General features: G+C 32.6%; 124 protein-coding genes, 3 pseudogenes and 1 other annotated feature (1 of these 128 running past the window's edge). Of the genes and pseudogenes, 87 read left to right on the top strand and 40 right to left on the bottom strand.

Going from position 1 to position 115,343, the window contains the following annotated elements:
* The 14 genes and pseudogenes from xerC to FcAc13_RS06505 form a co-directional block, all read left to right on the top strand.
* Positions 1 to 876, top strand: the 3' portion of a protein-coding gene (gene xerC / locus FcAc13_RS06570; protein WP_187755501.1) for a tyrosine recombinase XerC. 18 nt of this gene lie to the left of the window's left edge; the window shows 876 of its 894 coding nt (coding positions 19-894); the start codon falls outside the window, past its left edge; it ends in the stop codon at positions 874 to 876.
* Positions 876 to 1,592: a 5-amino-6-(5-phospho-D-ribitylamino)uracil phosphatase YigB gene (gene yigB, locus FcAc13_RS06565; protein ID WP_187755412.1), complete on the top strand. Its 717-nt coding sequence runs from the start codon at positions 876 to 878 to the stop codon at positions 1,590 to 1,592. The genes xerC and yigB overlap by 1 nt, the downstream gene beginning before the upstream one ends.
* A gap of 134 nt (positions 1,593 to 1,726) precedes the next feature.
* Positions 1,727 to 3,985 carry a DNA helicase II gene (gene uvrD, locus FcAc13_RS06560; RefSeq protein ID WP_187755411.1) on the top strand — a complete coding sequence of 753 codons (2,259 nt, stop codon included), beginning with the start codon at positions 1,727 to 1,729 and terminating at the stop codon, positions 3,983 to 3,985.
* 276 nt (positions 3,986 to 4,261) lie between these two features.
* Positions 4,262 to 4,780 carry an ATP-dependent zinc protease family protein gene (locus tag FcAc13_RS06555; protein WP_187755410.1) on the top strand — a complete coding sequence of 173 codons (519 nt, stop codon included), beginning with the start codon at positions 4,262 to 4,264 and terminating at the stop codon, positions 4,778 to 4,780.
* A gap of 23 nt (positions 4,781 to 4,803) precedes the next feature.
* Positions 4,804 to 6,372 carry a UUP1 family membrane protein gene (locus FcAc13_RS06550; RefSeq protein ID WP_187755409.1) on the top strand — a complete coding sequence of 523 codons (1,569 nt, stop codon included), beginning with the start codon at positions 4,804 to 4,806 and terminating at the stop codon, positions 6,370 to 6,372.
* Positions 6,373 to 6,383: 11 nt separating this feature from the next.
* Complete coding sequence (locus FcAc13_RS06545; RefSeq protein WP_187755408.1) at positions 6,384 to 7,364, top strand: alpha-L-glutamate ligase-like protein; 981 nt, start codon at positions 6,384 to 6,386, stop codon at positions 7,362 to 7,364.
* A 365-nt stretch (positions 7,365 to 7,729) separates the two neighbouring features.
* Positions 7,730 to 9,556, top strand: coding sequence for a DNA helicase RecQ (recQ, locus tag FcAc13_RS06540; RefSeq protein WP_187755407.1), 1,827 nt, complete (start codon positions 7,730 to 7,732; stop codon positions 9,554 to 9,556).
* Between the two features lie 193 nt (positions 9,557 to 9,749).
* On the top strand, positions 9,750 to 10,013 hold the full coding sequence (locus FcAc13_RS06535) for an HPr family phosphocarrier protein (protein WP_187755406.1): 264 nt from the start codon (positions 9,750 to 9,752) through the stop codon (positions 10,011 to 10,013).
* Positions 10,014 to 10,456: 443 nt separating this feature from the next.
* Positions 10,457 to 11,449, top strand: a complete 993-nt coding sequence (locus tag FcAc13_RS06530) for a hypothetical protein (RefSeq protein WP_223064546.1) — start codon at positions 10,457 to 10,459, stop codon at positions 11,447 to 11,449.
* Entirely contained in the window at positions 11,436 to 12,779 is a 1,344-nt protein-coding gene (locus tag FcAc13_RS06525) for an NAD(FAD)-utilizing dehydrogenase (RefSeq protein ID WP_187755404.1), read from the top strand. Before FcAc13_RS06530 ends, FcAc13_RS06525 begins: the two co-directional genes overlap by 14 nt.
* Before the next feature lie 231 nt (positions 12,780 to 13,010).
* Positions 13,011 to 14,009 (top strand): annotated as a pseudogene (locus tag FcAc13_RS06520) (siderophore ABC transporter substrate-binding protein); the annotation flags it as partial.
* 87 nt (positions 14,010 to 14,096) lie between these two features.
* A complete protein-coding gene (locus FcAc13_RS06515; protein ID WP_187755402.1) occupies positions 14,097 to 15,065 on the top strand; it encodes an ABC transporter permease in 969 nt (322 codons plus the stop codon).
* Positions 15,052 to 16,038 carry an iron chelate uptake ABC transporter family permease subunit gene (locus FcAc13_RS06510; RefSeq protein WP_187755401.1) on the top strand — a complete coding sequence of 329 codons (987 nt, stop codon included), beginning with the start codon at positions 15,052 to 15,054 and terminating at the stop codon, positions 16,036 to 16,038. Before FcAc13_RS06515 ends, FcAc13_RS06510 begins: the two co-directional genes overlap by 14 nt.
* A gap of 1 nt (position 16,039) precedes the next feature.
* On the top strand, positions 16,040 to 16,798 hold the full coding sequence (locus FcAc13_RS06505; protein ID WP_187755400.1) for an ATP-binding cassette domain-containing protein: 759 nt from the start codon (positions 16,040 to 16,042) through the stop codon (positions 16,796 to 16,798).
* Positions 16,799 to 16,933: 135 nt separating this feature from the next.
* On the opposite strand, the gene FcAc13_RS06500 is transcribed toward FcAc13_RS06505, so the two are convergent.
* Positions 16,934 to 18,766 (bottom strand): ABC transporter ATP-binding protein, encoded by a 1,833-nt coding sequence (locus FcAc13_RS06500; protein WP_187755399.1) that lies wholly within the window; start codon positions 18,764 to 18,766, stop codon positions 16,934 to 16,936.
* A 159-nt stretch (positions 18,767 to 18,925) separates the two neighbouring features.
* The gene (locus FcAc13_RS06495; RefSeq protein ID WP_187755398.1) at positions 18,926 to 19,321 is read right to left on the bottom strand and encodes an Lrp/AsnC family transcriptional regulator; all 396 of its coding nucleotides are present in this window, start codon (positions 19,319 to 19,321) and stop codon (positions 18,926 to 18,928) included.
* 117 nt (positions 19,322 to 19,438) lie between these two features.
* Between FcAc13_RS06495 and FcAc13_RS06490 the strand changes: the two genes are divergently transcribed.
* Positions 19,439 to 19,996, top strand: coding sequence for a cysteine hydrolase family protein (locus tag FcAc13_RS06490; protein ID WP_187755397.1), 558 nt, complete (start codon positions 19,439 to 19,441; stop codon positions 19,994 to 19,996).
* Between the two features lie 115 nt (positions 19,997 to 20,111).
* On the opposite strand, the gene hisIE is transcribed toward FcAc13_RS06490, so the two are convergent.
* The 14 genes from hisIE to licT form a co-directional block, all read right to left on the bottom strand.
* Positions 20,112 to 20,723 (bottom strand): bifunctional phosphoribosyl-AMP cyclohydrolase/phosphoribosyl-ATP diphosphatase HisIE, encoded by a 612-nt coding sequence (gene hisIE, locus FcAc13_RS06485; RefSeq protein ID WP_187755396.1) that lies wholly within the window; start codon positions 20,721 to 20,723, stop codon positions 20,112 to 20,114.
* Positions 20,717 to 21,493, bottom strand: a complete 777-nt coding sequence (hisF, locus tag FcAc13_RS06480) for an imidazole glycerol phosphate synthase subunit HisF (RefSeq protein WP_187755395.1) — start codon at positions 21,491 to 21,493, stop codon at positions 20,717 to 20,719. The genes hisIE and hisF overlap by 7 nt, the downstream gene beginning before the upstream one ends.
* Positions 21,475 to 22,212 (bottom strand): 1-(5-phosphoribosyl)-5-[(5-phosphoribosylamino)methylideneamino]imidazole-4-carboxamide isomerase, encoded by a 738-nt coding sequence (gene hisA / locus FcAc13_RS06475; RefSeq protein ID WP_187755500.1) that lies wholly within the window; start codon positions 22,210 to 22,212, stop codon positions 21,475 to 21,477. The genes hisF and hisA overlap by 19 nt, the downstream gene beginning before the upstream one ends.
* A 17-nt stretch (positions 22,213 to 22,229) precedes the next feature.
* On the bottom strand, positions 22,230 to 22,817 hold the full coding sequence (gene hisH / locus FcAc13_RS06470) for an imidazole glycerol phosphate synthase subunit HisH (RefSeq protein ID WP_187755394.1): 588 nt from the start codon (positions 22,815 to 22,817) through the stop codon (positions 22,230 to 22,232).
* Positions 22,817 to 23,884 carry a bifunctional histidinol-phosphatase/imidazoleglycerol-phosphate dehydratase HisB gene (hisB, locus tag FcAc13_RS06465; protein WP_187755393.1) on the bottom strand — a complete coding sequence of 356 codons (1,068 nt, stop codon included), beginning with the start codon at positions 23,882 to 23,884 and terminating at the stop codon, positions 22,817 to 22,819. Before hisB ends, hisH begins: the two co-directional genes overlap by 1 nt.
* Before the next feature lies 1 nt (position 23,885).
* On the bottom strand, positions 23,886 to 24,968 hold the full coding sequence (gene hisC, locus FcAc13_RS06460) for a histidinol-phosphate transaminase (RefSeq protein ID WP_187755392.1): 1,083 nt from the start codon (positions 24,966 to 24,968) through the stop codon (positions 23,886 to 23,888).
* Positions 24,968 to 26,266, bottom strand: coding sequence for a histidinol dehydrogenase (gene hisD / locus FcAc13_RS06455; protein WP_187755391.1), 1,299 nt, complete (start codon positions 26,264 to 26,266; stop codon positions 24,968 to 24,970). The genes hisC and hisD overlap by 1 nt, the downstream gene beginning before the upstream one ends.
* A gap of 5 nt (positions 26,267 to 26,271) precedes the next feature.
* Positions 26,272 to 27,171 (bottom strand): ATP phosphoribosyltransferase, encoded by a 900-nt coding sequence (gene hisG, locus FcAc13_RS06450; protein WP_187755390.1) that lies wholly within the window; start codon positions 27,169 to 27,171, stop codon positions 26,272 to 26,274.
* Between the two features lie 51 nt (positions 27,172 to 27,222).
* Positions 27,223 to 27,340 (bottom strand) — a sequence feature (His leader region).
* 634 nt (positions 27,341 to 27,974) lie between these two features.
* Positions 27,975 to 28,739 (bottom strand): histidine phosphatase family protein, encoded by a 765-nt coding sequence (locus FcAc13_RS06445; protein ID WP_187755389.1) that lies wholly within the window; start codon positions 28,737 to 28,739, stop codon positions 27,975 to 27,977.
* A gap of 13 nt (positions 28,740 to 28,752) precedes the next feature.
* Entirely contained in the window at positions 28,753 to 30,093 is a 1,341-nt protein-coding gene (locus FcAc13_RS06440) for an OprD family outer membrane porin (RefSeq protein ID WP_187755388.1), read from the bottom strand.
* Between the two features lie 115 nt (positions 30,094 to 30,208).
* Positions 30,209 to 31,000, bottom strand: coding sequence for a histidine phosphatase family protein (locus FcAc13_RS06435; protein ID WP_187755387.1), 792 nt, complete (start codon positions 30,998 to 31,000; stop codon positions 30,209 to 30,211).
* Between the two features lie 18 nt (positions 31,001 to 31,018).
* Positions 31,019 to 32,425, bottom strand: coding sequence for a glycoside hydrolase family 1 protein (locus FcAc13_RS06430; protein WP_187755386.1), 1,407 nt, complete (start codon positions 32,423 to 32,425; stop codon positions 31,019 to 31,021).
* Between the two features lie 3 nt (positions 32,426 to 32,428).
* On the bottom strand, positions 32,429 to 34,303 hold the full coding sequence (locus tag FcAc13_RS06425; RefSeq protein WP_187755385.1) for a beta-glucoside-specific PTS transporter subunit IIABC: 1,875 nt from the start codon (positions 34,301 to 34,303) through the stop codon (positions 32,429 to 32,431).
* A gap of 181 nt (positions 34,304 to 34,484) precedes the next feature.
* Entirely contained in the window at positions 34,485 to 35,339 is an 855-nt protein-coding gene (gene licT, locus FcAc13_RS06420; protein WP_187755384.1) for a BglG family transcription antiterminator LicT, read from the bottom strand.
* 402 nt (positions 35,340 to 35,741) lie between these two features.
* Between licT and FcAc13_RS06415 the strand changes: the two genes are divergently transcribed.
* The 6 genes from FcAc13_RS06415 (at position 35,742) to FcAc13_RS06390 (ending at position 42,261) form a co-directional block, all read left to right on the top strand.
* Complete coding sequence (locus FcAc13_RS06415) at positions 35,742 to 36,857, top strand: extracellular solute-binding protein (RefSeq protein ID WP_187755383.1); 1,116 nt, start codon at positions 35,742 to 35,744, stop codon at positions 36,855 to 36,857.
* 52 nt (positions 36,858 to 36,909) lie between these two features.
* Positions 36,910 to 37,704: a siderophore-interacting protein gene (locus FcAc13_RS06410; protein WP_187755382.1), complete on the top strand. Its 795-nt coding sequence runs from the start codon at positions 36,910 to 36,912 to the stop codon at positions 37,702 to 37,704.
* Positions 37,705 to 37,739: 35 nt separating this feature from the next.
* Positions 37,740 to 38,321 carry an acyl carrier protein phosphodiesterase gene (locus tag FcAc13_RS06405; protein ID WP_187755381.1) on the top strand — a complete coding sequence of 194 codons (582 nt, stop codon included), beginning with the start codon at positions 37,740 to 37,742 and terminating at the stop codon, positions 38,319 to 38,321.
* A gap of 205 nt (positions 38,322 to 38,526) precedes the next feature.
* Positions 38,527 to 39,570: a zinc transporter ZntB gene (gene zntB, locus FcAc13_RS06400; RefSeq protein ID WP_187755380.1), complete on the top strand. Its 1,044-nt coding sequence runs from the start codon at positions 38,527 to 38,529 to the stop codon at positions 39,568 to 39,570.
* 36 nt (positions 39,571 to 39,606) lie between these two features.
* On the top strand, positions 39,607 to 40,374 hold the full coding sequence (locus FcAc13_RS06395; RefSeq protein WP_187755379.1) for a GNAT family N-acetyltransferase: 768 nt from the start codon (positions 39,607 to 39,609) through the stop codon (positions 40,372 to 40,374).
* Between the two features lie 12 nt (positions 40,375 to 40,386).
* Entirely contained in the window at positions 40,387 to 42,261 is a 1,875-nt protein-coding gene (locus FcAc13_RS06390) for a DNA topoisomerase III (RefSeq protein ID WP_223064545.1), read from the top strand.
* A gap of 3 nt (positions 42,262 to 42,264) precedes the next feature.
* On the opposite strand, the gene FcAc13_RS06385 is transcribed toward FcAc13_RS06390, so the two are convergent.
* Positions 42,265 to 43,647 carry an MATE family efflux transporter gene (locus FcAc13_RS06385; protein WP_187755378.1) on the bottom strand — a complete coding sequence of 461 codons (1,383 nt, stop codon included), beginning with the start codon at positions 43,645 to 43,647 and terminating at the stop codon, positions 42,265 to 42,267.
* Between the two features lie 216 nt (positions 43,648 to 43,863).
* Here FcAc13_RS06385 and yejK point away from each other — a divergent pair, with 216 nt between their 5' ends.
* The 6 genes from yejK (at position 43,864) to FcAc13_RS06355 (ending at position 50,721) form a co-directional block, all read left to right on the top strand.
* Complete coding sequence (gene yejK / locus FcAc13_RS06380; protein WP_187755377.1) at positions 43,864 to 44,865, top strand: nucleoid-associated protein YejK; 1,002 nt, start codon at positions 43,864 to 43,866, stop codon at positions 44,863 to 44,865.
* A gap of 208 nt (positions 44,866 to 45,073) precedes the next feature.
* Positions 45,074 to 45,916: a deoxyribonuclease IV gene (gene nfo / locus FcAc13_RS06375; RefSeq protein WP_187755376.1), complete on the top strand. Its 843-nt coding sequence runs from the start codon at positions 45,074 to 45,076 to the stop codon at positions 45,914 to 45,916.
* Between the two features lie 431 nt (positions 45,917 to 46,347).
* On the top strand, positions 46,348 to 47,178 hold the full coding sequence (locus FcAc13_RS06370) for a MetQ/NlpA family ABC transporter substrate-binding protein (protein ID WP_187755375.1): 831 nt from the start codon (positions 46,348 to 46,350) through the stop codon (positions 47,176 to 47,178).
* Between the two features lie 100 nt (positions 47,179 to 47,278).
* The gene (locus FcAc13_RS06365) at positions 47,279 to 48,340 is read left to right on the top strand and encodes a methionine ABC transporter ATP-binding protein (protein WP_187755374.1); all 1,062 of its coding nucleotides are present in this window, start codon (positions 47,279 to 47,281) and stop codon (positions 48,338 to 48,340) included.
* 25 nt (positions 48,341 to 48,365) lie between these two features.
* A complete protein-coding gene (locus tag FcAc13_RS06360; protein ID WP_187755373.1) occupies positions 48,366 to 49,046 on the top strand; it encodes a methionine ABC transporter permease in 681 nt (226 codons plus the stop codon).
* 202 nt (positions 49,047 to 49,248) lie between these two features.
* Positions 49,249 to 50,721, top strand: coding sequence for a glycoside hydrolase family 32 protein (locus tag FcAc13_RS06355; RefSeq protein WP_187755372.1), 1,473 nt, complete (start codon positions 49,249 to 49,251; stop codon positions 50,719 to 50,721).
* 92 nt (positions 50,722 to 50,813) lie between these two features.
* On the opposite strand, the gene yccS is transcribed toward FcAc13_RS06355, so the two are convergent.
* On the bottom strand, positions 50,814 to 52,943 hold the full coding sequence (yccS, locus tag FcAc13_RS06350) for a YccS family putative transporter (protein ID WP_220679875.1): 2,130 nt from the start codon (positions 52,941 to 52,943) through the stop codon (positions 50,814 to 50,816).
* A gap of 220 nt (positions 52,944 to 53,163) precedes the next feature.
* Between yccS and FcAc13_RS06345 the strand changes: the two genes are divergently transcribed.
* Entirely contained in the window at positions 53,164 to 53,493 is a 330-nt protein-coding gene (locus FcAc13_RS06345) for a Grx4 family monothiol glutaredoxin (RefSeq protein ID WP_187755371.1), read from the top strand.
* Between the two features lie 64 nt (positions 53,494 to 53,557).
* Here the strand turns inward: FcAc13_RS06345 and darH are convergent, their stop codons facing one another.
* Genes darH through FcAc13_RS06325 form a run of 4 tightly spaced genes read right to left on the bottom strand, consistent with a single transcriptional unit; the run spans position 53,558 to position 57,146 of the window.
* Complete coding sequence (gene darH / locus FcAc13_RS06340; protein ID WP_484494497.1) at positions 53,558 to 54,568, bottom strand: BtrH-related acyltransferase DarH; 1,011 nt, start codon at positions 54,566 to 54,568, stop codon at positions 53,558 to 53,560.
* A 27-nt stretch (positions 54,569 to 54,595) separates the two neighbouring features.
* Positions 54,596 to 55,033, bottom strand: a complete 438-nt coding sequence (locus tag FcAc13_RS06335; protein WP_187755369.1) for a DarG family dialkylresorcinol biosynthesis protein — start codon at positions 55,031 to 55,033, stop codon at positions 54,596 to 54,598.
* Positions 55,034 to 55,035: 2 nt separating this feature from the next.
* A complete protein-coding gene (locus FcAc13_RS06330) occupies positions 55,036 to 56,223 on the bottom strand; it encodes a beta-ketoacyl-ACP synthase III (RefSeq protein ID WP_187755368.1) in 1,188 nt (395 codons plus the stop codon).
* A gap of 2 nt (positions 56,224 to 56,225) precedes the next feature.
* Positions 56,226 to 57,146 carry a dialkylrecorsinol condensing enzyme gene (locus tag FcAc13_RS06325; protein WP_187755367.1) on the bottom strand — a complete coding sequence of 307 codons (921 nt, stop codon included), beginning with the start codon at positions 57,144 to 57,146 and terminating at the stop codon, positions 56,226 to 56,228.
* Between the two features lie 123 nt (positions 57,147 to 57,269).
* Between FcAc13_RS06325 and FcAc13_RS06320 the strand changes: the two genes are divergently transcribed.
* The 5 genes from FcAc13_RS06320 to FcAc13_RS06300 are packed head-to-tail and all read left to right on the top strand — an operon-like array spanning position 57,270 to position 61,571.
* A complete protein-coding gene (locus FcAc13_RS06320) occupies positions 57,270 to 58,190 on the top strand; it encodes an ABC transporter ATP-binding protein (RefSeq protein ID WP_187755366.1) in 921 nt (306 codons plus the stop codon).
* Entirely contained in the window at positions 58,187 to 59,398 is a 1,212-nt protein-coding gene (locus FcAc13_RS06315) for an ABC transporter permease (RefSeq protein WP_187755365.1), read from the top strand. Before FcAc13_RS06320 ends, FcAc13_RS06315 begins: the two co-directional genes overlap by 4 nt.
* A 55-nt stretch (positions 59,399 to 59,453) precedes the next feature.
* Positions 59,454 to 59,720 carry an acyl carrier protein gene (locus FcAc13_RS06310; RefSeq protein WP_220679869.1) on the top strand — a complete coding sequence of 89 codons (267 nt, stop codon included), beginning with the start codon at positions 59,454 to 59,456 and terminating at the stop codon, positions 59,718 to 59,720.
* Between the two features lie 4 nt (positions 59,721 to 59,724).
* On the top strand, positions 59,725 to 60,876 hold the full coding sequence (locus FcAc13_RS06305) for a beta-ketoacyl synthase N-terminal-like domain-containing protein (protein WP_187755364.1): 1,152 nt from the start codon (positions 59,725 to 59,727) through the stop codon (positions 60,874 to 60,876).
* A complete protein-coding gene (locus FcAc13_RS06300; protein ID WP_187755363.1) occupies positions 60,876 to 61,571 on the top strand; it encodes a hypothetical protein in 696 nt (231 codons plus the stop codon). The genes FcAc13_RS06305 and FcAc13_RS06300 overlap by 1 nt, the downstream gene beginning before the upstream one ends.
* Before the next feature lie 6 nt (positions 61,572 to 61,577).
* On the opposite strand, the gene rnt is transcribed toward FcAc13_RS06300, so the two are convergent.
* Complete coding sequence (gene rnt / locus FcAc13_RS06295; RefSeq protein WP_187755362.1) at positions 61,578 to 62,210, bottom strand: ribonuclease T; 633 nt, start codon at positions 62,208 to 62,210, stop codon at positions 61,578 to 61,580.
* Positions 62,211 to 62,426: 216 nt separating this feature from the next.
* Here rnt and dinB point away from each other — a divergent pair, with 216 nt between their 5' ends.
* Positions 62,427 to 63,482, top strand: coding sequence for a DNA polymerase IV (gene dinB / locus FcAc13_RS06290; RefSeq protein WP_187755361.1), 1,056 nt, complete (start codon positions 62,427 to 62,429; stop codon positions 63,480 to 63,482).
* Between the two features lie 55 nt (positions 63,483 to 63,537).
* On the opposite strand, the gene FcAc13_RS06285 is transcribed toward dinB, so the two are convergent.
* On the bottom strand, positions 63,538 to 64,635 hold the full coding sequence (locus FcAc13_RS06285) for an SIMPL domain-containing protein (protein ID WP_187755360.1): 1,098 nt from the start codon (positions 64,633 to 64,635) through the stop codon (positions 63,538 to 63,540).
* A gap of 436 nt (positions 64,636 to 65,071) precedes the next feature.
* Here FcAc13_RS06285 and FcAc13_RS06280 point away from each other — a divergent pair, with 436 nt between their 5' ends.
* Positions 65,072 to 66,814 carry a carbohydrate porin gene (locus FcAc13_RS06280; protein ID WP_187755359.1) on the top strand — a complete coding sequence of 581 codons (1,743 nt, stop codon included), beginning with the start codon at positions 65,072 to 65,074 and terminating at the stop codon, positions 66,812 to 66,814.
* Positions 66,815 to 67,092: 278 nt separating this feature from the next.
* Here the strand turns inward: FcAc13_RS06280 and pyrE are convergent, their stop codons facing one another.
* The 3 genes from pyrE to FcAc13_RS06265 all read right to left on the bottom strand — a co-directional run bounded on the left by pyrE (position 67,093) and on the right by FcAc13_RS06265 (position 69,122).
* The gene (gene pyrE / locus FcAc13_RS06275) at positions 67,093 to 67,737 is read right to left on the bottom strand and encodes an orotate phosphoribosyltransferase (RefSeq protein ID WP_187755358.1); all 645 of its coding nucleotides are present in this window, start codon (positions 67,735 to 67,737) and stop codon (positions 67,093 to 67,095) included.
* An 81-nt stretch (positions 67,738 to 67,818) separates the two neighbouring features.
* A complete protein-coding gene (gene rph, locus FcAc13_RS06270) occupies positions 67,819 to 68,541 on the bottom strand; it encodes a ribonuclease PH (protein ID WP_187755357.1) in 723 nt (240 codons plus the stop codon).
* 248 nt (positions 68,542 to 68,789) lie between these two features.
* Entirely contained in the window at positions 68,790 to 69,122 is a 333-nt protein-coding gene (locus tag FcAc13_RS06265; protein ID WP_187755356.1) for a YegP family protein, read from the bottom strand.
* Between the two features lie 235 nt (positions 69,123 to 69,357).
* Here FcAc13_RS06265 and FcAc13_RS06260 point away from each other — a divergent pair, with 235 nt between their 5' ends.
* Positions 69,358 to 70,224: a YicC/YloC family endoribonuclease gene (locus FcAc13_RS06260; RefSeq protein ID WP_187755355.1), complete on the top strand. Its 867-nt coding sequence runs from the start codon at positions 69,358 to 69,360 to the stop codon at positions 70,222 to 70,224.
* A gap of 294 nt (positions 70,225 to 70,518) precedes the next feature.
* Here FcAc13_RS06260 and FcAc13_RS06255 read toward each other — a convergent pair whose 3' ends face one another.
* Together FcAc13_RS06255 and FcAc13_RS06250 are read right to left on the bottom strand one after the other, a co-directional pair.
* On the bottom strand, positions 70,519 to 71,088 hold the full coding sequence (locus tag FcAc13_RS06255; protein ID WP_187755354.1) for a YggT family protein: 570 nt from the start codon (positions 71,086 to 71,088) through the stop codon (positions 70,519 to 70,521).
* Between the two features lie 34 nt (positions 71,089 to 71,122).
* Positions 71,123 to 71,833, bottom strand: a complete 711-nt coding sequence (locus FcAc13_RS06250) for a YggS family pyridoxal phosphate-dependent enzyme (RefSeq protein WP_187755353.1) — start codon at positions 71,831 to 71,833, stop codon at positions 71,123 to 71,125.
* A 22-nt stretch (positions 71,834 to 71,855) separates the two neighbouring features.
* Here FcAc13_RS06250 and FcAc13_RS06245 point away from each other — a divergent pair, with 22 nt between their 5' ends.
* Entirely contained in the window at positions 71,856 to 72,803 is a 948-nt protein-coding gene (locus tag FcAc13_RS06245) for a type IV pilus twitching motility protein PilT (protein ID WP_187755352.1), read from the top strand.
* 41 nt (positions 72,804 to 72,844) lie between these two features.
* Here FcAc13_RS06245 and FcAc13_RS06240 read toward each other — a convergent pair whose 3' ends face one another.
* The 4 genes from FcAc13_RS06240 to yfbV form a co-directional block, all read right to left on the bottom strand.
* Positions 72,845 to 73,261, bottom strand: coding sequence for a hypothetical protein (locus FcAc13_RS06240; protein WP_187755351.1), 417 nt, complete (start codon positions 73,259 to 73,261; stop codon positions 72,845 to 72,847).
* Between the two features lie 112 nt (positions 73,262 to 73,373).
* Complete coding sequence (cysK, locus tag FcAc13_RS06235) at positions 73,374 to 74,339, bottom strand: cysteine synthase A (RefSeq protein ID WP_187755350.1); 966 nt, start codon at positions 74,337 to 74,339, stop codon at positions 73,374 to 73,376.
* Positions 74,340 to 75,217: 878 nt separating this feature from the next.
* Positions 75,218 to 75,745 (bottom strand): primosomal replication protein PriC, encoded by a 528-nt coding sequence (gene priC / locus FcAc13_RS06230; protein WP_187755349.1) that lies wholly within the window; start codon positions 75,743 to 75,745, stop codon positions 75,218 to 75,220.
* 13 nt (positions 75,746 to 75,758) lie between these two features.
* On the bottom strand, positions 75,759 to 76,205 hold the full coding sequence (gene yfbV, locus FcAc13_RS06225; RefSeq protein WP_187755348.1) for a terminus macrodomain insulation protein YfbV: 447 nt from the start codon (positions 76,203 to 76,205) through the stop codon (positions 75,759 to 75,761).
* A 224-nt stretch (positions 76,206 to 76,429) separates the two neighbouring features.
* Here yfbV and FcAc13_RS06220 point away from each other — a divergent pair, with 224 nt between their 5' ends.
* From FcAc13_RS06220 to guaA, 3 genes are all read left to right on the top strand, one after another.
* Entirely contained in the window at positions 76,430 to 77,632 is a 1,203-nt protein-coding gene (locus FcAc13_RS06220; protein ID WP_187755347.1) for an acetate kinase, read from the top strand.
* Positions 77,633 to 77,690: 58 nt separating this feature from the next.
* Complete coding sequence (gene pta, locus FcAc13_RS06215; RefSeq protein ID WP_187755346.1) at positions 77,691 to 79,829, top strand: phosphate acetyltransferase; 2,139 nt, start codon at positions 77,691 to 77,693, stop codon at positions 79,827 to 79,829.
* A gap of 222 nt (positions 79,830 to 80,051) precedes the next feature.
* The gene (gene guaA / locus FcAc13_RS06210) at positions 80,052 to 81,635 is read left to right on the top strand and encodes a glutamine-hydrolyzing GMP synthase (protein WP_187755345.1); all 1,584 of its coding nucleotides are present in this window, start codon (positions 80,052 to 80,054) and stop codon (positions 81,633 to 81,635) included.
* Positions 81,636 to 81,868: 233 nt separating this feature from the next.
* Here the strand turns inward: guaA and FcAc13_RS06205 are convergent, their stop codons facing one another.
* The 3 genes from FcAc13_RS06205 to FcAc13_RS06195 form a co-directional block, all read right to left on the bottom strand.
* Complete coding sequence (locus FcAc13_RS06205; protein WP_223064543.1) at positions 81,869 to 83,230, bottom strand: sulfatase-like hydrolase/transferase; 1,362 nt, start codon at positions 83,228 to 83,230, stop codon at positions 81,869 to 81,871.
* Between the two features lie 885 nt (positions 83,231 to 84,115).
* Positions 84,116 to 84,535, bottom strand: a complete 420-nt coding sequence (locus FcAc13_RS06200; protein WP_187755344.1) for a hypothetical protein — start codon at positions 84,533 to 84,535, stop codon at positions 84,116 to 84,118.
* A gap of 235 nt (positions 84,536 to 84,770) precedes the next feature.
* Positions 84,771 to 84,938: a hypothetical protein gene (locus FcAc13_RS06195; RefSeq protein WP_187755343.1), complete on the bottom strand. Its 168-nt coding sequence runs from the start codon at positions 84,936 to 84,938 to the stop codon at positions 84,771 to 84,773.
* A 924-nt stretch (positions 84,939 to 85,862) separates the two neighbouring features.
* On the opposite strand from FcAc13_RS06195, the gene FcAc13_RS06190 reads away from it, so the two are divergent.
* The 12 genes from FcAc13_RS06190 to FcAc13_RS06135 all read left to right on the top strand — a co-directional run bounded on the left by FcAc13_RS06190 (position 85,863) and on the right by FcAc13_RS06135 (position 93,286).
* On the top strand, positions 85,863 to 86,909 hold the full coding sequence (locus FcAc13_RS06190) for a hypothetical protein (RefSeq protein ID WP_187755342.1): 1,047 nt from the start codon (positions 85,863 to 85,865) through the stop codon (positions 86,907 to 86,909).
* A 501-nt stretch (positions 86,910 to 87,410) separates the two neighbouring features.
* Positions 87,411 to 87,659: a hypothetical protein gene (locus FcAc13_RS06185; RefSeq protein ID WP_187755341.1), complete on the top strand. Its 249-nt coding sequence runs from the start codon at positions 87,411 to 87,413 to the stop codon at positions 87,657 to 87,659.
* 601 nt (positions 87,660 to 88,260) lie between these two features.
* A complete protein-coding gene (locus FcAc13_RS06180; protein WP_187755340.1) occupies positions 88,261 to 88,614 on the top strand; it encodes a hypothetical protein in 354 nt (117 codons plus the stop codon).
* A gap of 245 nt (positions 88,615 to 88,859) precedes the next feature.
* Complete coding sequence (locus FcAc13_RS06175; RefSeq protein ID WP_187755339.1) at positions 88,860 to 89,195, top strand: DUF6156 family protein; 336 nt, start codon at positions 88,860 to 88,862, stop codon at positions 89,193 to 89,195.
* Between the two features lie 264 nt (positions 89,196 to 89,459).
* Entirely contained in the window at positions 89,460 to 89,897 is a 438-nt protein-coding gene (locus FcAc13_RS06170; RefSeq protein WP_187755338.1) for a hypothetical protein, read from the top strand.
* Positions 89,898 to 90,453: 556 nt separating this feature from the next.
* Positions 90,454 to 91,053, top strand: a complete 600-nt coding sequence (locus FcAc13_RS06165) for an imm11 family protein (RefSeq protein ID WP_223064542.1) — start codon at positions 90,454 to 90,456, stop codon at positions 91,051 to 91,053.
* A gap of 302 nt (positions 91,054 to 91,355) precedes the next feature.
* Positions 91,356 to 91,649, top strand: a complete 294-nt coding sequence (locus FcAc13_RS06160) for an RHS repeat-associated core domain-containing protein (RefSeq protein ID WP_187755337.1) — start codon at positions 91,356 to 91,358, stop codon at positions 91,647 to 91,649.
* Between the two features lie 173 nt (positions 91,650 to 91,822).
* On the top strand, positions 91,823 to 92,008 hold the full coding sequence (locus FcAc13_RS06155) for a hypothetical protein (protein WP_187755336.1): 186 nt from the start codon (positions 91,823 to 91,825) through the stop codon (positions 92,006 to 92,008).
* An 11-nt stretch (positions 92,009 to 92,019) separates the two neighbouring features.
* On the top strand, positions 92,020 to 92,373 hold the full coding sequence (locus FcAc13_RS06150) for a hypothetical protein (RefSeq protein ID WP_246415101.1): 354 nt from the start codon (positions 92,020 to 92,022) through the stop codon (positions 92,371 to 92,373).
* Positions 92,363 to 92,713 (top strand): immunity 51 family protein, encoded by a 351-nt coding sequence (locus FcAc13_RS06145; RefSeq protein WP_187755335.1) that lies wholly within the window; start codon positions 92,363 to 92,365, stop codon positions 92,711 to 92,713. The genes FcAc13_RS06150 and FcAc13_RS06145 overlap by 11 nt, the downstream gene beginning before the upstream one ends.
* Positions 92,714 to 92,781: 68 nt before the next feature.
* Positions 92,782 to 92,922 (top strand): hypothetical protein, encoded by a 141-nt coding sequence (locus tag FcAc13_RS06140; RefSeq protein ID WP_187755334.1) that lies wholly within the window; start codon positions 92,782 to 92,784, stop codon positions 92,920 to 92,922.
* Positions 92,923 to 92,926: 4 nt separating this feature from the next.
* Complete coding sequence (locus FcAc13_RS06135; protein WP_187755333.1) at positions 92,927 to 93,286, top strand: hypothetical protein; 360 nt, start codon at positions 92,927 to 92,929, stop codon at positions 93,284 to 93,286.
* A gap of 159 nt (positions 93,287 to 93,445) precedes the next feature.
* Here FcAc13_RS06135 and FcAc13_RS06130 read toward each other — a convergent pair whose 3' ends face one another.
* Positions 93,446 to 93,808, bottom strand: coding sequence for a hypothetical protein (locus FcAc13_RS06130; RefSeq protein WP_187755332.1), 363 nt, complete (start codon positions 93,806 to 93,808; stop codon positions 93,446 to 93,448).
* Between the two features lie 91 nt (positions 93,809 to 93,899).
* On the opposite strand from FcAc13_RS06130, the gene FcAc13_RS06125 reads away from it, so the two are divergent.
* The 19 genes from FcAc13_RS06125 (at position 93,900) to FcAc13_RS06045 (ending at position 106,177) form a co-directional block, all read left to right on the top strand.
* Complete coding sequence (locus FcAc13_RS06125) at positions 93,900 to 94,355, top strand: hypothetical protein (protein WP_187755331.1); 456 nt, start codon at positions 93,900 to 93,902, stop codon at positions 94,353 to 94,355.
* A gap of 383 nt (positions 94,356 to 94,738) precedes the next feature.
* Positions 94,739 to 94,834 (top strand): RHS repeat-associated core domain-containing protein, encoded by a 96-nt coding sequence (locus tag FcAc13_RS12410; RefSeq protein ID WP_223064550.1) that lies wholly within the window; start codon positions 94,739 to 94,741, stop codon positions 94,832 to 94,834.
* A 421-nt stretch (positions 94,835 to 95,255) separates the two neighbouring features.
* Positions 95,256 to 95,606: a hypothetical protein gene (locus FcAc13_RS06115; protein WP_187755330.1), complete on the top strand. Its 351-nt coding sequence runs from the start codon at positions 95,256 to 95,258 to the stop codon at positions 95,604 to 95,606.
* Between the two features lie 111 nt (positions 95,607 to 95,717).
* A complete protein-coding gene (locus tag FcAc13_RS12405; RefSeq protein WP_187755329.1) occupies positions 95,718 to 95,879 on the top strand; it encodes an RHS repeat-associated core domain-containing protein in 162 nt (53 codons plus the stop codon).
* Between the two features lie 159 nt (positions 95,880 to 96,038).
* Positions 96,039 to 96,269, top strand: a complete 231-nt coding sequence (locus FcAc13_RS06105) for a hypothetical protein (RefSeq protein WP_187755328.1) — start codon at positions 96,039 to 96,041, stop codon at positions 96,267 to 96,269.
* 4 nt (positions 96,270 to 96,273) lie between these two features.
* On the top strand, positions 96,274 to 96,888 hold the full coding sequence (locus FcAc13_RS06100) for a hypothetical protein (RefSeq protein WP_187755327.1): 615 nt from the start codon (positions 96,274 to 96,276) through the stop codon (positions 96,886 to 96,888).
* A 299-nt stretch (positions 96,889 to 97,187) separates the two neighbouring features.
* Positions 97,188 to 97,919 (top strand): hypothetical protein, encoded by a 732-nt coding sequence (locus tag FcAc13_RS06095; RefSeq protein ID WP_187755326.1) that lies wholly within the window; start codon positions 97,188 to 97,190, stop codon positions 97,917 to 97,919.
* A 440-nt stretch (positions 97,920 to 98,359) separates the two neighbouring features.
* Positions 98,360 to 98,635: an HNH endonuclease gene (locus FcAc13_RS06090; RefSeq protein WP_187755325.1), complete on the top strand. Its 276-nt coding sequence runs from the start codon at positions 98,360 to 98,362 to the stop codon at positions 98,633 to 98,635.
* Positions 98,636 to 98,746: 111 nt separating this feature from the next.
* Complete coding sequence (locus FcAc13_RS06085; protein ID WP_187755324.1) at positions 98,747 to 99,214, top strand: SMI1/KNR4 family protein; 468 nt, start codon at positions 98,747 to 98,749, stop codon at positions 99,212 to 99,214.
* A 238-nt stretch (positions 99,215 to 99,452) separates the two neighbouring features.
* A complete protein-coding gene (locus FcAc13_RS06080) occupies positions 99,453 to 99,707 on the top strand; it encodes a hypothetical protein (protein WP_187755323.1) in 255 nt (84 codons plus the stop codon).
* A gap of 136 nt (positions 99,708 to 99,843) precedes the next feature.
* Positions 99,844 to 100,188 (top strand): scabin-related ADP-ribosyltransferase, encoded by a 345-nt coding sequence (locus FcAc13_RS06075; RefSeq protein ID WP_343066777.1) that lies wholly within the window; start codon positions 99,844 to 99,846, stop codon positions 100,186 to 100,188.
* 5 nt (positions 100,189 to 100,193) lie between these two features.
* Positions 100,194 to 100,688 (top strand): hypothetical protein, encoded by a 495-nt coding sequence (locus tag FcAc13_RS06070; RefSeq protein ID WP_187755321.1) that lies wholly within the window; start codon positions 100,194 to 100,196, stop codon positions 100,686 to 100,688.
* 643 nt (positions 100,689 to 101,331) lie between these two features.
* A complete protein-coding gene (locus FcAc13_RS06065) occupies positions 101,332 to 101,592 on the top strand; it encodes a hypothetical protein (RefSeq protein WP_187755320.1) in 261 nt (86 codons plus the stop codon).
* A gap of 467 nt (positions 101,593 to 102,059) precedes the next feature.
* On the top strand, positions 102,060 to 102,734 hold the full coding sequence (locus tag FcAc13_RS06060; RefSeq protein ID WP_187755319.1) for a hypothetical protein: 675 nt from the start codon (positions 102,060 to 102,062) through the stop codon (positions 102,732 to 102,734).
* A 1,100-nt stretch (positions 102,735 to 103,834) separates the two neighbouring features.
* Positions 103,835 to 103,996 carry a hypothetical protein gene (locus FcAc13_RS12130; RefSeq protein WP_223064541.1) on the top strand — a complete coding sequence of 54 codons (162 nt, stop codon included), beginning with the start codon at positions 103,835 to 103,837 and terminating at the stop codon, positions 103,994 to 103,996.
* The gene (locus FcAc13_RS06055; RefSeq protein WP_187755318.1) at positions 103,986 to 104,537 is read left to right on the top strand and encodes a hypothetical protein; all 552 of its coding nucleotides are present in this window, start codon (positions 103,986 to 103,988) and stop codon (positions 104,535 to 104,537) included. Before FcAc13_RS12130 ends, FcAc13_RS06055 begins: the two co-directional genes overlap by 11 nt.
* 188 nt (positions 104,538 to 104,725) lie before the next feature.
* Positions 104,726 to 104,860, top strand: a complete 135-nt coding sequence (locus FcAc13_RS12315; RefSeq protein ID WP_281382613.1) for a hypothetical protein — start codon at positions 104,726 to 104,728, stop codon at positions 104,858 to 104,860.
* A 470-nt stretch (positions 104,861 to 105,330) separates the two neighbouring features.
* On the top strand, positions 105,331 to 105,531 hold the full coding sequence (locus FcAc13_RS06050; RefSeq protein ID WP_187755317.1) for a hypothetical protein: 201 nt from the start codon (positions 105,331 to 105,333) through the stop codon (positions 105,529 to 105,531).
* 178 nt (positions 105,532 to 105,709) lie between these two features.
* Complete coding sequence (locus FcAc13_RS06045; RefSeq protein ID WP_187755316.1) at positions 105,710 to 106,177, top strand: hypothetical protein; 468 nt, start codon at positions 105,710 to 105,712, stop codon at positions 106,175 to 106,177.
* Positions 106,178 to 106,318: 141 nt separating this feature from the next.
* On the opposite strand, the gene FcAc13_RS06040 is transcribed toward FcAc13_RS06045, so the two are convergent.
* Complete coding sequence (locus tag FcAc13_RS06040) at positions 106,319 to 106,507, bottom strand: hypothetical protein (RefSeq protein ID WP_187755315.1); 189 nt, start codon at positions 106,505 to 106,507, stop codon at positions 106,319 to 106,321.
* A 295-nt stretch (positions 106,508 to 106,802) separates the two neighbouring features.
* Here FcAc13_RS06040 and FcAc13_RS12310 point away from each other — a divergent pair, with 295 nt between their 5' ends.
* Positions 106,803 to 107,546, top strand: coding sequence for an RHS repeat domain-containing protein (locus FcAc13_RS12310; protein ID WP_484494496.1), 744 nt, complete (start codon positions 106,803 to 106,805; stop codon positions 107,544 to 107,546).
* Here FcAc13_RS12310 and FcAc13_RS06030 read toward each other — a convergent pair.
* Positions 107,528 to 107,779: a hypothetical protein gene (locus FcAc13_RS06030; protein WP_187755313.1), complete on the bottom strand. Its 252-nt coding sequence runs from the start codon at positions 107,777 to 107,779 to the stop codon at positions 107,528 to 107,530. The two genes, FcAc13_RS12310 and FcAc13_RS06030, sit on opposite strands and share 19 nt — an antisense overlap.
* Positions 107,780 to 107,863: 84 nt before the next feature.
* Between FcAc13_RS06030 and FcAc13_RS06025 the strand changes: the two genes are divergently transcribed.
* Positions 107,864 to 108,391 carry a hypothetical protein gene (locus FcAc13_RS06025; protein ID WP_187755312.1) on the top strand — a complete coding sequence of 176 codons (528 nt, stop codon included), beginning with the start codon at positions 107,864 to 107,866 and terminating at the stop codon, positions 108,389 to 108,391.
* Between the two features lie 36 nt (positions 108,392 to 108,427).
* Here the strand turns inward: FcAc13_RS06025 and FcAc13_RS06020 are convergent, their stop codons facing one another.
* Positions 108,428 to 108,793, bottom strand: coding sequence for a hypothetical protein (locus FcAc13_RS06020; protein WP_187755311.1), 366 nt, complete (start codon positions 108,791 to 108,793; stop codon positions 108,428 to 108,430).
* 126 nt (positions 108,794 to 108,919) lie between these two features.
* On the opposite strand from FcAc13_RS06020, the gene FcAc13_RS06015 reads away from it, so the two are divergent.
* The 14 genes and pseudogenes from FcAc13_RS06015 to FcAc13_RS05950 all read left to right on the top strand — a co-directional run.
* Entirely contained in the window at positions 108,920 to 109,231 is a 312-nt protein-coding gene (locus FcAc13_RS06015) for a hypothetical protein (protein WP_187755310.1), read from the top strand.
* Position 109,232: 1 nt separating this feature from the next.
* Positions 109,233 to 109,580 (top strand): hypothetical protein, encoded by a 348-nt coding sequence (locus tag FcAc13_RS06010; RefSeq protein ID WP_187755309.1) that lies wholly within the window; start codon positions 109,233 to 109,235, stop codon positions 109,578 to 109,580.
* Positions 109,581 to 109,673: 93 nt separating this feature from the next.
* Positions 109,674 to 109,832: pseudogene (locus tag FcAc13_RS12215) on the top strand (RHS repeat-associated core domain-containing protein); the annotation flags it as partial.
* Positions 109,833 to 109,844: 12 nt separating this feature from the next.
* Positions 109,845 to 109,985, top strand: coding sequence for a hypothetical protein (locus FcAc13_RS06000; RefSeq protein ID WP_187755308.1), 141 nt, complete (start codon positions 109,845 to 109,847; stop codon positions 109,983 to 109,985).
* Positions 109,986 to 109,992: 7 nt separating this feature from the next.
* Positions 109,993 to 110,133: a hypothetical protein gene (locus FcAc13_RS05995; RefSeq protein ID WP_187755307.1), complete on the top strand. Its 141-nt coding sequence runs from the start codon at positions 109,993 to 109,995 to the stop codon at positions 110,131 to 110,133.
* Between the two features lie 612 nt (positions 110,134 to 110,745).
* The gene (locus FcAc13_RS05990; protein WP_187755306.1) at positions 110,746 to 110,997 is read left to right on the top strand and encodes a hypothetical protein; all 252 of its coding nucleotides are present in this window, start codon (positions 110,746 to 110,748) and stop codon (positions 110,995 to 110,997) included.
* Between the two features lie 15 nt (positions 110,998 to 111,012).
* Positions 111,013 to 111,945 (top strand): annotated as a pseudogene (locus tag FcAc13_RS12305) (RHS repeat domain-containing protein); the annotation flags it as partial.
* Positions 111,946 to 111,974: 29 nt separating this feature from the next.
* A complete protein-coding gene (locus FcAc13_RS05980; RefSeq protein WP_187755304.1) occupies positions 111,975 to 112,283 on the top strand; it encodes a hypothetical protein in 309 nt (102 codons plus the stop codon).
* Positions 112,284 to 112,665: 382 nt separating this feature from the next.
* Positions 112,666 to 113,007: a hypothetical protein gene (locus FcAc13_RS05975; RefSeq protein ID WP_187755303.1), complete on the top strand. Its 342-nt coding sequence runs from the start codon at positions 112,666 to 112,668 to the stop codon at positions 113,005 to 113,007.
* A gap of 24 nt (positions 113,008 to 113,031) precedes the next feature.
* Positions 113,032 to 113,157 (top strand): RHS repeat-associated core domain-containing protein, encoded by a 126-nt coding sequence (locus FcAc13_RS12400; RefSeq protein WP_187755492.1) that lies wholly within the window; start codon positions 113,032 to 113,034, stop codon positions 113,155 to 113,157.
* 15 nt (positions 113,158 to 113,172) lie between these two features.
* A complete protein-coding gene (locus FcAc13_RS05965; protein ID WP_187755302.1) occupies positions 113,173 to 113,310 on the top strand; it encodes a hypothetical protein in 138 nt (45 codons plus the stop codon).
* 77 nt (positions 113,311 to 113,387) lie between these two features.
* Positions 113,388 to 113,573 (top strand): hypothetical protein, encoded by a 186-nt coding sequence (locus tag FcAc13_RS05960; protein WP_065734841.1) that lies wholly within the window; start codon positions 113,388 to 113,390, stop codon positions 113,571 to 113,573.
* A gap of 659 nt (positions 113,574 to 114,232) precedes the next feature.
* Positions 114,233 to 114,673 (top strand): hypothetical protein, encoded by a 441-nt coding sequence (locus FcAc13_RS05955; RefSeq protein WP_187755301.1) that lies wholly within the window; start codon positions 114,233 to 114,235, stop codon positions 114,671 to 114,673.
* A 319-nt stretch (positions 114,674 to 114,992) separates the two neighbouring features.
* On the top strand, positions 114,993 to 115,343 hold a 351-nt coding region (locus tag FcAc13_RS05950; protein WP_187755300.1), incomplete at its 3' end, for a hypothetical protein.

The raw sequence follows: 115,343 nt of genomic DNA, 5'->3' as shown, positions 1-115,343 counted from the left end.
GAGCAATTTTTACTTTATCTAAAAGCTGAACGACAACTAAGCTCCAATACCCAAATCAATTATCGTCGGCAACTTGAAGTGATTGTTAAGTTGGCAAACGAGTTTGAAATAACGTCTTGGCAAGATGTCGATACTTCAGTGGTGCGTCTTTTCATCTCACGTAGTAAACGTGATGGACTTAATGCGAGTAGTATTGCTTTGCGACTATCTGCATTACGCAGTTTTTTCAGTTGGATGGTAACACAAAAACAATTAGTTGCTAATCCAGCCAAAGGGATATCTAATCCCAAGCAAGCTCGTCATCTACCGAAAAATATCGATATTGATGATATTACGCAATTGATGAATATTGATCAGAAAGATCCATTATCGGTTAGAGACCGTGCTATGCTAGAATTAATGTATGGTTCGGGATTACGTTTATCTGAACTAATCAGTCTGGATTGTCGAACATTGAATTTAATTGATGGTGAGATTCGTGTTTTGGGGAAAGGAAGTAAAGAGAGAAAATTACCATTAGGTCGACAATCTATAACTTGGCTTAGACATTGGTTATCATTGCGCCCCTTACTAAATCCTCAAGATGATGCGCTTTTTATCTCAAAACTGGGTAAGCGGATTTCTCATCGTAGTGTACAAAAGCGCTTTGAACAATGGGGTCTAAAGCAAGGGTTAAATATTCATATTAACCCACATAAATTGCGACATTCCTTTGCAACCCATATGTTAGAGTCAAGTGGTGATTTAAGGGCTGTACAGGAATTATTAGGTCATGCCGATTTATCGACAACACAAATCTACACACATTTGGATTTTGCTCATCTGGCTGAAGTCTATGACTCTGCACATCCACGTGCAAAAAGAGAGAAAAAATAATGCATTTTTATCGACCACTAAATTCGATTAAAGCAATCACGTTTGATCTCGATGATACGCTATATGATAATGCTCCCTATATGGTTCAGGCTGTAGACCAGATGATGGCTGAGATTCAACGCATCGATGGTTTGCAACATTGTCAATTGGCGGAATTTGATCAAGTTAAACGCGATATATTGAATGAACAACCAGAACTGTATCATGATGTAATTGTTTGGCGTGTATGTACGATTAAACAGTTCCTACGTAAACAAGGTATTAGTGATTCTGCCATTATTGAACGTATTACTGATGACGCAATGAGTGCTTTTATCTATTGGCGTAATCAGATTGAAGTACCTGATGATTCACATCAAATATTAAAACAGTTAGCAAAACATTATCCCTTAGTTGTGATCACTAATGGTAATGCCGAAATTAGTAAAATCGGATTGCAAATGTATTTTAAATTTGCTTTGCGCGCCGGTGCTGATGGTTTATCAAAACCATACCCTGATCTTTTTTGGTTAGCCGCTAAGCGCTTAGCTATTCACCCACAACATGTTTTACATATTGGAGATAATTTACAAACAGATGTTGCTGGTGCAATAAATAGTGGTATGTTAGCATGTTGGCTAAATGTGACGGGACAAGATATATATCATTGTCGTGATGCAAGTGTTCTTCCGCATATGGAAATAACTCATTTATCAGCGTTAAATTGTTTGTTATAATATATTGGATATATAACCAGTATTAATATTTAATTTAATGCAACATAAGTTGTTAATTGGTTAGTTAGTTGTTTCCCACAATTTATGAATATTTGAAGCCTAGGCTGATAGCCTCGACTCACAATGCGAGCATTATGAAACAGTCTCTATTAAATGATCTTAATTCAGAACAAAAAAATGCGGTGATCACCGATAGTCAATATTCACTCGTTTTAGCTGGAGCCGGAAGTGGTAAAACGCGGGTATTAGTACATCGGATTGCTTGGCTAAGTTTAGAAAAACGCTATCCAGCAAATTCAATTTTTGCTGTTACTTTTACCAATAAAGCTGCTGCTGAAATGCAAGAACGTATTGAAGTGTTAGTCGGAGAAGGGCATTTTAATGGTATGTGGGTCGGGACCTTTCATGGTTTAACTCATCGTTTATTGCGTATTTTTGCTAAACAAGCCGGCTTACCAAGTAATTTTCAATTGATCGATACTGATGATCAAAATCGACTTGTTAAACGTATTTTCAAAGAATTGAAAATAGATGAAAAACAGTGGTCAGCAAAAGAGTGTGCGGGATTCATTTCGGCACAAAAAGAAAATGGCTTACGCGCTCATCAAATAGTGATTAATGATCCTAAATCTGCCATGTGGCAAAAAGTATATTTAGACTATCAAGCTATTTGTGATCGATTAGGCTATGTCGATTTTTCAGAACTGATTTTAAGAACATACGAGTTATTAAAAAAAGATGCTGACGTACTAGCCTATTGTCAACATCGTTTTACTAATATTCTAGTCGACGAATTTCAAGATACTAATTTAATTCAATATCAATTAGTTAAAATTCTTGCTGGGCATACGGCTAATGTTATGATTGTAGGTGATGATGATCAATCAATTTATAGTTGGCGTGGTGCCAATGCAGATAACTTACAATTATTTATTAATGATTATCCGGATACTGAAATTATACGACTAGAACAGAATTATCGTTCTACAGGTAATATTTTAGCTGTTGCCAATCATTTGATTGCGAATAATCGTAATCGATTAGGCAAAAATTTATGGACTGAAAGTGATAATGGCGAACGAATTGCTGTTTATATTGGTTTTAATGATATTGATGAAGCACGTTTTGTTATCGGTCAAATTAAAAAATTTAATGAAGAGGGGGCTAAGTTTAAAGATTGTGCTATCTTATATCGGAATAACTCTCAATCCCGGCTGATAGAAGATACACTGCTCCAATCGGCAATACCCTATCAAATTTATGGTTCGATCCGTTTCTATGAACGACAAGAAGTAAAATTAGCCCTCGCCTATTTACGTTTATTACATGATCGTAAAAATGATAATGCTTTCGAGTTAGTAATTAATACCCCGACGAGAGGATTAGGCGATATCACGTTAAATAAAATCCGCAATCTGGCTAAACAGCGCCAACAATCATTATGGCAATCAACCATTGAACTATTAGGATTGAATGTGTTAGCTGCTCGACAACGTTCTGGGTTAGCACGGTTTATTGAATTGATTGAGTCAATTTATATACAAGTAGAAAAATTACCGTTTTATCAGCAATTAGAGCAAATTATTAAGAGTTCAGGCATCAATGAAATGTATGAGCAAGAAGCTGGAATTAAAGGTCAATCGCGTCTTGAAAATCTGGACGAATTAGTTAATGCAGCTGAACAATTCTATCAACAATACACTAAAAGTAATCAATTGAATGAATTTGTTGACTTACACGATGGTCGAACGCTTAATGTATTAGAAGCATTTTTGGCTTATACTTCTTTAGAAGGAAAAGAAAAAGGCAAAAATCTCGATTCTGTACAATTAATGACATTACATTCTGCTAAAGGTTTAGAATTTGATTATGTGTTTATTGTCGGATTGGAGGAGGGTATTTTTCCTGCACAGCGTTCTATTACTGATAATCAACGAATGGAAGAAGAACGTCGTCTGGCATATGTTGGAATTACTCGTGCACGTAAACAATTAACTTTAACCATGTGCGAGTTACGACGTTTATATGGTAAAGAAGAACGTAATTTACCCTCGCGTTTCTTAACTGAGTTACCAGAAGATTTTCTTCATGATCTAAGTTATCGTGGCGGAATTAATTTATCCGCACCATCAGCCAATAACCAACATTATGATAATATTTCTAATAAAGAACAAAATAATCAGTTTTTTGAACAAAGGCGAAGTGCCTTTTTAAAAAGCCAGACTGAAAATGAAGGTTATACCTTAGGACGTAAAGTTATTCATAAACGTTTTGGAGAAGGGACAATAATCAATCTTGACGGTGAAGGCGAACATAAACGGGTGCAAATTGCGTTTGTGAATGAAGGTATCAAATGGTTAGTTATTAAATTAGCTAATTTGACACTAGCCTGAATTGAATAATTAGAAATCATTTAATGTAAAAAAAATAAAAATATTATTGATATTTTGCTAATTCGTTTTATCTTATAGCATAAATTTATATTAGATTCTGATAGTTATACCTCAAGAAATGATCTTTATCACATATTTTATATTGTAAAATGAGCATAATCATATAGTGAATTATACTTATAAAATTATATTATTAGCGATAAAAGCTGAACTACATATCATCTTTTCTTGTGGTATCGTCCGTTTCGAGTAAATTATTTACGGAAATTTAATAGTATGCGTATAATTACTTTAGCAATCAGTTTAATTTTGCTCTCTTTTTTCAACATAATGAATGTACAAGCAAAAAATATTTATGGTTTATATGAACAAATTCATATCGAAGGTTTAGGTAATGCCTCGATTAGAGCTAAGCTTGATACTGGGGCTCTAACATCCTCCTTTAGTGCCACAGATATTAGTATCTTTAAAAAAGATGGTAAAAAATGGGTGAAATTTAAACCACTCATTGATGGTGTTAATTTTCCTGTTATTGAAAAACCGCTTGTTAGATATAGCAAAATCAAAACTCGACATGATGATGTACGTGATGATGATGATATTTTGCATAGTCAACGACCTGTCGTCATGTTGAATATTTGCTTTGATGGTGAAAATCATCAGATTGAAGTCAATTTAACAGATCGTTCTCGGTTTAATTACCCTCTTTTACTGGGGCGATCAGCTTTAGTACAATTTAAAGCGATCGTAGATCCGAGTTTAAGATATAAAGCTAAATCAGTCTGTTCACTGTAATATAATATAGGTGAGTTTTTATCATGCGTTCATTATCCATGCATTTGAAAGTAATAATAACAATATTAATGGTATTAGGTATTTCAATTATCTGCTATCAAATTTTTGTTCTTAAGACACCCTTGACAGAAAGTGAAGTAGATAATTTATGGACTATTGATGCCAGAGTAAATTTTGAAGTAAAAGGGACTAAACCCGTCAATATTGAGTTTTATATTCCCTCAAAAGCAGGGGATTATACTGTTTCAAATGAACTCTTTTTAGCAAGTGGTTATGGTCAAAATGTTACCAATCTACCATATAATCGCTTAGTGACTTGGTCAGCGCGTTCAGTGTCAGGCCAGCAAACATTATTTTATCGGTTAAATTTGACTAAACGCTATGCGGATTCGAATGTAAATAATACCAAGGGTGATATGTGGCGATCACCCATTGCCACTGTTGGTGCTAAAAAGGAAGCCGTTGAACGCTTAGTAAAAGAAATTAGAAGTAAATCGGCCAATATATCTTCTTTTATTACTACAACCATTAATATGATTAATGATGTTAATAATAGCGATGCGCAGTTAATTTTAAATGATAATAATTCCGTAGAAAATAAAGTCAATGCGATAGAGCTAGTACTCTCTCATGCTTATATTCCCATTCAACAAGTCCATACTTTACAATTAAGTAAAACAACGAATCAAACACCGTCACTATGGATTCGTAGTTATATTGTGCCCAATAAAGGGGTAGATAATCGCGATAGTACGTTAAATGGTTCAAACGGAAATTGGTATTATTTTAATCCTATCGATGGTAGCGTTGGATTACCTGATGATCAAATGGTATGGTGGATTGGTAATGATGATATTATCAAAGCTGATAATGCTAGCAAAGTTCGTGTTAATTTTAGTTTAGCAAATAGCGAACTAACTGCAATTCACTTAGCTAAATTAACCCCGGATAGTAATAATTTAACGGAGTTTTCATTTTATACTTTACCCATCACGACACAATTGGCTTATCAAGTGATGTTAATGATCCCTTTCGGGGTACTAATGATTTTATTACTTCGAAATGTAGTGGGAATAAATACATTAGGTACGTTTACTCCTGTATTAATAGCCCTAGCATTTAGAGAAACAGGCCTCCAGTTTGGTTTGGTATTTTTCTCAATTATTGTGTTTTTCGGTTTATTATTGCGTTCATATCTCGAACATTTGAAATTGCAGATGTTACCTCGCTTGTCGGTAGTATTGACCTTTGTCGTAATGTTAATCATATTTACCGGAATGCTAAGCCATAAATTAGGTTTTGAACAAGGATTATCCGTATCCTTATTCCCTATGGTAATATTAACGATGACTATTGAAAGGCTGTCAATTACTTGGGAAGAGCGCGGTGCCAATTTTGCTTTAAAAGTCGCCTTCGGTACTTTAGTTACAGCATCTTTAGCTTATGCAATTATGGGCTTTAAACCACTCATTTACTGGGTATTCACTTTCCCATCTATTTTATTGATTTTGATTAGCTTTATGCTAGCCATGGGGCGTTATCGTGGTTATCGTTTACTTGAGTTGTTTCGTTTCAAAGCAATGTTGAAATAGTGAGAACAAAAATGATCTCTTTCACAAAGACCTGGAAACAATTGAAACAAAAAGGCATTATGGGTATTAATCAGCGTAATGCTGATTATATACTTAAATATAATGATCGTCGTAATTATCCTTACGTTGATAATAAAATCTTGACTAAAATGCGAGCTATCGATGCCGGTATTAGTGTACCTGAAATGTACGGCATTATTCGAACTGAGCATGATATTTCCAAACTTGATAATGTTATTGACACGCATCGGGATTTCGTTATCAAACCCGCTCAAGGATCAGGGGGGGATGGTATTATTGTGATCGCTGATCGTTATGACAAAGATCGTTATAAAACGGTTTCTGGTAAACTGGTTTTACATAGTGAACTTGAATATCAATTATCTAATATTATTACTGGGCTTTATTCTTTAGGGGGCATGCGTGATAATGCCATTATCGAATATCGCGTCAAACCTGATCCCATTTTTAAAAGTATCAGTTATGAAGGCGTACCGGATATTAGAATTATTGTACTATTAGGTTATCCGATTATGGCAATGTTACGTTTACCAACTCGTCAATCAAATGGCAAAGCGAATTTACATCAAGGAGCGATAGGTGTCGGCGTCGATTTAGCTACAGGTACAACGCTTAATGGTTCTTGGTTTAATGAACAGATTTCCAGACATCCTGATACCGATAATGAAGTCAGCAACATTAAATTACCGCTTTGGGATAAATTCATTGAGCTTGCTGCGCGTGGTTATGAATTAGTTGATTTAGGTTACATTGGTGTTGATTTAGTTTTAGATGAAGAAAAAGGTCCATTAATATTAGAATTAAATGCCAGACCAGGTTTAAATATTCAAATTGCCAATGATGTCGGATTACAGCAGCGAGCCTATATTGTTGAGCAACATATTGCTGAACTTAAAAAAGCTAATCGAACAGAAACCGTTTCAGAGCGTATTGCTTTTTCGATGCAACATTTTTCTGTGTTAAAAAGCTAATAATGAATTAAGCATTTTAAAATGTCTTATGGATTAATTAAGAGTCTTTTTTTATATCATTCAAATTTAATTATAAAGGGCATTAAAGTCCTTTTTTATTTTGCGAGTTACTTCGTGTTTTTACACGATTTAATATAATTATTAATGACCTTTTAGTGAATAATAACACAATTATCCAAATTTATAATTTTTGTTAACATAAAATTAGTTTTTAATAGTTTGCTAAGCAGAATTTCGCTATACTTAGCGTCGCTATCATCAAGTGATCAGTATGTTGTATTATGGCTATGGTTCTCATTATCCAATATCAGAAATTATATAGCATTTTTATATATTTATATTAAATCAGGTTAACAATAATTAAGATGAACATTGCTGAACAAGCGCACGACATTTTACAAAATATCTTTGGCTATAAAACATTTAGAAATCAGCAGTTACAGATAATTGAATCTGTTATGTCTGGCGAAGACAATTTAGTCATCATGCCAACAGGTGGCGGAAAATCGCTCTGTTATCAAATTCCTGCTTTAATTTTTTCAGGTCCAACCATTGTAATTTCACCGCTAATTGCGTTAATGAAAGATCAAGTCGATCAATTAATCGCTTATGGTATTAAGGCGGCATATTTAAATTCATTATTAACAGAAGAAGAGCAGCAAGCTATCATTGCTCAATATCGTCAACGGCAAATCAAATTACTCTATATTGCTCCTGAACGTCTAGCTGCGTCTCATTTTGCTGAGATTCTTCAGCAAAACCCACCAACGATGATTGCGATTGATGAAGCACATTGTATTTCGCAGTGGGGGCATGATTTTAGACCAGAATATCTTCAGATTGGTCAGTTTAAATTGCGCTACCCTCAAATCCCTATTATTGCGTTGACTGCGACTGCTGATGAGATAACTCGTAAAGATATTATTGAACGTTTAAATCTACTTAAACCAAACATACAAATAAGTAGTTTTGATCGACCAAATATTCGTTATACCGTTTTAGAACGTTTTAATACACTTGAACAAATTATTGCGTTCCTTGAACAGCAAAAGGGGCAAAGTGGTATTATTTATTGTACGAGTCGAGCAAAAGTTGAAGATATGGCTGCACGCTTAACATCACGTGGGTTTCCTGCTGTTGCTTATCATGCTGGATTAACCACTAAGGAACGTGCCAGCGCGCAAGAGCGCTTTCTAAAAGATGAGATATCAATTATTATCGCCACCATTGCTTTTGGTATGGGAATAAATAAACCCAATGTAAGATTTGTTATTCATGCTAATGCTCCACGCAGTATTGAAGCATATTATCAAGAAACAGGACGAGCAGGGCGAGATGGCTTGCCAGCTGAAGCCCTATTACTTTATGATTTGCGAGATTTTGATTGGTTTAAAAATTTAGTTAATCAGAAAGAAGAAGGAGCGCATAAAACTATTGAATATTATAAACTCAATGAAATGGAGGCATTTGCGCAGGCACAAACTTGTCGCCGTCTAGTACTTCTCAATTATTTTGGTGAATATCGTCATGAGCCTTGCCAAAATTGTGATATTTGCTTGTATCCTAATGAACGTTTTAATGGGTTAATCGATGCCCAAAAAGTATTATCTTGTGTTTATCGTGTAGAACAACGTTTTGGCGCACATTACGTTATAGATGTATTACGTGGCTCAAATCGTGCTTTAGTTAAAGAAAATGGTCATGACAGTTTATCGGTATTTGGCATTGGTAAAGACCAATCATCACATTATTGGTTGAGTGTCATACGACAATTAATACATCTAGGTTATTTAAAGCAAAATATGTCTTCTTTTGCGTCACTCACTTTGACTGAAAATGCACGAACTGTATTACGTGGCGAAATCGAACTTCCCTTAGTTAAGCCACGAATAGAAGTTTTAAAAAAGGGTCGTCAAAATCGCCTAGCTAAATCAACGATGCAAACAGCAATGTTATCTCATGAAGAACGGTTGTTATTTAATCGTTTGAAAGAATTAAGAAAACAAATTGCACAAACTGAAGATGTTGCACCTTATATCATCTTTAATGATCAAACACTAATCGAAATGGTGCAAACTTTACCTGAATGTAAAAAAGATTTATTAGCAGTAACTGGAATAGGTAAGGCCAAATTAGAAAAATATGGTGAACATTTCCTTGATGAAATTGCACAGTTTATTATTCAACGCTAATTATTCAGTTTACACATTGATAAAGTTTATGTTTTTTATACCCATTTAAATTTTGAATTACATTTTCTTGATGATTCCTTTAATTATCAGTATTTGACAGAAAAGATAGCTAAATTTTTTCTAGACGAAATCTAATAAATAAGACACAATATCAAAAATTTTAAGTTTAATGAAATAAACAAGGACTTTAATTATGTTAAAAGAACAAATGGTAGTTAAAAATAGTACTGGTCTTCATGCGCGTCCTGTAACAACCTTAGTTAAATTAGCTGGACGATATAAAAGTAATATTGAACTTGTCTATAATGATAAAACCATTAAAATGAAAAGTATGATGGGTCTACTAGGTGCTGGTGTTAAAGGCGGTTCGACTGTTGAAATCATCTGTGATGGTGAAGACGAACAAGCCGCAATGGCAGAAATCCGTGATTTATTTGCTACTGGATTTGGTGAGTAATTAAAATTGTTTAAGGCAATGGTTGAATGGAGTTATTCATTTGACCATTTATTTTGTTCAAATTTGCTATCATACTGATTAACTTTTATCTTAACTCTTTGTCATGACTAACTAAATAAAACAGCATTTAATCATTTTGTTAAATACGTTTTATATAAAAAAATAATTAATTTATCGGTGTTTCAATGAGCGACAACTTATCCGATGAATAGTATTAACAAGTTGTTCTAAATTTTTTGGTACCTTGATTTTGCTGCTTCATATAATGAGAACTGGTAATTTAAAACATCAAATGTATTAATTCACTTAGTAAAATCGATTCCTGGATCGCTGCTCTTAACCCAAATTGTTAAATTTTGTTGGCATGATGGATCATAAAATGAATATGATATCACTCTGAGCGTATTTATTACGTTCAAATTTTGCAACACAGAAAGGCTATTATGGTTTCAAGCAGCTACTGGAAAAAAAATAAATTTTTTTATTTACCATTATTGAGTTTTATTATTACTTATTTGACTTTGATGATTTTTGGCGAACTATTATATGAAATTAGTCAAAATTCAAACTTTTTCATTTCATTAGATTTATTTGAATGCTTACTTTGTAGTTCATATATTATGTTACTGATCGCTTATGGCATACTACAAACTGCAATGTATTGCATTAATTTGCGAAATACCTTATTTGTCATTTTATTAACATTAACTACGGTAATACTTGGATGTTTGGGTGTTATTTTAGTTAGCTATGAATTAATTGATTTAGTTAGCAATAAATCAATTAATTTTGTATCAAAATATGGAATTGTATTGCTTGCCGAACGTGTGACTTTTTTTGTGATTAGTTATGTAATTATCCATATAGTAATTCGATTTAAACTAAACAAACAATACCGACGCATTCCGATAATTATAACTGATGAAGCTAATATTGGCTCAATCGGATATATTCAATTTGTTTTTTTTGTTCTTTTGTATTTAATTATCTGTTTCGGTCTTCTGCCCGATATTGTTGCTTTGGGAATTGGGTTTATTGATGGGTCTTTTATATTATATAAAATTGTTAACTCTTTAATTTATTTGGCATCCATTACTAATTTAATATTACTAATCAAATTTATTAGACATAAAAAAATTGAGCGTCGAGAATTTGAAATAAAAATGATTATCAAATCTGTCTGTTTGATTGCAGTAACTGAATTAATATGCCTTGCACTTTCGGCTATGATAATTATTTTATTAGTTAAAATTTTTTCCCGACCTGTTTACGGTGAATATGAAAGATATGCTAATTTAGTTCCAGCTCTAATAATTAATATTGTTGCATTTTTGGCAATAGCCATATTAGCCGGCATAGCTACAGGCAAAATTGGACGTTATTGGTTAATCAAAATTCAGTACTTTACTAAAACGGATGTACATGAAAAATTATGATGTTATCATTATTGGCGCTGGCATAGCGGGAATTTTTTCGGCTCTCCGCTTAACAAAAGATGCAAAAAAAATATTATTAATCGATATTGGTTCGCCACTGACGGACCGATTGCGCCAATTAGGTAGTAATATAGCGAGCAACCGTTCTTCGCAACGATACTTTGGCTTTGGTGGGCTTGGTTTATCGGAAGGAAAATATAATTTTACCAATGATTTTGGTGGTAATTTGGCGTTAAAAATTGGTGCCGAACAAAGTATGGTTTATCAACATCAAGTTGATAAACTATTGTGTCAATTTGGCGCAGTTCAATGTCCACTATATGATACTTACGATGAAGATTTAGCTCATCGTGCTAACAAATATGGCTTTAAAACGCTAACAACGCAAACGCGTCACTTAGGTACATCATTGTCAATCAGCATATTACAAGCTTTTGCCAATGAGTTAACCTCAAAAATTGATTTTATTTTTAATTGCAGTGTTTTGGATATTATTCCGCAGAATAAGCTTTTTAAGATAAATTTAACCAATCATAATACAATTATCGCGTCACAAGTCATTATTGCTGTAGGTCGTAGTGGGTTAGATTGGTTTGAACCTATTGCGCAGCAATTAAAACTTTCCTATGGAAAAACGCAATTGGATTTAGGTTTTCGAATTGAAATGCATAATCAACAATTGCAATCGCTATTACAAAAAAGCTTTGAAACTAAATTAATTTACCAAACAAAGCAATATAGTGCCTCAACTTATTGCATGAATCCGCGCGGTAATGTTATTGCAAAATACCAAGCCGGGCTAGTCATGCCAGACGGACAAAATGCTCGTGAAGTTGATCAAAGTCATAATCTCAATTTTACCCTATTTATTCCTAAATGGTTTGAACAACGTCAAGCTGCTGATGCTTATTTAAAACAAACTATTACTAAGATTAATCAGGGTAAGAATAAGATAATTATGCAGCGATTAGCAAATATTGATCGACGATTTAGTGATAAAAAATATGTTATTGAACCTACTTTAGCTCAAGCAGAATTTGCTAATTTAGCTACATTCACGCCAATGGATTATATCATTTATACTTGTGATTTTCTTTATGCCTTAGCCCATTTATTAGGTGAACCTATTGATGGCAATACCATATTATATGCAATGGATAGCAAAACTTATGCACCGGTTGTTCATACAGATCAATATTTTATGAGCGAAGTAAAAGGATTGTATATTATTGGTGATTGTTCAGGGGTTACAAGTTCTTTATCGCAGGCGGCAGCGAGTGGTTTATATGTAGCTGATCAAATTAACAAAACTTCATCATTCACAAAGTGAATTAATCACAAATAAAAAACAATAAATTTATTTTTATCAAAGTGTTATCTTTTAATTTCAACGTTTATCGCTACAAATATTCATGAATGTTATAGTTCATAATGTGCTTATAATTTAGACAGCTAAATATCTAATTGAATAATCTTATTTTTATCAGCAGTAAATTTTGCTATATTGAGCCTCGATCTCTGATAATGATAATAAGTCTCTTTTACAAAATGAGGTAATAAAATGTTAGTTCGCCAGTTCGCACAAACCATAAGCATCGCATGCACATTAATATTAACCGTAACTTTAACAGGTTGCGATGATAAAAATGCCACACTAAACACGTCATTAACCAATACCAGTAAACAAGTACCTGCCGTAGAAATAAAAATGATTACAATTAATCATGAACAAGGAACCACATCGGTACCTGTTGAACCACAAAAAGTGGTCGTACTTAATCCCGCTACGCTAGATAGTATGGACGCACTAGGTATTAAGGTGACAGCTGTGCCACAGACAAATGCTTCGTTACCCCCATTCTTGCAAAAATATGAAAGCCAAGATTACGTTAATGCTGGTGGGTTATTTGAACCAAATTATGAAGTTTTAAGTAATCTACAACCTGATTTAATTATTGCTGGTGGACGAGCTAGTGATGCTTATCAAAAACTGAGTGAAATTGCTCCAACCATTTCTTTAGCAATTGATAACAAAAATTTCTTACCAAGTTTAAATGAACGTGTTAGACAACTAGGGCAAATCTTTAATAAACAACAAGCAGCCCAACAATTAATTGATCAATTCAAACAAAAACTTGCCACCGTAAAACAAAAAGCTGCTAATCAAGGTACGGCTATGGTAATTTTAGTTACTGGCGGCAAAATGTCGGGTTATGGTCCTGGATCACGTTTTGGATTCATTTACGATGAATTAGGATTTGAACCAGCAACAACATTTGCTAATACTGGTAAACATGGCAATGTGATAAACGCTGAACTATTACTCACCGCTGATCCGGATTGGTTATTTGTTATAGATCGTGATAATGCTATTGGTAACACTGATTCACTATCTGCACAACAATTGCTTGATAATCCTTTAGTAAATAAAACCAAAGTTTGGCAACATGATCGCATCGTGTATCTGGATTCAGCGTCAATTTATATCGCCGGGGGTATTCAAACTTATACCAAGTTACTGGATCAAGTTGAACTGGCTTTGGATAAAAATGCGTTAGAAGATGATGATAACAATCCAGTTTTTGATGAAGATGAAGGCACACTATCGGAATCCGATAAAGTTATTTTAGAAAATGATTAAAAAATAATGAAGTCTTTTAATCTATTCATCAGTATTTTGGTTCTTACAGGCTTGTCTGTGACAAGTCTGTTTATCGGTGTATCCGATGTTACGCTATCAAGTATCTTGTCTGATGCAGAAATGCGATATATTTTTATTGTTAGTCGTGTTCCTCGGACCATTGCCCTATTACTTGCTGGTAGTGCGCTCAGTGTCGCAGGGTTGATTATGCAAATATTGACGCAGAACCGTTTTATAGAACCCTCTATAGCAGGGACCACTCAATCGGCCGGTTTAGGATTATTACTAGTTATGATATTGGCTCCGGCTACTGTATCTATTTTCGTTAAAATGATCTTTGCCAGTCTGTTTGCGTTATTAGGAACGGCATTATTTATGCTGATTTTACGAAAAATTATTTTAAAATCCGCGCTCATCGTACCAATAGTTGGAATCATGCTGGGCAGCGTGATCAGTGCCATAACGGTTTTTCTTGCTATGTATTTTGATCTATTACAATCGCTTTGGGCTTGGATTTATGGTGGTGATTTTTCAGGTATTTTGCAAGGGCGTTATGAATTATTGTGGTTGGTTGGGTTGTTAACTCTATTTTCATACTGGGTTGCTGATAATTTTACAGTGGCGAGTATGGGCCGAGAATTTGCCATCAATGTTGGACTTAATCATCGTAAAGTGATGACGATGGGATTATCAGTAATCGCGTTAACGACCGGTATTGTGATTGTGGTGGTTGGATTATTACCATTTGTTGGTTTAATCATTCCCAATTTAATCAGTCTAAAAATGGGAGATAATATCCGTAAAACAATACCTTACGTATGTTTATCCGGTGCTGGATTAGTGCTTTTATGCGATATGATTGGCCGTGTTATCATTCGACCATATGAAATTCCTGCTAGTACAATTTTGGGAGTTATTGGCGCTATCATCTTTCTTTACTTATTAATTAAGCAAGCTGGTTATGCAAAGCATTAAACATTTTATAACATTAACAGAACGTTATTTAACACCTAACCGACGTATTATGTTGTATGGCGCGGTGGCACTGGCACTGATGGCTATCTTTATGTCAGTAAAGTTAGGCAATAATCTACAGTATATTTTGTTACGTCGAAGCTATATTTTGCTAACCATGGTGATTGTTGCCTTTGTCGCAGGTATTTCAACGGTTATCTTTCAGACAGTGAGTAATAATCGTATTTTAACCCCTTCTTTGATGGGTATTGAAAATCTGTTTGTTTTGATTCAAACCGTCGCGATCTTCTTTTATAGCGGTACGACAAATTCATTCTGGTTATTTAATATTATCAAATTTGCGATTGAAACCAGTTTATTAGTCTTATTCTCACTTTTACTTTATCAATGGCTATTTAAAACGGTAAATTACAATATAAATTTGGTGTTAATGATTGGTATCCTTTTGGGGGAACTATTCCGTAGTTCTTCTAATTTATTGCAACGATTACTCGATCCAAATGAATTTGCAATTTTGCAAGGGCGAATATTTGCAACCTTTACACGGGCAACACCAGATTTAATTGCTTTTTCGGCAATTGTCATTATTTTAATTGGATTATTAATTTGGCGCAAACGTTATGTGTATGATGTGTTAGCCTTAGGTCGTGCTCACGCGATTAATTTAGGTTTAAATTATCAACGTCATGTCATGACGACTTTATTATTGGTGTCGATTTTGGTTGCCGTTTCTACTGCTTTAGTTGGACCCTTAACATTTTTAGGCTTAATGGTGGCAAATCTAGCTTATTTACTAGCCGGTAGTCATCAACATCGCTACCTGTTACCCACAGCTTTTTTATTGGCTATGATTGCTTTGATTGCCGGTCAGCTTTTCTTAGAATATGGACTAAATATGTCAGCTTCATTATCGGTAGTGTTGGAGTTCTTTGGTGGTATTTTCTTTATTTACTTGATATTAAAAAGGTTTTAATGTGATTGTTATTGATAAAATTAAAAAATGTTATGATGATACCGTCATATTGGATAATATCACTACAACAATTCCTAGAGGTGGTATAACTTCTATCATAGGTCCTAATGGTGCAGGTAAATCGACACTATTATCAATTATTGGACGCTTGTTAAAGGCTGACACGGGTACAATTAATGTTAGTGGATTAGATGTAGTTACTACCAAAAGCGATATCCTTGCTAAACAGTTATCAATATTACGTCAAGAAAATCAATTCAATAGTCGTTTAACGGTTGAAGAGTTAGTCGGATTTGGCCGTTATCCTTATACAAGAGGGCGCTTAACCGCTCAAGATGATGAAAAAATTAGCCAATCTTTATCTTTTCTTAATTTATTAGAATTACGTCATCGCTATTTGGATGAGTTATCTGGTGGACAACGTCAACGTGCTTATGTTGCGATGGTTCTGTGTCAAGATACAGATTATGTCTTACTCGATGAACCATTAAATAATCTTGATATGAAACATGCGGTGGCGATGATGAAACAGCTTCGTTTAGCAGCAGATGATTTAGGTAAAACAATCATATTGGTAATTCACGATATTAATTTTGCTTCAACTTATTCCGATTATATCTTAGCGATGAAAAAGGGCGCACTGTGTTACCAAGGCGGACCAAAAGAGATAATGAGAGCGGATGTTTTACAGGATATTTTTGATACACCTGTGAGAATACGTGAAATTGATGGACAATTAATTGCTATGTATTTTCGTTAATTTATAAGTTGCAGTAATGGCAAAACTGCCGCCAATACTGAGCAATAATTGGACAGTAAAATTAATAATCTGAAATTTATTCTATCTACCTAATCAACTGTAGCGATTTAATGACTACAGTTGATATTGCGCAAACTAGATCTCGCCAAGAAAACCACCACTTTGGTGTTTCCAGAGCTGGGCATACAGTCCATTTTGTTTTAATAAAGCTTGATGACTGCCTTGTTCAATAATTTTACCGTTATCTAACACAATTAGGCGATCCATTGCTGCTATAGTTGCCAAACGGTGCGCAATAGCAATAACCGTTTTACCTTCCATTAACTGATAAAGACTTTCTTGGATTGCTATTTCAACTTCAGAATCTAAAGCACTTGTTGCTTCATCCAATAATAGGATCGGGGCATTTTTTAACATTACTCGGGCGATCGCGATTCGTTGCCGCTGCCCACCGGATAATTTAATTCCACGTTCCCCCACATAAGCATCATAACCACTACGTCCTTGGGCATCTCGTAAGGTTAGGATAAACTTCTCTGCTTCTGCTTGACGAGCTGCTTGCCGCATTTGTTCTTCATTTGCATTAGGATTACCATATAAAAGGTTTTCTCGTACTGATCGATGTAACAAAGAAGTATCTTGGGTAACCATACCAATTTGTGAGCGTAGACTGTCTTGGGTAACGGTACGGATATCTTTGTCGTCTATCAATATTTGTCCACTTTGTAAATCATAAAAACGTAATAATAGATTAATTAGCGTTGATTTACCGGCGCCAGAACGACCCACTAAACCTATTTTTTCTCCTGATTTAATATTCAAGTTTAATTGCTCAATAATGGGATCATTGTCACGATTATCATAATGAAAACAAACATTATTAAATTGAATATCACCGCGTGTTACTTTAAGTTCAGTTGCATTAGTTTGATCTTTGATTTCTTGTTGCGCAGAAAAAGTATTGATGCCATCTTGTACTACGCCAATATTTTCAAATAAGGCTGTCATTTCCCACATAATCCAGTGTGATAATCCATTTAAACGTAATGCCATTGCGGTTGCCGCGGCAATCGCTCCCACACCGACGATTGAAGTACTCCAAAGATAAAGTGCTAGTCCTGCTGTACTTAATATTAAGATAATATTGAGAATATGATTGACTATTTCAAAACTGCTAACTAATCGCATCTGTTTATTGACAGTAATGAGAAAACTATCCATTGAATCCTTTGCATAATTTGCTTCATTTCCCGAATGAGAAAAGAGTTTTACTGTCATGATATTTGTATAAGCATCAGTTATGCGTCCGGTCATGAGCGAACGCGCATCGGCTTGTTGTTTAGCAACTTTACCTAATCGCGGAACAAAATAGAACAGTGCTACTACATAACACAATAGCCAACCGGTGAATGGAACAATAAACCAGATATCGAAACCAGAGAGGACAAGTGACATAGTGAAGAAATAGATTATGGCAAATACTAAAATATCAGCGATCAAAAAGCAGGTATCACGAACGGCAAGTGCCGTTTGCATCACTTTTGCTGAAACGCGTCCGGCAAACTCATCCTGAAAAAATCGCATACTTTGATTCAATACTAAACGATGTAAATTCCAACGAAGTCGCATTGGAAAATTACCCGCTAAAACTTGATGCTTTATAGTGGTTTGCAAGGCAACTAATAGCGTACTGGCGACAATAATAATAGTTAAGATGATTAAAGTTCGTCCCTCTTTTTGCCAAAGTTCATGAGGGATAACGTCACTAAGTTTATCAATCACTTGCCCCATCATAGCAAATAAAAACGCTTCAAATGCACCCGTCGTAGCGGTAAAGAAAATTAATAATAGAATATAAAACCGCATGCCTTTGGTCACTTGCCACAAAAATAGAAACAAATTTTTGGCAATGCTAGAGGGAATATCTTTAGGGTAGGGATTGACTCTTTTTTCGAACCATCGGTACATCTATAAATCCAATTTTTTATGCAAATTTAAGTTAATCATACACTATCTTGGTGAAAAAGTTTATTGTTTGATTGGTGTTAATATAATAAATTGACTTTAACAAATTGATTAAAAATTATTTATATTATTAAGATGCAAGTATAAAAATAATAAAAAACGTTATGTTTTTACTGATTTTAAGCGATAACTGATTTTATAACGCGCATAAGGCGTGATTTCATCAATAAATTTTATCAAATCATCATGGTCAAAACAGGATTGAATAAAATAACATCCATCACCTGTAATTTTATCTAAGGTCAAAACTTGCTGATAAGCACAAACCATTTGTTCAAATTCTTTAAATGAGTGATTGTTCATATAAAAAGTGATAAATTGATAATTTGCGTAATAAATTTGGGTGGTAAATTTGCTAATAATCCCCTTATCCTGCAATTGTTGTACACGTACACCAACTGCTTGACCGGTTAGAAATACTTTTTCACCTATTGCTTTCCAGGATAAACGACTATTGTTAGCTAATATTGAAAGAATTTGTTTATCTTTATCATCCATAAAAGGTATCTTTTTCAAATTGAAAATAATCTTAAGTAAAGCTTTTCAGTAAGCTGTATCGTTATTTTAGTTAATCTTACATAATAAGTTAACACTTTTTTAAATGAGGAGTAAATCATGAAACAAGGGTTAATTATTATTGATGTACAAAATGATTATTTTGATAATGGTAATATGACGTTGGTAAATACCAAAATAGCCTTGCAAAATACATTGGCATTACAAACCTTTTTTCGTTCACAAAACAAACCTATTTTTTATATTCAACATGTTAATGTACGACAAGGTGCCACATTTTTTAAACCAAATACACCGGGTATTAACATTCATTCTCGTTTATTACCAATTAAAGTTGAAAATAATGAAGTTATCATCTGTAAACATTATCCAAATAGTTTTAAAGATACCACTTTGCAAGCTGAACTAAGCCGAGCTAATATTGAACAAGTCGTCATCTGTGGTATGATGAGTCATATGTGTGTTGATTCAACCACACGTCAAGCAGCCGAATTAGGCTATCAACCAATTTTGATTGCTGATGCTTGTGCAACACGCGATCTTACCTTTCAATCAATAACAGTCAAAGCTGAGCAAGTACAAATCGCTTTTATGAGTGCATTAGCTAATTTTAGTGATGTTTATAATACCCAACAATTTATGGCAATTAACAATTAGCATTAAAAATAATGTTACTAGGATGAAAGGCAGTATCAAATAATGGGAGATGAACTATTTTTAACCTATGATCAATTAAACTCGGTTAAAAATAGTTCAATATAGCCCGATTCGTTTACTGATGTCTCGCTTTTAAAATACCAATCACATCTTGTAAGGATAAATTTTGATCTTGTAATAAGACTAATAAATGATAAATCAAATCTGCGGATTCATTTTTTAGCTCTTCTTGGTCGTGTACGGTAGCTGCCAAAGCGGTTTCGACGCCTTCTTCACCTACCTTCTGTGCAATGCGTTTGGTTCCGTCATGATATAATTTGGCGGTATAAGATGACTTCGGATCTGCTGTTTTACGTGAAGCAAGTAATTGTTCCAATTCGAATAAGAAACCCCAATCGGATTTTGCGGAACCAAAACAACTCATCGTACCTTTATGACAGGTTGGCCCTATTGGGTTAACTAATATCAGTAAGGTATCATGATCGCAATCAGGGGCGATTTTAACTACATTTAAAAAATGACCGGAGCTTTCGCCTTTAGTCCATAATCGTGCTTTAGTCCGTGAATAGAAAGTTACTTTACCTGTTGCGATGGTTTGCTGTAGGGCATCTTGATTCATATACCCAAGCATCAATACATCACCGGACACAGCATGTTGAATAATTACCGGCATTAAATGATTGACCTTTTGCCAATCTAATTGCGTAATTTGTTGAGTTGTTAACATAAGCGTATTGCCACTCCATTATTTGCTAGGTATTGTTTTAATTCAGCAATATTGATAATTTGTTTGTGAAAAACTGATGCAGCTAAGGCTCCGTCAACATTAACTTGTTTAAAAGCATCAAGAAAATGATGCATTTTACCAGCCCCACCAGATGCGATTAAAGGTACTTTGCATATTTGACGTATTGATTTTAATTGCGTTAGATCATACCCTTGCTTAACACCATCCTGATTCATCATATTAAGTACGATTTCACCAGCTCCATGTTTTTGGACTTCTTGTACCCAATCAAGTGTATTCCAGACAGTGGCAACTGTGCGTTTTTCATCCCCGGTATATTGATAAACATGATATTGGTTAGTTTTTTCATCATGCCAAGTATCAATACCCACTACAACGCATTGTACACCAAAGCGATCGGCTAACCGACTAATTAAGTTTGGATCGGCTAGGGCAGGGGAGTTTATTGAAATTTTATCTGCGCCGTATGATAAAATTTTAGCAGCATCATCAATGGTCTTAATACCGCCAGCCACACAAAATGGAATATCGATGACTTCTGCGACTTTAGCTACCCAAGTTTTATCTACAACGCGTCCGTCTGAAGAGGCAGTTATATCATAAAATACCAATTCATCGGCGCCTTCTATTGCATAGCGTTTGGCTAATGGCACGATGTCACCGATAATTTCATGGTTACGAAATTGCACGCCTTTGACGACTTGCCCATTTCGGACATCCAGACAAGGAATTATACGTTTTGCCAACATGTAATCGCCTCCCTAACGGTAAATTTTCCTTCTAATAAAGCACGACCGACGATAATGCCTGAAACACCACTTTTTTCTAATGCTTTCACATCATTAATATCACCTATTCCCCCCGATGCTTGTAAAGCAATTTGCGGATATTTATGGCTGATTTCATGATAAAGAGCGACGTTTGAACCTGTTAGCGTGCCGTCTTTTGCGATGTCAGTACATAAAACATGTTTAAGACCAACAGCCAGATAATCTTCGATAATCTGTTCCAAAGTTTTACAGGATTGCTCTTGCCAACCATGAATAGCAACATATTTTTGCCCATTAGGTGAGATACGAACATCTAATGCCAATACGAAGCGGTCAGCACCATAAGTTTTAAACCAGTTTTTAACCATCTCTGGAGATGTAATTGCGGTTGAGCCAATTACTACTCGCTCTGCTCCAGCGGTTAATAGTGCTTCAACATCTGCTTGTTGACGAATTCCACCGCCGATTTGTACGGGTATAGTTACCCCATTAATTAATTTACTGATCAGCGCTATTTGACGAGCATTAGGATCTTTTGCACCAGTTAGATCAACCAAATGAAGTAGTTGTGCACCTTGTGCTTGATAATCTTGTAAACGGTATAAGGGATCATCGCTATATTGACGTTTTTGCGCATAATCACCTTGATGTAAACGAACTACCTGACCATCAATGAGATCCAATGCAGGGATAATAATTGGTTTTTGCATTAGTATTACATCTCCAGAAAGTTTTTCAGCAGTTTTGCACCTGCTAAGCCAGAACGTTCGGGATGAAATTGAACGCCGTAATAATTGTCTTTTTGAACGGCAGCGGTAAAGTTTTCGCCGTATTTGGTTTCTGCAATAGTTGCTGAACATAAAGGTAATGCGTATCCGTGAACAAAATAAAAATAAGAACCGTCTGGAATTTCCCGAAACAAATGATTGCCTGCTTTCGGGTAAACTTGATTCCAACCCATATGTGGTAAAGGTAACCCACAATCAGGTATTTTGGCAATAGTTTCCTTAATAAAACCTAAAGTATCCACATTACCTTCTTGGCTATGTTCAGCAAATAATTGCATACCTAAACAAATGCCTAATGTTGGTTGGGTACAGACTTTAATTACTTCTATTAAATGCCGTTGTGCCAATTGCTCCATTGCTGCACTTGCAGCACCTACACCGGGTAATAGTAGTTTGTCTGCTTTTAAGATAAGATCGGGATCATCGGTGATCATCGGTTGATATCCTAAGCGTTCAATAGCATATTTAACGGAAGCTAGATTAGCGCACGCAGTATCAATAATAATAATATTCATTACAGCACTCCCTTGGAACTTGGTAGATTATTACCCTCAATTTTTATTGCTTGTTTTAAAGTACGTGCAAATGCTTTAAAGAGGCTTTCAATACGATGATGATCGTTATCGCCATTTGTTTCCATATGTAAAGTGATAGCCATAGCATAGCATAAAGAATAGAAGAAATGTTCTACCATTTGCGTACTCATATCGCCAACTTTTTGATGAGTAAATTGCGCCTTATAGACTAAATATGGCCGACCAGAAATATCGATTGCGCATTTCGCTAAGCACTCATCCATTGGGATTACAGAAGCATATCGGGTAATGCCACGTTTATCACCTAAGGCTATTTTTAATGCTTCACCTAAAGCTAATCCAGTGTCTTCAATCGTATGGTGATCATCAACATTCAAATCACCTTCAACCTGGATATTTAATTTAATACCACCATGTGTGGCAATTTGGTCAAGCATATGATCAAAAAAGCCGATGCCGGTATGTATCATGCTGTTACCCTGACGATCGAGCCAGACTTCTACTAAGATCTGGGTCTCTTTGGTGTGACGTTCAACTTTAGCATAACGGTCCGGAGTGGTTAAACGTTGCGCAATCTCATCCCAGTTTAATATTTCAGGATGATAGCGTAATCCATTGATTGCCATGTTTTTAGCTAATTGTAAATCGGTTTCTCTGTCACCAATTACATAACTATTTTGTTTATCTAATTTACCATCCAAAAGATATGGTAACACCAATTGAATATTCGGTTTACGACAATCACAATTATCTTTAGGAAAATGAGGGCAAATTAATACATTCTCAAATTTAATTCCCTGTGATTGAAAAATTTGCATCATTAATTGATGTGGTCCTTCGAAACTTGCCAGCGGAAAGCTTTCCGTTCCTAGTCCATCTTGATTGGTCACCATCACCAATTTAAAGCCAGCAGCCTGTAGTTTTAATAGCGCTGGAATGACATTGGTTTCTAATGCCAGTTTTTCATATTTATCCACTTGAAAATCAATCGGTGGTTCAGTAATTAGAGTGCCATCGCGATCAATAAAAAGGTATTTCTGCGCCATATTATTCATCCTTATTATGAATTGTCATTAATGCATGAACGAGGGCATCGCATTCAGCGGTTGTTCCGATTGAAATACGGATGCAATTAGCTAAACCATGTTGCTTATGCTGATCTCGCAAAATGATCCCTTTTTCCCACAATGTTTTAAAAATGTATTGACCATTTTTAAATTTCACCAAAATATAATTACTATCGCTTGGGTAAATCTTTTCTACCATATTGAGCGTTTCCAGTTGTTCGATCAATTTTTGTTTTTGTTTATTTAAGTTAACAACATGTAATTGCATCGCAATAAGATTCTCATTAGTCAGAGCTTGGGCTGCGATGTCAGCAACAGGTGTGGCTAATGGGTATGGTGCGATTATTTTCTGCAAGGCAGTTATAATCGGTGGATTGGCAATGGTAAAACCACAGCGCAATCCAGCTAAGGCGAAAGCTTTAGATAACGTTCGCAATATAACAAGATGTGGAAAATCAGCTAACCAGCTAACGATCGAATTTTCATGAGAAAACTCAATATAGGCTTCATCAACGACGACGAGCGCTCTATTTGCTGCCATTGTTAATAGTTTCTTAATATCGTTAGGATTAAGCAAATTGCCAGTGGGATTATTAGGTGAACAAATATAAATTAATTTGACGTGATTAAGGTTTTGTTCAATCGTCGGCAAATCTAATTGCCAATCTACGGTTTGAGGAATTGCTTTATAATTAATACCTAATGTTTGGGCACTGACTAGATACATACCATAAGTGGGAGGGCAAAAAATTATGCTATCATGTTGCGGTTCACAAAAGGCACGCATCAGTAATTCAATCGCTTCGTCTGCACCTCGACTGACTATTAACTGTTCAGGTTTAACGCCAGCATAATTAGCATAACGTTCTAGAACCTGTTGGGGTTGTGGTTCAGGGTAACGATTAAAATTTTGTTGTTTCAGTTCATAATGAGGTGAAATGGGATACTCATTAGCGTTTAACCAAATATCACCTTTACCGCCGATCCGACGTGCTGATTGATAAGGGGTAAGTTCACGAACATTTTTTCTAACCAATTTTGTGATATCTATAGGATTTGTCATTATTGTGATTCCTTATTTAATGCCGCAAGTCGTAACGTTACCGCTTGTTTATGTGCAGTAAGTTGTTCTGCTTCAGCCATCAGTTCAACCGTTTTACCAATGGCTAATAATCCTTGTGGTGATAATTGTTGAATCGTCATTCTTTTTTGAAAGTCCGCTAGACCTAAGCTTGAGTAGGTGGCTGTATAACCATATGTTGGTAACACGTGATTGGTACCGGAAGCATAATCACCTACTGACTCCGGTGACCAAGCGCCTAGAAATACTGATCCGGCACTGCTAATCTTTTCTACCAATGCTGGCGCATTTTGGGCTTGAATAATCAAATGTTCTGGACCATAACGATTGCTTATTTCAATACATTGATTAATGTCGGAGGTAATGATTATGCGACTTTGACTTAAAGCCTGTTGTGCAATCGCTTTTCTTGATAATGATGCCAATTGCTTATCTACCTCTACAGATACAGCTTTAGCAAGATCTTCATCAGGCGTGAGTAAAATAACTTGTGAGTCGGGACCGTGTTCAGCTTGTGATAATAGATCGGCAGCAATGAATACTGGATTAGCTTGATGATCGGCGATGACTAGTACCTCAGAAGGACCGGCTGGCATATCAATTGCTGCACCATCAATACGTTGACTTATTTGACGTTTTGCTTCTGTAACATATGCATTACCAGGACCAAAAATTTTGTCGACACGTGTGATTGTTTCGGTGCCAAATGCCATGGCAGCAATAGCTTGAGCACCGCCAAGTTGATAAACGTCGCAAACACCACATAATTCGGCCGCGTATAAAATTTCATCGGCAATTGGCGGTGGGGAACATAAAATCACTTGTTTACAACCTGCAATTTTAGCTGGAATAGCCAACATTAAAACAGTTGAAAGCAAAGGAGCAGAGCCGCCAGGAATATATAATCCCACCGATTGAAGCGGTCGAGTGACCTGTTGGCATTGAATGCCGGGCATTGTTTCAACCATGATTGGCGGATGGCGTTGTGCCTGATGAAATAACTCAATATTTTTTGCTGCTTGTTGCATGGCTTGCTTGAGTTCTGGATTGACTCGGTTGCTAGCTTGACTGATTTGATGGGTATTGAGTTTTATTTCCTCTAAGATAACTTTATCAAACTTCTGACACAGGGTTTTTAACGCGGTATCGCCCTTTTCTTTAACTTGCTGCAATATGGCATTGACAGCTTCACTGATAGACTGCGATGCATTTACCGCAGGGCGGGTTAATAACGTTTTTTGTTCCTGTTGATTACAATTCTGCCAATGAGTGATTATCATCTTTTTTACTCCATCATTTTCTCAATAGGTAATACAAGTATTGAACTAGCGCCTAACAGTTTTAGTTTTTCCATTGTTTCCCAGAATAAGGATTCACTACTGACCATATGAAGTGCTACCCGATTTTCTTCATTAGCTAATGGTAAAATGGTTGGATCTTCCGCTCCGGGTAATAATGCAATCACTTGTTCTAAAGCATTGGTTGGTGCATGTAACATAATATATTTTGATTCACGAGCTTGAATGACACCTTGAATACGGGTCATTAATTTATCAATAAGTGCTTGTTTATCAGATGATAACGTTCCATCACGTTGAATTAAACAGGCTTTTGAACGATATATTACTTCAATTTCCTTTAAACCGTTTGCTTCTAAAGTGGCTCCGCTTGACACTAAATCACAGATAACATCAGCTAATCCTGCACGTGGTGCAACTTCAACTGATCCATTTAATAAACAAGTTTTGAAATTAACATTATATTGATTTAAATAACGCTTCAGTAGGTGAGGATAGGTGGTGGCAACACGTAAATTATCCAGACATTGCGGTCCTTGGTAATCAAAATCTCGTGGCGCAGCTAGCGATAATCGACAACCACCAAAATCTAAACGACGTAACATTTTAAATTGTGGTTGTTGACCCTCTGCTTGACGCGAAAGTACTTCTTCTTCTAGTACATTTTCACCAATAATGCCAATGTCTACTACACCATCAATGACTAAACCAGGAATATCGTCATCGCGCACACGTAAAATATCAATTGGCATATTTTCGGCAAAAGCAATAAGGCGTTGTTCATGTAAATTGATTTTAATACCACATTGGGTTAATAGTTTTTTTGAATCTTCGCTTAACCGACCAGATTTTTGCATTGCAATACGTAATCGTGAATTATCTAACATTTTCCTCTCCAAATGGTAAGTTGAAAAATTATACTTATTACTCGTAAAGCCAATAAAAAACCCTCGGAAGAGGATCTTCCGAGGGCTCTGTGAATCTTTTGCGCTTAACCGGAAGACCTTGTCTTCCAGCACCAAACGCCCGAAGACTAATCAGGGATGGTGATGATGATGGGTATTACAGTTTAAAACAAAAGCGCAAAGTAAATTCATAACATTTAATATTCAAAATAAAGATACTAGGTAAAATAGCTGATAAATTTATTACTGACAAGTGATTTTTTTACTGTTTACAAAAAAAGCTAAATTAGTTATCGAATTGATTCTATAAATGCGATTACAGAGAAATATCATGATATAGCAGAGATATTAGATATTTAAATTGAATAATTAAATTTAAAATTATTTGTTTATTTATTAGTAACAATTTTTCCAAAATTAGCAATTAAAAACAGTAAAATTTTACTTATAAAAGACTAGACTAAGTAATTATCACTAAAGTATTTCAAACAAGTAAATTAATTTTAATTCAATTAACACTAAACTCTAAATATTTTTGAAATTGGGTATCGTTGCTTAAATTCAATCTAAACTTTTCTTTATTCAACAATACCGATCCGTTTTTATGCGTTTTAATAAAATTGATCTATTACAAAACACTTTGGAAAAATTTAGAATTTTAGCACACTGTTTTTTTTAAATATGTGGTTAGTTTATGTAGGTTAACTATCGTGTAATCATTTAGCGATATTAAGATGTTTTAAAACCACTCTTTCCCGAGTGGTTATGATTGAATTTTTATAAAATTATTTAATCAATTTAGCATTTTCGACATAGCTCATATCACCCACACTTTCGACAATAAAGATGCCATCATCTGTATAACGAATTTTAGTTACACTTGCATTACCTAATGCTTGGTGAACAGGTGTTTCGGTCATTTCATTAATCATAGCTAGTATTGCCATACCATGAGAAACAATTAATACATTTCCACCACCTTGTTTCTGAGCAGATTTTGCAATATCATACATTGATTCTAGCATACGATTTTTTACCGTTTCATAATTTTCAGCTTCACCCGACTTTTCAACAGCTGCAATAGCATTCATCATTTTATCGATAGTAATTTTACCGGCATTGAAATCAGCCATTAATTCTTGATCAGAGGGATAACCAAGATATTGTGCAGCCGGCCCCCACATATTTGGGTCTAAATCACCTTCAAATAAGCCAAAGCACGTTTCGCGTAACGTTTTTAATTCGGTAATAATGTTTTTTTCATCCCCTTTGGCTTCTAATATTAAACGCGCTGTTTCACGAGCTCTTCCTGAATCACTGGAATAAACAGCTATAAAATCAACATGTTTTAAACCTAGACCTAATTGTTGCGCAACTTCAACACCGGCTTTAGTTAAGGGGGTATCCGACCAACCTTGAGCTCGATGAGTTGTATTGAACATCGTTTTACCATGGCGTGTAAAATAGAGGTTAACTTCAGCTGCAAAAGATTGTGATACTTGGATAGTAAAAATGAATACGAGACTTATTAATTGGATAAATTTTTTCATGGTTTCTTCCTCATTATAACAAATTAAATCGATAATCGATGACTGTCTCTGCTGATAAGGTTGGCGATCGCTGAGCTCGGCCGTGTCTTAATTTTGGCGTGATATCCGAAGTACTCATTGTTTTGTAAGACCATCCGTAGCCAAATTTGGATAAAATTGATAAATTTTTAAATGTTCCACTTTTAGGCTTCCAGATATTAAAGACATTGATCTCACCATTTTTTAACCTATCATGCTTATAGTTAAATTCACCATAATTCATGTACAGTCCAGTACTATTATCTTTAAAGAAATCGTAAGTGAGTACCGATGTCAATACGATTTCGCCATCACGCATATAATCAGCTCCAGCAGCGGCTAGACCATTAAAGCGACCGCGTGTGTTTTTACCTAAATGTCGGCCATAATACCCTATAGCATTATGTTTATTGGCATCAGTATATGCTAAACCAATTCTGATACTCCAATCAGTTTCTTTCCATTCAATATCAGATGCATAGTGCCAAGCATGGTTTTCGAACTCTTTTTTATCAATTTTCATAGTGTCATAATTATTTAAAGCATAACTACCATAAAATTGAGAGCGAAGTATCATTTTTGGTATCGGTTTATAGGATAGTTCTAGGGCATGGCGTCTTAAATAATCTTTCGCTTCACCGTAGGAATAATCTAACGTGAGATTGTCATTTTGGTAGGCTAATTCTGTAGTAAAAATATGATCAATCACATTTTTTCGGTCATTACTCAAAAAGTGAACCTTTTTAGCTGATTCTCGCGGTAGCGTGCTGTCAATATAACCTAAGGAAAAAGCAATATTGTTGTATTTTAAAATACCGCTGTACCCTAGATAACTATTTCGTGTTAGATGATGCGAAGAACTGATGACGCCAAAATCTTTTAAATGATGCCAACCAAGTTTAGCGTTAAAACTTAAATTGTCGTTAGTTAATTTAATTTTTGCATAACGTTGAGTAAATTTATTAAATCCTTTCGCATTATGCTTATCAAATCCTTTTCCATGATTATATAGAAGATTACGGGTAGCGAAATAATCACTAGCGCCTAATTTAATGACATTATCATAAGTCACATCCAAACCTATTACATTGAATAGATAACCTGATTGATAATCAAATTTGAAAGCTTGTCCCCAAGCACTATGAACTTCTTTGGATTGTGCTGCATTTTCTTTTAAATATTTCCAATGATTACGTGTCGAAAAATCGAAGTGGCTTTGTTTGAAAAAGTCGTTGTCAGTAATTGTGTTAACAAATGTATTATCGTGATTATTACTAGCGAAGGCACTGCTTATGGTTATGGTAGAGATTATTCCTATTATAACTATATTTTTCATATATTATTCTCCATATAAAATTGAATACAGCGCTATAATCTCAATACTTAATTTAACTATAATTCACTTATGCTATGATTAACATAAATTCAATTTGTTCTTTTATGCTTATCAATCAGTTAGTTAAAGCCAGTCGACCACGGTTAACGTACGCCATGTTACCAATTTCGTTGACTTCATATTGACCATTTTGGTAAGTTATTTTTATTATTGTGGCATTACTCAATGGTTTATTTTTCGTTAGATCATTCGTTAAATCATCAATCATAATTTGCATCGACATACCGGAAGATATAGCCAATACATTTTTTTGTTTATTATCTAACGCATTTTGTATAATAGTATGTAATGCTTCGGTAGTTCTAGTTTTAACTTGTTGAAAATTTTCAGCCATATTTTTACTATCTGCCTCGGCAATGCTGTTCGTCAGGTTTTTAACTGAAATTTTGCCCGCTAGATAAGCTTGATAAAACACGGTTTTAGAATGAAAACCAAGTCGTTTCATGCTTGCTATGACCATGTTACTATTCGGTTGACCTTCAAAGCCGCCATAAAAAACTTCACGTAATCCTTTTAATTCATGGATTGGAGCATTGTTAATTTGCATTTGTTTTAAAATTACCTGCATGGTTTCGCGTTGTCGACCTGCATCACTGGTGTAAAAAGCATCAAATTTAATCCCTTTCAAACCTTCTCCCAAATATTGGGCAACTTCAATCCCTTGATCCGTTAATGGCGAATCAGCCCAGCCTTGAACCAAATCAAAAGTATTAAACAGCGTTTTACCGTGACGAGCAAAATAGATTGTGACCGTTTTATCATTAGTAGTTACCGGCTGTGAATGACAGCCGGCGATTATTGATAAAATAGAAAGTAATACAATAATGAATAACGCTTTCAATTTCATCGTGCATCCTCTTTTATTCTAGATAGATGGTTTGTATTTTAATGTTTCACCATTAGATTTGATGACCGATTGATACCAGTAAAAACTTTTTTTACGGCTACGTTGCAAGCTACCGCTACCATCTTGGTTGAGATCAACATAGATAAAACCGTACCGTTTAGTGATTTCAGCTTTAGAAGCACTGATCAGATCAATCGGTCCCCAACTGGTATATCCGATCACTTCAACGCCATCTTCGATAGCTTCATAAACCTGTACTAGATGATCGTTCATATAATCAATACGATAGTCATCATTAATCGTTCCATCAGCCTCGACTTTATCTTTAGCACCTAGACCATTTTCGACAATAAAAAGAGGTTTTTGGAAACGCTCATAAAGAAGATTCAGTAGATAACGGATACCTGTTGGGTCTATTTGCCATCCCCATTCAGATGCTTTTAAGTGTGGATTAGGTACCATATCTAAAATATTACCTTTTTTACGTAACGAATTATCGGATGTCCCACAACAACTCATATAGTAGCTAAAGGAAACAAAGTCGATGGTAGCTTTAAGATCCTCGCGGTCTTGATCGGTAATATGAAGATTAATATGATTTTCTTTGAAATAGCGACGCATATACGTTGGATAATAGCCTCGTGTCTGCACATCGCCAAAGAATAACCAGCCATGATTTTCTTGATGTGTTGCCCAAACATCAGCTGGTTTTGGTGATAATGGGTAAGCCACCGCACCAAGTAGCATATTACCAATTTTTGCATCAGGAATAATTTGATGACATAATTTAACCGCTCGTCCACTGGCAACTAATTGATGATGGATTGCTTGATAAATTTGTTCTTTAGTACTGTTTCTAGCCAAACCAACGCCGGTAAAGGGTTCGTGTAATGACATATTAATTTCATTAAATGTTAACCAATATTTGACTTTATCTTTGTAACGTTCAAATACCGTTTTGGCGTAACGGGTAAAAAAATCAATAACTTTACGATTGCCCCAACCGCTGTATTTGGTAACGAGATGATAAGGCATTTCATAATGTGACAGTGTCACTAACGGGCTGATGTTGTACTTCGCCATTTCATCAAATAATTTGTCATAAAATGCTAACCCTTTTTCATTAGGTTGTTCTTCATCACCATTGGGAAAAATTCGTGTCCAAGCAATGGAAATCCGTAAACAGGTGAATCCCATTTCAGCAAAGAGAGCAATATCTTCAGGGTATCGGTGATAAAAATCGATTGCGCGATCTTTGATGCTAGTGATTTCGGTTTCATTACGGTTAATGATTTCACCAAATAATCCATTTGGTGTACAGTCAGATGTAGATAAACCCTTACCATCTTCACGATAAGCCCCTTCAACTTGATTGGCGGCAATAGCTCCTCCCCAAAGGAAATTTTGTGGGAATTTGATTGACATGTTTTACTCCTTATTTTTTGTTAATGCTAACAATGCATCACCACTTTTAATATCGTCTTGGTTAAAAATACATTGGACTGCTTGATAATTATCGCTATTTGTCACAATCACTGGGGTCGTTATTTCAAAACCGGCTTGTTCAATTGCATCAATATCGAAACTGACTAACAAATCACCTTGTTTAACTTTACTCCCCATCTGCACATGTGCTTCAAAAAATTGACCATCTAATTTTACGGTATCTATACCAATGTGGATCAATATTTCCACACCTGAATCAGTTAGAATACCAATGGCATGTTTGGTTCTAAATAGCGATACAATTTCACCATCTGCAGGTGCGACAGCTTGTCCAATCGCTGGTATGATTGCTGCTCCTTTGCCCATTAATTCGCTGGCAAAGGTTTGATCACTCACTTGATTCAACGGGATAAGTTTACCGGTCATTGGACTAAAAAGGGTGATATCATTTGCTGATTTTTGTGAAACATCTTTTTCACCACTAATCATTTGCACTTTATCTTTTGCAATACCAAAGCAATAAGTGACAATTGCCGATAAACTGAATGAGGCAATTGAACCAATAACCACGGCATAGAATCTTTGATCAATTCCTTCTCGTGGAATTAATTGTAAGAATGCAAATATACTGATGAAACTAAATGAATAAATGACGGAATGATAATAACCGACAATGGCTCCACCAATTGTTGCTGATAAACAGCCAATGATAAATGGTCGTTTTAGCGGTAAGTTGACACCATAAATGGCTGGTTCAGTTACACCAAAGATCCCAGATAGTACCGAAGAATTCGCCAATGCCTTAAATTGCTTGTCTTTACTGCGTAGCATAACAGCCAATACCGCCCCAACTTGGGCAAATACCGCAGGAAACAAGATCGGTAACATAAAATCTTGTTGATAAAGTGTAATATTATTCATGATAAAAGGCACTAATCCCCAATGAATACCAAATATAACCATAACTTGCCATGCGGCGGCTAAAATCATCGATGCGACAATAGGATTGAGATGATATACATAGATAATACCTGTAGCGACGTGATCGCAGATAAACGAGACAACTGGTCCGATAACCGCAAATGTTAAAGGGACGGTGATTAAAATACCCAAAAGAGGAGATATGAATTTTTTAAAGGAATCATGTAGAACTTTATTAAAATTTCTCTCTAATAAACAATAAAACCAACTGGCTAAAATAATAGGGAACACTGATGAAGCATAAGGAATCAGATTGATCGGAATAGAGAAAAATTCAGTGTTAAATGATAATGCACCCTTCATCATACCACCAATAACAGGATGAACCAGTGCGCCACCTAAAGCCAAACCAACATAGGGATTACCGCCGAATTTTTTCACTGCGGAGAAACCTAAAATTATTGGTAGATAATAAAATGGTGCATCAGCAATTGCAAATAAGAAATTGAAAGTTGGCGTGTTCGGTTGAATCACACTAATGACTACTAAAAATTCAATTATCCCTTTAAGAATCCCACCAGCTACGATGATGGCTAATGTAGGGATAAAAATGCCAGAAACCAAATCAATCAGTCTGGAAAAAATACCAATTTTTTTCCCCGATGGGGTATCTGGCGTGTTTTTGTCATTAAAATTTGCCAGTTGCATGATATCACTATAGACATCGGCAACATGATTACCGATAACCACTTGAAATTGTCCGCCACTTTTAACCACGGTAATAATGCCAATTTGTTTTTTCAAATTGTCTTCATCGGCCTTAGCGTCATCTTTCAAAACAAATCTTAAGCGAGTTGCACAATGCACCAAACTAATGACATTGTCTTTCCCACCTACATGCTGAATAATTAATTCAGCGAGCGCTTGATTTTTCATAATTAATCCTATTTTCTAAGCAAAAAAAAACCTAAACCTCACCTGAAATGGCGAGATTTAGGTTTTGCCCGTTTTAATAAACAGTAACAATCCAATATTTTGTGGTTAGACTAGCATTTTTTTTACTTTACTGAAAAGTAGATCTTTTATTTAAAATAACTTTTGTGATCAGCCTCTCATTTTAAGCTGTTTGCGCAATGTTCTGTAATTCGTTACGTAAACGCTCAATATGAATTGTTAGATATAAGCTTTCATCTTCGGTTAACGCATGACCGTATTGATTGATCAAATGTAGGTCGATGCGTTTAGTACATAAATACGCTTGTTGATAGTTTTGTTTAATCATATCCCATAATGCCGGATCATGGGTAGTGGTGAAATTATCATTTAAAATGCGGTGTGAAAAAAACTTCAAGTGGGTAATAAATCTTTGATAAGTTAAACTTTCTTCATCATATTCAAATTTAAAATAGTATTTAACGATATTTAATATTTCGCGGATGATTTTTGTCATGGCAACGATGTTTGACATGGTATCATTGAGTTGAGCATTAATGATGTGAAACGTAATAAAACCAGCCTCATCTTCAGGAAGTTGAATATTAAGCCGTTGTTTAATTACATCTAATGCAAATTCACCAATTTTAAATTCGTTTGCATAAAGTTTTTTAATTTCCCACAAAAATCCATTGGGTATGTTAAAGCCTTGTTTATGTCTTTCAATTGCAAAATGGATATGATCGGTTAATGTTATATAGATACTTTCTTGTAATTTTTGATTTAATTCAGTTTTGGCGCGATTAATTATAATTTCGCTGACGGTAATGACTTCAAGCGGAATTTCCGACAATAATTCGGTAAAGCGGGGAATGATTTCTTTATTGATTAATGAAAACTGCTTTTCGATTAATGCTTGATCAACTAAATCACCTTCTTTTTTTTTGAAACCAATACCTCTACCAGTGATAATCCTTTCCTGACCTTTGTTACCAAGCGTTACAATCACATTATTATTTAAAATTTTATGAATTTTCATTATAATTTATAGTTATATTTCAATTATCTATTTATCATATATCATAATGTTATAATTTTACCAGTTAAAAGGTGAAGATTTGAATGTGTGATCTTAGTCATATTTTAGTCAATAATAGATGATTATTTGCTGAATATATATTCAGCAATATATAAAAGATATTAATCACGATTTTGCATATTTGATTATATGATGTAAAAATACCTGTTATTTTGGCAGTGCTGAAATTTTATTTTTTGGTTAAAACATCTTAAAAAAGTTGTTTTTTTTAACTATTTTTTAAATTAGCAACATAGTTGTAGTAATTGAATTAATTAATCGCTATGCTATTGATCATTAAAAATTTTTAAATACTTAACCTTATTTCTTTGCATGGTTGTTCACGGAGGATAGAAGTAAAAAATGTTAAGCAAATTTTTTCACTGTTTGAATTTGCTAATTCAATATAGCGTAGTTTTTCTCTTTTTTTTCTTGTTTTCCACTTCTGCTAGCGCAAAAGATTTACATATCTACAATTGGTCTGATTTTATTGCCCCTGACACTATAGCGAATTTTGAGCAGCAATTTGGTATTAACGTTACTTATGATGTTTATGATTCCAACGAAGTATTGGATGGTAAATTGATGGCAGGCAAGACGGGTTTTGATTTAGTTGTACCGTCAGATAACTTTCTTGCTCGGCAACGGCATATTGGACTTTATTTAAAATTAGATAAACAAAAACTACCTAATTATCAGCATTTGGATAAAAAATTTTTACAAATGATGGCTATTCATGATCCAGGTAACGAATATTCAATTCCCTACATTTGGCAATCAACTGGGATCGGATACAATATTGCAAAAATTAAGCAGATATTAGGTGATGATGCGCCCTTAGATAGCTGGGACTTGGTATTTAAAACAGATAATTTAGCTAAATTAAAGCAATGTGGTGTTGCTTTTTTAGACACCCCAAGTGAAATATTTCCAACTGTGCTTAACTATTTAGGTAAAGATCCCAATAGCCAAAATCCCCAAGACTACGAGCAAGCAACAAAATTCTTAGCTACCTTACGTAACGATGTAACCTACTTTCATAATTCAAGATATATTAGTGATTTATCAGGTGGTGATATTTGTGTTGCTATCGGTTGGTCGGGGGATATGATGCAAGCGGCAAATGCGGCTAAATTAGCTAAAAATGGTATAGAAATTGGATATACAGTGCCTAAAGAAGGTGCGATTATTTCATTTGATGTGTGGGCAATCCCCAAAGACGCCAAAAATGTAGAAGCTGCTTATACTTTTCTGAATTACTTATTAGAACCTCAAGTTATGGCAAATATTACTAATACCATCTATTATCCTAGTGCTAACATTGATGCCATGGATTATTTAGATCCAGAGGTGAAAAATAACCCTTCTGTATATCCCACGGATGAGGTAATTAATCGGTTATTTATTGTTAAAGAACAATCAATAAAAATTGATAAGGTAATGGTTAGATTATGGACGCGTTTACTATCAGGTAAATAATTATTAGCTCAAAACTAATAAACATTCATGTTAATTAAAGGAGTGTTGTCATATGAAAAATAAAGAATCAACGCATAAACGAGTTATTTTGAATGGTTTATTAACCGTGATAAACACAAAACGCCTTTCATCAAATATTATTGAGATAATCTTTAAATCAGCAAAAGCCTTTACCCTCGATCCTTTATGGCTTGGCCCGCATCTTAAGTTATTATTTCCAGATTCTAATGGTGATTTATGTTTTCCGAGTGTAAACGATGAAAATAAGGTGATTTTACAAGCTGGGATACTGGAAAAAGCAAGAACGTATAGCATTCGTCATTATGATCCGATTAATCAGCTGATTACTGTCAATTTTGTAGTACATGAGCAAGGTTTAGCATCAACTTGGGCTCAATCTGCTAAGGAAGGCGATGTAATTGGTCTGATTGGGCTAGGAGCTAAAACGAATTTTGATGAGCGGAAGGTGTTTATTTTGCTCGGTGATATCGCTGCTATGCCTGCGATCTGTTATAGCTTAGAACAAGCACCATCCAGCCAACGTATGTTAGCTATAATTGAAGTGAAAAATGAGTCAGATATACAGCCAATGCAGTTATCATCATCAAAACAGGTGACATGGTTAGTTAAGCAAGGTGCGGAAAGCAAGTTATCACAAGCGATCACTCAATTAGCTATTCATCATGATGAAGATATAATTATTTGGGGGGGGATGGAAGCAGCATTGGCACAACAATTACGTCATAATCTATGTGATTGTTTTACACATTTATCAAAAGATGCAATTCATCTTATCAGCTATTGGCGAATCGGTTTTGCTGAAGGCCAATTTAAACATCGAAATTGATAACGTTTAAAAATTAAGGAAACTTGATTTAAAATATGAATATATTGGCACATCTTCATCTTGCAACTTTAGCTAATAGCTCAATTATTGGTAACGTTGCTGCCGATTTTGTGAAAGGCGATCCTTATCAACAATTTCCTCAAGTGATTGCTGATGGCATAATGTTACATCGTCGTTTAGATAAGTTAGTTGATCAAATGACGGAGGTTAAACAAGCCAGAAATTTATTCCAGCCTACTCATCAACGTGTTGCTCCCATAACATTAGACATCGTATGGGATCATTTTTTAGCAAAGCATTGGCATCACTTTAATCCCGATTGTGATTTAGTTATTTTTAATCAACGAATGAAAAATGAAATTAACCATCAAATTCAATTATTCAGTCAAGATTGCCAGCAGTTTATGCAACATGTATGGCAAGGTGAATGGCTAATGAATTATGCTAATTTAGATTTTATTAGCAAAGTACTTAATGGTATGGCAAATCGCCGGCCAAAACTTTTTTTAATTCGTGATACTGTCGTTGATATTCACCAAAATTATTCCCAACTCGAAACACACTTTTTCCAATTCTATCCTGTTTTAATATCTCAAGCTCAAGCAAAACGATTATAATTAAGAGTTTGGTTATGGAATTTAATAAAACAACAATTATATCAATAAGATATGTTTATTTAGATTGTGATTGGCGAACTGATTTTTGTTTGCTATCTTAATAATATTCGTCAAAAGTGAGTTTTTACGTAAGTAAAATGTGGCAAAGCGTTTTAATACAGTGAAAAGGCTGCGTTAAAACGACAAAATTTAGTAGGGTAATGATATGACACAAGATGTTAATCAAAATGGGGATTTTAGTCATTATATTGATAAAAAAGTGAAAGTTTTACCTATTCAAAATTCGCTTTTGTTATCAGCTAATCCAGTTTATAGTTGCCAATTGGATGGTAAAGGCAAAGCTTTTCCATTAGATCATCAAGGTGAAGCAACCATACAACAACCTTGCTGGATTCATTTAGACTTTGCTAAACCCGAAACTATTGATTGGATTAAAACAACCAATTTAATACCTGATTTAGTTAAAGACGAATTAATCAAACCCAATCAAATATCCAAAGAAACGCGGTTTGATACAGGAATTCTAGTTGTTATGCGAGGAGTCAACTATACACCTAATGAATTACCTGATCCAATTGTCACATTTCGATTCTATATCACCGATAATTTGATTATTTCTACTCGCCATCAGCAGATAGATGCAATATCAAAATTAAAAGAAAATTTAGAACAAGGTATTGGACCCGTTGATGTTGCAGACTGGTTAATCCAGGTATCAGAACTGATCAGTGATCAGGTAAATTTGTCATTTGATGGAGTGCATAATAAAATTATTAAACTTGAAGATTTGGTTTTGAATCAGCGCGTATTTTCTCACAAAGAAATAGGGCGAGTACGCAAACAATTAATTGTATTACGTCGACTTCTCTCGCCACAACGCGATATATTTGTTAAAATCGCCACTGAAAGAATATCCTGGATTGATGATAATGATCGTCAACGATTACACGATATTTCTAATCAGCAAAGTCATTACGTATCGGATATTGATAGCTGTTTATTGCGTTTAGCATCCATCATGGAACAAATTAATAGTTTTTTGGCGGAATCAACCAATAAACGTATTTATTTAATGTCGTTATTTACCATTATTTTTACTCCAATTACTTTTATCACTAGCTTGCTTGGTGTTAATTTGGCCGGTATTCCTTTCAGTGAAAAAGAATGGTCGTTTATTGGTTTAATAATTCTATTGATTGTGATTTGTATAGTTTCAGCTATATGGCTTAAGCTAAAAAAGTGGTGGTAAAAAATTAAGCTTTAATATGTAAAAGGTAATATATTGATGTATTTTGATAAAATAATTAATAAGAAAGATATTGAACCGTTATTTCAAAGTACAACTCAAACAATTATTCAAGCTTATTTTGAAGGAAATATTGGTTTTGCTTATGCTGATAATTTATTGCGACCGACAACAGTAGTAATTAATACAGGTTGCTTCTTTTTTTTAGCCGGTAAGCCGAATCCGGATATGCTTTACTATATTCCCAAAGTATATAGTGATAATTATGCAATTCTGGTCCCTATTGATGATATCTGGCAAAATTTGATTGAAAATGTATATCGTAACAATGATGAGAAAATTACACGTTATAGTTTCTATACTCCTAAAGTTTTTGATATTCACAAACTACAATTAATTATTTCAAAATTACCTAAAAACTATCAATTAAAAGCTATTGAAGAAAAGGATTATCAGCAAATTATCAATCTCGAATGGGCTAAAGACTTGTGTAAAAACTTCAGTTCATATTTAGATTTTGAAAAATCTGGATTGGGATTTATTATTTTAAAAGATAATGTTATTGTTTCTGGTGCATCATCTTATTTAGCTTATAATAATAGTATCGACATTGAAGTCGATACTATAGTTGAAGAAAGGCGAAAAGGACTTGCTTTGATTAGTTCGGCAAAGTTAATTTTGGCCTGCCTGAATCGTCAAATATCACCTAACTGGGATGCACACAATAAACCGTCTTTAAAGCTTGCTATCGAGTTAGGGTTTCTTTTAAATCAACCCTATAGTGCATATATCGTTTGGAATTTGTAACTAATACTAATTATGATGCAATCTAATGAATCTTATCGTTTATTTATCGCCGAAAAACCTAGTTTAGCTAGAGCTATTGCAGATGTTTTGCCCAAGCCTCACCAAAGGGGAGATGGTTTCATTCGCGCCGCAAATGGCGATATTGTGAGTTGGTGTATTGGTCATTTACTTGAGCAAGCAGCACCCGATAATTATGATCCACGCTATAAAAAATGGCAAATTAGTGATTTACCTATTATTCCTGATAATTGGTTATTATTACCGAAATCGAGCACCCATAAACAATTTACTGTTTTAACTCAATTAATTACTAATGCCACCGAAATTGTCCACGCGGGAGACCCTGATCGTGAAGGGCAGCTATTAATTGATGAAGTATTAAATTATTGTCAAATTGCCGTAGAAAAACGCCGTTCGATTAAGCGATGTTTAATAAGTGATCTTAATGCTTCTGCCGTTGAAAAATCGCTAAAAAATTTACGTAATAATCAGGATTTTGTACCGTTATCCACTTCAGCTTTAGCTAGAGCCCGGGCTGATTGGTTATATGGGATCAATATGAGTCGATTATGCACGATTAAAGGGCAAAATCGAGGGTATAAAGGTGTTTTATCAATTGGACGGGTACAAACACCCGTATTAGGTTTGGTGGTCAAACGCGACTTAGAAATTGAGAATTTTGTCAGTAAACCATTTTATGAAGTTTATGCCATCATTGAAACGACACATAAAGAAACGTTTAAAGCTAAATGGCAACCTAGTGAATCGTGTGCACCATATCAAGATGATGAGGGCAGAGTATTAGTAAAAGCTTTGGCAGAAAATGTTTGCCAACGAATTAAAAATCAGTCGGCTAATATTTTGAATGTCAGTAACAAGAAAAAGGAACTTGCCCCACCATTGCCATTTAATTTATCGGCTTTACAAATTGAAATGGCTAAGAAAAATAATTTGAGTGCGCAAGAGGTTCTAGATATTTGCCAATCATTATATGAAAAACATAAATTAATTACCTATCCCCGTTCTGATTGCCGATTTTTACCGGAAGAACATATCAATCAAATTAGTGGCGTCATCGCAGCTATTCGCCATAATTGCCAAACCTTAGTTGATGCTATTGAGCATGTTGATGTAACTATACGAACCAAAGCATGGAACGATAAAAAAGTTGAAGCACATCATGCAATTATTCCAACTTTAAGAACCGTTGATTTCACAAAATTAACCGCTAATGAACAAGCTGTTTACATTACGATTGCAACACAGTATTTAGCTCAATTTTATTCAAATTATCGTTATGCTGAACTACAAATTGATGTTGAAATAGCTAAAGGAAAGTTTGTTGCTAAAGCTAATCAAATGTTAGCTGAGGGCTGGAAACAGCTGTTTCGTAGTGCTAATAATCAAAATATTCAGGATTCAGAACCATTATTAACTAAATTGGTGAAAAAAGGCGATCAGGCTTGGTGTTATGATGCGGAATTAATCAATAAAGAAACTACGCCACCTAAGCCGTTCAATGATGCAACGTTATTATCTGCCATGACGGGTATTTCACGTTATGTTAGTGATCCAAATATCAAAAAAATTCTCCGTGAAACCGATGGTTTAGGAACTGAAGCTACTCGTGCCGGAATCATTGAATTGCTGTTTAAACGCCAATTTTTAATACGTCAAGGTAAAACGATTCGTGCAACTGAAATTGGGCGTCGACTAATAGATATGTTACCGACTAAAATGACAGTTCCAGATATGACCGCGCATTGGGAGTCGCAATTAGATGCAATTAGCCATAAACAATTTAATTATCATCAATTTATGGCTGAATTACAGCAATCGCTTTATTTGCTGATTGAACAACTTAATCGGGTACAATTTAATCATTAAATACTAAGTTTTATTGATATTTAACCCATGTCGCTTATTGATTGATTTGAAGAACCAATAAATAGCAATATAAGCTAGTGCAGTAGATAAAAAATCGGATAACGGCGAGGCAGCCCAAACACCATCTAGACCAAAAAATAGCGGTAACGTATATAAAATTGGCAACAATATTAAAACTTGTCGAGATAAACTTAATATAATCGAAATTTTAGCCATGCCAATACATTGAAAGAAACTAGTGGTAACCATTTGAAAACCTACAAATGCATAAGCAAGTGTGACAAAACGCAATGCTATGGCAGACAATTCAATTATATCGTCATCAGAGCTAAATGCACTGACTAAAAGATGCGGCGTAAAAAAGCCAAGTAAGAAACCGATACTGGTTATTATGGTAGCAACTTTAACGGCATAGAAGAACGTTTGTTTAACGCGCAGGAGATTTTTACACCCAAAATTATAGCCTACAATTGGTTGCATGCCTTGGTTGACACCAATAACAATCATAATAATCAATGTAATTAAACGATTGGCATTAGCGTAAGCAGCAATAGCATCATCACTATTGATATGGCTTATTGGTGCATAATGATTAAGTTGCCAATTAATAAATATAACAACCGCAGATGTGGAAATTTGCATAGCAAACGGCGACATTCCAATAGATAAAATACTTTTTACTGACTCCCAGTTTAGACGAAGATTGTGCCAACGTAAGCGTATATCGCTGTACTTATTAGTAAAGTGTTGCATAACAAAGACAAAACTGATAATCATTGATAATGTCGTGGCAATAGCCACACCATACATGCCCCAATCAAACAATAAAATAAAAATAGGCGCTAATATTATATTAGCAATGACACTTATGAACATGGTCACCATCGCTTTAAGTGGATAGCCGCATGCTCGCATCATATTATTGAAGTTAAATGTTAATGTTAAAAATAAACTCCCTGGCAGGAAAACAGTTAAAAACTGTTTAGCATATAAATGAGTGATTTCACTGGCACCAACGAAATATAACATCGGATCAATAAATAAGAGTAACAAAAACAAAGTGATGCCACTTAATATCAAAGTTAAAACAAACGAAGTCCCCGCTAATTGTTCTGCTTTGTCATGTTCTTTTTTTCCCAAAAGAATAGAAATACGACTAACCGAACCGACACCAACTAACAATCCGATTCCAGTAGCAATATTCATAATGGGTAGGATTAAACCAGCAGCACTTAAGGCCTCTCGACCAATGAAGTGGCCAATAAATATACCATCAATAATATTATATAAGGTATTCACACTTGTGCCGACAATGGCAGGAAGAGCATATTGCCAAAAAAGGGCACTGATTTTTTTGTCAGTAAAGTCACGATAGTTAGTGGTCATAAAAATGTCTTTTTGCGATTTAATGAAGATTTAGCGATAATAAAAATCTTCAAACATGGATAAAGTTTCCATTAATAGTTATAAAAAATAGAAAAATTAATTTATTATCTTTTATTTAGTAATATTTTATCAGACATTATTTTTGATAATACTTATTTTTTAATAAATTCTGTTACAATATCGAGCAATTTTCTGCTAAAGCATAAAGGTGAGTAAATGAGCTTACAGATTGAAAAAATTGTTTTACATCAATTGATTCGTAAAAGCGAAAGCGAAATTGATGTGGTATTACGTGATTCAATGCTTGAAAATCATCAAGTTGTGAATGATTTGATCGCCGACATTAATCGAGTTTATAACAATAAATCTAAAGCCTACGGGCTATTTAATGAAAATAGTTTATTTGAAACTTCAGTGAAAGAGTTGCAATGTGGTAATCAAGATTTCCTCAATTTTAGTCAACATTCAGTGAAACAATTGCGCAATGAATTGGCAAAATATCCATTTGCTGAAGGGGGTACGGTAGTGTTTTGCCTCTATCGTTATTTAGCGGTTGAGTATTTATTGATTGCGGTATTAAATAGTTGTCATAGTATGTTAGTCAATGAACAACTTGAGATCAATCAAACCCAATATCTAGATATTGATCATGCTGACATCATTGCCCGAATTGATATTACCGAATGGCAAACAGAACCTGATTCAAAACGATATTTAACTTTTCTTAAAGGGCGAGTTGGTCGAAAAGTGTCAGATTTCTTTATGGATTATTTAGGGGCTAGTGAGGGGTTAAATACTAAGAATCAAAACAAGACACTTGTTAAAGCAGTTGATGATTATTGTCACGTGATAGAACTTGACAAACAAGAGAAGAAAGCTGTACGTGAACAGGTTTATGGTTATTGTAAAGGCCAACTTGAAGCCGGCGAAGAGATTAAATTGTCAAATTTAGCTAAAGAGTTACCTGCATCTGTTGATAATAATTTTAGTACCTTTATTGCTAGTCAAGATTATGACTTAGATGATGAGTTTCCGGTTGATCGCTCTACTCTACGGCAATTAAAAAAGTTTTCCGGTAGTGGGGGAGGCATAACAATCAATTTTGATGCTGATTTACTTGGTGAACGTATAAAATGGGATCCGCAAACAGATACATTAGTGATTAAAGGGCTACCACCTAATCTACGTGATCAATTACAAAGAAATCATGAATCCTGATTAGTGATTGAATTTGTTAATTCTAATTAAGAATAATCCATACAACAATCATCATAATAATTAGGTTGAATAAACAACCTAATTATTCATCAAGCAATTACTGTAATAGACATTTGACGCAAAGACTTTTGCTAAAATAATTTTAATTAAACCATTTTGTTTAAAATTAACGAACTAAATAAATACCATTTAAGGGAGTTGTTTCAGCATGAAATATATTGGTGCTCATGTAAGTGCTTCTGGTGGCGTAGATAATGCGCCAATTAATGCCCATCAAATTAATGCAACAGCATTTGCGTTGTTTACCAAAAATCAACGTCAATGGCATGCGAAACCATTAGAATCAAAAATCATTGATCAATTTCATGAAAATTGTAAAAAATATGGTTATCAGAGTAAACAGATTTTACCACATGATAGTTATTTGATAAATTTAGGGCACCCCGAACAGGAGCAGTTAGAAAGATCTCGTGCAGCTTTTTTAGATGAAATGCAGCGTTGTGAACAATTAGGTTTAACCTTATTAAATTTCCATCCAGGTAGTGACTTGCGTAAAATTTCGGTGGATGAATGTTTAGCGCGCATAGCACAATCAATAAACATTACCTTGGAAAAAACCCAAAATGTGGTGGCGGTTATAGAAAATACTGCTGGTCAAGGATCAAACTTGGGTTATAAATTTGAACATTTAGCGCAAATCATCGAACAAGTGGAAGATAAAACCCGAGTCGGAGTATGTATTGATACTTGCCATGCTTTTGCTGCCGGGTATGATTTACGCACTAAAGAAGCTTGCGCCGATACGTTTGCTGAATTTGATAAAATAGTTGGTTTTAAATACTTACGAGGTATGCATCTTAATGACGCTAAAAGTGAACTAGCCAGCCATGTCGATCGTCACGATAGTTTAGGAAAAGGCAATATTGGCAAAGTTGCGTTTGAATATATAATGCAAGAGCCAAGAATTGATGAAATTCCACTTATTTTGGAAACCATCAATCCTGATATTTGGGCTGATGAAATCGCTTGGTTAAAATCGATGGCTAAATAAGCAATATCACTTTAACTTTTATCCTTTCATTAAATAAGGCTGATTTAGCCTTATTTGTTTAACTGTTATCAATCATTCACAACAGATTTATCTTGTTATATTTTTAATGTATCGCTAAACTCACGATGCGAAATTGGCAATAATTAGCCACAAATTATAGTTAAGTAATAATTCTTTTATTTCGGGGGAATTGTTCTTTCTTCGAAGGATATTTATGCTAATGATTACAAAATTTATTATTCTTATTATTTTATTCCATAATATTCAATCAAATTAGGTTGTAATTGCAATTTATCTTGTCATTTTATGTTATATAACTAAACAGCATATCAATATACACAATTCATATTTCGTAGATACCATTTTTATTGTTAATTTATTTACATAGTTAGCGAAATAATTTCATTCGTAAATAGGATCGAGGAATAATAATGATTAAAATTATTAGTAGTATGTTTTTAGCCTTTGCTTTTTGTATAGGGTTGGTCGGTTGTGATAAAGCAAATAATCAATCCATTACTCAAGATAATCAACTAATACGTGTTGGTACTTCTCCTGGACCCTATAGTGAATTATTTTTGCAAGCAATAAAACCAATATTGGAAAAGCAAGGATATACCATTAAAACCATTGAATTTGTTAATCTGCGGCAAGCTGATGTTGCTTTAGATTATGGTGATGTGGACATAAACGTTGATCAACATACCGCATATTATCAAGATTTTAACCGTAATAGTGGTAGTGATTTGATAGGTATTACTAAAATTCCTACGGTCCCAGCTGGGCTTTATACGGGTAAAAAGACCGCATTGAGTCAAGTTACTAGTGGCGATACTGTTGCGATTCCACTTGATCCATCCAATGCAGCTAGAGCTTATATGCTATTACAAAAAGCAGGTTGGATAACATTAAAAAATGGCATCGATCCGACTAAAATTAGTGCTCGAGATGTGGTTGAAAACAAATATGGTATCAATATTATCGAAATGGATAGTGCTACGATACCTCGTGCTTTACCCGATCTTGAATATGCCGTGATCACCGGTAGTATTGTTTATGCGGCAAAAATCGATGCCAAAAAAGCCTTATTACGTGAAGATATTTTGGAACCATTAATTTTAGTTGCTACTGTTAAACAAACTAATCAAAACACACCATGGGCAAAAGCGGTAGTTGCTGCTTATCATTCAGCAGCATTCAAACAGTATATGAAAGAACATAATTCAGATAATTATTGGTTTATCCCAGAAGAACTGAAGTAATCATAATTGATTACTTCAAAACAATGAATTTATAAATGGTCTAGTTATAACTTTAATCGGTGATCAATTGAATCTAATAAATATAATCGGGGCAAAACCAATGATTAAACTTGAAAATATTAATGTGAATTATCATGATAAACAAGGTCACATATTGCAAGCAGTTAATAATGTCAATTTGCATATTCAAAAAGGGGAAATTTTTGGTATTGTTGGTTATAGCGGTGCAGGTAAATCGACATTAGTTAGGGTTATTAATTTATTACAAAAGCCTCAATCCGGTAAAGTTATTGTTAATCATCAGGATTTAATGAATTTAAACGAAAAACAGCTTCGGGCAACCAGAAAAAAAATAGGTATGATTTTTCAGCATTTCAATTTAATGAATTCTCGTACCGTACATGGCAATGTTTTGTATCCATTACGTGACGCAAAATTGACTAAGCAAGAAAAAGAGCAGAAAATTCAGCAACTTCTTGAATTAGTAGGTTTAGCTGATAAACGCGATATGTATCCGTCGCAATTGTCAGGTGGGCAAAAACAGCGGGTTGCCATAGCCAGAGCATTAGCTAACGATCCAGAAATTGTTTTATGTGATGAAGCAACCAGTGCACTTGATCCGAAAAATACCCAAGCTATCCTAAAATTATTAAAAGAGGTTAATCAAAAATTGGGTATTACTATGGTGTTAATTACCCATGAAATGGATGTGGTGAAGGAAATATGCCATAAAGTGGCGGTGATGGAAAAAGGACGAGTGATTGAAGTGGGAAAAATTGTCGATATATTTAGTCATCCTAAACAATCATTAACGCAAGATTTTATTTACACCGCGTCTAATATTGAATTGGCTTATCAAAATATTTTTGATCATCCTTTATTAGCCAATAAATTGCAAAATGATTGTCTTTTCGAATTACATTATATCGGACATAACTCATTTAACCCTTTTATTAGTGAGCTATATCGACGTTATCAAACCGAAGTTACCATACTGTATAGCGATATTGAAATTATACAAAATCAACCGGTTGGTAATTTAATAGCTTTAATCACGTCAGAATCAACGCCGATTGAAAAAATTGAAAATTATTTACGTCAACAAAATATATCAATGAGTCGATTAAACGCCTTACAACATGAAAACTACTACCTAATTTAATTTTATTATAAGAGAGCTACAATATATGGGTGATTTTTTTTATCATTATTTTCCAAATGTTTTTGATATGAGAGAGGAAATACTAAAGTCGACGATTGATACCATCTATATGACTTTTTTTTCTGGTTTGGCTGGTGGTTTTTTGGGTATTGTGTTAGCCCTTCTGTTAGTGGCGACGAAACCTGATGGCGTGCTGGAACAAGCTAAGGTTCATTCATTCCTAGATAAATTTATCAACTTATTCCGCTCCATTCCCTTTGTGATTCTGTTATCGTTGTTAACTCCCGTGACTCGCCTAATCGTTGGTAAAACTATTGGATTAGATGCAGCGTTAGTCCCCTTAATAATTGGTTTTGCACCATTTTTTGCGCGGCAAATTCAAAATGCTTTGCTAGAAGTCGACGAAGGTATTGTGGAAGCAGCTAAAGCAATGGGATCATCTCCTTATGAAATTTTTGTTCATGTCTATTTAAAAGAAGGATTGGCGGCGATTATTCGCGCTTCTGCTGTCAGTATTATTAGCTTAATTGGACTAACAACAATGGCTGGTGCTGTTGGGGCTGGCGGATTAGGCACGCTGGCAGTAAAAAAAGGACATGAAGGATTTAAGGACGATATTTCAATTGTTTGTACACTAATTATCTTATTGTTAGTTTTTTTTACTCAATGGGTCTGTAATAGCTTAATCAAAAAAGTTAGTCATTAGATTAGTACATTGATTTCATTTGGCTAAATAGATTAGCAATATTTAGTTACATTGATAGTTATCAATGATTTTGGTTATTTCATTTAAGCGATATAATAATTAATAATTTTAATTTTCAATTACTTACATGCTCTAAATACTCAAGTGAGTAATGATTAATCTTTATCATTTATTTAATGATAGGATAAAAAGGAAATGAGATATGAAAGATCAAATTATTAATGCTAATCAATCGGTTGAGCAAAGGGCTAAGCAAGTTAAAAGTCGCTATTATCCTGCATATCATATTGCAGCAAAATCAGGTTGGATTAATGATCCGAATGGTCTTATCTATTTTAATGGTCAATATCATGCGTTTTTCCAACATCATCCTTTTAGCGAGCGTTGGGGCGAGATGTATTGGGGGCATGTTGTTAGTGATGATTTAGTTCATTGGCGATATTTACCTATCGCTTTAGCACCTTCGGAACCCTATGATAAAGATGGTTGTTTTTCTGGATCTGCAGTAGATGATAACGGGGTTTTAACTTTATTTTATACCGGCCATGTGTTACTAAATAACAATGAAATTCAAGGTCTGATTCATCAAGTGCAATGCATAGCAACCAGTCAAGATGGAATCCATTTTATCAAACAAGGTATCGTGCTTGCTCCCCCTGAAGGTATTATGCATTTTCGCGATCCTAAAGTATGGCGACAAGGTGATTGTTGGTATATGGTTTTAGGTGTTTGTGATAGTGAAAATATTGGGCAAGTTTGGTTATATCATTCGAAAGATTTATACCATTGGCAATTTGATCAGATTCTTGCCAAGGTTGATGATCCGGATGTCTATATGATGGAATGTCCAGATTTCTTTCCTTTAGGCGATAAATATATTTTGATGTTTTCTCCGCAAGGAATGCAAGCTAAGGGATATCAATATCGTAATCGCTTTCAATCCGGTTATATCGTCGGAGAGTGGCAACCGGGTGAGACGTTTAAAATTTGCCAGCCATTTACCGAGTTAGATTTTGGTCATGATTATTATGCGCCACAATCTTTCTTAACTGCTGATAAACGACGTATTGTAATAGCTTGGATGGACATGTGGGATTCGGTAATGCCGAGTCAAGCAGATAAATGGGCTGGTGCTTTAAGTTTGCCAAGGGAATTACATTTATCGAGTGACAATAAACTTATCATCTCACCAATTACTGAACTGCAATTATTACGCAGTAAAGCGGTATTGAGTCATGATATTGAGGTAATCAATGGTAAACAGGATTTACTCTTGGATAGTTGGCAGTGTGAATTGGTCATTAAAATCGATTTAAATAAAACAGATGCTGAACGTGCAGGAATCGCATTCACAGCCTCGAATGATGATAATCAGTTCACATTATTATATATAGATAACCAAGCTCAGCGCTTGATTTTAGATCGTGCTTTTTCTGGATCAGGCGTTATGGGATATCGTAGTATTGCAATTCCTGAAGGTCAAATACTGGAGTTACATATTTTCATTGATCATAGTTCAATTGAAGTATTTGTTAATCACGGTATGGCAACCCTGACTAGTCGTTTCTATCCTACTTATGAACAAAGAACCATAAAGGTTTTTGCCGAGAATGGTAAACTGGTAATCGATCAACTGGAATACTGGTATTTAAAAAATATCCATGACATTGTTTAGCTAGAGTTAATGAGTTTGTTTCCTTACCCCTATCATAAAAGGAGAATCAAGTTCAAAATGTTTATTTGAACTTGATAGAAATAATTATTTTGTTACGCGCTTTTATTGATTAACTGCGTGGCTAAATGGGTTATTTCCGGCAAAATTTCTAAGATCAATGCTAATTGCTGAAGGACTAATAAATCATAACTCGTTAACCCTTCGGTTTGTTGTTCATTTAAACGGTGAATCATAGTGTCTAAATCTGTTAATTGTGGCGCCTTTTTCTGTTTTTCTTGAAGCATATTAATGATTACAAGATTAGTATCATCAAAAAAGGACAAGATTGGTTGTGACAGATTTTTATCACGATGTGCTGCCAACGTCGAAATATAACTGATTAAGGTATAGTTTAGAGTAATAAATCGAAAAGCCTGATCGATAATCTGCTGATTAACATGCGGTTCTTTAGTCATAATACTAATTAATGATGAAAGATCAGCATTGTTTTCGTGGACACGTCGCCTGATATCCCGATAAGTGACATCATTAGTTTTACCAAATGAGTATTGTGTGCCAATTAAAGCTAAATAATGGCAATCATCATCACACGCGCGTTTAATTAAGGCGCTTAACTGACGAAATTGCCAATCTGGCCAAATCAAGTTAATTGCTAGCCATGCAATCATACAGCCAATAATCGTTGCGATGATTCTGGACAAGGCAACTGAAAGACTGCTTTCGCCAACTAAACCGAAACTAAAAAATACCAGTAAAGTTATAAAGGTTGTAGCATAAGCGTACTGGGAATTTTTGAATAAGAAAAATAGCCACCCACTTATAATAATTAAAATTAATTGTGCCTCAATATTTGGTAATAAGTAGGTAAGTGGAATACCGAGTATAATACCGACAATTGTACCAAGAATTCTTAATTTTAAACGATGTTTTGTTGTGGAATAATTAGGTTGGCAAACAAACAAACTGGTTAAGATAATCCAATATCCGTGAGGTAAATTGGTAAGTTGAATAACACAATAGCCAATTAAAAAAACGATACTCATTCGTACAGCATGCCGAAAAAGTGGTGATTTAATGGTTAAGTTTTGTTGGATGCGATGCCAGGCATCTTTAAAACTATATAGTTGATCATCGATAAGTTGTCTTTCCATATATTGATTGGAAAGTTGTTGTTCATTATTTATGTTAGCTAACAGTAAATCGATATTCTGAAGATTTTTTATGAGTAATTTTAGGCTAGCCTTCAAGTGACTATTTCCATGATAATGGTTAATGGCTTCTTCGAGATGATTAAAGTATTTTTCAAAATTGCTATTATGTTGATATATCTGATTATATTTAATGCAGTTCGCTAGTTGATTACATGCCTTGGCTTGCTGTTGTAAAATACCGGCAAAGCGAAATAAAATATCGCTATGTTTAAGCTGGTTGCTTAAGGTTTGATAATTGACGTGGCTTGCACTAACGCGTTCATGAATATCTTGAGCCACAAAATAGTAATTGAGTAAGTTTTGGATATAGGATTGACCGCGATAACTTTTAAAACGATTAAATAAGGAGTGTTTGGTTTGATTCAAGGCGTCGATTAAGCACTGATTATTTTGTGCTAATAGTAATAATTGATTTTTAAAACCCTTGGTCTCATCGGGATCAAAAAAAGTAGCTTTTGCTGATAAATAATCCGCTAACCGGGCAAAGGTATTAGATAAACTTTCTTGAGTTGTTCGAATCGGTAAGATGAGCGATTCAATAAATGAGACTAAATTATACCAAATAGCTCCCATTAATAAGTAAAATGGTTGTGTATATAGGTCATTAAACATTTGCTGACCAAGCATTGTATATGCTGCAATCAATAGTGAACCAAATGCAATGACCCCATACCGTTGTCCCAATGCACCAACGATGGTAAACAGAAAAGTTGATGTTACTAAACCAATAATGAACAGCAACGGGTAAGGGAAAAGGATCTGTACGGAAAAAATCGCGATAGCAAAACAAAGTAGCGTTAATATTAAATTAATTAAGCGATACAGTAAACGGGTATCAATTTCTGTTAAAGCCGCAGCAACCACCCCTAATGTAAGGGGTATAACGGCAATAATATTATTAAAATACCAAGGTATAAAAGTTGAACCTGTTAAGCTAACAACGATACGAATGCTATATAGCATATTGCTATGATAAAATACTTTTTTTAATGAAGATTGAATAGAAGACACGACTGACTTTATGGTAAAAAATACATTAGTAATTATTTTAACTGAAAAAGTCTAAAATAAATATGTTATTAACATAGGTCGAATAATAATTTTACACTTATTAAAAAAAAATTTATTTTTTAAATTTAACAACTGTAATGATAGTTAATATCAATAGCTGTCATTTTACTTTTAAGTTAATATAACGACGTTAATTAACTATTATTGATATGAGATATTTATGACTACCATTGAAAAAATTCAACAACAAATTAGTGAAAATCCAATTCTCCTTTATATGAAGGGATCACCGAAATTACCAAGTTGTGGTTTTTCAGCTCAAGCTGCACAAGTTTTATCCCAATGTGGAGTTCCTTTTGCTTATGTAGATATTTTGCAAAATCCAGATATACGTGCCGAATTACCTGTTTATGCAAACTGGCCAACATTTCCCCAACTTTGGGTTGAAGGTGAACTAATAGGGGGCTGTGATATTATGATAGAAATGTTCCAATCGGGTGAATTACAAACCTTGATAAAAAATACTAGTAGTAAGTATCAGACAGCATAATGGTATACAGATTACGTTCTGTGCTATGTTTTTTTGACATAGCACAATGCCATTTTAATTTTATTTATTTCATTGCTTTGATAAGCATTTGCCAAAGTTTTTTTTCATCGTCAGCAACTTGATGCAATAATTGCGCAACATCATAAAAGCCATTTTCTGATAAATTTCGACATAATTTTACCGTTCGACTGGCAAATCGACGCCAATTATCACCAATATCAGTCATGAATTTGGCTGCATCTAGTAATAAGGTTTGCTGATTAGTTGGAAAATAATATGCTGATTGTTGTAAAAATGATGCGTACATGTAACGGAAACCGGCACCTCCGGTTCCTATCTCTTCTTGCATTCTCACAATATGGCCAAGATAAAGTTTTTTATATTGATCAGATTTGCGAGATTTTTTTAATTTTTGAATTCGATTAGCTAATAAATGAATACCTTTAATACCAACAAAGGGGAGTGGAGCCTGCATTTGTCGTGCATTTTTTACAATCGCATTACGGATGAGTGGAACTAAATCAATACAATGATTAATGGGTTTGCTGAGATCTAACGTATACATAAGCCCTTTGCCAGCCAACGCACCTTTAGCAAAACGCGCTCTTTCCAAATCAATTCTTGGACACGCTACCGGGTTTTCCATAACCGGATCGCTGATCAAATAATGATCATCTTTTTTACCATACACTAAAATATTATGAGCATTAAAATGAAAGCGTAATGCTTCTGGCATATATGGCAACCAGAATACTGAGGTTTGTAAGCCAACTAATTGGTTATTTTGTAATGCAAGATCTAATTTTTGCATCCCCTGTGCTGGAGAAGAAAATTTATACATATTTAGCTGTAAGCCTAACTTTTTACAAGAATTTCTTATAATTGTTTTGGGCGGCATACGATAGGCTATTAAGGGCATACCTGATACTTTAATCATTGGTAAATAGGCAAAAGTGAGCGCTGAAGATAAACCAAAGAGCATAGGTTCGCTAAAATCTAATCCATAATGTTTTAGTAGTGTGGACATCACACCACTTTCACAATGGGCCGTATGTTGGTGCTGAAATGATTCAATTGTCATAAAATTTCTATTGATAATAAGTTAATGTTCATCGAAAGAATCATTAATACCATTCGATGTAATTTGATCAGGCAGTTGTTTAAGTTGTTCAATGGATAAATTAAACGCCTGTGCATAACGCATTAATTTTTTATCTGATAATTGATTAAATATTTTAAGATTTAAATGTCGCCTAATTTGCCAACGGAAGAAACCACTGGTCTGAGCCAGACTAGTCACATCATGTCGGTAGGCAAACATATAATAAAATAGCGGTGATTTTTGACCAGATTTTACTAAATCATAGGCATGTTGAGTTTGCTCTGTTAATGCATTAACAGCTTGTAAAGTTGCATACTCTTCATCTTGCCAGCCATCACTTGTCGCCGATGTATATTTTCCTTCCGTAGTCGCATAAATAATTTTGGCATGACCGCCATAAGTTTTACTTTTGTCTTGTGGGATTTGATTTACATCCATGGTTATTGTTCCTGCTTATTGGGGTGAATAACCTCTAATAACATAAAACATGATGAAAAACGTCCACTTTCAGGAATATAACAAAGTATTTTTTGACCATGTTTTAATGACTGGGTGCGGATAAATTCTTCTAATATAATGTAGATTGAAGCAGAACCCGTATTTCCTTTTGAGCTAAGATTAGTAAACCATTTTTCATAAGGTATATGAAAACCAATATTCACTAATCCTTGATATAATTTATCACGAAAATAATTTGATGAATAATGAGGTAAAAAATAATCAATCTGTTCATTTTTTAGATCATGTTTTTTTATTGAATTGGCAAGCATTTTCTCAACAGTATATTTGACTATATTCTCGTTGAGAAGTTTAACGTTTTGTTTGACACTTAATAAACTTTGAGCCTGTTGCTCGGTTTGCGTATATTGTTTCCAACCAATAAACTTGTCATCATGGAAATCACCACCTGCGTACATGCAAGCAGGCATTTCATTGGCATAGGATAATAGATCAATCCAATGAATTTTAAGTGATAAGCAATGCGGATTAGCTTGATTACTCAATTGCATTGCACCGGCGCCATCAGATAACATCCAACGGAGAAAATCTTTTTCAAAAGCGATTTCTGGACGAATATCAAGTTGGTTAATTTTTTGCTCAATTTCAACTTGAAAATTTTCACTTCTCATAACGGCGGATGCGGTTTCTGAAGCACAGGCAATCGCAGTATAGTGTTCTCCTGTTTTAATGGCATTATAGGCTTGTTTTAGCGCTGACATCCCTGCTACACAAACCCCTGCACAGCTGTGAACTTCGCAAGGTTGACTGGTTTTCAATTCGCCATGAACCATAACACCGTGTCCGGGCATAATTTGATCAGGATAAGATGTACCGCAAGCTAGAAATGTCATTTTTTTAATTGCTTGTAGATCATCATTATATAATGTTTTAATTGCTTGAGCTGCAAGTTCGCTATTACTGTGGGTAGCCTGACGCGTTCGCGGGTCGATCGCATAATATCGTGTTTTTATGCCGTTACTTTTTAATATAATCGCCCTAGCTCTTGACGGTTTTTCTCCAACTTGACCAAGAATGTGCTCCATAGTTTGATTATCAATTGGATCATTGGGTAAAAATACTGAAATTTTATTTATATATACGTTTTGAATGTTCATATTATAACTCATACTTATTCGCCCGATGGCCAGCTAAATAAACTTTTTTGCTTATGGATTTTATTCTTTAACCAAGGAGACAATAATAGTTTAATTAATGCACTAATAGGTACAACAGTTAATATAACTGTAATTAAAAATAGAATATAAAAATACAGTAGAGCATGACGCAAATAGGGCGATATTGTTCCTGCTTGTATTATCCACTTACCCCAAAAATTAAAACTGCGATGTCCAAATTTTTCACTTAGGATCAACCTCTCATTAACTTTAACTGCTGCCATATTTTTTAGCATAGGTTCGTTAATAAAAGGTTGCGTTAGTAAAACAGATTTTATTTTTTCGCCATATTTCGTACATTCATTGATATCTTCTTCAGAAATCCCTGCTTTTGGTAACCAAGATACCGGTTGTTTACTACCAGTAAACATCCATAATGGTGTAGCAATAAAACTAGCAGGACCACCACATGAGTCGATTCGTACTACGTTATCAACTAGATTGGCTTGAGCTTCTTTTAGGTGTTTTTTTACAGTTTCTTGTGCCATCAGCCACATATTACGGCAACCAATTAAAGTTACAATTGGTGTATTAGCTAAAATTGCTTTGGTTTTTTCATGTTGTAAAAAAGCAGTAATAGGCTGAGCTGGCGATAAGAACCATACAGTATAAGCTAATATGACTAAATCATATTTCTGTTGCTTGAATTCCGGAGTGATAATTGGCGCTGGGGTTAAACGCACTGTTTCTGGGAAAGTATCAAAAAACCGAATAAATGACCATGGAAATTGGTAAGAAACCTCGGGTTTAATCGCTAAGGTTTCTAAATTAATTTCATCATGATTCGATAAAGGCGATACAAATTTTTCGGCTAACTGTTTTAATTGACCCGTTTGTGAATAATACACCAAAAGTACATTTTTTTTATTTTTCATTGTTATTGTTAATTTATAAACTTATTATCAGATGATAACTGCTGGCACAATACCGATTTCAACATCATAACATATTATGTTAGAATTCTAATTATAAAAATAATAAATCCACTGAATATTTATATGTTAAAACTCTCAAATGTGAGTCATTGTTATGCTAAATCTAATCAAAATGCAATATCAAATGTTGATTTAGCTATTGAATCGGGAACATGTTTTGGATTATTGGGACCAAACGGAGCGGGTAAAACGACATTAATTTCGTTAATGACTGGTTTATTACCACTTCAATCTGGGCAAATTTTATATCATAATCAGTCGTTAGCTAAACTTTCAATTCAACAATCGCAACGTATTTCGTTAATACCTCAAGAGTATGCTTTTTATCCTCAATTAACAGTATGGGAAAATCTACAATTTTTTGCATCACTGTATCACATAAAAAACCGCAATTTTTTATGTTCTTTACTTGAAAAAGTGGCCCTATTATCCTATCGAAACACGCTATCAAAAAATCTTTCAGGTGGATTAAAACGGCGTTTAAATTTTGCCATTGGTTTAATTAATTCACCTTCTTTCATATTTATGGATGAAATTACCGTTGGGGTTGACCCTCTTTCGCGACAGTTTATTCTCGATAGCGTGAAGCAATTAAGTCGGGAAGGCGTAACCATTATTTATACCTCACATTATTTGCAAGAAATCGAATCTTTATGTCACAAAATTGCCATTATCGAGGGTGGAAAGCTGCGATATTGTGATACTGTTGATAACATTTTAACCCAAAATGGTCATCAACATTGCTTAATTACTTTAAGTAAACCGGTTTCGGCTGACCTCTTGGCAAGTATTCATGGTTCAGTTGTAGCTAATCATTCATCATATATCATTCGTATTAATACTCTGGCAATTCAATTAGTTAGTGTATTAAATAGCTTAAAAAATTATGAAATACTAAATGTCCAATATGGATATGGTTCATTAGAGTCGTTTTATCTAAATTTTCTAAATCAGACCGCTTTCATCAATAAGGATGACAAATGATTGCAGCAATAATTAAGGAGTTTCACCTTTTAAGTCGTGATCTACATGGTATAGCCGTGTTATTTCTCATGCCAATGATCTTCATGTTGATCATGTCAGTAGCATTAAGTCAAAGCGATGATGTCAACCAAAATAGCAAAATAGCGTTAGTCGGTGATGCGAGTAATCCTATAAATTTATTACTGATAGACGAATTGAAGAACCAAAATAATATTCATGTTGATTCAATTGAGCTAATAGATCAAGATGCAGCTAAAGTTCAACTAATTCAAAATCATTACGATATTTTAGTTATCAATCCAAATACCACGATAACAGATTTAACGCATGATGCACCTCTGCAATTAGTAAGCTTAGCCGGAACGGATGCTCTTAGATTACTTAATTTAGAAGCGATATTACAGAAAATTTACTTACAATATCGGCTTCCCTATCTTTTGACGCAACAAAATAGTGTGCCCGAACATCAGTACAATACGACTCAAAACATTATTTTAGAGCAACAATTGGCTAATTTTTTAACAACTAACATCATTGTGGAGGAGTTTTTAAATACAAATGGACTAGTAGTTGTTAAACCAAGTTCAGTACAACAAAGTGTGCCAGCTTGGCTTATTTTTGGTATGTTTTTCATTATGATACCGTTATCGAATGTAATGACATGTGAAAAACAAACCAACACGATCATTCGCCTAAAATTAGCTAAGGCATCTGCGACCAGATTATTGTTTGCTAAACTTATACCCTATTTTATTATTAATCAATTGCAATTTTTGGGCATGATTCTACTTGGTATCTATGTTTTACCGTTAGTTGGTATTGCGGGGTTTGTATTGCAAGGACCTTATTGGTTTTATATGATGCTGTCGATAGCCATTAGTTTATCCGCATTAGGCTATGCATTATTGGTAAGCGTCTTGGCAAAGTCAGCTGAACATGCAGTGGTATTAGGCGGGGGGGGCAATATTCTAATGGCTGCATTAGGCGGAATTATGGTACCTAGTTATATGATGCCAGAAACAATGCAAACGATAAGCTTGATTTCACCTATGTCATGGGCATTAACTGGTTTTCATAATTTATTATTAAATCAATATAATTTTACGCAAATATTACCCCAATGGTTATCGTTAATTTGCTTTGCATGTATATTTTTATCGTTAGCTAGCGCGATATATTATCGCCAATTGAATAAACGCTATATTTAAATGACATTGGTAGTTTGGAATAATATCAATAACTTATTATTAAAAGAGGATAAAATTGGAAAATCTTACATGGCAATTAAAACTATTAATTATTACTGAAGCTGAAAAAGAAGAGACTTTAAGTGCAGAACAGTTAACCGATGATGAACCATTGTTTGGACCAGAAAGTCGTTTAATGTTGGATTCGCTAGATGCTTTACAAATTTGTGTAGCGCTTAAAGAGCAATTCGGTGTTCGTTTACAGGGGGATCGTGAAGTTAGAAAACATATGATGTGTGTAGCAAATTTATGTGATTATGTTCAGCAACAAATTAATGAATAATTGAATGAAAAAAATTTATATTAATGGATTTTCAGCTATCTGTGCGCAGGGTGATGGTTGCCAAACGATTGTCGCTAATATGATGTCTCGGCCCAAAAGCCCACAATTACGAAGTTTACATTTTGATAATGAAATAAAGCAAATTTATTACTTTCCTGCTTTTGATAAAAACAGATTAACATTGAGGGAAATAGTAGATAAAATCGCAAAACAAATTTTAGTCACTTTGCATGCGTGTCACTGGTGCGAATCGCAATTAGATGAAATCCCGATATTTCTAGCCTCTACCTCATTCTCATTGTCATCACATGAAATTCGTTTTTTCAATATTGAGCAAGAAAGATTAGCCCAGGCCTGTCATGACCAACCTTTCTCATTGAGTGAAATAACTGAACAACTTAAATTAAAATGGCCAGCATTATCGGTTATTAATATTGCGACATCCTGTACGTCCGGTTCAAATGCATTATTGTATGCTCAACGTTATATTCGTCAGGGACTTATTAAACGAGCACTGGTTGTAGGCTTTGAAGCTTTTAATTCCGTTACATTGGAAGGTTTTTATTCATTAGGGCTTTTAACGGCCAAATTTAATTCACCCTTTTCGCCTAACAGCGATGGGTTAATATTAGGCGAAGGGGTTGGTTGTATTGCAATCAGTGATCGACCAAATCCCGATCATTACAATCAGTTTATTTTACATGACGGCAAGAATGAATGTGATATTGGTAATATTACGACAACCGATCCCAAAGTAGTAGCAAAATTAATCAATGATACCTTGACTCAAACGGGAATTAATCCATTCGAAATTGTTGCAATTAAACCCCATGCTACCGGAAGTCCTGTTAATGATAATGTTGAACAACAGAGTATAGCCGCCACATTTATTAGTGAGCCACCGTTATTATTTTTTAAATCCTATTTGGGACACACATTAGGTGCCTCAGGTGTATTAGAAACCATCATGCTATTACTAATATTCCAATCCCAGCGTATGCCAATTTTGCCGCATTACCAAGACAATGAAGGGGATGTTGAAGATAAATTTAGCGGCAAAAAAGTATTGACCGCATTACCTTCTGGATATTATTTATTAAATTGCTTAGGATTTGGCGGTAATAATACCACATTAATTTTGGAGATAACTAATTAATGGAAAAGCTGTATCTACATCAACAATCTCAATATTTGACAACGGCAAACATAGATGAAAAAGGACTCAAACTTGAGCTTAAACAAAGATTTCAGATATTAAGTCGTCGAACAACTCGTTTAACATTGCTCGCGTTATTAGGTGCATTACCAATGCATAAAATACAAAAAAACTGCGGTGTCTATATTACTTCGAGTTTTAGTTCACCGAGTAATATGTATGATCTACAGTTGGATATATTTCAACATAAAATACCAAGACCTTTCCAATTTATTAATAGTATTAATAATGCTGTTTCATTTTATATTGCCCAAGCTTTAAATTTAAAAGGTCCTAATTTATTTGTTGCAACGCAATCCAATAATTGGTCACAAATTTTTCTCCCTGCTTTGATCGACTTAGCTCAAGGTAAAGTACAACAAGCGTTAGTTGGTTGGTGTTATGAATCACCCACCTATATTGATTCATACCATCAAGAAGGTAGCCATTGGTTATTATTATCCAGACAATGTGAACAGGCAATTGCTGAAATTTCTATTCATCAAGGTCAATGTAATGCATCAGAAATCCAAAAGCCGAACTATTATTATCAGAATGTTTCGGAAATACTTGATGCTATTCAACAAAGATCAAATAAACAATGGAAGATTAATTTAATGTTTAACAAGTATCTCAAGCTTCGCTTACTTAATTAATCAAATTCAGTTAGTTAATGGCCAACCACCAAGTTGTTTAAATCGATTAATCATCTCACAGAACAATACAGCGGTTTTTTCGGTATCATATAAGGCTGAATGTGCTTCTTTTTGATCGAATGGAATTTTAGCCACTTCACAAGCTTTTGCTAGCACAGTTTGACCATAAACTAACCCAGCTAAAGATGCTGTATCAAATGTTGCAAAGGGATGAAAAGGGTTACGTTTTATTTTACAGCGTTCAGCAGCTGCCATCATGAAACCATGATCAAAGTGGGCATTATGCGCCACAATGACAGCACGTGTGCAATCATGGGCTTTAATCCCTGTTCGTACTAATTTGAAGATTTCATCGATAGCAATTTTTTCATCAACAGCACCTCGTAATGGATTGTTAGGATCGATTCCATTAAAGGCGAGGGCTGAAGGTTCGAGTATTGCGCCTTCAAAAGGATTGACATGGAAATGACATTTTTCATCAATGTTAAGCCATCCATCTTGGTTCATGTTTAATGTGATTGCGGCAATTTCTAAAATGGCATTGTTTTTGTTATCAAATCCAGAGGTTTCAATATCAATAACAACGGGATAAAATCCACGAAAACGATTACAAAGCTTATTATTTATGATATCTGACACGATAATTTACTATAATGATTAACTTATTGATGAATATATGGTGATTATTATGCCAGTTTTCATTGCTAACGAATAGGAAAATTACATAATCTTTCAATGTAAGATTATAATTTGCTATAGTATATTATCCATTTTTACTGTATATTAAATCAGTTGTTAATCATTTTTTGTTTTTAACCATTTCACTTTATTTAATAAAATTTATTTTGAATCATAATGAAGAAGATAATTCATATTGATATGGATTGTTTTTATGCTGCTGTTGAGATGCGTGATAATCCTCGTTATCGTAATATGCCAATAGCGGTAGGAGGAGATCCCAAAAAGCGTGGCGTTGTGGCCACGGCAAATTATCTTGCGCGTCAATATGGTATTCATAGTGCTATGTCTATGGCTCAAGCTATAAAGTTATGCCCACATTTAATTGTGATCCCTGGACGGTTCAATGTTTATAAAGAAGTCTCAGGACAAATTCATCAAATTTTTAAACGTTATACAAATCTTATTGAATTTGTATCGTTAGATGAAGCTTATTTAGATGTTACTGATTGTTTATTATTTCATGGTTCTGCGACATTGATAGCACAAGATATTCGACGGAAAATCGCAAAGGAGCTTAACTTAACGGCTTCTGCTGGAATTGCTCCACTAAAGTTTTTAGCTAAAATAGCCTCAGATATAAATAAACCTAACGGGCAATATGTTATTGTTCCAGATAAAGTGACACAATTTATTACCGATTTACCATTAAAGAAAATTCCAGGGGTAGGCAAAGTAACTGAAAAACGTTTGTCTGAATTAGGTTTGATTTACTGTCGTGATGTGATTGATTATGATTTATCAAAACTACTTAATCAATTTGGTAAATTTGGCAGAATATTGTATGAACGTTGCAATGGGATTGACGACCGAGAAATAAATAATGATCGGCAACGTAAATCGGTAGGTGTGGAACGAACAATTGCTCATGATCTGTATTCATGGGAAGCGTGTTTAACAATTTTTGATTCGCTTTACAGTGAGCTTGAAACTCGTTTAGGTAAAGTCCGTGCTGATTTTTCAATTGCTAGGCAAGGAGTGAAATTTAAATTTCATGATTTCCAAATAACAACGCAAGAACATATTTATCCAAAATTAAATAAACAAGATTTGATCAATCAAGCATATCAAATTTGGCACGAGCGACGCAAAGATCGTGGGGTGCGATTAATTGGTTTTCATGTAACATTAATCGACCCCCAAGTAGATAAACAATTAGTCTTACAGTTATAGCGCTATAATATCCCCTAGATATTTGGTTTAAGGGGATAACAATCATAGCAAAGAATTATTTTGAATTAATTGAGCGAGTGATTTCAAAAGAACCATCCAATATAATTTCCATTTCAAATTCTTCAGGTGTTTGGATTTCGACCATTTCACCTCTTTTTGATTCCGAAGCATATTGCTTATATGCTCCAGCATATAATTTAGGTCTATTGCTAAAACTGTTATTTTGTTGATAATAATTTAAACTGATTGCATCACCAAGCTTGTATTGTTTACCGATTAAACGTCCTACTTTATTTGCTAATTTGTTATAGAGTGTTTGTTCATGTTGTTGTAAAATTTGCTCTATTGCTTCATCTGATACATCATAGTTTAAGTCGTCATTAACAATGATATTCATTTCTTGCGCTTTGGTCATTATCTTACTAATTAAATCAAAATTCCTAACTTTAATTTTTAACGTATTTTTTACATTGTATGTTTTAACTATTGTGGTCTTAGGTGAAATTTCTTGATTACCATAGGCGGTAATTGTCATGGAATTATTACCTAATTTTTTGAGTTCGTCGGTAATAATTTGATATTGTTGTTGTATCAATTGTTTTGCTTGTTCTTGTGAATTGGCTAATTGCTCCAGTTCAAATACATAGTAGGCTTGATTACTTTCTTGAGAAATATCATGAATATTATGTTTATCTAATAACTCAATAGTGTTAAAAAATTGCGCTTGATCGATATTTAAATGTATAAGATAAGTAGAACGATACTGTTTAGACTGACTGTCAATAGGTTGGTTTATTTCATTTTCATAATTACGATAACTGACGGTTGTTAAATCTTTCTCGTTCACGCCGCTATCAACTAAAAATTGATTAAAAATTTTCATTTTCTCGGCATTTTGGCTGGCAGCATCACGATAATTATTTGCTTCAGTAGTATAAGTGACAGTAAATTCAGCAATATCTGGTTTAAATTTAACTTTATCAATAACCTTCGTGGTAATATTGCCTACAGCTATCATTTCTTTACCATATTTAGCTTGCTGCCACTCTATGTTAGACGAAAGTAAATAATTTTCATTAAGTTGGTTTTGAGCATATACTGCTCCTGCAATACTAAAATTGATTAACATCAACAGCAATAATTTTCGTTTCATCTTAATTCCTATAATTTTAAAATGTAAGCTAAAATATAATATAACTAACTAATTTGTAAAGATTTTTTATTGATTTTTTAATATGATACTGTGTTGTTTTTAGGTTCAAATTTAAGAAATTTTTGTAAATATTACATTCGAGTATAATCGCTTAAATTTTATTATATTTATTAATATAACGGTTTTAGCAATGAAATATGCAAAATAATGGCTAAAGATTAAAACAATTACTAAGAAAGTGATAAGAGTCACAATATTGGTATTTAATGTTTGAAACCTATCTTTTATTCGTTATATTAACATAGTAATCAATACTGGATTGTTACCGAAGTTTTACGGGCAAAACCTAGAGAATAGATGTTTTCATCTATTCTCTAGGTTTTTTTTTGCTTTTAATTTTGACATTTTATAGTTATCAACCTAGAGTAGAGGAAAAATGAAATATTCATCGTTAAACCGAGAACAGAATAAGGGTTATCAACTTAATTTAAAACATAAACGAATTGCCTTGATAACAATGTTGGGACTGTTATATTTACCTTGTAGCTGGGGGGCGACGCAACAGGAGTTAGAAGCAAGAATTTCATTACTAGAGCAGAAGTTATTAGAACTCACCCAAGAATCAATTGATTTGAAAAAACAAGTTATAGAATCTAACAAACAATTAGCACAGCTCAATACCAATTTACAGCAACAACGTATTGTTAATACTCAGCAAGTTACTGCGAAAACCACTCAATCAACAAATAAAAATCAGACAAAATCGACGACACAACAAGTGGCTAAACAAACGCATCCAATATTGGAAACCAAAGCGATGGATAATAATCAAATCGTTTTGGTTAATGATCCACTAGAAGATGGTGCAACAGATACTTCAGGTGTTAAAAATGTATTCACATTGACCGAACTTAAAGATTATATTAAGGATGAAATCGGCTTTTCGTTTAATGGTTATTTTCGCGGTGGTTGGTCAACATCAGCCAACGGTAGACCGAAAAATTATGCTGAAGGCGCTTTAGGTCGTTTTGGTAATGAGTACGGCGGTTGGTATGATTTTATCTTTAAACAAAAAGTTTATGATAATAATGGTCGTCGTGTTGATGCTATTGTAATGGTCGATGGTAATGTAGCTACAGATAGAGCAGCCGGATTATTTAATACTCAAGATGATAACCTTATGCAATTCTCAGATATTTATCTCTCTACCATCGGATTTGTGCCTGGGTTTCCCGAAGCTAAACTTTGGGTAGGTAAACACTCATTGTTTTACAACGAAATACAGATGCTCGACTGGAAAACGCAAAAAGCGCCAGCAGGTGGAGGAATTGGAATCGAAAACCTTGATATTGGCGTCGGTAAAGTTGATTTAGCGGTTGTCAGAGCTGATGTAAATGTTAAATTGAAAAAACCACCACTTGCACCTGATGCTAAAAATGAAACGGAAGTTGATCTTAACGAATTTGAAGTCCGTTATTATGATATTCCACTATGGAAAGATGCTACACTTGGGGCAAATATTCGATTCTCAGCGCCGAATAAATCTAAACTTCAAGATGATATTACGGTTAAAAATGCTTGGTTGGCCAGTTTAATTCTCACCCAAAATGAGTTTTTTGGTGGTTTTAATCAATTCACTTTGCAAACAGCAACCAATTCAGTCGCTGCTCAATTTGCTAATATTAATACCAATAATCCTGAATTTGCTTCAAATTCTAATAATGATTATTTGGGTAAACATACCGGAGGTAAAGCTTATCGTTTAGTCTCACAGGGGGAAGCATATCTAGCTGATAAGGTTATTATGGCTCATGCATTAGCGTTAACCACTGGCCAAGATGTCTACTCTTATGATTTGAAAATGGCTAACGCTGATTTTAACAGTATAAAATCAGCTGTTCGTCCAGCCTATATTTGGGATAACTATAATCAATCAGGTGTTGAGCTAGGATATTTTAACCAAAAAAATAAAGTTCATGGTAAGTCCTATCAGGAAGAAGGTTACAAAGCTACACTATTCCATTCATTTAAAGTGGAAGAAAGTATTTTATCTTCCAGACCTGATATCCGTTTTTATGCTTCTTATATCAGATCAATTCATAATGATATGAGTAAATTTGATTTCAATGGTAAAAATCATCAATTTAGTTTTGGCGTACAAACTGAAGTTTGGTTCTAATTTGAGTTGATCATAACCTATAAAAAGCAACTAATTATGGGCCATAGATGAAGCGACATGTATGGCCTAAATTTAAAGTATTTACTGAGTTAATATAGGAAAAATAGTTCTTGAAATTAAATATTGATTAACCGAATGATTGTGCGAAAATGCTTAAGAAGGTGATTAATGAGATACCGATTTAATAGCTAAGCTAAACCTCCCGATTTATGGGGAGGCTTGCGTATTATAATCATTTAAATAGTTAATTGATTTTTTCGAAATAGATTATCGCTATATTAATTTATACCATATTGTGCTTGATAGGCTTTTACTTGTGCTAATTCATTTGTTTTACCATCTTGTTCTAAATAATGAATTAAATCACTTAAGGTGATGATCGAAATGACATCACAATGATAGGTTTGTTTGATTTCTTGAATAGCTGACAGTTCACCTCGTCCTTTTTCTTGGCGATCTAAACTAATGAGTACACCGGCAAGTTTTGAATGATTATCTTCTAAAATATGCATGGATTCACGAATGGCAGTTCCAGCGGTGATAACATCATCAACTAACATAACGCGTTTATCTTTTATCGGACTTCCTACTAGATTACCTCCCTCACCATGGTCTTTTGCTTCTTTTCGGTTAAAGCAATAAGGTACTTCAATATTATGATGCTCAGATAACGCCACGACTGTTGAAGCAACAATTGGAATCCCTTTATAAGCTGGCCCAAAAATGACATCATAATCTAAATTTGCATCGATTAAGGCTTCAGCATAAAAGCGACCTAATAACGCGAGATCTTTACCAGTATTAAATAAACCCGCATTAAAAAAATAGGGACTCTTGCGTCCGGATTTTAAGGTAAACTCGCCAAATCGCAATACCTGTCGTTCTAATGCAAATTGAATAAATTGGCGTTTATAAGATTTCATTATATATTCTCCAGACTCGTATATTATGTAATATTATTCTAAGCAAAAATAAAGCGACTTATGTCGCTTATTCAAAAAAGTTTATGAAGTAATATTTAGTGCTATTTTTTGGTGTTTAATAATTGTTGAAATACCATCTTTAGCCAATGCTAACAGCGTTAATAATTCTTCATGGGAAAATGGTTCACCTTCAGCGGTTCCTTGAATCTCAATTATTTTACCATCATCGGTCATGATGACATTCATATCAGTTTCAGCGTTAGAGTCTTCAATATATTCAAGATCACATACTGCTTGCTCATTAACAATACCAACTGAAATAGCAGCAATAAAACCTTTAAAAGGATTGGTTTTTAATAGACCTTTTTTAACCATTTGGGTTAAAGCATCATATAGGGCAACACAGGCTCCGGAGATTGATGCAGTACGAGTTCCTCCATCGGCCTGAATAACATCACAGTCAACAGTGATAGTAAATTCCCCCAATTGACTAAGATCAACAGCAGCTCTTAGTGAACGAGCGATTAAACGTTGGATCTCCATGGTTCTTCCAGTTTGCTTACCTTTTGCCGCTTCGCGTTGGGTTCGGGTATTAGTCGCTCTTGGTAACATACCATACTCTGCAGTTATCCATCCTTGATTTTGACCTTTTAAAAATCGAGGAACCCCTTCTTCAATTGTTGCATTACAAAGTACTTTTGTATCACCAAATTCAATTAGTACAGAACCTTCAGCATGTTTAGTATAATGACGTGTAATTTTTATTGGGCGGATTTGTTCCGCTGTTCGGCCGGAAGGGCGCATGTATTTCTCCAGAAAATTGACAAATAGATTTAACACGAATTAGGAGGACGTTGCAAATCAGAATTTGTAACGTTTAGCCTAAGCTAAGTCAACATTATACAGCATTTAGCAAATAATGCACATAGCTATTTTGGAAAATAGATTGATTACAAAATGGAATTTTTCTTGTAGTTACAAACGTAAGCCTAAAGAAAATTAATTAGGTCCTTAATTAAAAGAGGACCTTTTCGTTAGCTATTAACGTCAATTTATGCTTTAGTACTAAGATCTTCAATATGTGCAGTTGGCGCATTTTTCTTGACTGAATCTATGCCATTATTGATTGCGGAATTGCTGTTATATTTCTCACTGGAACCAATAATCCGGCCATTTTTTGTCGATTTTAAATCAAAATGATAATCATGTTTATGATATGCCTTATCATCATTAGCATATTTTTTGACAGATTCAATGCCTGCCAAACAATTTGCTTTGGTTGAATAACCTTCACTTTGTAGAATAATCTGTCCGTTACGTGCCTTAAGACGAAAATAAAATTGATGATTTTTTTCACTTTTAAAGATCTCGAATTTACCACTCATTTTTCACCCCTTAATAAATAATTGATGGTCAGTTTAATATATAAATTATTAATTTTTAATAATTTATATATATCAGATTATCGTTAATATTGCTACATGGGATTATTAAAAATTATCATAATAACTTGGATTTATTAAATTAATGCAGTCAATTATGATAAATAGTATTAGTTGTAATTCATTTTTTAGAATATGCTATGATGGATAAATTTTTTATATAGTAGGATTATAATGTATGTTAAGAAGTATGACGGCTTATGCCAGAAAAGAAATAAATGCTCATTGGGGAACAGCTTGTTGGGAACTACGTTCGGTAAATCAACGTTATTTGGAAACTTATATACGATTACCTGAACAATTACGTTCATTAGAACCGATTATCCGTGAAAAATTAAGAAATCGTTTAACACGCGGTAAAGTTGAATGTAATTTACATTTTGAATTAGATCTAGCAAATCAGCATCAGCAATTAATATTAAATCGTGATTTAGCCAATCAATTAATTGAAGCGGCAAATTGGATCAAAGAACAAGCGCCAGCTGGCCAGATTAATGTAACTGATATATTACGTTGGCCAGGTGTTATGTCAGCTAAAGAACAAGATCTTGATACAATATCACAAGAAATTTTACAGTTGTTAGAAAAGGCAATTGATGATTTTATTCAAGTCCGTGAACGTGAAGGTAAAGCGTTAAAAGCATTAATTATTCAAAGATTAGAAGCTATCACCCTTGAAGTTTATAAAATTCGTCAATGGATGCCACAGATTTTACAATGGCAAAAGGATAAGCTTAAATCTAAATTGGAAGAAATCAATGTTGAACTTGATCCAAACCGGCTTGAGCAAGAACTGATTCTTATTGCGCAGCGTATTGATGTTGCTGAAGAATTGGATCGTTTATCTACTCATGTAAAGGAAACTTTTAATATTTTAAAGAAAAATGAAGCAATAGGGCGACGTCTGGATTTTATGATGCAGGAATTTAATCGTGAATCGAACACAATTGCTTCTAAATCTATCAATGCGGATGTTACCGCTTCAGCGATTGAATTAAAAGTACTTATCGAACAAATGCGCGAACAGATCCAGAATATTGAATAAATATTTTATCGCTTATTATAATTTAAGATATGAATTACCCATTGTTTATATAACATGGGTCTCATTTTACTACAAAGTTATGGTTTTTTAGATAGTAAAAGATAATATAACTTTTGACTTAATGAATACTAATACCTACCTTTTGTTAGTGAATTTTAAGAGATTGTATTATGTTAATATTCAACAGCGATTAACTATCCTATAATTTTACTTTTTAAATATACTTAGCCACAACGCAGTTTAGTTGATAAGTACAAAGAAAGATTAGCCCTTTATAAAAGGGCCTTCATAAGATTATAGTGATAGAATTTCCCACCATATGCCAAAAAAATTACTAAATAGGATATTGGCAAATGTTAAGCCAAACATAAAAATCATAAAAGAAATATCGATGTTTCCAATCGGTGGAATGATTCGTCTAATCGGTGAGACAACTGGTTCAGTAAGTTGATAAAGTACTATTTCTAATTGTGATTGACCATGACCTACCCAACTTAAAATAGCTCGAATTAACAGAAACCAGAACATTGAATAACCAAAACTATAAATAATCACTAACGGTGCAAAGATAAGACATTGCCAAGACTGAAAATCTATATATATATTCAACTTCCTATAGTAAAAAATAATCAATAACTTAATAACAGCTATAATATATAAGACAATAAATGATGCAGTATCAATTTTTCCAAGGGCTGGAAATATTTTTCTTAGTGGACTAATAACTGGCTGCGTGATTTTTACAACAATTTGGGCAAAAGGGTTGTAATAATTTACACCAGTATATTGCATCCAAGGTCGTAATAAAAATAAGTATACAGCACAAGTCGCAGCTGTATTAAACATAAAGAACAAAGGTGACATTAAAAAACTCCTTTATATTAATTTACAGATTATATCATATAATCGCAGACTTGTATTCTCTGGCACCAAAGATGGCGGTACCAATTCTTACCATTGTACTACCAGCAGTAATGGCAGCTTGCATATCATGTGTCATACCCATAGATAAAGTATCAATATTTTCATATCGATTTTGTAGTTGTATATATAAATCATACATTCGTTTAAATGTCACAATTTGTTGTTGTAAATCAGTTGTCTCGGCTGGAATAGCCATCAGTCCGCGTAGTTTTAAATTAGGCAGTTCCTGAATGATTTTAGCCAAATTGAACATTTCATCAGGTGCGATCCCTGATTTACTTACTTCATTACTAATATTAATTTGTATTAAGACATTCATTGCTGGTAAATGATTAGGTCGTTGTTCATTAAGCCGCTTAGCAATTTTATCTCGCTCAATGGTATGTACCCAAGAAAAATTTTCGGCTACTAATTTGCTTTTATTCGATTGTAACGGACCAATAAAATGCCATTCTAGATCAAGATTAGTATGATTTTTTTGAAAATATTCAATTTTTGCTATGCCTTCTTGAACATAGTTTTCGCCAAATAATCGCTGACCTGCTTCAATGGCTTCTTTTATGGCTGAAATAGGTTTAGTTTTACTTACAGCAATTAATTGAATTTGTTTAGGATCACGCTCGCATTGTTGTGCAATCGCGGTAATACGTTGCTTTATCTGATGTATATTTTCTTTAATCGTCATATTAACTTTTGTCAATTTAAGTATGGAATCAATATTAACTTTAAGTTTAACTCAAAATGCCTCGGATGTGCATCTTGCAAGTAATGAAAAAATAATAATCCGACAAAATGGTCAGTTAAGTCGATTGAATGCGCCACCATTAACACACCAACAACTTGAACATAAATTATTTTCTATTTTAGATGCTGCTCAATTACTAAACTTGCAGCAAAATAAACAGCTTGATTTTGCCTTACAGATTAATGAAAATTGCCGTTTTCGTGGCAATATATTCTATCAAAATCGAGGAATTTCAGCATCATTTCGCCATATTCGTGCCAATATCGCGACTTTTGAACAGATTAATGCACCAGAAATATTTAAGCAATTAATCCAAAGGCAGCAAGGACTTATTTTAATCAGTGGCGCTACCGGCAGCGGTAAATCAACTACATTGACTGCAATGATTAATCAGATAAATCAACAACAAGCGAAACATATCATTACGCTAGAAGATCCCATAGAATTTCTTTATCAAAATCAATTATCATTGATACAACAACGTCAGGTTGGATTACATTGTGCTAGTTATCGTGAAGGATTATTAGCCATGTTACGGCAAGATCCCGATATTATTGTGATTGGTGAATTACGCGATCGCGAAACGGTTAGTGCAGCTTTACAAGCCGCAGAGACAGGGCATATTGTTTTTGCAACTTTACATACTCATTCAGCCGTTGCTACTCTTAACCGAGTGATTGATCTATTTCCCGATACGTCAAAACAATATATTTGTTCACAATTGGCACATACAATGCAAGCTGTTATTTCACAGAAACTTGTTAGTGATGAAAAATTAGGACGCAAAGCAAAATTTGAAATTTTAGTAAATATTCCAGCGGTGAGTAATTTGATACGAGAAGGTAAAATTAAACAAATTATTTCTATTATGCAAACAGGAAAGGAATATGGTATGCAAAATTTTGATTAACTGCGTTAACACAGTTAATCAAAAAATTTACCATTACTGTTTTAGATAAACGTGATAATTAATGCTACGATACCAATAATAATAGCCGCAATACCTAGTTTTTCTTGCATTGGTAGAAGATTTTCCAGTAATTGACGACCTTTTTCTTCGGAAGCTGAATTACGAGATAAAACGTATTTATTTATTAAGCCAAACCCCATAATAAATCCTAAAAGGACTTCAACAAGGGAAACCGCCATACCCGCTAACCAATAAAACGGAGCAATGTGAAGATATTGAATACCTAAAATTCCGCCAATTGCACTCCAAATACCAATTACACAAACAATAACACCTAACCAACCTTGATAAGGGACTAATTTATCTAATATATCTTTGGCATTCGGTTTTTTAGATAAAACTATCGAAGGTGCAGCTGCAATACCTAAAATAATTAAAATAATACAAGTAACAAGCATGTTGAATTTCCTTAGATTAATTTACGCGAAATGGCATATAAATTATGCTATTTTTTTTACATAAATCAAGATGTTTATTGTAAAGCTATTATATTTTAAACAAATTTTAGGATTAACCTAACTCTTTTTCTGTAAAAATCCCATTAAATAAATCGGTACTTAAGTAACGTTCGCCTGATGAAGGTAAAATAACCACGATGATTTTATCTTTATTTTCAGGTAATTTAGCTATTTTGTCTGCCGCAAATACTGCAGCTCCTGAAGAAATGCCTGCTAATATACCTTCTTTATCCATGATTTGTCTCGCCGTTTCTATTGCATCTTCATTAGAGACTTTTTCAACAACATCGATAAGCGTCAAATCCAGATTATCAGGGATAAATCCCGCGCCAATACCTTGAATTTTATGTGGTCCTGGTTGTAAAGGTTGGCCAGCTAACGCCTGAGAAATAACAGGTGAGCTGAGAGGTTCAACAGCAACAGCAGTTATGTTTTTACCTTGCGTTTTTTTTATGTAACGTGTAATCCCCGTAAACGTTCCTCCGGTTCCAATACCAGCGATAAAAATATCAATGTTACCATCAGTATCTTGCCATATTTCAGGACCAGTCGTTTTTTCATGAATTTCTGGATTTGAAGGATTACTGAATTGCTGTAACATTAAATGATGTTTGGGATCACTTCCAACAATGGCTTCAGCTTTTTCGATTGCACCTTTCATACCTTTTACTGCTTCAGTCAAAATTAAATTTGCACCTAATGCTTTTAATAACTTTCGTCTTTCAATGCTCATGCTTTCCGGCATCGTTAAGGTTAGTTTATAACCCCGTGCAGCAGCAACAGCAGCGAGTGCAATCCCAGTATTACCGCTGGTAGGTTCAACTAATTCAACTTCTGGTGTGAGTAAGCCACGTTTTTCTGCATCCCAAATCATATTAGAAGCAATACGACATTTAACACTAAAACTTGGATTACGTGATTCAATTTTGGCTAAAATATTGCCATGACCGAAATGTTTTAATCTAATGAGTGGTGTATGACCTATGGTTTGTGAATTATCATCAAATATTTTACTCATGTTAGAATCCTTGTTTATCATTTTAAAAAATAGTACTAAATGATGTTAACGAACAAATTATTGTTATTATATGAGCTTCTAAAAAAGAATATAGTAATTAATTATTATAACAATATTCGCTTTAGATCTAAGTGGAAACAATTCAGCTTATTTTGAAAATTTTATCTGAATAATTAGTTGATAATATTATTTTTCATTGTTTTTTTAATTTCATTGCATAATTTGACGAATTGAACATTTTAATACTGTTTTAAATAATTAAAACTAGAATCAGATTTGGCTATAATTTTTGTAGTCTTATAGCGTTTTCCTATTGCTTTAGGGAGTTTTTCAAAAAACGCTGGTTCTTTGGTTGACGATGCATAAATACAAACGATATATGAGGTGATATCTTTCATAAATTAAATTGAAACCATAATTTTATATTTTATGGTTCATATTACTTTGCATAAGCAGTTAATAACTATTCTGATAAAAATAAATATATTTGTGCTGTAAAAACATCCATATTTAATCATAATGAATAAGCCAAAATATATTTCTATAAACTTAACGTTGGCGGTAAACTAAATATTTTATGTCATATCTTCATGAATTTTTTTTCAAATAGTATTGAAGAGAAACCAACCACGCAAAAGTCATAAAGTGATGATTAGTATGAAATTCGATAATTTTGTATTGTTAAAAACGCAATTGTAAAAATACAAATATAATAGTTTATATTAAGCTAAAACTTAAATTAACTGATGACAGTTTTACTAAATAATTGTCCATATACCAGCCAAATAACCATATTTTAGGATACTTATAAATGGTTATATTTATGAGTTTTATAGTAAATTGTTAGTGAATAGTGAGGAGGATAAATGAATACTATGTTATAGCGAGTCAATTTGTTCTTCAAGTTTCATCAGTGCATATTGACAGCGCGCAATCCGCTGATCAAGCACAGTCATTTTCTGTATTAGAGTAGGATTAGACTTATCGAATTGTTGTAATTCGTATTTCATGGCTTGTAAGCGGCGTAAGTAATCCAGATGTATATTATATTTATCATAAAGTGATTGCGTAGGTAATTGGCTATTTGTTCTGTCCTCAGGTTGAATATTTGCGAGTTCTCGATTTAATGCCTCAATTTGATAACATAAATGTTCAGTTAAATATTCAATTGCAGCAAAATATTGACCATGATTATTCTTTTCAACCAATTCCTCTAATTTTTGATAATTATGCTTAATTTCAAGAAAATAAAAGTTGTAACCCGCCTTAGCCGGCGCCCGTTTAAATAGTGATATATCAAAGCAAGGGCTATTAAGTATTAGCTGTTGATAAGGTTCTATCGAATTCTCTAATTGATCAATTGTTTGCTGAAGTTTTTGTAATAATAATTTAGTTTGATTATTCATAATTGTTGACTTATTAGTGAGTAAAGTAATTGGAATCACTATCTTCAGAAAGATGCCTATTAGCAAGATTCATTAATTGCATAAAATCCATAAAGTTTATATTAACTGTTTTTATTGCTTTTGCCCCGATAATTTGTTTAGCAATTAAACATTTTTGAATATGATTATAATGATCTAATAAGCTAAGGGGCAAAGGCGAAGTTGCGCGTTTACCTAGCCAAATTATGCCTTGCAAAGGAAGACTTAAAGCAAAAATTGTCGTAAGGATAGTAATGGCCAGCTCAATGTTCATATAGTATTGCCATACTATCAATGCCACAATAAATGGCGGTAAATATTTACTGGCCGATTTAATATAATTAATAATTTTAATTTCGGGAAAGGTAGATGCTAGCGTTAATTGTGTTGGGCAAATTGAAATATATTTTCGACCAATCTTAAACAGTTTTAATAAATTCATTACAAGAGGATTCCTCGACATTAGCTATTTATTGTCTTAAAATATAAGTATTAATATTGGGAATTTTATCTAGCCTTTATTTTAATACAAAAAAAGGGTCTTAAATAGAGTTCCTAAGTCATATTAATCTTTACGATTAATTTTTATATATTTTCATTTTAAATAAGTTCAACCAACAGCAATCATGCTGGCGGTGTTGTTTTATTTTAAAAAAAGGATTTATTATGTCGAGTAATCTTGTTCTCGTTTTGAACTGTGGTAGTTCTTCCTTAAAGTTTGCTATTATTGATCCAAAAAATGGTGATGAGTATATTTCTGGTTTAGCTGAATGTTTTAATCTTCCAGATGCACGCATCAAATGGAAATTAGACGGTGAAAAAGGTGAAGCTTCATTAGGTGCTGGTGCAGCTCATAGTCAGGCAATTAAATTTTTGGTAGATAATATTTTTTCTAAAAAACCTGAATTATTAGCTAATATAAGCGCAATTGGTCACCGCATCGTCCACGGCGGTGAGAAATATACACAATCAGTAGTTATTGATGATAGCGTGCTAGCTGGCATCAAAGAAGCAGCGGCATTTGCTCCATTACATAATCCAGCCCATCTTATCGGTATTGAAGAAGCGTTTAAAGCATTTCCACATTTAAAAACAAAAAATGTTGCTGTGTTCGATACAGCGTTTCATACCACAATGCCTAAAGAGGCCTATTTATATGCCATTCCTAATGAACTTTATACGAAATATGGTATTCGTCGTTATGGTGCACATGGTACTAGTCATTTTTATGTCAGCCAACAAGCAGCGAAATTATTAAATAAACCTGTTGAAGAGACTAATGTGATCACTTGCCATTTGGGTAATGGTGCTTCAATCTCTGCTGTAAAAAATGGTAAATGTGTTGAAACTTCAATGGGATTAACACCATTAGAAGGCTTAGTCATGGGAACTCGCAGTGGTGATATCGATCCTGCAATCATGTTTTTCCTACATGACAATTTGAAAATGTCTGTTGCAGAGATTAATGACCTATTAAACAAAAAATCAGGGTTACTCGGTTTAACTGGTGTTAGCAGTGATTGTCGTTATGTGACTGAAAATTATGACACAGATGAGAATGCAAAAAATGCTTTAGATGTATTTGTCCATCGATTAGTTAAATACATTGGTGGTTATGCTATGTTATTAGATGGTCGTTTGGATGCTATTGTATTTACTGGTGGTATCGGTGAAAATGCTGAAGAAGTTCGTCGTATGGCACTTCAAAAATTAGGGCTACTTGGCTTTGAACTTGATCAAGAGCGTAACCTTGCTGCTCGATTTGGCAAAGGCGGAACGATTACTAAAGATGGTTCAGCCATTGCGATGGTGATTCCAACTAATGAAGAATTAGTTATTGCTCAAGATGCTGCCCGTTTAACAGCATAATAATAATTGACCGCCAAATTTGGCGGTTTTTTTAGATTCAAAGAAAAGGAGTACAAAAGTGGCTCGTACCATTATGTTAATCCCAACTGGTGCAAATGTCGGTTTAACTGGCGTTAGCTTAGGCGTTATTCGTTCAATGGAACGTCAAGGTGTCAATATCAGTTTATTTAAACCAGTCGCACAACCTGCTTTAGATGGTGATCGTCCTGATCAAACAACGACATTGATTCAAAGTAATACATCAATCCCAACAAATAAACCACTGAAAATGAGTCATGTGGAAAAATTATTAGGTTTAAATCAGCAAGATGTATTAATGGAAGAAATCATAGCCCTTTATGCTGAAAACAATAAACAATCAGATGTAGTTTTAGTAGAGGGAATTGTTCCAACAGCTAATTATCCGTTTGCAAATGAACTTAATTACAATGTTGCGAAAACTTTAGGTGCGGAAATTATTTTTGTTATGTCTATGGGCAGTGATACGCCGGAGCAACTGAAAGAACGTGTTGAAATAGCACGATCTAACTTTGGTGGTATCAAAAATGAGAAAATTACTGGTGTGATCATCAATAAAGTTAACGCGCCGATTGACGCACAAACTTTAGCGCGTCCAGATGTTTCTGATATTTATCATACACCAAAATTTGATGGAAAAAAAATCACTATCGATGATTTACGCCAACATAGCCCATTACCGGTATTAGGTTGTATTCCCTGGAATATCGATTTAACGGCATGTCGCGCTGTAGATATGGCCAATCATCTTGCAGCTAAAATCATTAATGAAGGTGGTATTAAACAACGTCGTATCAAACACGTTTCTTTCTGTTCACGTAGTGTGCCAAACATTATTTCTCACTTACGTCCAAATGCATTACTTGTAACGTCAGCAGACCGTGCTGATATCTTAGCGACCATCTCTTTAGCGGTGATGAACGGTGTTGAAATTGGCGGTGTTTTATTAACGGGTGGGTATGAAATAGATGAGAATGTAGCTAAACTTTGCCAACCGGCATTTGAAACTGGATTACCTGTTTTTAGTGTTGACACCAATACATTCCAAACCTCGATAAGTCTACAACGTTTTAATCTAGAAATTCCAGTCGATGATAAAGAACGTTTAGATAACACACAAAATTTTGTAGCTGATCATATTGATGGTGACTGGATTAAATCATTAAAAACTGAAATGGTAGATGGCATTGTACGTATGTCACCACCAGCATTCCGTTACCAATTAACAGAATTTGCTCGTAAAGCGGGTAAAACAATTGTATTACCAGAAGGTGATGAACCTAGAACAATAAAAGCCGCTGTTATCTGTGCTGAGCGCGGTATTGCTAAATGTGTATTACTTGGTAATCCAGATGAAGTAAAACGCGTTGCCGCTACGCAAGGCGTAACGTTAGGGGCGGGTATTGAAATAATGGATCCAGAGGCGATTCGTGAAAATTATGTTCCGCGTTTAGTTGAATTACGTAAAAATAAAGGTATGACCGAAATTTTAGCGCGTGAACAACTTGCTGATAATGTCGTACTTGGTACTATGATGCTTGAAGCAAATGAAGTGGATGGATTAGTATCAGGTGCGGTACACACGACAGCAAATACTATTCGTCCACCTTTACAATTAATCAAGACTGCACCAGGTAGTTCATTGGTGTCTTCTGTTTTCTTTATGTTAATGCCTGAGCAGGTATATATTTATGGTGACTGTGCAATTAATCCAGATCCAAATGCGCAAGAATTGGCTGAAATTGCAATTCAGTCAGCGGATACTGCGATTGCCTTTGGTATCGAACCAAAAGTTGCAATGATTTCCTACTCAACCGGTAATTCGGGACAAGGCGCGGATGTTGAGAAAGTGAAAGAAGCAACACGCATCGCGAAAGAAAAACGTCCAGATTTATTAATTGATGGTCCATTACAATATGATGCGGCAGTAATGCCTGATGTAGCTAAATCTAAAGCACCTAATTCCCTTGTTGCGGGTCAAGCAACGGTATTTATTTTCCCTGATTTAAATACCGGTAATACCACTTATAAAGCGGTACAACGTTCTGCTGATCTGGTTTCAATTGGTCCAATGTTACAAGGTATGCGTAAACCTGTAAACGATTTATCACGTGGTGCATTGGTTGATGATATTGTTTATACCATTGCATTAACTGCAATTCAAGCTACTCAACAATAATTGTGTTTTAAGTAGATCAGAAAATATGAGGTGATATAATATCACCTCATATTATTTTAGGGTTCTTAATAATAATTGTTTAGTTAGTTTCAATAAACATCATGATATTTAAAGTCTAGAAATCATTGTTAAATACCTTATTTTATATAATAAAATCAATAACTTATGTTTTGATGTTTATTTTCAGATCATACTGTTTATTAGCTTACTAGGAAAAACCACATGAAAAAAGACATCCATCAGCAACGTATCTTAATTCTTGATTTTGGTTCGCAAGTGACTCAATTGATTGCTCGTCGGGTCCGGGAAATTGGCGTGTATTGCGAACTTTGGCCGTGGGATGTTTCAGAAGAAAAGATTAAGCAGTTTAATCCCAAAGGGATTATTTTATCAGGTAGCCCAGAAAGCACTACTGAAGCGAATAGCCCAAGAGCACCAAAATATGTCTTTGAAGCTGGCGTACCCGTATTAGGGATCTGCTATGGTATGCAGACTATGGCTGTCCAAGTTGGTCAAAACGGGCAAGTAACGGGTTCTAATCAACGAGAATTTGGCTATGCAAAAGTTGATTTAGTTGGTTCATCTCAGTTAACTGATGGTATTTTTGATAGCACTAATGCAGATGGTATTAATCAACTTGATGTCTGGATGAGTCATGGTGACAAAGTAACCGCAATTCCAGACAGTTTTACTGTGATCGGTCGTACCGAAACTTGCCCTTATGCTATTATGGCAAATGATGAAAAACAATTTTATGGTGTTCAATTTCATCCAGAAGTCACGCACACCGTCAAAGGTTTTGAAATATTACAACGTTTTGTAATTGATATATGTCAGTGTGAAAAGCTATGGACACCATCTTCAATTATCACTGATGCAATTGCGAAAATTAAAGAAAAAGTGGGTAATGATAAGGTTTTATTAGGACTTTCTGGTGGGGTTGATTCCTCAGTAACTGCATTACTTTTACATCAAGCAATTGGCGAGCAATTAACTTGTGTTTTTGTTGATCACGGTTTGTTACGTTTAAATGAAGCTCAGCAAGTGATGGACATGTTTGGTAATAAATTTGGTTTAAATATAATTGCTGTCAATGCTGAAGATCGTTTTATAACAGCGTTGAAAGGCGAATCGGATCCTGAAGCAAAACGTAAAATTATTGGCCGTGAATTTGTGGCTGTATTTGATGAAGAAGCCGCTAAACTTAAAGATGTCAAATGGCTTGCACAAGGTACGATTTATCCAGATGTGATCGAGTCTGCTGCGGCTGATACAGGTAAAGCGCATGTGATTAAATCCCATCATAATGTTGGTGGATTACCAGAAGATATGAAATTGGGGTTAGTCGAACCGCTCCGTGAACTTTTTAAAGATGAAGTACGCAAAGTAGGTTTAGAGCTTGGTTTATCATATGATATGCTTTACCGTCATCCATTTCCTGGGCCTGGTCTCGGGGTGCGGGTACTTGGTGAAGTGAAAAAAGAATATTGTGATTTACTACGTCAAGCTGATGCGATTTTTATAGAAGAACTCTACAAAGCTGAACTATATCACAAAGTTAGCCAAGCCTTTACTGTCTTTTTACCTGTTCGTTCTGTAGGGGTCATGGGCGATGGCCGCCGATATGACTGGGTTGTTTCATTGCGTGCCGTTGAAACTATCGATTTTATGACTGCTCATTGGGCACAACTGCCTTATGATTTTTTAGGGCGAGTTTCAAATCGAATTATTAACGAAGTAAACGGAATATCCCGCGTAGTATATGATATAAGTGGTAAACCACCTGCGACTATTGAGTGGGAATAAATATCGTTTTGGTGATGGCCTTTTAAGCTTATAAAAGCCAGAAATATTATCAATATTTTTGGCTTTTTATTTAGATTAAGTAGTGATTATATCTTTAAATTTTAAAACTCATTAAATTGTTAAATACATGATTTATTAAATTTAATTCGCCCCTCATTAAGTTAAAAGTTTAATATTAGTTGTTTATTAATGCCCATTTAGGCAGTTGTTTAAGTTGTCAACTTAACAATAAATTAATTTTTTTCTAAAAATTCTAAAAATGGCATAACCGTATTGTTAGATAGATAAACGCGATCGTTATTTTTTTCTTGATTAAGTATAGTTGGTTCAATTTCATAACCTAACAGGTTAGATAAAATATATTTATTCATTAAACCACTTAAGTAGCCATTTGTTGCCCGAAATGATTCTATAAATTGACAATTAAACTCATTTTTAGTTGATATCATCATAAATGGGATCAAAAACTGGTCAATACCTTTTACGAAACCATGCCCAATATTTACTATTTCTCCATGGTCTGAAGTATAAATTAGTGTATAATTATCACTATATGTCTTAATCACGTCATATAAGGCTTTCACCACACGGTCTGTATGATGGATCGTAAGGTCATAATCTTCAGCATTAGGTAATGCCTGTTTATCAATTTCATCATAACTTGTATAAAGTTTATGACTCCCACGTAAGTGAATAAAGATAAACTTCTTAGGTGAGTTGTCATTCTTCAGTCGATCTTCCAATAGTTTACTCAAACTTATATCATCAAAATTATCGGTAAATTCAATGTAATTACTTTTGCGAGCAATAAAGCCGAATTTAGTACTAAACGAGCTAGAGATAGATTGTTGTATTGACGCTAACCAAAACGTTTTATAATCATTGTACTTAGCCATTTCAATAATTGACTTATTATTAAATAAATTATCATCGCTTTCAGGAATATTAAATGATAAAGTCATTGGTATTGAGTCTCGAGTAAGCGCAGCAGTTGAATGAGCGTTTTGAACGATACATCCATTTTTTTGATTAAAAATTTCAGTCATGAAAGGCGTGGTTGGTTTATCGTAGCCATAAGTACTATAGCGAGTAACTAAGGAAGATTCTCCCATTATTAATACAACCAAATCATTATCTGTTTTTTTAGGGGGTAATATAACCGCCTCATTAAATTTTTCAATTTCATTGAAATTTGAATAGATATCGGTTGAAATAGGTTTAAGACCTACATACAATAAATTACCAGTTAAAGCAGGAAAATAAACACGTATCAGCTCTGACATAGCATTAAAATCACCATCTTTGATTTCCTTTTTTATAGGTGTTTCAAGTATTAAGATAAAAAGGAAACAAAATGAGATGATATAAAATGATAATGGGATAGTTATTCTAAATTTAACAGAAATAAACTTGCGGTAAATAAAAACGATAGTGAGGGTGATTAATAATGCTGGGCAAGTGATAATTAGCACTTGTCCACTCATTGACCATGCTTCGTGAGCATTAGTTTCCAACAAAGAATCAAGTACACCTTCTGAAATCATCTCACCGAAATAGATTATATAAGATATTTCACATAAAAATAGAAATAACATTAGCGAACCTAATGCTACAATAAAATAATTACGGTTTTTAATAAATATCGTTATTAATAAGATCAAGCACAAAGTTGTGATCAGGATAAAACAAAAATTTATCATATCAAAATTGTTACTATCGATTTTAACGACAAATTCAAGTATATAATAGTAAGCCAAAAAAGAACTGAGAATGATGTAAACTAAAAGTAAAATTAAAGCATTTCGGTATCGATAAATAAGTTGAGGAATCTTCATGGAATTATGATTGGTTTTTGTTATTTTTGTTTTCGATTTTAATATAATAATTGATTAGATTAATTTTCGCAACATAATAAATTTTAAGCGATTGCAAATATTCGCTATGATTGGAGAAATCATATTTTGTTATTATTAAAATTTGCAAAGCGATAATTTATTTATATAAAAAAGAATAAATTTATAAAAGAGTTGAATGAAAATGTTCTCAATAATTTTTGATCTATCTATGTTTTAATGTCCAAAATTACTTTATTTTGGTTGTTGCATCGCTAATGGATTAAGTTGAGTACAATTACTTAACTAAGCCTTTTACCAATTAATTGTGTGGTAGTTCTTCTATTGATAGCTGCACATAATGGTGGGATCTAGCTATTCTTAGGTATTAATAACGTGAAAGCTGTGCCATGATAAAGAGTTTTCTGTTTAGTTACTGTTGATTTGCACTTACACAGTTTAATGGGCTTGTAGTATCTAAATTTTAGGACTATCGATTGAAAAAAGTAAACTTTTTTACGATATTGATTATATTTTTTTCAAGAAATAAATCTATTATTTTTAGTAATAGTTATACTCTATTTGATTGTTCCATATTTCCTCTGGAAAGAGTAGTTATCTTTAAATTCATTATATTTTTAAATGTTGTTATGTTTTTGCTGTTAAAAAATAATTGCCAATAATATTCTCTAAATTAGCTTCTTGCCATTTTTCGTTCAACAAATAATTGGGCATTTTAAATTGAAATTTTTCATTATCGACCATGAAAGATAATTTACTACATATAATACCCCTTTTAAATTGTATATTGCTAATCTTTTCCATTGGAATTTTTTTTATATTTTTGGTTAAGTCCCCTAATTTGGTTAACTCAATTAAGATAATCTGATCAGGTTGAAAGTAAATTAAATAGTGTTTAATCAAAAATACAACAAAAAAATTATAAAATACATATTGCCATAATGAGGCATCCTTGGAAATATATAGTATTGATTTATCATCAAATTTTGGTAGTTGGGCTTTCTCGAAATAGTCTTTTATAATATATAATTTTAAACCTCTATTCATTTGATCCCTCATTTCTACTTTGCATTGATTTACTATATATTGAGCAATATGTTACATCTTTTTTCATAATTTCATAAAAAAATATTGCAAATAAATTGAATATTTTCCATCAAAGGTTTGATATAGGATTAGATAAAATAGTCTTGTCAATAACTTTTAAAATATCCTACGTTTAAGTTTAAAAACAGATATCATCAATAATGGCAGGATAATACCAAATTAACATTGGTGAGCTTTAGTGTACATTTGATATCCCCTGAATTGATAGTAAACAACTTAACTCAGCCAACTTATTTTTATGATCATAACGCTTATAATGAATACCATAACTAATTAAATATCGATAAATATCATCCACAATTTTGATGCCATTTTTTTTGATAATCTGCTTCTCTTTTTTCATCGCTCACCCTGGATGTATACTTCACTATTGCTCTTAGCTGATTTCACTTTCTTAAGTTGATCGAGTATAGCTGATGTGTTTTTTTAAGTTGTTTAAACTAATGAAATATTTATGGTTGATAATAATTAATCATTATTTAATTAGTCTAACTATTTCCATTCTCTAGTAGGAAGAAGGTTTTTAATAAGCCAGAGCATATTAATGGTAGAGGATAAGTGGTCTTGCACTCTATTTTACCTAAAGAGCCGTTTTGGCTATATTACAGAGCGAGTTAAGTGTAAAATCCAGCTGTTGATAACTTTTCAATAAATGAAATGTTTTCAAAAAGTTAAAAAACTTTTGAGGTTTTCGGGGGGAATGTTATTGTTTAGTTTGTAAAAAATTTCATTTCTTCGACAATCGTTTCCGATATTATATCACAGAAACAGGTGTTTATTTTTGCAAAGAACCTTTATTACTAGACTAGCTAAGAATAATTATAATGTCTATGCATATGTGCATGATTGTAATATCGAAGTTGATTTGGTTGAGCTATTAGAAATTTTAAGAACAATAAGCGAATTAGAAATACTATTAACTAAAGCATAAAAAATGATCAGCTTAAGGGGAAATGGCTCTCGAGGTGCTAAATGGGTTTTAGAAGGTGATGATTTTTGATACAGCAAAAAATTCTAATTATAAAGTTATTTTTGATATGGATGATGGTATATTAGAATTTTTCAAAAAATCGGTATAGATTACAATGTTTTAATAGGTGGAAAAAAATATCTTGATTTGATATTAACTAAAATAATGAGAAAGGTGCTTAATGAGTTGCTAAAATTTAATAGTTTTATTTAATGAAAAAATTTAGTCTTCCTAATTATGTAAAAAAGATAAAAAGGAAAATATAATAAAGTTAAAATACATAAATGTGAAAATGTTATGTTTGAAGATTTATTTTTATTTTTTGAGAAAAGATACAATAGAGAAAAAAACAGACTTAAAGATGATTATATCATTAACGAATCTATTGAAAAAATTTATACAAATAAATATCGAAAAAGTGAGTATTGCATTTATTTATGTTTACCTACGTTAGTAGAATATGAAGTAGATTTATTTAAATATTTAAATAAAAATAAATATAATCATTTTTTCTCTATTGAAGATTATGAACAATTAATGTTTATAATCTTAACAACGTTTGACTTCGATCCTCAAAATAAGATTAATAATAGATTAAAATTTCTATCATTAAAAAATTTATTTTATTTTAATTCTTTAAAGAGAAATAAATTTATAGAATTTGATATGCAAAAAGAATTATTTGATAATTTTTTAATTTCTCACTCTTCCTCTGAAGAATATTTAAAACTATTTAAACTCATTAATAATAAGATATTTTATAAAAATTCTGATATATCAGTATTAACTTTGAATAAGTTATACTTTTCTTTTGTTAAAGAAAATAAAATCTATAAAAAAGAAAAGATATCATTAGAAGATTTGATTTTTACAGAGAAAATTATTGATAAGGTATTAAAGTGTATATTAGGCGTTGAACACTTAAAAAATACTATATATTTGAAGCATATTAATAGTTTTTTTAATTTATATTATGATGATAAGGAATATATTTATCAAATATTGGATAAATCCCTTGATAAATATATATTATCAAGTTGGAAGAATTTTAATTACAATACATCTATTTTTTATGGTTCTGAAAACAATGATAAAATAGAATATTATCAATCCCCCAAAAAACGTTATAATAGACAAGAAAAGCTAGAAGCTGAATATTTTATTGATATGTTCATTTTTTATTGCATAAATGAAGTGAATGATATCGATAAAGTGAATAAAATAATAAAAAGTGATTTTCATAAGAAGCATCTATTTAATATCATTTGCTGCCATCCTTTTTTTATCTATAACAAACGAAAAAAAGATAATTTATCAGTATATTTAAATAATATAATAATTTAAAAAGATTATTGTATTATTATTCATTAAAACCAACATCCATCTTTTTTGAGTTGGCTTTTTTTTCAATTATTTTAGCTTGCTCATCCTCACTAATAAGAGAAATGATGAGTTGCAGAATGTTGTACTTTGTATAATTTGGAAACGAGAGAGCTATCAGTAAAGCCGTTTATGCAATATTACTGAGAAATTTAAGCGTAAAACTAAATTCTTATCATTAGGAATAAATTTAAGATAGGGTAAAGTGGTTAAGAATTTTTGATAATTAAGGATTATTTTTCGTTTTTAAAACCATTTTTTTGTATTATTATCTGGATGAAAAAATTCAAAAGAATTTGAAGCTGTAATCAAGGTTTCAAAAGGAACTACTTTAAATGTTGGAAAGGGAGCTCCTCAAACAATTAAATCAGGAACTATTTTGATCCGTATTGAACGTCTCAAAATTGGCCCTCATATAGGATTGTAAAAGCAAATCTCTTACCATCGCAATAAATAAAATAAGATATGAAAGAACAGCTTATAAAAGATATAAATTCTATAGTTAAGTCTCTATCCAATAAAGATGAGATAAAATTAGGTATTATTATAGATAAATATAATAAATTAAAAGAATTAATTTTAAATAATCAGTTAAACACTAATATAGTAAAAGGTTCTGTAAAAGCATATTTAGGTGTTTTTAGTGATTATGAAAATCCTGTACTAGAACAAATGAGTTTAATGGAAAAAAATATAGATGTGATGATACAATAGATATTTATTTTGAATAACAAAAATATAAGTCTAAAGGTTTTGCTCTTAGGCTCTTTTTCCTTTAATGATTATTCAATTCGTCTAACTATTTCCATTCTCTAGCAGGAAGAAGGTTTTTAATAAGCCAGAGCATATTAATGGTAGAGGATAAGTGGTCTTGCACTCTATTTTACCTAAAGAGCCGTTTTGGCTATATTACAGAGCGAGTTAAGTGTAAAATCCAGCTGTTGATAACTTTTCAAAAGTGGAACTATTTTCAAAGAAGTTAAAAAATTTTTGAGGGTTCCGGGGGTAAGGCTGTTGTTTAATCTGGTAAAAAAATTCATTTTGTTCGATATTTCCGTTACTATAATCCTGAAATAGGCTTATACATTAGTAAAGCCCCATAAAATTGGCGGGAAACAACACGAATTTTTAATCCTATACGCTTAATAGTAATACATGGGTGGTTTCGTTTAAGTTGGATATTTTGTCTGGTAAGACATTAGGTGATATTTTAGAACCTATTTCAAAACCAACTAAATTTATATGGAACTGTAAATTAGAAAAAATAGATTTATCTAAAAATAGAATCGGTCTTTGTAAATAATAAAATTAAAAAATGTATTCGGTAAAAGAAATAGAGCAAATTGTACTAGATAATAGAAATGATCTTATTGACAATACTTTCTGTTATGAGTTATTCGAAAAAAGAGTTTTTGACAATTCTTTATTTGAAGAATTAATAGTTAATATCAATAGATTAATTGAATATTATCGTTTGAATATAAAATCAATCAATAAAGATATTTTAAAATCTATTCTATGGATTATAGAGTCTATATTTAAGGTTGTTATTTATCATTTTGATCCGTTTGATTTATCTAAATTAAATGATTTTAAGATTGAAGAATGGAATACTTCTTATATGGATCAATTAGATGATATATTTGACCAAACTCTTAAACTAATTTAAAAAAAGAAAAGCCAACCTGTAAAGGTGGCTTTTCTCTTTTTCTGTTTCAACGGTTCAGTTTATCCAATCGGTTCCGATATTACGACAGCAATACAGGAACTTATATAAGCCAAGATTCCATAAAACATTAAGGAAGCCACCCAAATTTTATGTTTATACGCATGATTATGATACTCTCGTTATTCCCCTCGGGAACGGTATTTTAATATATAGAAAAGCTATGGATATATTTCATTAGATTAGATATGGGCATTGGTGAATTGAAAAAGATAGTAAAGAAAGTTAAGGTTGGTGCATCTAAATGCGTTGGTTTCAAAGAAACTATTTTGGAAGAAGTAAAATATTATAAAAGTTTTGCCGGATATAATCATCCAATAAAATTAATCAATGAGATTGGTGCTGATAGTGTAAAAGTTAGAAATAATTATTTAAAAGGGATTTATATAAATAAAAAACTTAAAGTAGTTGAAAAATATAACGATGAAAAGCTTTTTTTTAGATACGATTATGTCTATGAAAGAAATAAATTAATAAAAGTAAAAATCACCGATATTAATGAGGAAAAAAAGAAATATTACTAAATTAAATCATGAGATACTAAACACTTGTAGTTTGTTTAATAATTCTCATTCTGTATTGGGGATAAGTAAGCGCATGAGTGATACCTCTCATTTAAGCCGTTTTGAATTAATCCCTATATCATTCGAATTAGATAATATGTAGATGCCTAATTTTAAAAAAGTACGTTGATAATTTTGATATTTAAAAAAGCCCAAAAAGATATAATATGCTTAAAAGACAATGAGCAACTTTTCCGTATAATGCATCTCAAGCAGAAGGTATAAATGAAATTGTATCAGTTAATTTCAGTAATAATCTTTTTAATAATATCTCTATTATTTATTGTGTTCATTTTTAGCCCTAAGTTTTATATAAAATCCTATCAATATGATAAGGATTATGATTCTTTTACATTAAAAATTTTTTCTAAGGTTAAAGAAAAAGAGTGTGGTTTTATTAATATTTCAAAAGAATATGTAACTTTCAGATATTATTATAATTTATCTAATTTTAATAAAGGTGCTACAGCGGTAGAAGATATTATTTTTGATTATAAGGATAATCATTTTCACATCATAAATAAGAGTAATAATAAATTAATCTTAAACATTGAATGCGATAAAGATATATATATCAAAGCAAATAACTATTTAATAGAAAAGAAGAAACAAATTAAAGATGAGAGTTTTAGATCCAGTAAAGATATTTTTTTAGGGCGTTAACCATGAATAAATGCTGAAAAGTAGAAATAAACCAGTCAACTTTTCAGACATATTTTTCTGGAAGGGTAACCCAAAGTAGAGATAAAATAATACCGCCTACAAATTCAAAATAGCTTTCTGAGGAAATATTTCTATTAGAATATAAAAATGGACAGTAGCTCATTTATTACTAACTTTTTAGATTTGTCTTAAATAATTAAGACAAATTTATACGCATTCTTTCATACTTAGAAATTTTTAATTAACTCTTTGACATTACAAAAATTTCATCAAATCTATCAATATCAGTGTACTAAAATCGTCATATCATTCTCCTGTCATTGAAACATTTATTGTTGGATAAATTGGGATTTAATATTCAACAAAGTATTAATAATCTTAAGTTACCTTCGAGTGCTAATATCGATCTAAACAAGAATAGTCCATGACGAAAAACACAATCTGGCGTATGATAATTAATAGGCTAAAGACTCGATTCCATTTAACCTTATATGTGCCAATGACATAAAACGAATATATTTAAATGATGTAATCCATTATTCCCGGGGATGATTTTATGAAAGGATATATTATAAGTACTACCAAGAATACAAATGATTGGGTTATTTATGAAAATGATATTTCGACAGATTATCAAGAGTTTTTAAAAGGACGATTTTTCCCTGAAAAAGAATTACCATTGTTTTTTAGTATCTCTAAAAAATCTAATTTAAATAAAGTTAAATCTGCCTTAATATTAGAATCATCAGGTCCTAATCTTGTAAATAAACTTTTAAAAGAAGTCTTAGAAGCCAATACAAATACTCTTCAGTTTTTTGATGTGGAGCTATATTGTGAAAATGAAAAGATAGAAGGTTTTTTTGCATTAAATGTCCCAATTAAAATACCGTGTGTAAATATTGAGAAAAGCGAGTACAGACTTTTGAATTTTGATGTCAATAATCCAAAATATATGTTTTATTATATGAAATTGAAAGATGATATTTTTGAGAAAGAATTAAACTTTGATGTTACTCTTTGTGAAGAGATGCCTCGTACAGTAGTCATAAGTGAAAGAATAAAAAAAGCATTATTTAATGCTAATTTAAAAGGATTACAATTCAGTGATAGCATTGACATTACTCCACAAGAACGAACAATTTACGAGAAAATATAAGTAAAGATGCTTATCAACATTATGTTTTTATTTTATTTTTCATTCTTAAAATCGCCCGAAATATTAAATTATCCACAATTACACAAAATTCCTTAACTATTCTGAATTTCCACCTTTTTTCACTCTATCAACTTGCATTAGGTGCTTTAAGAATGGTTTTTTTACGTATTTTATGAGGTTTATTCCCACCGCTAAACTATGCGGAGGCAAGTCCTACTCAATTGTATCAGATTATTTGGGCAGACCGGCTCAGGTCTATGATGATAAAGGTGAACTGGTTTGGCAGGTGGAGTTTGATATTTATGGCAGAATACGGGAAGATACCTTTAACAATCAGCCGTTTATTCCCTTACAGGCAACTAGGGCAGTATAAGGATGTAGAAACTGAGCTTAATTATAATCGTTTCAGATATTATAATTCTGAAACTGGTTTATATATTAGCCAAGACCCAGTAAGACAGGTAGGTAATAACCCGAATTTTTATGCTTATACATTTGACTCTAATTCTCATTCTGACCCCTATCTCTATCTTAGGGGGATTAAATACATCGTATTTGTGAAAGATACTAATACTTGGGGCGATATTTTGGTTTAAGTTGCGAACTTGTATATCAACTATTAGACTCTAAAGGCAAGGTTGTTTATTATGGAATAACAAGTAGAACAACAGTGCACGATTTGCAGAACCAAACAAAATAGGTAAGATTGGTATAATGCAAATTTTAGCAGAAAATCTCACACAAGCAAGCTAGTTCCATTGAAAGAGCTATGATTAGAAAAAGAATGGATGAACGATTAACATTAATGGATAGAATGAATTTATCAATTGAAGAACAACTTGAAAAATCAGGACTAATAAATAAAAATAGAGGAATAGTAAATGAACGTTGGACATCAGACAATCTTTTAAAAGTTAAAATGAATAAAAAACTAAGAAAAGTATCTTTTGGATAATTTATAAACTAATGAAAATGAAAATATTTAGCACCGCCCCAGAGGGTAATGATATTGCAGAATATGTAGGAGTAGATTACTTGAAGTTTTCTATTTCTTTGATTGAAGATGTAAATGATTGGATGAAGAAAAATGACAAAATAGCTCAACCATTATTGGCAAATATTGATTTGTTATTAATGATTGCTAAAAAATATCCAACAGATGCAAATATATTAATTACAAAAAATAAAATTCAAGAATGGAAAAAGACTTTTAATGATTGGTTTGAACGTGTAGGAAGTAAAATACCTGCGAAATACAGGGACGGAATAAAAGCAAATGGCGATGAACTTTTTAAAGAGTTAGAACAATATGGACACTAATAACTTTCAGGAATTAATTAAGCCTTTTTTTTGGGTTGAACACGAAAAGAGTGTTTCGGTATGCTTAAATGTTGGAGAATACAAAGCTGAAATTTTCCAAACAAGAGAAGAAGAAGGATTTGAGGGAAACGGTTACGATTGGGGTTCTTTAGCAATAGTATTTTTAGAGGAGTACAAACCGGAATTAATGGAGGTCGTTAAGTTTGACCCGGAAGCAGATATGTTTTGTGCTTATTCATCAAATCCCGATGCTCTGAAATCCTTCATAATTGCATTTAAAGAAGCCTGCGAAAACGAAACCTTAATACAAGATTTATTTTCAAGAGCAGAGTTAGATTAAAAATACATTATTACACAAACTTAAATGGGCAGACTTTGTAACCAAAGGTAGAAATGGAACCTTAGCCCATGGTAATTAACCCTAAATTAGCTAATCCTCAAGCAGTCATGGATGGGGTAGAAAAAACAAGAGCATTAAATGAAATGCAAGTAACTATAAACAGTGATAAAGCAGCAAAATTAGCTTCTGAACAGATAAAATTTCCTTAAAATTATGGAAAACGATTTTATTTTTATTGATGATGCAACAGATGGAGAAAGAAGAATTTTCCATAGAAAATTATTTTATAAATACATTAGAGAATTAATAATTAAATTTTTTAATGTAAAACTTGAAAATAATCAAATAAATCAAAGAATTATTAATTATTTGGATAATCTAAAGGAAGCTGGAGATGTCTATTTTTTAATGCATGAAATGCCCTATCATTGGGCTTTAAGTATAATACAAAATACTATTGAAGTAGATGAAGGTATTATGTATAACAAAGAAAGAAAAGAAGAAGAATTAGATTTTTGCAGAAAATTTTTAAAAGAACATAATATTAAATATTTTTTAGAAGAAACAAAATAAAACTAACCAAAAAGCCAACTTTAAAGTTGGCTTTTTGGTTTAATAATCATTATTCAGCTGGTCTAACAATTCCCATTCCGAGTTAGGGAGAAGGCATTTAACAAGCGAGAGCAGGTTATAAAAATCTAACGGAGAATGGCAGAGCGTAAGCCCTTTGCACTACGTTTCCGCTAAAAGGGCTGTTTGCTCGATATTACAAAGAGAGTTAAGTGTAAAACCTAAATTCTTATCATTAGGAATAAATTTAAGATAGGGTAAAGTAATTAGGAATTCTTGAGGATTAATGAGTAAATTTATACCTGGATACGATTTAGAAAAAGCACCAGCTATATTAGTTCCTAAATAGGGGCATACAATAAAAGATCCTACAACAAACACTGTAGTTTCAAGGAGTATAAAAGGAATTAATTGTGCAAGAGATTTATTAGCTAGAGATATTAAGGAACTTAAAAGAGTATATCCAGATATTCCAAATTCAAAGCTAGAAGAGCTCATAGCGCTTAATAAAGAAATGTATTCCAAAGCATTTTAAAAACCTGAAATAAAATTTAAATAGATATGAATGATATAGAATTTGTAGATAATATTATAAAGAAATTATAAAGGTAAAAAAATGGAAATTGCAAAACAAATAATTGATTCATGTCAATATAAAAATTTAGTTGATAATATACAGAAAAGAACAAAGCTAAAAGTTCTTAGTGAATATAGAGAAGCTGTCGCAAGTCGTGATGAAAAAAAGATGAAATTGGCAAATTTGTCCGAAGAAGAAGCAATGAAATTACTCGAAATGGATAAAGAAATTTTCAATGAATTTGTCTTATGTAAAATGCAAAAATTTGAAAATGTAAAAATTGATGAAGAATATCCAAATAGAGAAGAACCTGAACAAGAAGATGATAATGAAACAATACTTGGTTACTCAAAAAGTTTTTTACTCCTTTATCTAATTGAATATTTTTTACTAAAAACTAATCCTTCTGGATTAGAGCCTTATCTAAAAGCTACGCGTATTCCAAATGCAAAAAAGTATGAAAAAGAACTAAAAGAAATTTATAGAAAACTTTAAAACAAAAAACGTTTCAATCCCTTTTCTGTTCTATATTTCCACCTTTTTTCACTCTATCAACTTGCATTAGCTGCTTTGAAAATGGGCTTTTTTACTTCTTCTATGGCTGTTTAGCGTTTTTTGTTATTTCGAACTCTTTTTAGTCCACTATTTTAAAAATTATACTGTTCGAAGCTTTCTTCCCACAGCTAAACTATGCGAGAACAAGTCCTACTCGATTGTATAGGATTATTTAGAAGACCTACTCAGACCTACGATGATAAAGGTGAGCTGGTATGGCAGATGGAGTTTGACATCTATGGCAGAATAAAGGGAAATTTATTTAACAATAAGTTGTTTATTCCATTCAGGCAATTGGCACAGTATGAGGGTGTTGAAACTGGCTGTATTATAATCGTTTTAGATATTATAATCCTGAAACTGGTTTATATATTAGCCAAGACCCGATAAGGTTAGCAGAAAACAACCCGCTTATGTAAGTGATTCGAATACGATGGTTGAAGTGTTCGGGTTGACGGTTTAGCCAGGCTCAGGCATAAAATATGAATTTGAAATACAAGAAGTTTTAAAAGTTAAAGGTGCAGGTATTGGTTTAAATTCTCATCATGTAGGACAAAAAGCAGTATTGTGTAAATTTATACCTGGATACGATTTAGAAAAAGCACCAGCTATATTAGTTCCTAAATAGGGTCATACAATAAAAGATCCTACAACAAACACTGTAGTTTCAAGGATTATAAAAGGAATTAATTGTGCAAGAGATTTATTAGCTAGAGATATTAAGGAACTTAAAAGAGTATATCCAGATATTCCAAATATAAAACTAAAAGAGCTCATAGCGCTTAATAAAGAGATGTATCCTAAAGCGTTTTAAAAACCTAAAATGAAAAGTAAATAAATATGAACGATGTAGAATTTGTAAATAATATAATTATAGAAGTATTAAAAAATAATTTAGATCATTATAAAGATAATTTAAGTAATTTGGATAATAAACAAAATGAATTACCTGAAGGGGAATGGAAAAATGGAGTATCTCTTTATAATAAGTTGGATGTAACAGACAAAGATAAATTTATATCTTTTTTAAAATTATCAATTACAGATACAGTTTCTAATTTATTAGGTATTATTGACGGTGTTAGTTATCTGAAAGGACAAGAGGAAAATTTCCAATTTTTATATAAAGGAAAAAAACTTAATGGAAATCTACAGGATATTTTTTTAGAGGAAATAGAAGATGAAAGTTAATAATTAAATTATAACATTGGAACTTTAACTTAATTAGAAATATGGTTAAAAAAATGAATTACCTAGAGACCCTATCCTAAATTTTGTGTTTTTATCCGTTAAAGGTGGCGGTTGATTCTGTCTCCAAATTCTGAGGACTTTGAAACGGAGCTTTATTATAATCGTTTTAGATATTATAATCCTGAAACTGGTTTACATATAAGCCAAGACCAGATAAGGTTAGCAGGAAACAACCCGAATTTTTATGCTTATGCGTTAGACTATAATATATAGGTTGAACCATCAGGATTATGGGATGCTTTAAATTGAAATGGGGTATCATCCAATGCCTGGGATTAATGCAAAAAATTAAATATTTCAAATTTAGCAGGTGAAAATGCTTTAGCATGGTTTCCGAATAAGCCTTCTGCTTATCCAGATTTACATTCAGATATGCATAAATTACTGCTAGAGGCTGATATTCCTTGGCAGGGTAGTAAATTTACTGGGAATTTAGATGATTTTATGAAAGTCGCAAAAGAGGCATATAAAGATATTGATGCAAAAGGTGTCTTAAAATTTCAAGGAAAAAATGGACGAATTGTACAAAAGAACCTTACTCCATTAGAAGCCTTAGAAGAAATAGAAAAAAAGATAAAAAGTAAAAATATTCCTTGTAAATAATATTATGAATAAAATTAATAAAATAGATTCTGGAAGCTATGGGATATGTTTATTTTCTTTAAACAACTTTTCCAAATATCTCAAAAATAATAAAATAAAAAATAAATCATTAATTAACTTTTTTAATAAAAATAAATTGTTAAGTGATGATACTCTTGAAAAGGGAATTATCTTACCTATAAATACAATGTCCTTTAATCAATTTTATTTTGACTTTTTTTTCTCAGAAAATAAAAAACAAACTTATTTTTCAGCTAATAATTGGACTAAAATAGCTGAAAAAGGAATTTTTAATTTAGAGATAAATGAAAATGAACTTTGGATATGTAGCATGGATGTTCTTAATGCATGGGATATAAATAAATTTACTCAAAACATTTTAGGTTATACTACAAAAAATGGAGTAGAAGGCAAAGAGTCGTTTTATTATGAAGCTCAAAAAATGAATTTTGCTTCAGGAAAATATCTTGTTACGCTACATGGATATAAAAGGATAAAACATAACGAACCTGTAAATGATGATGAAGACTATGGGCTTGGCTTTGAATTAAAGAAAGTAGATGATTTTTCCATTAATTCAGAAATTCCTGAAAATATGAATTTTGAAATTGTTGATTAACAATATTGAAATAAAAGCCAACTCATAAAAGTTGGCTTAGTAAATATTACGGCAGTGTAAGGATGTTGAAGTGGGGATTTATTATAATCGGTTTAGATATTATGATCCTGAATAAGGCTCGTACATTAGCTAAGACCCGATAAAATTGACGGGAATCAACCCGAATTTTTATGTGTATGATAGTAATAGAAATGATACTAGATCAAATGAGGTTTTATCTAAAAGGGCGATTCATCAAGACGCTATAGAAGTATTAGATAATTCTAAAATAGCTAAAATAAAAAAATGTAAATAATTGTATGTCTCATATAAGGTTTTTCTATTCAACAAAAGGGTTATTAAACTCGTTAAAAAGTAAGTTTGATGAGGAGTGCTGTAAAGATTTATATGAAAAAAAGAATATTTTGCAATTAAACTTTTGTTTAGATCATCCATTAGAATCATTAAAAGATGAATCTTTAGAGTATTTTATTCAATCCTGTCATCAATTTGAAAAATCAAAGGAATTTTCGACTTTAGATTACTTTGATTTATTAGATTCTTTATTTTTTCTAGTGGCTTCTAATTATAATTTCAAAACTAAAAACAAAATATTATTTGCCTCTTTAAATTTATTAATTAACAAAATTAAAATCGACTATGATGATGAATTAAAAAATTATTCAAAAGTATACTTATTAATTTTGGCAGAATATTTAATAAATAATAATTTTAATAAAAATATTATATTGGGTAATAAAAACATTTTAGAAAATCTTTATGATCAATTTAAAGGAATGATAGATGCTGATTATCAAATGTTATATGATGTTGTTACTATGGATTTAGTTAATATTAATCGAATGAAAGCATTATATTTGAATAATAATCAAAAAACTAAGACTATTGGTTATCAAGATTTTAGTAATATGTACGCAACTATAGGAAAAATCAGATTTTGGAAAATGCTAGGTTTAGATATAAACGATAATATTATTAATGAAAAATTTGTAGATGAATTTAATAAAAGTTTTAGTTTTTTTTATTTTTAAGAAAATATTTATTTCCATATCAAATTAAGAAATCTACTTATGAGTAACTCAAAATAAACCAATAAAAATCTTGCAGATGCATCCAAAGGAAATATTTACTATCATTACTAATTACTACAACATGCAACGATAATAAAAATAACAAGCTATTCCCCACTTAGTGGGGAATAGCTTGTTTATTACTGATAGCACTTATTACCTAATGAATGGAAAAGACATATTGAACAAATTGTTTAATATTAAAACAGGTATCATAGTAAATTAAGAAATGTTATTTGAAATAGTGTAAGTAAGAGCTAAGTTAGAATACAACTGTTTCCTTTACTATAATCCTTAAACTGGCTTCTACATTAGCAAAGACCCTATCAGCCTTGCCGAAATAATCCCAATCTGTATGCGTATGTTTTGACCGCAAGGTAGAAGTTGATCCACTCAGGTTGATGCATGAAACAAATACTGTTAATTTTAATGAGCATGCTGATTTATTTCCAATAACAGGAAGTCAAAAAAATATTGTAACAGTACAATTAACTGGCAGGAGAAGCTCTGATTTTACCCAGGCTTATAAACAAGCCGATATCTCTGCTAAATATGCTAAAAATTATACTTGGCATCATGTTGCGGATTTTGACCCAATAACAGGAAAATCTACAATGCAATTAGTAAAAACACAAACACATATTGATTTGTTTCCACATAAGGGATCAGCAGAATAATTTGCTGATCATTTGGTATGAAAATGTGATAGTAAAGAAGCCGTCGATATTTCTAAGAAATAAGGATGGTGTCCTACATGTAAATAAAATATATATAGAAAATACATCATAATGCAAAAATTTATAAATACAGGAATAAAGTTAACCGAGTCTGATATTATGGATGTAAGTAAAAGTATGAATCTTATATTTCCAAAAGATTTAGTTGAGTTATACATTTTATATAATGGAGGTGAAATTGAAGGAGAAAAATATTTTTATATAGATGAAAATAACGATGTAGATATTTGTGTTAAACTATTTTTACCTATGAAGTATAAACAATCTGAAAACGATATTTTATTAGAAGAATTATATCAATCATTAGCTGTTAAAAAGAAATTAATTCCTTTATCTTATATACCTTTTGCTATTGATGATGGAGGATATCCATATTGCATTAATACTAATGATGGTAAGATATATATAGGATATTTAGAAGACTATTATGTTAGTCCAGAATCAACAATACGTTTTATATCAGATTCATTAATAAAATTCATCAACGGGATGAAAACAGAAAATGAAGCTTATAATTAATAATAACAAAGCCAACCTAGAGGTTGGCTTTTCTCTTTTGCTGTTTCAACTGTTGAACTTATCGAGGGGGCGAGTATATCCTCTGAAATAAGGATTTTAATAAGATTAAAGATATTAAATAAATCCAGCAGTTTGTAGCAAAGGGTATGGATTCCGCCAACTATCAACTGAAAAACTTACCTTCTTTTTTGAATACGACGCTTTAGGTAGAAGAACAATGAAATTTGTAAATAGAAAGATGTATCGTTATCTTTGGGATGGTAATGCAATATTGCATGAGTGGTTTTATGAGGGTGAGCGACGTCCTAAGGTTATTTCTGATGAGCTGGAAATGCTTATATTGGAACAGCCCGATCCGGTCGAAAACCTGACTACTTGGGTTTATGTGGTAGGACGTTTAGTACCGACTGCTAAGCTATGTGAGGACAAGTCCTACTCGATTGTATCAGATTATTTTGGCAGACCGAATCAGGCCTCTCTAAAGACCCCATAGGACTCGCCGGAAACAACCCGAATTTATACGCTTATACTCACGACTCGAATACGTGGGTAGATCCCTTTGGGTTGGATATTATTACCGTTTGTCGTTTTGATACTAGATCTCCTAATGAAATAAAAGCGGGTGGTGGATTCAATGCAAAGTTTCTAACTCAAATATTGATCTGCTAGACTATGCTGTGGATAATACTTCCTCTCAGTATATCTCAACAACTTATGATATTAATAGTGCTATGGATTTAGGAGATGATTATTTCGGTAAAAATGGTTATGTGTATAAGATAGAAATTGAGGATAGTAAAGGGGTTGATGTAAATAAAGTTTTGGGTGTTGATAGTCCTTACCCTTGGGAAAAAGGATTTGCAGTTGTAAACCAAATATCGAATAATAATAAAAAGGACATACCCATGCTAAAGATATTACAGATACTAATCATATTAAATGGAATTGTCATTAATGCCCATCTTATAATATAAAAATAATGAACAATAGAGAAAATTTTCGAAGCTTTAATATAGAATGTTTGGATTTACAAGATAAAGTTTTCAAAGCAGTAATTAATGTTTGGACTGAAAATATAGATAATCCAATTATTGATGACGTTGTAGAAAATAAAAAATATGAGTTCCAAGGAGAATATCAAATTTTCTTTTTAGAGTATCGTGATGAAACTGGAATTCATTACGTAAATTTTTCTGATAGAGTTAATAATGCTTTTTATGGACTTTGCAAAAAAATTGAACAAAGAAAAATCAAATTATTAATTAAAGGATGCAGTTTAGGATATTATATGATTCCTTGTTTACAATATTCAATATATACAACCCCACTAATTTTGGGTAGACGGATTGAAAAAAGATTCATGAGAATTAGTATTTTCGAACCAGAAAATGATGTGAAAAATGTAGTTACCATTGAAAAGCAAAAAAATTATTATAATACTTGGTTAGAAAGTATCAAAGGATTACCATATTAGATCTTAATTCTTGTTTGTATATAAATTAGTATAGCTACATATTAGAAAATAAAGCTAATTCTAAAGGTTGGTTTTTCTTATCCTTTTAACAATTTACCTATCCAATCGTTTCCGATATTACGACAGCAATATAGAAACTTATATCAGCAAAGGCCCATTGGACTTGCCGGAAAAACCCGAATTTTTATGCCTATATGCATGATAGTAATAATTTGGTTGACCTATTTAAGTTGATGACAAAAGGTGGTGGGTATGTACACAGAGGAGATATAAATTACAATGGAGGATATATAAGCTTACCTTTAGGAAGAGATGCAGATATTATGAACCCCTTGGGAACATATTACTTGACTAAGTAAAGGTGAAACAAGTATTTTCACTTCTTTTACTTAAAAATCAGGAACAGTAAAAGATACTTTCGGATCAGGGAAATCATAAAATATTAGAAAAATATCTATGGAAGAATTATAGTTTTTAGAAGCATAAGCTAAAATAAAAATACATATTCCTGAATCAGTTGCTGAAATGATGAAAAATAGTGGAAAAAAATGCGTATTGACGCCAAACAAATAACGACTAAAAATAGTGAAGTTTTAATAGAATATACAATAGATGCAAAATATTTAAAATGCCCGGAGAAAGTATGATACAAATTGGAGAGGCAGCAAATACTTATAACCCAGCTTTAAATTTATTAACGCAAAAAGGATATTCTATTAGAGCTGTAATTCTAGATGATGAAAAATTTATCTGGGAGGCAACTTATAGAAATATTAAAATATCGGCTCATGATCCATTAACTCTACTGGGTTTAGCTAATTTAGCTGAAACATATGGAGAACAATGGCAGGAATATTCAAATAATTTATATGATCAATTTTTAGATAAATCATTAGAAAAATAAAGGATGACAGTATTCGTTACTGTTTCAAATTAAAGTGTAGTACTTAAAGTGATTAATATTAAATAGATAAAGCTAACTATAAAGTTGGCTTTTCTGTTTTAAAAATTTAGCTTATCCAGCAATTTCAGTTCATCCTTAGGAATAAAAGAGCTACAGTTGTAAGATGTTGTTTAGTGTGTTCCGTATAATTCAGAAACGTAAAGTCCATTAGTGAAGTCTAAATTCTTATCATCAGTAATTAATTTTAAATATAGTAAAGTAATTAAAAATTCTTAATGATTAAGGGTTCTTTTCCGCTTTTAAAGTGATTGTTTTTTTATAAAATTTATATTCCGATCAACAAAAAGCCGATCAAATATATGGTGCATCAGGTAAGATTATAAAGGATAAAAATTAGCATTATATTGATAATAAACAGGGAAATTTTATATTAAACAAGCAAAATTTAATAATTAAAAAGGAATAAAATGTCATTTGATAAAACAATAAGAGAAAATTTGAACGGAAAGTATTTAATAATTCATTCAAACGATTTAGAAGAGGGGATTAATTACGCCGTTCAAATGAAAGTTTCTCAAATTCAATTAAGAGGGATATTGGGAAGAGAGAATAGCGATATTAAAATTGATTTTAAAGTGTTTGAGAAAATTTCTGCGCGACTAAAGATTTTATCATTAACCACTATTAAAAATGCTATTAATACAGAGGGAATATATTCGCTAGTAAATTTGGAAAAACTCTATTTGGATAAACAAAAATTCAAAATAGATGTTTCAAAATTCCCTAAAATTGAACATTTAGGTAGTGAATATTGGAAAGGGTTAATAAATTTGAATAACACACACACTTTAGAAAGTTTGGTGCTTTCAAAACTTCCTAACACAAATTTCAAAGAATTATCAGAATTACAAAAATTGCAAATTGTTCATATCTATAGTTCGAAAATAGAAACATTAACAGGTATTGAAAGGCTTCCAATAAAAGAATTATTATTAGCGAGAAACAGTATGTTAGAAGATATACAAGCTATAAAAGAATTGAAATCACTACAAAAATTACTCATTGAAAAGTGTAAAAAGATTACTGATTACACTTCATTAGATAGCTTAAAAGAGAAAGTGGATATAAGAATTATTAAATAACGAACTCAAAAAATAATATTAAAATGACTATCCTAAATTTTGCGTTTTTATCCGTTAAAGGTGGCGGTTGATTCTGTCTCCAAATTTTGAAGATGTTGAAACGGGTTTTTTTATAATCGGTTTCGTTTATATTTTCCCAAAATCCCATAAAACTGCAAGGCAATCAACCTTATCTTTATGCTGACGTTTATAATAGTAACCTAGAGATTGTTTTTTTCGGACTGGAGTATAAATTAGATAGAATATATAGGAAAGATATAGATGTATTTGAGGATGATAAATATGGGCATTGGTGGATTAAACTAGATCAAAAGAGAACTATGGTTGGTGGCCCTCTAATAGAGTTGAATTTATAAAAACTTTCTTAGGTGTTCCAGAGGATTTAAATGGATAAATGATATTTGATGGGATACCTACTTTAGAGCCTCATCATGGAGATAGAAGTAAAGGAGTGAATATCTTTGAATTATACTTAAAAGATAATCGGTCTAAAACAAAATCGTAGGAGAAATAAGAAATTATTATAAAAATATTAGTATTATCAACACCAAAATATCAAAAATATTATGTAAGTAATGCACTCCTTCCTTATTTATCAAATGCTCACCTTTATAATCCAGTAGATATAGAGTTATTTAATATTGATAGAGAAGCTTATTGGAAGCAAAGAGCAGAGGCAGAAGTTAACGCTCGAAAATTAAAAGTTGAATATAATTAAGGTTTATTTGGAATTTTATCAAACAAAGTTAAAGATTTTTATAAAAAAATGTTTGGTGGTTTAATGATATATCAGAACAATATTCAAATGCATTATTAGATTTAAATATTTCATTAGAATCAGATTTTATTCAATTTTATTTACAGGTTGACCCGTTCGAATTAGATTAAATATTTTACAGAGCTATCTTTGAAGAACATGCTTAAATACTGGAAAAAATAAAGAAGTTATCTCCAACAAAAAAAATTCACCTTTCCAACTCAGGATTTTTCTAATAATTACAGGGGGGAAATTTATAAATTTACCATGATAGATGAAACTACAGAGGTATTAGAAAACATAGGTGTTAGAGAACAATCAAAGTTAGTAAAATCTGGATAGAATGGGAACTTCTACATATATTAAGCAAGAAAAAGTTGGTAAGAATGCCCAAATCAATATTGGACTAGGAAAAGGACTTGATATATTTAATGAAAATATTATATTCTTTCAAGACGTAAGTACTAATAATATAAGTATGAATGTAAATAATCATGGTATCTAAAGAGGAAAGTTTAATTTATAATTTATTGACTAATAAAATAGATTTAGATTCATTTTATAAGGAATATCCAGTAAATCTAAACGAAAATAAAGATTATTTTTATAGAAAACTATTGGAATCTATTAATTTAAAAGACTTAGATAAGATAGAGGAATATCTGGATATAGAAGAATATTTGCATGATGATGAGTATATTAAAAATAAACTTGATAGAATTTATAAAGAGTTAATAACAAAAGATTGGATATCCTATTCTTTTTTAGAAAGACTATTAGATTCAATAGAAATAAGTGTAAAAAATAAAAAGTATTTTTCAGAGATATTAAATATCAATAAGTTTGATAAGAATGATACTGATAATATAGAGACATTTATGGTCCCCATATGGAAGAAATGCCTTTGGGATCTATACAAAATCGGAATTGATAATGAAACTCTAAATATCATAGAAAAATATTTAGACTCACCTTATGAAGATTTAAATAATACTGCAAAAACATTAATTCAAAAAATCAAAAGTCAGCATCAATTGACCCTATAGATAAATTTGTGCATTTGCTTATATTTGAACTATTGTAATGAGTTAAAAATAGGTAGATATAAATCGACGAAAAAAAACTAAGAGAAATGACCGCAGAGCTCGCCAAAAGCATAAAGAATCAGGAAAATTCAAGCAAATTAACGGGTTATTATGAATAAACTAGTGATTGAACCGGCGTTAATGAAGAAATGATGCAGCATCTAGGTCATGAAAAACATCAGAAAAAACGAGGTAGCAATACTCGTAACGTTTATAGTAAAAAAACTGTTTTAAGTGATGATGTCGAGTTAGAGCTTGCCATTTTTCGTTATAGAGAACATTGAAAAAATTTAGAAATAGTAAGAAAGCTCAAAAAATTATAAACATGATTAATAAATATTTTTCAAAAATAACTAAAGAAATATTAAACCAAGAAGGTTGGTATGAGAATAGGTATTATGGTGCATCGGGTAAGATTTTAAAGGATAAAAATTATATTTATTATAAACAGAAAAACTTTATTTTAAAAATTCTGCTAATAATTCACTAAAACTAGTGGTTTCCAAAGCTTATTTCTGACAAGCTGGTAATGCTTATGTTGGAACAGCCCGAACCGGTCGAAAATCTGACTACTTAGATATATGAATAGAGGAGCTTGGTTTCCTCTGCATATAGGAAAATTTATTTAACAATAAGTCGTTTATTTCATTCAGGTAACTGGGGCAGTACGGGGCTCTTGAAGGTGGAATAAAGTTTTATTCAAATGTGCATGATAGCAGCATAGAAATTAACCCGTTGGGCATGGAGCCTATCAATGGTAAATCCTAAGGATATAAATTTTTCACAAACTACAATTAATAAAAATTTTGATAATCCAGATAATTTTGCCAAGAGTTTAGGGCAATCTAAGAATAATATTAATATTGATAAAAATGCTAATATCATTAAAAATTCAGGAGCAGATAATGTGATGAAAAATATGAAACCTATTAGAGTTGTAAATGTGAAAGGATAATATGTTGTAAGAGATGGTAATAGTAGGCTTTATTTAGCAAGGTAATCAAAAGCAAGTTCTATTTCTATAGAAATTATCACAGATGTATATTAGTTAAGAGAATTTAATTCACGTTTAAAGAGAATCGGGTTACCCTAATGAAGGTACAAGTAAATTAACTACATGTAAATAAATAAGTATGAAAGAAGAAATAATAGTACATAAAATAGAAAATATTTGGCAAGATCCTCAGTGTTTTTGTATTTCAGAGTTTATAAGAGATGAGTTTTTTTATTATTTCAAATGTTGGGATTATAATAAAGGTATTACTCATAATATAGAAGATGATTTTTTAGGATGTTTTAATGTTGAAAATATGATGTCAATTAAACATTTAAGACATACTCAATTAGAATTATATCCGAGTAATATTAATCATGACTATAAATGTTATTATTATGAAATTAAAAATTCTAAATGGATGACGAAAATATTAAATGAAAGAGAAAATTATGATTCAAATTGGAGAAAATATGATGATCGTGTTTATAAACATTTTATTTTTGAAAATGCTAAGTATTGGGTTGAAGTAATAGGAACTAAAGTGATTTTTGATAAAGTTAAAAAAAGTAATGAAAAAATATATTTATGGGAAAATTACGGTTAAATACTAATTTTGAATCTGTAATATGAATTAAAAAACCAACTCAAATGAGTTGGCTTTTTGGTTTAATAATCATAACTCAGTATGTCTAACAATTCCCATTCCGAGTTAGGAAGAAGATTTTTAACAAGCCAGAACAGTTTGTCAAAGTCTAGCGGAAAAATGGCTGAGCGCAAGCCCCTTACCTTCCGTTTCTGCTAAAAGAGCCGTTTGCCCAATATTACAAATAGAGTTAAGCATAAAGCCTAAATTCTTATCATCAGGGATGAATTTAAGATAGGGTAAAGTGATTAAGATTTTTTGAAAATTAAGAGTTCTTTTTTCATTTTTCAAATGATTTTTTCTATAAAATTTCTATTCCAAACCACAAAAATCCGATCAAATATATGGTGCATCGGGTAAGATTCTAAAGGATAAAAATTGGAATTATATTTATGATAAACAGGGAAATCTTATTTTAAAAACTCCGAGAAATTTTAAAAATTCTGCCAATAATTTACCAAAAAATTCATCTTTCTTAAGTGAACATATAAATTCTAAAAACAAATTTTGGATTGAAGAAAATGAATTTGACCGTAAGGCCGAAATACGGAGATATTCAAAATCCGAACTCAAACAATACGATAAAATAAGAAAAAAAAGAACGCTTGAAAATTCTGCCCCTCCACAATGGCAACAAGGTGACTGGGAATACCAATGGCTGGGTAACGGAATGTTACAAGCGGTACGCAATCCTCAGGGGAAATGGATCCGTTTTGAACACGACGCATTAGATAGAAGAACAGCTAAAATTGTAAATACAAAGATTTATCGTTATCTTTGGGATGGTAATGCATTATTTCATGAATGGTTTTATGAGAATGAACGGCGTCCTAAGATTATTTCTGATGAGCTGGGAATGCTTATGTTGGAACAACCCGAACCGGTTGAAAACCTGACCACTTGGGTTTATGAAGAAGGAAGTTTAGCACCCACAGCTAAGTTAAGTGAGGGTAAGTCCTACTCGATTGTATCGGATTATTTGGGCAGACCCGCTCAGGCCTATGATGATAAAGGTAAGCTGGTGTGGCAGGTAGAATTTGACATCTATGGCAGAATACGGGAAGATATCTTTAACAATAAGTTATTTATTCCGTTCAGGCAACTGGGGCAGTATGAGGATGTTGAAACGGGACTTTATTACAATCGGTTTAGATACTACGACAGTAATACAGGAACTTATATAAGCCAAGACCCGATTGGATTATACGGAGGCATACAGCTCTATGGCTACGTCCATGACACGAATGCGTGGATAGACCCGTTCGGGCTTGCAAAACGTGGACCTAATACGGGAGGAAAAGGACCTCATAATCAAATAATCAAATCCTGAGCAGATGAAATAATATCCGATGGAGGTACGATTATATACGGAGGTGGATACGAAAAAGAAAAATTATTTGAAACTCCTGGAGGGCATAAATCAGGAAGACGTCCTGATATTGTTTGGCAAGATGCTGACGGTAAAACACATTGGGGTAATGTAGGAAAGACTAATGCAAAAGGAAAGCCTGTTACCAGAGAGATTTTAGCTATGCAGGATTTGAATAAAATTAGACACGCCAATGGTGTTCCTGAAAGGGTGCATTTCCGCTCCTATACTCATCCAGAAACAAATAAGAAGCCGAAACCAAAAACAAGTTGTCACTAATGGAACTAAATATAGTCGCATCCAGAAAATGCATAATTGAATTTGTAAATAATTTTTTAGAAAATAATAACCTTGTCTTTTTTAATGATAAAAACTTTGAGAAAAGTGGTATAGTTGTATCAAGTAGTATCAGTATGTTGGATTTTGTTGATAGTAATATCCTTATCAATATTGGTACTAAGGAAGATTATGAAGCAAAAATAAAATTACTAAATCATCGTCCACTTGTTGATGACAAAAACGACTTTATTTATATGACAAACTTTTGGACAAAGAATGAAGTTAAGATAACAAATACTTCATTTTTATGGTATCCTAACCGTAGTCCAAATGCTAAGCATTATGGTTCTATTTTACAAAAAGAAATTAAAAAACATTTTAATTATTGTATGCACACTGAAGACAGTCAGTATACATTACTAAACAAGACTTTCGCCAAGTATTATTGGTCTGATGAAGTGAAAAATTATTTGGATAAATTATATAATAATGGCGGAGTTGTTCCAATTCGCCCTATTATTGAATAACAATTAAAGCCACTCAAAAAGAGTGGCTTTAATATTTTACAGCGCAGCGATATTTTTAAGTTTTACAGATTTTATAAAACCGTCCAGCACGTGCAGGAAAGGAATTTTTTGTTTAGTGGCAGCGTGGAAATGGTGGAAAACTTGCCAACGCTCAGCAGCCAACGCAAAGTTTACCGCATTACCACACCGGTAATAATAACAACAATGATTTTTCTTTTTCAATTGAAAGAAAAAAATAAAAATCACTAAATTTACCGACAGGAAAACAGATGTTCTTTGATGTGAAAACCGGATGCTCGCGGGAGGGAAAAGAGTACGCAGGGTTAGAATAGCCAAGACCCTATCGGACTTGCCGGAAACAACCCGAATTTTTATGCCTATGTAAGTGATAGCAACGTTCAAATTGATTCATTCGGATTATCTACATCGCCAATTTTAGGATTTAAAAGTTATGGTCAATTAAATCAATTTGGTTCTCAAATTCAAGCTACCCTAGCTAGGGGAGGTTTTAATAATTCAGAAGTTTTCATGCAAGGTAGTTCTGTTACAGGTCGTAGTTTTAAAACAGGAATTCCTTTTGATGTAGGTAGGATAAGTGATTTTGATGTTGCAATTGTTAATTCTGATTTATTAAAAAAAGTACAAAGTTTAGATTTAGGAAAACTAGGACGTCCATATTCAATGCCATTAAATTCTGATGCTATGAAAAAATTAGGGTTTGGGGATTTAGCAGATAGTTTATCAAATCGTTTTGGAAGAGATGTAAACTTTAGAATTTTTGATAGTGAATCAGCAGTCAGAGCAAATGGTAAAAGTTATAAAATAAAATGCAAAAGTTAAAATGAAAGGTTACTATATAACATATGGTATTTTCTCATTAGACCTAGAAAATATTGTAAAAAACTTAGAAAAAAAATTAAATATAAATTTAATTAAAGATGAATATAATGATGATGAATTATATTATATTAAAACTAATAGTAAATATAGTATCAATCATTTTAGTATTTATAATGCCAGTCCTGATGGATTTTATATCACTGACAACGAAGTTTTACATCCTAACTATTTAATTTATTGTAATATAATCTTTGGTAAGAATGAGTTGGTCGATATTGAAAATATTAGAAGATGTATTCAAGATATAAAATATATAAAGGAATTGCGTATTGATGTTGATGAATGGTGATTAAAAAATAAATTCTGGTAAAATCCCAGACCCTATCCTAAATTTTGTGAATTTATCCGCTAAAAATGGCGGTTAATTCCTTCACCAAATTCCGAAGATGTTGAAACGGGGCTTTATTATAATCGGTTTCGATATTACGACAATAATACAGGAACTTATATAAGCCAAGACCCTATCGGGCTAGCAGGAAACAACCCGAATTTTTATGCTTATGTGTCTGATTCGAATACGATGGTCGATCCGTTCGGGTTGGATTGACATAAGGTGATAATTCAAGCTCAAGGTGATGGTTTAGAAAAATCTGTATCATGGAATAGAGCGACTCCACCAACGTCAAAGGAAGGGCTATCTATGTTAGATGAATTAACTGAAAGTTTAACAAAGGGAGAACGTAAAGCAAGATAAGAAGCTATTGATAAAGCTAAAAAAGTGGATTATTAATGCTGGTAAAAATGGTGGAGCGGATGCACCTGTAAGTAAAACTTTCTTAATAAAAGGTACTAAAGATGTTAGAATAGACATTGAAATAATTACAGGGAAAGCTTTTATATGAAAACACCTCACATACTCGAATTAAAAAAAAATGGTATTACTTTATTACTGATTTATTAATTGAATCTGATGAAATAGATAATTGGCAATTTCCATTCTTTAAAACTCGTTATAGTAACGGTAATTTTTTTGAAGATTTAGATCCAATCATTAGCTTAATTAATTTTAATCAAACACAAATCATTAAGATTATTCAAGATCCTGACATTGATTTCAATGATTTTTTAAGTGATTTTGATAATAAAAGTATGCTTGTGATTACTACTAACGATCTTGTAGAAAATAAAACTTTAATTAAAAATAAAATTGTAAATTTTATAAAAAGCCAACTTTAAAAGTTGGCTTTTTGGTTTAACAATCAATTTAGTTTCTCTAACAATTCCGATTTTCGTCTATAAGGGGTGTTTGTGCAATACTATAACTAGAGTTAAGCGTGAAGCCTAAATTCTTATCATCAGGAATAAATTTTAGATATGGTAAAGTTATTAATAATGCTTGAGGTTTAAGGTTTTTTTCCGTTTTTATAATGATTTTTTCTATAAAATTTCTATTCCAAACCACAATAATCCGATCAAGTATATGGTACATCGGGTAAGATTTTAAAGGATAAAACTTGGAATTATATTATGATAAACAGGGAAATCTTATTTTAAAAACTCCGAGAAATTTTAAAAATTCTGCCAATAACCTACCAAAAAATTCATCTTTCTTAATTGAAAATATAAATTCTAAGAACAATTTTTGGATAGAAGAAAATGAATTTGACCGTAAGGCCGAAATACGGAGATATTCAAAATCCGAACTCAAACAATACGATAAAATAAGAAAAAAAAGAACGCTTGAAAATTCTGACCCTCCACAATAGCAACAAGGTGACTGGGAATACCAATGGCTGGGTAACGGAATGTTACAAGCGGTACGCAATCCTCAGGGGAAATGGATCCGTTTTGAACACGACGCATTAGATAGAAGAACAGCGAAAATTGTAAATACAAAGATTTATCGTTATCTTTGGGATGGTAATGCATTATTTCATGAATGGTTTTATGAGAATGAACGGCGTCCTAAGATTATTTCTGATGAGCTGGGAATGCTTATGTTGGAACAACCCGAACCGGTCGAAACCCTGACCACTTGGGTTTATGAGGAAGGAAGTTTAGTACCCACAGCTAAGTTAAGTGAGGGTAAGTCCTACTCGATTGTATCGGATTATTTGGGCAGACCCGCTCAGGCCTATGATGACAAAGGTGAATTGGTTTGGCAGGTGGAATTTGACATCTATGGCAGAATACGAGAAGATACCTTTAACAATCAGCCGTTTATTCCGTTCAGGCAACTGGGGCAGTACGAAGATAAGGAACTAGACGGGCTTTATTACAATCGCTTTAGGTATTACGACAGTAATACAGGAACTTATATAAGCCAAGACCCTATAAAACTTGAAGGAAACAACCCGAATTTTTATGCGTATGTGTCTGATTCGAATACGATGGTTGATGTGTTCGGGTTGATGAATGTTTGGGACATACAATTTTCCCAAAGCTCTATAAGTGATGTTTTTAATGAAGGTCCCTGGAAAGGCTTGTCATTAGATGAGGCTATAGAAGCTACGAAAAAATTAGGAAAATTACCAGAAGGACTAACATTAAATGTAATGGAGTTAAATGGAGGAGCTAATATAGTAACTCTTAATAATCGAACATTATATGTAGCACAACAAGCAGGTTTAGAGAATATTCATCCTAATTTTGTAGATAATATAAATAAACTAAATAAATTATTAGATGGTGGAATACCATTAGACGTTGGTTAGATTCCCAAAATAAAGTGTAAAAAATAATTATGAACAAAAAATTGTATACAGGAGCTTATTTACTTAATAATTCAGAAAATAGTAATTATTATGGTATTATAGATGGCTCATATTCATTAAAGAACAATATTGATAAATGTAAAATACTAATACGGAAAACAGATGTGAAAAACTTATTAATCACTGAAAAAGAAATATCTTTTGAACTTAATTCAGTCCAATTGGATGTTTTAGCAAAAGTTAGTAGGGAAGTCTTTGAGAATTTAAGAGTGTTAAAATTATTATCTAATAGAAATAAATTAAATGAGTCTGGTTATATAGAGGAAGATGATGAGTAATGTGTCAGATTAGCGAATAGAATTAAAATAACCCGAAAGCAAACTTTACCTTGGCTTTAATATTCAAGAGTTGAATTTATCTAAAAGTTCTATTTAAATTTAAAGCGTCTAAACCAATAAAAGGGCATCCTAAAGGAGTATATGTAACAATAAATCACCGGAAATACTATCTCAAACATCGAATGGATATAAGAAACTTGGATTGACAAAAGAAAAATCTTCTCATTTTTTTGAGTTTCAAATAGATGATTCTAAACTAAAGTCCATAGATGGAGATAGAGGCACATTTATCAAATATATTGAAGGAGATATAGCCATTGACAGGAATAATGTTTCACGACATGGAAAAACTCCATGTAAATAATATAATCAGTATCTTATTATGATATCAGGAGTAGACTATATATTTTATACATCTAAAGATGCAAGTACTTTTTTTATGGAGTTTGAAACTAAATTAAAGGTAATTTGGGAGCATTATTATAAAGAGGAAGATTTTGAGGATAATATGTATAATGCTTTTTATGCTTTAGATAAGGTAATGTTTGATGAAATGGATAATAAAGGATTCTATTTAAATAAAAATGGAGAAGGGCCATTTTATCTTATCTTTAATCCTAAATATTCAAATATCGAAAATAGAATAACAGTGGTTTTACCTTCTATTATTGAAGAATCAATGTTTTGTAAAAAAATATATGAAATTGTTGTTAAAGTAAAATGAGATAAATCCTATTCTAATTAAGTAATAAAATACAGTCCCTGTTATAATCGGTTCAGGTATTATAATCATGAAACCGGTTTATATATTAGCCAGGATCCTATAAAACTGGCAGGTAACAACCCGAATTTTTATGCGTATGGGGCTGATTAGAATACGATGGTTGATGTGTTCGGGTTGATTATAGTATATAGAGATCTTAACGGAGCTCAAGAAGCTAGTGATAAAGCAGGAGAAGCAATTAAGGCAAAAAATACAGCAGCAACATATACTATCCAACAACATATAGATGATGGTAGTGTTTAAATACTCAATATATTTCTACAACCAAAAAGTCTTCCACAGCAGAATTTTATGCCAAACCTAACCCAAAAGGAGGAAAGATGGATAAAAGTACAATAATTGATACTAATAAGTTAGATGCTTCAAAAGTATTTGATGTTTCATCTGGGGTAGAACCACAAACAAAAACTAATTTGAAAGACCCAGCATTTAGATATTCTGTAAAAGATGCAGAAGTTTTAATTGAAAGGGAAATACCAAATCATGCTTATGCTGTAAGTGAATAAAAATATTTAGATTATGCAAAAATATTTAAGATTACTAGAAAAATAGGAAATGAATGGGATATATTCTATAAGAATCTTGATGTAACTTATAAAGAAAATGTTAAAGAAAAAGAAAAAATAAAAATTATAATTGAACAATTTTATAATGATCGTTTTTTAACACAAGAAGATAAAAATGAGTTATTATTTAAATTTATAATTCATTAGCAAAATACTCAGGTTGTGCAGAAGATTTAGAAATTTCTGAAAATCTACTTAATTCTTTAGAAAATATGAAAATAATAGATCAAAAATATTTTGATTTATTTTACGGTAATACTTCGACTAATAGATGGATGTAGTTATTTAATATTGATAAATTTTCTAAAGTCATTAAAAAATCAGGAGCAGATAATGTGATGGGAGATATGAATCCATAAATGGGATCAGGAGTAATTAAAGCTAGTGATCCTTGAGTTTGAGGAAAATGGGATTAGCAGAGGAAAAAGTACCCATTATATAGCTTTTAAACTGGATGAAAATAAAGTAAATTAGTCGATCCTCAAAATCCTACATTGAGATTATATATTAAAGGTGATGTGGAATTAAGAGATGCAAATAATAAACTTAAAGAAGGTGTTTCTCATGGGAAAACCCCTTGCAAATAAATAATATTAAATATGGAATTTAGCGGCGAATTATATTTTTATTATTCTGATAAATCAAACGAAACTGTGATTAATTTGTTAAAATTATATGCAGATAAGATAGGTTATGACTATAATTATGAAATTAATGATTTAGATGAACATTCCATTATGTTTTTTAAAAATAAAGAAATGTGGGAATATCATTTAGAGCATGGATATAATGTTGATTTAAATGGAGAAGGTTGTTTTTATATAAATGCTAAAATGGTTTCTTTAAATGGAAAAGCCTCTTTATATGAATTAAATGGACGTTCAAATTTTGATCCTACTGATACATTTTTTGTATTTTCTAAAGTACCTTATTATGTATTAACAGTTCCCTATGATATTGAAGAAGACCCTTTTTCTAAAAAAATATATACAGACTTTCACAACATTTTAGTAATGAAGGGCATAGAAGATAAAATATAATAAAAAGCCAACTTTAAAATTGGCTTTTTAAATTAAAAATATTTATTCCACTGGTCTAACAATTCCCATTCCGATTTAGGAAGAAGATTTTTAACAAGCCAGAGCAGTTTGTCAAAGTCTAGCGGAAATATGATAGAGCGCAAGCCCCTTACCTTCTGTTTCCGCTAAAAGAGCCGTTTACCCAATATTTCAAATAGAGTTAAGCATAAAGCCTAAATTCTTATCATCAGGAATCAATTTTAGATATAGTAAAGTAATTAAAAATTCTTAATGATTGAGGGTTCTTTTCCGTTTTAGAAGGATAGTTCTTTTATAAAATTTGTATTCCAATCCACAAAAATCCGATCAAATATATGGGGCATCGGGTAAGATTCTAAAGGATAAAAATTGGAATTATATTTATGATAAACAGGGAAATTTTATTTTAAAAACTCCGAGAAATTTTAATAATTTTGCCAATAATCTACCAAAAAATTCATCTTTCTTAAGTGAAAATACAAATTCTAAAAACAATTTTTGGATTGAAGAAAATGAATTTGACCGTAAGGCCGAAATACGGCGATATTCAAAATCCGAACTCAAACAATACGATAAAATAAGAAAAAAAAGAACGCTTGAAAATTCTGACCCTCCCCAATGGCAGCAAGGTGACTGGGAATACCAATGGCAG

Source organism: Frischella japonica, from assembly GCF_014489845.1.
GTDB classification, from domain to species: Bacteria; Pseudomonadota; Gammaproteobacteria; order Enterobacterales; family Orbaceae; genus Frischella; species Frischella japonica.
The sequence above is the reverse complement of the archived record's forward strand: the minus strand, read 5'-3'. Positions and strand labels throughout refer to the sequence as shown.

Coding starts and splice junctions, on each gene's coding strand:
- yigB (WP_187755412.1), top strand. CDS start 876: ATGCATTTTTATCGACCACTAAATTCGATTAAAGCAATCACGTTTGAT.
- uvrD (WP_187755411.1), top strand. CDS start 1,727: ATGAAACAGTCTCTATTAAATGATCTTAATTCAGAACAAAAAAATGCG.
- FcAc13_RS06555 (WP_187755410.1), top strand. CDS start 4,262: ATGCGTATAATTACTTTAGCAATCAGTTTAATTTTGCTCTCTTTTTTC.
- FcAc13_RS06550 (WP_187755409.1), top strand. CDS start 4,804: ATGCGTTCATTATCCATGCATTTGAAAGTAATAATAACAATATTAATG.
- FcAc13_RS06545 (WP_187755408.1), top strand. CDS start 6,384: ATGATCTCTTTCACAAAGACCTGGAAACAATTGAAACAAAAAGGCATT.
- recQ (WP_187755407.1), top strand. CDS start 7,730: ATGAACATTGCTGAACAAGCGCACGACATTTTACAAAATATCTTTGGC.
- FcAc13_RS06535 (WP_187755406.1), top strand. CDS start 9,750: ATGTTAAAAGAACAAATGGTAGTTAAAAATAGTACTGGTCTTCATGCG.
- FcAc13_RS06530 (WP_223064546.1), top strand. CDS start 10,457: ATGGTTTCAAGCAGCTACTGGAAAAAAAATAAATTTTTTTATTTACCA.
- FcAc13_RS06525 (WP_187755404.1), top strand. CDS start 11,436: ATGAAAAATTATGATGTTATCATTATTGGCGCTGGCATAGCGGGAATT.
- FcAc13_RS06515 (WP_187755402.1), top strand. CDS start 14,097: ATGAAGTCTTTTAATCTATTCATCAGTATTTTGGTTCTTACAGGCTTG.
- FcAc13_RS06510 (WP_187755401.1), top strand. CDS start 15,052: ATGCAAAGCATTAAACATTTTATAACATTAACAGAACGTTATTTAACA.
- FcAc13_RS06500 (WP_187755399.1), bottom strand. CDS start 18,766: ATGTACCGATGGTTCGAAAAAAGAGTCAATCCCTACCCTAAAGATATT.
- FcAc13_RS06495 (WP_187755398.1), bottom strand. CDS start 19,321: ATGGATGATAAAGATAAACAAATTCTTTCAATATTAGCTAACAATAGT.
- FcAc13_RS06490 (WP_187755397.1), top strand. CDS start 19,439: ATGAAACAAGGGTTAATTATTATTGATGTACAAAATGATTATTTTGAT.
- hisIE (WP_187755396.1), bottom strand. CDS start 20,723: ATGTTAACAACTCAACAAATTACGCAATTAGATTGGCAAAAGGTCAAT.
- hisF (WP_187755395.1), bottom strand. CDS start 21,493: ATGTTGGCAAAACGTATAATTCCTTGTCTGGATGTCCGAAATGGGCAA.
- hisH (WP_187755394.1), bottom strand. CDS start 22,817: ATGAATATTATTATTATTGATACTGCGTGCGCTAATCTAGCTTCCGTT.
- hisB (WP_187755393.1), bottom strand. CDS start 23,884: ATGGCGCAGAAATACCTTTTTATTGATCGCGATGGCACTCTAATTACT.
- hisC (WP_187755392.1), bottom strand. CDS start 24,968: ATGACAAATCCTATAGATATCACAAAATTGGTTAGAAAAAATGTTCGT.
- hisD (WP_187755391.1), bottom strand. CDS start 26,266: ATGATAATCACTCATTGGCAGAATTGTAATCAACAGGAACAAAAAACG.
- hisG (WP_187755390.1), bottom strand. CDS start 27,171: ATGTTAGATAATTCACGATTACGTATTGCAATGCAAAAATCTGGTCGG.
- FcAc13_RS06445 (WP_187755389.1), bottom strand. CDS start 28,739: ATGAAAAAATTTATCCAATTAATAAGTCTCGTATTCATTTTTACTATC.
- FcAc13_RS06440 (WP_187755388.1), bottom strand. CDS start 30,093: ATGAAAAATATAGTTATAATAGGAATAATCTCTACCATAACCATAAGC.
- FcAc13_RS06435 (WP_187755387.1), bottom strand. CDS start 31,000: ATGAAATTGAAAGCGTTATTCATTATTGTATTACTTTCTATTTTATCA.
- FcAc13_RS06430 (WP_187755386.1), bottom strand. CDS start 32,425: ATGTCAATCAAATTCCCACAAAATTTCCTTTGGGGAGGAGCTATTGCC.
- FcAc13_RS06425 (WP_187755385.1), bottom strand. CDS start 34,303: ATGAAAAATCAAGCGCTCGCTGAATTAATTATTCAGCATGTAGGTGGG.
- licT (WP_187755384.1), bottom strand. CDS start 35,339: ATGAAAATTCATAAAATTTTAAATAATAATGTGATTGTAACGCTTGGT.
- FcAc13_RS06415 (WP_187755383.1), top strand. CDS start 35,742: ATGTTAAGCAAATTTTTTCACTGTTTGAATTTGCTAATTCAATATAGC.
- FcAc13_RS06410 (WP_187755382.1), top strand. CDS start 36,910: ATGAAAAATAAAGAATCAACGCATAAACGAGTTATTTTGAATGGTTTA.
- FcAc13_RS06405 (WP_187755381.1), top strand. CDS start 37,740: ATGAATATATTGGCACATCTTCATCTTGCAACTTTAGCTAATAGCTCA.
- zntB (WP_187755380.1), top strand. CDS start 38,527: ATGACACAAGATGTTAATCAAAATGGGGATTTTAGTCATTATATTGAT.
- FcAc13_RS06395 (WP_187755379.1), top strand. CDS start 39,607: ATGTATTTTGATAAAATAATTAATAAGAAAGATATTGAACCGTTATTT.
- FcAc13_RS06390 (WP_223064545.1), top strand. CDS start 40,387: ATGATGCAATCTAATGAATCTTATCGTTTATTTATCGCCGAAAAACCT.
- FcAc13_RS06385 (WP_187755378.1), bottom strand. CDS start 43,647: ATGACCACTAACTATCGTGACTTTACTGACAAAAAAATCAGTGCCCTT.
- yejK (WP_187755377.1), top strand. CDS start 43,864: ATGAGCTTACAGATTGAAAAAATTGTTTTACATCAATTGATTCGTAAA.
- nfo (WP_187755376.1), top strand. CDS start 45,074: ATGAAATATATTGGTGCTCATGTAAGTGCTTCTGGTGGCGTAGATAAT.
- FcAc13_RS06370 (WP_187755375.1), top strand. CDS start 46,348: ATGATTAAAATTATTAGTAGTATGTTTTTAGCCTTTGCTTTTTGTATA.
- FcAc13_RS06365 (WP_187755374.1), top strand. CDS start 47,279: ATGATTAAACTTGAAAATATTAATGTGAATTATCATGATAAACAAGGT.
- FcAc13_RS06360 (WP_187755373.1), top strand. CDS start 48,366: ATGGGTGATTTTTTTTATCATTATTTTCCAAATGTTTTTGATATGAGA.
- FcAc13_RS06355 (WP_187755372.1), top strand. CDS start 49,249: ATGAAAGATCAAATTATTAATGCTAATCAATCGGTTGAGCAAAGGGCT.
- FcAc13_RS06345 (WP_187755371.1), top strand. CDS start 53,164: ATGACTACCATTGAAAAAATTCAACAACAAATTAGTGAAAATCCAATT.
- FcAc13_RS06335 (WP_187755369.1), bottom strand. CDS start 55,033: ATGGATGTAAATCAAATCCCACAAGACAAAAGTAAAACTTATGGCGGT.
- FcAc13_RS06330 (WP_187755368.1), bottom strand. CDS start 56,223: ATGAGTTATAATATGAACATTCAAAACGTATATATAAATAAAATTTCA.
- FcAc13_RS06325 (WP_187755367.1), bottom strand. CDS start 57,146: ATGAAAAATAAAAAAAATGTACTTTTGGTGTATTATTCACAAACGGGT.
- FcAc13_RS06320 (WP_187755366.1), top strand. CDS start 57,270: ATGTTAAAACTCTCAAATGTGAGTCATTGTTATGCTAAATCTAATCAA.
- FcAc13_RS06315 (WP_187755365.1), top strand. CDS start 58,187: ATGATTGCAGCAATAATTAAGGAGTTTCACCTTTTAAGTCGTGATCTA.
- FcAc13_RS06305 (WP_187755364.1), top strand. CDS start 59,725: ATGAAAAAAATTTATATTAATGGATTTTCAGCTATCTGTGCGCAGGGT.
- FcAc13_RS06300 (WP_187755363.1), top strand. CDS start 60,876: ATGGAAAAGCTGTATCTACATCAACAATCTCAATATTTGACAACGGCA.
- dinB (WP_187755361.1), top strand. CDS start 62,427: ATGAAGAAGATAATTCATATTGATATGGATTGTTTTTATGCTGCTGTT.
- FcAc13_RS06285 (WP_187755360.1), bottom strand. CDS start 64,635: ATGAAACGAAAATTATTGCTGTTGATGTTAATCAATTTTAGTATTGCA.
- FcAc13_RS06280 (WP_187755359.1), top strand. CDS start 65,072: ATGAAATATTCATCGTTAAACCGAGAACAGAATAAGGGTTATCAACTT.
- pyrE (WP_187755358.1), bottom strand. CDS start 67,737: ATGAAATCTTATAAACGCCAATTTATTCAATTTGCATTAGAACGACAG.
- rph (WP_187755357.1), bottom strand. CDS start 68,541: ATGCGCCCTTCCGGCCGAACAGCGGAACAAATCCGCCCAATAAAAATT.
- FcAc13_RS06265 (WP_187755356.1), bottom strand. CDS start 69,122: ATGAGTGGTAAATTCGAGATCTTTAAAAGTGAAAAAAATCATCAATTT.
- FcAc13_RS06260 (WP_187755355.1), top strand. CDS start 69,358: ATGTTAAGAAGTATGACGGCTTATGCCAGAAAAGAAATAAATGCTCAT.
- FcAc13_RS06255 (WP_187755354.1), bottom strand. CDS start 71,088: ATGTCACCTTTGTTCTTTATGTTTAATACAGCTGCGACTTGTGCTGTA.
- FcAc13_RS06250 (WP_187755353.1), bottom strand. CDS start 71,833: ATGACGATTAAAGAAAATATACATCAGATAAAGCAACGTATTACCGCG.
- FcAc13_RS06245 (WP_187755352.1), top strand. CDS start 71,856: ATGGAATCAATATTAACTTTAAGTTTAACTCAAAATGCCTCGGATGTG.
- FcAc13_RS06240 (WP_187755351.1), bottom strand. CDS start 73,261: ATGCTTGTTACTTGTATTATTTTAATTATTTTAGGTATTGCAGCTGCA.
- cysK (WP_187755350.1), bottom strand. CDS start 74,339: ATGAGTAAAATATTTGATGATAATTCACAAACCATAGGTCATACACCA.
- priC (WP_187755349.1), bottom strand. CDS start 75,745: ATGAATAATCAAACTAAATTATTATTACAAAAACTTCAGCAAACAATT.
- yfbV (WP_187755348.1), bottom strand. CDS start 76,205: ATGAATTTATTAAAACTGTTTAAGATTGGTCGAAAATATATTTCAATT.
- FcAc13_RS06220 (WP_187755347.1), top strand. CDS start 76,430: ATGTCGAGTAATCTTGTTCTCGTTTTGAACTGTGGTAGTTCTTCCTTA.
- guaA (WP_187755345.1), top strand. CDS start 80,052: ATGAAAAAAGACATCCATCAGCAACGTATCTTAATTCTTGATTTTGGT.
- FcAc13_RS06205 (WP_223064543.1), bottom strand. CDS start 83,230: ATGTTATTTCTATTTTTATGTGAAATATCTTATATAATCTATTTCGGT.
- FcAc13_RS06200 (WP_187755344.1), bottom strand. CDS start 84,535: ATGAATAGAGGTTTAAAATTATATATTATAAAAGACTATTTCGAGAAA.
- FcAc13_RS06195 (WP_187755343.1), bottom strand. CDS start 84,938: ATGAAAAAAGAGAAGCAGATTATCAAAAAAAATGGCATCAAAATTGTG.
- FcAc13_RS06190 (WP_187755342.1), top strand. CDS start 85,863: ATGTTTGAAGATTTATTTTTATTTTTTGAGAAAAGATACAATAGAGAA.
- FcAc13_RS06185 (WP_187755341.1), top strand. CDS start 87,411: ATGAAAGAACAGCTTATAAAAGATATAAATTCTATAGTTAAGTCTCTA.
- FcAc13_RS06180 (WP_187755340.1), top strand. CDS start 88,261: ATGTATTCGGTAAAAGAAATAGAGCAAATTGTACTAGATAATAGAAAT.
- FcAc13_RS06175 (WP_187755339.1), top strand. CDS start 88,860: ATGGGCATTGGTGAATTGAAAAAGATAGTAAAGAAAGTTAAGGTTGGT.
- FcAc13_RS06170 (WP_187755338.1), top strand. CDS start 89,460: ATGAAATTGTATCAGTTAATTTCAGTAATAATCTTTTTAATAATATCT.
- FcAc13_RS06165 (WP_223064542.1), top strand. CDS start 90,454: ATGAAAGGATATATTATAAGTACTACCAAGAATACAAATGATTGGGTT.
- FcAc13_RS06160 (WP_187755337.1), top strand. CDS start 91,356: ATGGCAGAATACGGGAAGATACCTTTAACAATCAGCCGTTTATTCCCT.
- FcAc13_RS06155 (WP_187755336.1), top strand. CDS start 91,823: ATGATTAGAAAAAGAATGGATGAACGATTAACATTAATGGATAGAATG.
- FcAc13_RS06150 (WP_246415101.1), top strand. CDS start 92,020: ATGAAAATGAAAATATTTAGCACCGCCCCAGAGGGTAATGATATTGCA.
- FcAc13_RS06145 (WP_187755335.1), top strand. CDS start 92,363: ATGGACACTAATAACTTTCAGGAATTAATTAAGCCTTTTTTTTGGGTT.
- FcAc13_RS06140 (WP_187755334.1), top strand. CDS start 92,782: ATGGTAATTAACCCTAAATTAGCTAATCCTCAAGCAGTCATGGATGGG.
- FcAc13_RS06135 (WP_187755333.1), top strand. CDS start 92,927: ATGGAAAACGATTTTATTTTTATTGATGATGCAACAGATGGAGAAAGA.
- FcAc13_RS06125 (WP_187755331.1), top strand. CDS start 93,900: ATGGAAATTGCAAAACAAATAATTGATTCATGTCAATATAAAAATTTA.
- FcAc13_RS06115 (WP_187755330.1), top strand. CDS start 95,256: ATGAACGATGTAGAATTTGTAAATAATATAATTATAGAAGTATTAAAA.
- FcAc13_RS06105 (WP_187755328.1), top strand. CDS start 96,039: ATGCATAAATTACTGCTAGAGGCTGATATTCCTTGGCAGGGTAGTAAA.
- FcAc13_RS06100 (WP_187755327.1), top strand. CDS start 96,274: ATGAATAAAATTAATAAAATAGATTCTGGAAGCTATGGGATATGTTTA.
- FcAc13_RS06095 (WP_187755326.1), top strand. CDS start 97,188: ATGTCTCATATAAGGTTTTTCTATTCAACAAAAGGGTTATTAAACTCG.
- FcAc13_RS06090 (WP_187755325.1), top strand. CDS start 98,360: ATGCATGAAACAAATACTGTTAATTTTAATGAGCATGCTGATTTATTT.
- FcAc13_RS06085 (WP_187755324.1), top strand. CDS start 98,747: ATGCAAAAATTTATAAATACAGGAATAAAGTTAACCGAGTCTGATATT.
- FcAc13_RS06080 (WP_187755323.1), top strand. CDS start 99,453: ATGTATCGTTATCTTTGGGATGGTAATGCAATATTGCATGAGTGGTTT.
- FcAc13_RS06070 (WP_187755321.1), top strand. CDS start 100,194: ATGAACAATAGAGAAAATTTTCGAAGCTTTAATATAGAATGTTTGGAT.
- FcAc13_RS06065 (WP_187755320.1), top strand. CDS start 101,332: ATGATACAAATTGGAGAGGCAGCAAATACTTATAACCCAGCTTTAAAT.
- FcAc13_RS06060 (WP_187755319.1), top strand. CDS start 102,060: ATGTCATTTGATAAAACAATAAGAGAAAATTTGAACGGAAAGTATTTA.
- FcAc13_RS12130 (WP_223064541.1), top strand. CDS start 103,835: ATGGGAACTTCTACATATATTAAGCAAGAAAAAGTTGGTAAGAATGCC.
- FcAc13_RS06055 (WP_187755318.1), top strand. CDS start 103,986: ATGGTATCTAAAGAGGAAAGTTTAATTTATAATTTATTGACTAATAAA.
- FcAc13_RS12315 (WP_281382613.1), top strand. CDS start 104,726: ATGATGCAGCATCTAGGTCATGAAAAACATCAGAAAAAACGAGGTAGC.
- FcAc13_RS06050 (WP_187755317.1), top strand. CDS start 105,331: ATGGTAAATCCTAAGGATATAAATTTTTCACAAACTACAATTAATAAA.
- FcAc13_RS06045 (WP_187755316.1), top strand. CDS start 105,710: ATGAAAGAAGAAATAATAGTACATAAAATAGAAAATATTTGGCAAGAT.
- FcAc13_RS06025 (WP_187755312.1), top strand. CDS start 107,864: ATGGAACTAAATATAGTCGCATCCAGAAAATGCATAATTGAATTTGTA.
- FcAc13_RS06015 (WP_187755310.1), top strand. CDS start 108,920: ATGCAAGGTAGTTCTGTTACAGGTCGTAGTTTTAAAACAGGAATTCCT.
- FcAc13_RS06010 (WP_187755309.1), top strand. CDS start 109,233: ATGAAAGGTTACTATATAACATATGGTATTTTCTCATTAGACCTAGAA.
- FcAc13_RS05980 (WP_187755304.1), top strand. CDS start 111,975: ATGAACAAAAAATTGTATACAGGAGCTTATTTACTTAATAATTCAGAA.
- FcAc13_RS05975 (WP_187755303.1), top strand. CDS start 112,666: ATGATATCAGGAGTAGACTATATATTTTATACATCTAAAGATGCAAGT.
- FcAc13_RS05960 (WP_065734841.1), top strand. CDS start 113,388: ATGGATAAAAGTACAATAATTGATACTAATAAGTTAGATGCTTCAAAA.
- FcAc13_RS05955 (WP_187755301.1), top strand. CDS start 114,233: ATGGAATTTAGCGGCGAATTATATTTTTATTATTCTGATAAATCAAAC.